Annotated in this window: 92 protein-coding genes, 2 tRNA genes, 1 other RNA gene and 1 pseudogene (2 of these 96 cut by a window edge); 29 read left to right on the top strand and 67 right to left on the bottom strand. The window is 61.0% G+C overall.

Features of this window, described 5'->3' with window-relative positions:
- Positions 1-212, top strand: the 3' portion of a protein-coding gene (locus J2Y41_RS13010) for a class I SAM-dependent methyltransferase (RefSeq protein ID WP_309929140.1). The gene continues 610 nt to the left of window position 1, outside the view; the window shows 212 of its 822 coding nt (coding positions 611-822); its start codon lies beyond the left edge, outside the window; its stop codon occupies positions 210-212.
- Positions 213-221: 9 nt separating this feature from the next.
- The gene (locus J2Y41_RS13005; protein WP_224088030.1) at positions 222-935 is read left to right on the top strand and encodes a metal-dependent transcriptional regulator; all 714 of its coding nucleotides are present in this window, start codon (positions 222-224) and stop codon (positions 933-935) included.
- 18 nt (positions 936-953) lie between these two features.
- Here J2Y41_RS13005 and J2Y41_RS13000 read toward each other — a convergent pair whose 3' ends face one another.
- Complete coding sequence (locus tag J2Y41_RS13000) at positions 954-2,408, bottom strand: MFS transporter (RefSeq protein ID WP_309928891.1); 1,455 nt, start codon at positions 2,406-2,408, stop codon at positions 954-956.
- A gap of 88 nt (positions 2,409-2,496) precedes the next feature.
- Between J2Y41_RS13000 and J2Y41_RS12995 the strand changes: the two genes are divergently transcribed.
- Positions 2,497-2,826, top strand: a complete 330-nt coding sequence (locus J2Y41_RS12995) for a hypothetical protein (protein ID WP_309929137.1) — start codon at positions 2,497-2,499, stop codon at positions 2,824-2,826.
- 24 nt (positions 2,827-2,850) lie between these two features.
- Here J2Y41_RS12995 and J2Y41_RS12990 read toward each other — a convergent pair whose 3' ends face one another.
- From J2Y41_RS12990 to J2Y41_RS12930, 13 genes are all read right to left on the bottom strand, one after another.
- Positions 2,851-3,864 carry a S1C family serine protease gene (locus J2Y41_RS12990; RefSeq protein WP_396133533.1) on the bottom strand — a complete coding sequence of 338 codons (1,014 nt, stop codon included), beginning with the start codon at positions 3,862-3,864 and terminating at the stop codon, positions 2,851-2,853.
- A gap of 162 nt (positions 3,865-4,026) precedes the next feature.
- Positions 4,027-4,395, bottom strand: a transfer-messenger RNA (tmRNA) gene (gene ssrA / locus J2Y41_RS12985).
- A 130-nt stretch (positions 4,396-4,525) separates the two neighbouring features.
- Positions 4,526-4,996 carry an SsrA-binding protein SmpB gene (gene smpB, locus J2Y41_RS12980; protein WP_026540087.1) on the bottom strand — a complete coding sequence of 157 codons (471 nt, stop codon included), beginning with the start codon at positions 4,994-4,996 and terminating at the stop codon, positions 4,526-4,528.
- 83 nt (positions 4,997-5,079) lie between these two features.
- The gene (locus J2Y41_RS12975) at positions 5,080-6,492 is read right to left on the bottom strand and encodes a peptidoglycan DD-metalloendopeptidase family protein (protein WP_309929134.1); all 1,413 of its coding nucleotides are present in this window, start codon (positions 6,490-6,492) and stop codon (positions 5,080-5,082) included.
- Between the two features lie 55 nt (positions 6,493-6,547).
- Entirely contained in the window at positions 6,548-7,462 is a 915-nt protein-coding gene (gene ftsX, locus J2Y41_RS12970; protein ID WP_224164730.1) for a permease-like cell division protein FtsX, read from the bottom strand.
- Positions 7,459-8,223, bottom strand: a complete 765-nt coding sequence (gene ftsE / locus J2Y41_RS12965) for a cell division ATP-binding protein FtsE (protein ID WP_216924001.1) — start codon at positions 8,221-8,223, stop codon at positions 7,459-7,461. The genes ftsX and ftsE overlap by 4 nt, the downstream gene beginning before the upstream one ends.
- A 179-nt stretch (positions 8,224-8,402) precedes the next feature.
- Entirely contained in the window at positions 8,403-9,518 is a 1,116-nt protein-coding gene (gene prfB, locus J2Y41_RS12960; protein WP_224088033.1) for a peptide chain release factor 2, read from the bottom strand.
- 78 nt (positions 9,519-9,596) lie between these two features.
- Positions 9,597-10,007, bottom strand: a complete 411-nt coding sequence (locus tag J2Y41_RS12955; RefSeq protein ID WP_224164732.1) for a pilus assembly protein TadG-related protein — start codon at positions 10,005-10,007, stop codon at positions 9,597-9,599.
- Between the two features lie 70 nt (positions 10,008-10,077).
- Positions 10,078-10,539, bottom strand: coding sequence for a hypothetical protein (locus J2Y41_RS12950; protein WP_309928885.1), 462 nt, complete (start codon positions 10,537-10,539; stop codon positions 10,078-10,080).
- A 73-nt stretch (positions 10,540-10,612) separates the two neighbouring features.
- Entirely contained in the window at positions 10,613-11,026 is a 414-nt protein-coding gene (locus tag J2Y41_RS12945) for a pilus assembly protein (protein ID WP_309928882.1), read from the bottom strand.
- A gap of 364 nt (positions 11,027-11,390) precedes the next feature.
- A complete protein-coding gene (locus J2Y41_RS12940; protein ID WP_309928877.1) occupies positions 11,391-12,332 on the bottom strand; it encodes a type II secretion system F family protein in 942 nt (313 codons plus the stop codon).
- Positions 12,329-13,186, bottom strand: a complete 858-nt coding sequence (locus tag J2Y41_RS12935) for a type II secretion system F family protein (protein WP_224088039.1) — start codon at positions 13,184-13,186, stop codon at positions 12,329-12,331. Before J2Y41_RS12935 ends, J2Y41_RS12940 begins: the two co-directional genes overlap by 4 nt.
- The gene (locus J2Y41_RS12930) at positions 13,186-14,409 is read right to left on the bottom strand and encodes an ATPase, T2SS/T4P/T4SS family (RefSeq protein ID WP_309928873.1); all 1,224 of its coding nucleotides are present in this window, start codon (positions 14,407-14,409) and stop codon (positions 13,186-13,188) included. Before J2Y41_RS12930 ends, J2Y41_RS12935 begins: the two co-directional genes overlap by 1 nt.
- A 285-nt stretch (positions 14,410-14,694) precedes the next feature.
- Between J2Y41_RS12930 and J2Y41_RS12925 the strand changes: the two genes are divergently transcribed.
- Positions 14,695-17,424, top strand: a complete 2,730-nt coding sequence (locus J2Y41_RS12925; RefSeq protein ID WP_309928870.1) for a GH25 family lysozyme — start codon at positions 14,695-14,697, stop codon at positions 17,422-17,424.
- 247 nt (positions 17,425-17,671) lie between these two features.
- Positions 17,672-19,018, top strand: a complete 1,347-nt coding sequence (locus J2Y41_RS12920; protein WP_224088044.1) for a hypothetical protein — start codon at positions 17,672-17,674, stop codon at positions 19,016-19,018.
- Between the two features lie 85 nt (positions 19,019-19,103).
- On the opposite strand, the gene J2Y41_RS12915 is transcribed toward J2Y41_RS12920, so the two are convergent.
- Positions 19,104-19,640, bottom strand: coding sequence for a hypothetical protein (locus J2Y41_RS12915; protein WP_309928867.1), 537 nt, complete (start codon positions 19,638-19,640; stop codon positions 19,104-19,106).
- 86 nt (positions 19,641-19,726) lie between these two features.
- Positions 19,727-20,533, bottom strand: a complete 807-nt coding sequence (locus J2Y41_RS12910; RefSeq protein ID WP_309928864.1) for a hypothetical protein — start codon at positions 20,531-20,533, stop codon at positions 19,727-19,729.
- A 373-nt stretch (positions 20,534-20,906) separates the two neighbouring features.
- Between J2Y41_RS12910 and J2Y41_RS12905 the strand changes: the two genes are divergently transcribed.
- The gene (locus J2Y41_RS12905; RefSeq protein WP_309928861.1) at positions 20,907-24,209 is read left to right on the top strand and encodes a chitobiase/beta-hexosaminidase C-terminal domain-containing protein; all 3,303 of its coding nucleotides are present in this window, start codon (positions 20,907-20,909) and stop codon (positions 24,207-24,209) included.
- Positions 24,210-24,296: 87 nt separating this feature from the next.
- On the opposite strand, the gene J2Y41_RS12900 is transcribed toward J2Y41_RS12905, so the two are convergent.
- The 10 genes from J2Y41_RS12900 to J2Y41_RS12855 all read right to left on the bottom strand — a co-directional run bounded on the left by J2Y41_RS12900 (position 24,297) and on the right by J2Y41_RS12855 (position 35,598).
- Positions 24,297-25,253, bottom strand: coding sequence for a glycosyltransferase family 2 protein (locus J2Y41_RS12900; RefSeq protein WP_216924011.1), 957 nt, complete (start codon positions 25,251-25,253; stop codon positions 24,297-24,299).
- Between the two features lie 3 nt (positions 25,254-25,256).
- A complete protein-coding gene (locus J2Y41_RS12895; RefSeq protein WP_224088056.1) occupies positions 25,257-25,742 on the bottom strand; it encodes a GtrA family protein in 486 nt (161 codons plus the stop codon).
- Between the two features lie 3 nt (positions 25,743-25,745).
- Positions 25,746-27,860, bottom strand: coding sequence for a DUF6541 family protein (locus J2Y41_RS12890; protein WP_224088058.1), 2,115 nt, complete (start codon positions 27,858-27,860; stop codon positions 25,746-25,748).
- A 74-nt stretch (positions 27,861-27,934) separates the two neighbouring features.
- Complete coding sequence (locus J2Y41_RS12885; RefSeq protein WP_224164744.1) at positions 27,935-28,666, bottom strand: ABC transporter ATP-binding protein; 732 nt, start codon at positions 28,664-28,666, stop codon at positions 27,935-27,937.
- Positions 28,667-29,524, bottom strand: a complete 858-nt coding sequence (locus J2Y41_RS12880; RefSeq protein WP_224088060.1) for an ABC transporter permease — start codon at positions 29,522-29,524, stop codon at positions 28,667-28,669.
- A 2-nt stretch (positions 29,525-29,526) separates the two neighbouring features.
- Positions 29,527-31,539, bottom strand: a complete 2,013-nt coding sequence (locus J2Y41_RS12875; protein WP_309928850.1) for a glycosyltransferase — start codon at positions 31,537-31,539, stop codon at positions 29,527-29,529.
- Positions 31,536-32,720, bottom strand: coding sequence for a UDP-galactopyranose mutase (gene glf, locus J2Y41_RS12870; protein WP_224088062.1), 1,185 nt, complete (start codon positions 32,718-32,720; stop codon positions 31,536-31,538). Before glf ends, J2Y41_RS12875 begins: the two co-directional genes overlap by 4 nt.
- A 186-nt stretch (positions 32,721-32,906) precedes the next feature.
- The gene (locus tag J2Y41_RS12865; RefSeq protein ID WP_224088064.1) at positions 32,907-33,893 is read right to left on the bottom strand and encodes a Gfo/Idh/MocA family protein; all 987 of its coding nucleotides are present in this window, start codon (positions 33,891-33,893) and stop codon (positions 32,907-32,909) included.
- Complete coding sequence (locus tag J2Y41_RS12860) at positions 33,893-34,984, bottom strand: DegT/DnrJ/EryC1/StrS aminotransferase family protein (protein ID WP_224088066.1); 1,092 nt, start codon at positions 34,982-34,984, stop codon at positions 33,893-33,895. The genes J2Y41_RS12865 and J2Y41_RS12860 overlap by 1 nt, the downstream gene beginning before the upstream one ends.
- Positions 34,981-35,598 carry an acyltransferase gene (locus tag J2Y41_RS12855; protein WP_224088068.1) on the bottom strand — a complete coding sequence of 206 codons (618 nt, stop codon included), beginning with the start codon at positions 35,596-35,598 and terminating at the stop codon, positions 34,981-34,983. Before J2Y41_RS12855 ends, J2Y41_RS12860 begins: the two co-directional genes overlap by 4 nt.
- A 174-nt stretch (positions 35,599-35,772) precedes the next feature.
- Between J2Y41_RS12855 and J2Y41_RS12850 the strand changes: the two genes are divergently transcribed.
- Entirely contained in the window at positions 35,773-39,960 is a 4,188-nt protein-coding gene (locus tag J2Y41_RS12850) for an FtsK/SpoIIIE domain-containing protein (protein ID WP_309928841.1), read from the top strand.
- Here the strand turns inward: J2Y41_RS12850 and J2Y41_RS12845 are convergent.
- Complete coding sequence (locus J2Y41_RS12845) at positions 39,957-40,394, bottom strand: hypothetical protein (RefSeq protein WP_309928838.1); 438 nt, start codon at positions 40,392-40,394, stop codon at positions 39,957-39,959. The two genes, J2Y41_RS12850 and J2Y41_RS12845, sit on opposite strands and share 4 nt — an antisense overlap.
- A gap of 311 nt (positions 40,395-40,705) precedes the next feature.
- On the opposite strand from J2Y41_RS12845, the gene J2Y41_RS12840 reads away from it, so the two are divergent.
- Positions 40,706-40,954, top strand: coding sequence for a WhiB family transcriptional regulator (locus J2Y41_RS12840; protein ID WP_003804966.1), 249 nt, complete (start codon positions 40,706-40,708; stop codon positions 40,952-40,954).
- Positions 40,955-41,071: 117 nt separating this feature from the next.
- On the opposite strand, the gene J2Y41_RS12835 is transcribed toward J2Y41_RS12840, so the two are convergent.
- From J2Y41_RS12835 to J2Y41_RS12820, 4 genes are read right to left on the bottom strand one after another with little or no spacing between them, the layout of a single operon-like run.
- On the bottom strand, positions 41,072-42,541 hold the full coding sequence (locus J2Y41_RS12835) for a sensor histidine kinase (RefSeq protein WP_224088072.1): 1,470 nt from the start codon (positions 42,539-42,541) through the stop codon (positions 41,072-41,074).
- 32 nt (positions 42,542-42,573) lie between these two features.
- Positions 42,574-47,430: an NAD-glutamate dehydrogenase gene (locus tag J2Y41_RS12830; protein ID WP_309928832.1), complete on the bottom strand. Its 4,857-nt coding sequence runs from the start codon at positions 47,428-47,430 to the stop codon at positions 42,574-42,576.
- Positions 47,431-47,487: 57 nt separating this feature from the next.
- On the bottom strand, positions 47,488-48,792 hold the full coding sequence (locus J2Y41_RS12825) for a P-loop NTPase (protein ID WP_309928829.1): 1,305 nt from the start codon (positions 48,790-48,792) through the stop codon (positions 47,488-47,490).
- Positions 48,789-49,433: an SAF domain-containing protein gene (locus tag J2Y41_RS12820; protein ID WP_309928826.1), complete on the bottom strand. Its 645-nt coding sequence runs from the start codon at positions 49,431-49,433 to the stop codon at positions 48,789-48,791. Before J2Y41_RS12820 ends, J2Y41_RS12825 begins: the two co-directional genes overlap by 4 nt.
- A 156-nt stretch (positions 49,434-49,589) precedes the next feature.
- Between J2Y41_RS12820 and J2Y41_RS12815 the strand changes: the two genes are divergently transcribed.
- Complete coding sequence (locus J2Y41_RS12815; protein ID WP_216924027.1) at positions 49,590-49,805, top strand: helix-turn-helix domain-containing protein; 216 nt, start codon at positions 49,590-49,592, stop codon at positions 49,803-49,805.
- A 30-nt stretch (positions 49,806-49,835) separates the two neighbouring features.
- On the opposite strand, the gene J2Y41_RS12810 is transcribed toward J2Y41_RS12815, so the two are convergent.
- Positions 49,836-50,405: a hypothetical protein gene (locus J2Y41_RS12810; RefSeq protein WP_309928822.1), complete on the bottom strand. Its 570-nt coding sequence runs from the start codon at positions 50,403-50,405 to the stop codon at positions 49,836-49,838.
- A gap of 145 nt (positions 50,406-50,550) precedes the next feature.
- Here J2Y41_RS12810 and J2Y41_RS12805 point away from each other — a divergent pair, with 145 nt between their 5' ends.
- Both J2Y41_RS12805 and J2Y41_RS12800 read left to right on the top strand, forming a co-directional pair.
- Positions 50,551-51,342, top strand: a complete 792-nt coding sequence (locus J2Y41_RS12805) for a LysM domain-containing protein (RefSeq protein WP_309928819.1) — start codon at positions 50,551-50,553, stop codon at positions 51,340-51,342.
- A gap of 161 nt (positions 51,343-51,503) precedes the next feature.
- A complete protein-coding gene (locus J2Y41_RS12800; RefSeq protein ID WP_224088081.1) occupies positions 51,504-51,926 on the top strand; it encodes an Rv3235 family protein in 423 nt (140 codons plus the stop codon).
- 180 nt (positions 51,927-52,106) lie between these two features.
- Here the strand turns inward: J2Y41_RS12800 and secA are convergent, their stop codons facing one another.
- The 7 genes from secA to mtrA all read right to left on the bottom strand — a co-directional run bounded on the left by secA (position 52,107) and on the right by mtrA (position 62,585).
- The gene (gene secA, locus J2Y41_RS12795) at positions 52,107-54,848 is read right to left on the bottom strand and encodes a preprotein translocase subunit SecA (RefSeq protein WP_224088083.1); all 2,742 of its coding nucleotides are present in this window, start codon (positions 54,846-54,848) and stop codon (positions 52,107-52,109) included.
- Positions 54,849-54,890: 42 nt separating this feature from the next.
- Positions 54,891-56,168, bottom strand: coding sequence for a winged helix-turn-helix domain-containing protein (locus J2Y41_RS12790; RefSeq protein WP_224164758.1), 1,278 nt, complete (start codon positions 56,166-56,168; stop codon positions 54,891-54,893).
- A 27-nt stretch (positions 56,169-56,195) separates the two neighbouring features.
- Positions 56,196-56,924 carry a ribosome hibernation-promoting factor, HPF/YfiA family gene (hpf, locus tag J2Y41_RS12785; RefSeq protein ID WP_224088085.1) on the bottom strand — a complete coding sequence of 243 codons (729 nt, stop codon included), beginning with the start codon at positions 56,922-56,924 and terminating at the stop codon, positions 56,196-56,198.
- Positions 56,925-57,067: 143 nt separating this feature from the next.
- A complete protein-coding gene (locus tag J2Y41_RS12780; protein WP_224164759.1) occupies positions 57,068-57,316 on the bottom strand; it encodes a phosphoribosyltransferase in 249 nt (82 codons plus the stop codon).
- 883 nt (positions 57,317-58,199) lie between these two features.
- Positions 58,200-59,918, bottom strand: coding sequence for an LpqB family beta-propeller domain-containing protein (locus tag J2Y41_RS12775; protein WP_224088087.1), 1,719 nt, complete (start codon positions 59,916-59,918; stop codon positions 58,200-58,202).
- Positions 59,915-61,693, bottom strand: coding sequence for an MtrAB system histidine kinase MtrB (gene mtrB / locus J2Y41_RS12770; protein ID WP_309929128.1), 1,779 nt, complete (start codon positions 61,691-61,693; stop codon positions 59,915-59,917). Before mtrB ends, J2Y41_RS12775 begins: the two co-directional genes overlap by 4 nt.
- 217 nt (positions 61,694-61,910) lie before the next feature.
- Complete coding sequence (gene mtrA, locus J2Y41_RS12765) at positions 61,911-62,585, bottom strand: MtrAB system response regulator MtrA (RefSeq protein WP_144649950.1); 675 nt, start codon at positions 62,583-62,585, stop codon at positions 61,911-61,913.
- Between the two features lie 445 nt (positions 62,586-63,030).
- Here mtrA and J2Y41_RS12760 point away from each other — a divergent pair, with 445 nt between their 5' ends.
- Genes J2Y41_RS12760 through J2Y41_RS12735 form a run of 6 tightly spaced genes read left to right on the top strand, consistent with a single transcriptional unit; the run spans position 63,031 to position 69,135 of the window.
- Positions 63,031-64,101, top strand: coding sequence for a hypothetical protein (locus tag J2Y41_RS12760; protein WP_309928807.1), 1,071 nt, complete (start codon positions 63,031-63,033; stop codon positions 64,099-64,101).
- Positions 64,098-64,790 carry a DUF4129 domain-containing protein gene (locus J2Y41_RS12755; protein ID WP_309928805.1) on the top strand — a complete coding sequence of 231 codons (693 nt, stop codon included), beginning with the start codon at positions 64,098-64,100 and terminating at the stop codon, positions 64,788-64,790. The genes J2Y41_RS12760 and J2Y41_RS12755 overlap by 4 nt, the downstream gene beginning before the upstream one ends.
- Positions 64,787-65,980: a DUF4350 domain-containing protein gene (locus J2Y41_RS12750; protein ID WP_309928802.1), complete on the top strand. Its 1,194-nt coding sequence runs from the start codon at positions 64,787-64,789 to the stop codon at positions 65,978-65,980. Before J2Y41_RS12755 ends, J2Y41_RS12750 begins: the two co-directional genes overlap by 4 nt.
- Positions 65,977-67,062, top strand: a complete 1,086-nt coding sequence (locus tag J2Y41_RS12745) for a MoxR family ATPase (RefSeq protein ID WP_309928799.1) — start codon at positions 65,977-65,979, stop codon at positions 67,060-67,062. Before J2Y41_RS12750 ends, J2Y41_RS12745 begins: the two co-directional genes overlap by 4 nt.
- Positions 67,063-67,105: 43 nt before the next feature.
- Positions 67,106-68,398, top strand: coding sequence for a DUF58 domain-containing protein (locus tag J2Y41_RS12740; RefSeq protein WP_224091099.1), 1,293 nt, complete (start codon positions 67,106-67,108; stop codon positions 68,396-68,398).
- A gap of 11 nt (positions 68,399-68,409) precedes the next feature.
- A complete protein-coding gene (locus J2Y41_RS12735; RefSeq protein WP_224088093.1) occupies positions 68,410-69,135 on the top strand; it encodes a DUF4166 domain-containing protein in 726 nt (241 codons plus the stop codon).
- A gap of 30 nt (positions 69,136-69,165) precedes the next feature.
- On the opposite strand, the gene J2Y41_RS12730 is transcribed toward J2Y41_RS12735, so the two are convergent.
- Positions 69,166-70,197 (bottom strand): hypothetical protein, encoded by a 1,032-nt coding sequence (locus J2Y41_RS12730; RefSeq protein ID WP_224088094.1) that lies wholly within the window; start codon positions 70,195-70,197, stop codon positions 69,166-69,168.
- A gap of 4 nt (positions 70,198-70,201) precedes the next feature.
- Positions 70,202-70,591 carry a chorismate mutase gene (locus J2Y41_RS12725; protein WP_224088095.1) on the bottom strand — a complete coding sequence of 130 codons (390 nt, stop codon included), beginning with the start codon at positions 70,589-70,591 and terminating at the stop codon, positions 70,202-70,204.
- Between the two features lie 128 nt (positions 70,592-70,719).
- On the opposite strand from J2Y41_RS12725, the gene J2Y41_RS12720 reads away from it, so the two are divergent.
- Positions 70,720-71,376, top strand: coding sequence for an NADPH-dependent F420 reductase (locus J2Y41_RS12720; RefSeq protein WP_224088096.1), 657 nt, complete (start codon positions 70,720-70,722; stop codon positions 71,374-71,376).
- 86 nt (positions 71,377-71,462) lie between these two features.
- Here J2Y41_RS12720 and J2Y41_RS12715 read toward each other — a convergent pair whose 3' ends face one another.
- From J2Y41_RS12715 to J2Y41_RS12700, 4 genes are all read right to left on the bottom strand, one after another.
- Positions 71,463-73,169, bottom strand: a complete 1,707-nt coding sequence (locus J2Y41_RS12715; protein ID WP_224088098.1) for an ABC transporter ATP-binding protein — start codon at positions 73,167-73,169, stop codon at positions 71,463-71,465.
- Positions 73,166-74,158, bottom strand: coding sequence for an ABC transporter permease (locus J2Y41_RS12710; protein WP_224088100.1), 993 nt, complete (start codon positions 74,156-74,158; stop codon positions 73,166-73,168). The genes J2Y41_RS12715 and J2Y41_RS12710 overlap by 4 nt, the downstream gene beginning before the upstream one ends.
- A 2-nt stretch (positions 74,159-74,160) precedes the next feature.
- On the bottom strand, positions 74,161-75,252 hold the full coding sequence (locus tag J2Y41_RS12705; RefSeq protein ID WP_224088102.1) for an ABC transporter permease: 1,092 nt from the start codon (positions 75,250-75,252) through the stop codon (positions 74,161-74,163).
- Positions 75,253-75,379: 127 nt separating this feature from the next.
- Positions 75,380-77,008, bottom strand: a complete 1,629-nt coding sequence (locus J2Y41_RS12700) for an ABC transporter substrate-binding protein (RefSeq protein ID WP_224088104.1) — start codon at positions 77,006-77,008, stop codon at positions 75,380-75,382.
- A gap of 319 nt (positions 77,009-77,327) precedes the next feature.
- Here J2Y41_RS12700 and J2Y41_RS12695 point away from each other — a divergent pair, with 319 nt between their 5' ends.
- Positions 77,328-78,155 (top strand): caspase family protein, encoded by an 828-nt coding sequence (locus tag J2Y41_RS12695; RefSeq protein ID WP_309928791.1) that lies wholly within the window; start codon positions 77,328-77,330, stop codon positions 78,153-78,155.
- Between the two features lie 29 nt (positions 78,156-78,184).
- Here J2Y41_RS12695 and J2Y41_RS12690 read toward each other — a convergent pair whose 3' ends face one another.
- Positions 78,185-79,810 (bottom strand): hypothetical protein, encoded by a 1,626-nt coding sequence (locus J2Y41_RS12690; protein ID WP_224088110.1) that lies wholly within the window; start codon positions 79,808-79,810, stop codon positions 78,185-78,187.
- Positions 79,811-79,913: 103 nt separating this feature from the next.
- Positions 79,914-81,035, bottom strand: coding sequence for a tRNA 2-thiouridine(34) synthase MnmA (gene mnmA, locus J2Y41_RS12685; RefSeq protein WP_263422309.1), 1,122 nt, complete (start codon positions 81,033-81,035; stop codon positions 79,914-79,916).
- Between the two features lie 195 nt (positions 81,036-81,230).
- Here mnmA and J2Y41_RS12680 point away from each other — a divergent pair, with 195 nt between their 5' ends.
- Complete coding sequence (locus tag J2Y41_RS12680) at positions 81,231-82,484, top strand: FAD-dependent oxidoreductase (RefSeq protein WP_309928787.1); 1,254 nt, start codon at positions 81,231-81,233, stop codon at positions 82,482-82,484.
- A gap of 40 nt (positions 82,485-82,524) precedes the next feature.
- Here the strand turns inward: J2Y41_RS12680 and J2Y41_RS12675 are convergent, their stop codons facing one another.
- Complete coding sequence (locus J2Y41_RS12675; RefSeq protein WP_309928786.1) at positions 82,525-83,754, bottom strand: cysteine desulfurase family protein; 1,230 nt, start codon at positions 83,752-83,754, stop codon at positions 82,525-82,527.
- Between the two features lie 57 nt (positions 83,755-83,811).
- Positions 83,812-84,495 carry a helix-turn-helix domain-containing protein gene (locus tag J2Y41_RS12670; RefSeq protein ID WP_309928785.1) on the bottom strand — a complete coding sequence of 228 codons (684 nt, stop codon included), beginning with the start codon at positions 84,493-84,495 and terminating at the stop codon, positions 83,812-83,814.
- 91 nt (positions 84,496-84,586) lie between these two features.
- On the opposite strand from J2Y41_RS12670, the gene J2Y41_RS12665 reads away from it, so the two are divergent.
- Positions 84,587-85,006, top strand: coding sequence for a hypothetical protein (locus J2Y41_RS12665; RefSeq protein ID WP_224088118.1), 420 nt, complete (start codon positions 84,587-84,589; stop codon positions 85,004-85,006).
- Between the two features lie 3 nt (positions 85,007-85,009).
- Here the strand turns inward: J2Y41_RS12665 and J2Y41_RS12660 are convergent, their stop codons facing one another.
- Positions 85,010-85,708 carry a hypothetical protein gene (locus J2Y41_RS12660; RefSeq protein ID WP_309928780.1) on the bottom strand — a complete coding sequence of 233 codons (699 nt, stop codon included), beginning with the start codon at positions 85,706-85,708 and terminating at the stop codon, positions 85,010-85,012.
- A 129-nt stretch (positions 85,709-85,837) separates the two neighbouring features.
- The gene (locus tag J2Y41_RS12655) at positions 85,838-86,764 is read right to left on the bottom strand and encodes a YegS/Rv2252/BmrU family lipid kinase (protein WP_309928777.1); all 927 of its coding nucleotides are present in this window, start codon (positions 86,762-86,764) and stop codon (positions 85,838-85,840) included.
- Positions 86,765-86,886: 122 nt separating this feature from the next.
- Between J2Y41_RS12655 and J2Y41_RS12650 the strand changes: the two genes are divergently transcribed.
- The 4 genes from J2Y41_RS12650 (at position 86,887) to J2Y41_RS12635 (ending at position 90,007) form a co-directional block, all read left to right on the top strand.
- Entirely contained in the window at positions 86,887-87,828 is a 942-nt protein-coding gene (locus tag J2Y41_RS12650; RefSeq protein WP_224088120.1) for a J domain-containing protein, read from the top strand.
- Between the two features lie 85 nt (positions 87,829-87,913).
- Positions 87,914-88,381 (top strand): tRNA (cytidine(34)-2'-O)-methyltransferase, encoded by a 468-nt coding sequence (locus tag J2Y41_RS12645; protein ID WP_224088121.1) that lies wholly within the window; start codon positions 87,914-87,916, stop codon positions 88,379-88,381.
- Between the two features lie 186 nt (positions 88,382-88,567).
- Complete coding sequence (gene sigK, locus J2Y41_RS12640; protein ID WP_396133541.1) at positions 88,568-89,173, top strand: ECF RNA polymerase sigma factor SigK; 606 nt, start codon at positions 88,568-88,570, stop codon at positions 89,171-89,173.
- The gene (locus tag J2Y41_RS12635) at positions 89,174-90,007 is read left to right on the top strand and encodes an anti-sigma factor (protein WP_224164784.1); all 834 of its coding nucleotides are present in this window, start codon (positions 89,174-89,176) and stop codon (positions 90,005-90,007) included.
- Between the two features lie 97 nt (positions 90,008-90,104).
- On the opposite strand, the gene J2Y41_RS12630 is transcribed toward J2Y41_RS12635, so the two are convergent.
- From J2Y41_RS12630 to J2Y41_RS12605, 6 genes are all read right to left on the bottom strand, one after another.
- Positions 90,105-91,508 (bottom strand): gluconate:H+ symporter, encoded by a 1,404-nt coding sequence (locus J2Y41_RS12630; RefSeq protein ID WP_309928771.1) that lies wholly within the window; start codon positions 91,506-91,508, stop codon positions 90,105-90,107.
- Entirely contained in the window at positions 91,505-92,050 is a 546-nt protein-coding gene (locus tag J2Y41_RS12625) for a gluconokinase (protein WP_309928769.1), read from the bottom strand. The genes J2Y41_RS12630 and J2Y41_RS12625 overlap by 4 nt, the downstream gene beginning before the upstream one ends.
- 74 nt (positions 92,051-92,124) lie before the next feature.
- Positions 92,125-92,904 (bottom strand): PIG-L deacetylase family protein, encoded by a 780-nt coding sequence (locus J2Y41_RS12620; protein WP_309928766.1) that lies wholly within the window; start codon positions 92,902-92,904, stop codon positions 92,125-92,127.
- A 5-nt stretch (positions 92,905-92,909) separates the two neighbouring features.
- Positions 92,910-93,863: an electron transfer flavoprotein subunit alpha/FixB family protein gene (locus J2Y41_RS12615; RefSeq protein ID WP_224088130.1), complete on the bottom strand. Its 954-nt coding sequence runs from the start codon at positions 93,861-93,863 to the stop codon at positions 92,910-92,912.
- 12 nt (positions 93,864-93,875) lie between these two features.
- Complete coding sequence (locus J2Y41_RS12610) at positions 93,876-94,679, bottom strand: electron transfer flavoprotein subunit beta/FixA family protein (RefSeq protein ID WP_216924063.1); 804 nt, start codon at positions 94,677-94,679, stop codon at positions 93,876-93,878.
- A 254-nt stretch (positions 94,680-94,933) separates the two neighbouring features.
- Positions 94,934-96,640, bottom strand: a complete 1,707-nt coding sequence (locus J2Y41_RS12605; protein WP_309928761.1) for a trypsin-like peptidase domain-containing protein — start codon at positions 96,638-96,640, stop codon at positions 94,934-94,936.
- 346 nt (positions 96,641-96,986) lie between these two features.
- On the opposite strand from J2Y41_RS12605, the gene J2Y41_RS12600 reads away from it, so the two are divergent.
- On the top strand, positions 96,987-99,035 hold the full coding sequence (locus tag J2Y41_RS12600; protein ID WP_309928757.1) for a TPM domain-containing protein: 2,049 nt from the start codon (positions 96,987-96,989) through the stop codon (positions 99,033-99,035).
- Between the two features lie 99 nt (positions 99,036-99,134).
- Complete coding sequence (locus tag J2Y41_RS12595) at positions 99,135-99,923, top strand: PspA/IM30 family protein (RefSeq protein ID WP_216924066.1); 789 nt, start codon at positions 99,135-99,137, stop codon at positions 99,921-99,923.
- Positions 99,924-100,024: 101 nt separating this feature from the next.
- Here the strand turns inward: J2Y41_RS12595 and J2Y41_RS12590 are convergent, their stop codons facing one another.
- The 5 genes from J2Y41_RS12590 to J2Y41_RS12570 form a co-directional block, all read right to left on the bottom strand.
- A complete protein-coding gene (locus J2Y41_RS12590) occupies positions 100,025-100,822 on the bottom strand; it encodes a GntR family transcriptional regulator (protein WP_309928752.1) in 798 nt (265 codons plus the stop codon).
- Between the two features lie 149 nt (positions 100,823-100,971).
- Positions 100,972-101,045 (bottom strand) — tRNA-Met (locus J2Y41_RS12585).
- A 432-nt stretch (positions 101,046-101,477) separates the two neighbouring features.
- A tRNA-Met gene (locus tag J2Y41_RS12580) sits at positions 101,478-101,551 on the bottom strand.
- Positions 101,552-101,754: 203 nt separating this feature from the next.
- The gene (locus J2Y41_RS12575) at positions 101,755-104,751 is read right to left on the bottom strand and encodes a UPF0182 family protein (RefSeq protein ID WP_309928750.1); all 2,997 of its coding nucleotides are present in this window, start codon (positions 104,749-104,751) and stop codon (positions 101,755-101,757) included.
- A gap of 130 nt (positions 104,752-104,881) precedes the next feature.
- Entirely contained in the window at positions 104,882-106,018 is a 1,137-nt protein-coding gene (locus tag J2Y41_RS12570) for a S16 family serine protease (RefSeq protein ID WP_309928747.1), read from the bottom strand.
- A gap of 211 nt (positions 106,019-106,229) precedes the next feature.
- Here J2Y41_RS12570 and J2Y41_RS12565 point away from each other — a divergent pair, with 211 nt between their 5' ends.
- Positions 106,230-107,666, top strand: coding sequence for a zinc-dependent metalloprotease (locus tag J2Y41_RS12565; protein ID WP_309928743.1), 1,437 nt, complete (start codon positions 106,230-106,232; stop codon positions 107,664-107,666).
- A gap of 45 nt (positions 107,667-107,711) precedes the next feature.
- Here J2Y41_RS12565 and J2Y41_RS12560 read toward each other — a convergent pair whose 3' ends face one another.
- From J2Y41_RS12560 to nudC, 3 genes are read right to left on the bottom strand one after another with little or no spacing between them, the layout of a single operon-like run.
- Positions 107,712-108,335, bottom strand: a complete 624-nt coding sequence (locus J2Y41_RS12560) for a M48 family metallopeptidase (RefSeq protein ID WP_224164805.1) — start codon at positions 108,333-108,335, stop codon at positions 107,712-107,714.
- A complete protein-coding gene (locus tag J2Y41_RS12555) occupies positions 108,335-110,467 on the bottom strand; it encodes an ATP-dependent DNA helicase UvrD2 (protein ID WP_309928740.1) in 2,133 nt (710 codons plus the stop codon). Before J2Y41_RS12555 ends, J2Y41_RS12560 begins: the two co-directional genes overlap by 1 nt.
- Positions 110,464-111,453, bottom strand: a complete 990-nt coding sequence (nudC, locus tag J2Y41_RS12550; RefSeq protein WP_309928737.1) for an NAD(+) diphosphatase — start codon at positions 111,451-111,453, stop codon at positions 110,464-110,466. The genes J2Y41_RS12555 and nudC overlap by 4 nt, the downstream gene beginning before the upstream one ends.
- A gap of 143 nt (positions 111,454-111,596) precedes the next feature.
- On the opposite strand from nudC, the pseudogene J2Y41_RS23125 reads away from it, so the two are divergent.
- Positions 111,597-112,331 (top strand): annotated as a pseudogene (locus J2Y41_RS23125) (macrolide 2'-phosphotransferase); the annotation flags it as partial.
- Between the two features lie 296 nt (positions 112,332-112,627).
- Here J2Y41_RS23125 and J2Y41_RS23120 read toward each other — a convergent pair.
- Both J2Y41_RS23120 and J2Y41_RS12540 read right to left on the bottom strand, forming a co-directional pair.
- The gene (locus tag J2Y41_RS23120; RefSeq protein ID WP_396133539.1) at positions 112,628-112,771 is read right to left on the bottom strand and encodes a hypothetical protein; all 144 of its coding nucleotides are present in this window, start codon (positions 112,769-112,771) and stop codon (positions 112,628-112,630) included.
- A 211-nt stretch (positions 112,772-112,982) separates the two neighbouring features.
- Positions 112,983-115,343, bottom strand: partial view of an ATP-dependent DNA helicase gene (locus J2Y41_RS12540; RefSeq protein ID WP_309928731.1) — the 3' portion only. It continues 1,170 nt past the right edge of the window; the window shows 2,361 of its 3,531 coding nt (coding positions 1,171-3,531); its start codon lies off the right edge, out of view — the gene reads right to left on this strand; its stop codon occupies positions 112,983-112,985.

Genomic DNA, 115,343 nt, shown 5'->3' with positions numbered 1-115,343 from the left:
AGGACGCCGTGTCTCCGGAGGACATCATGGAGCTCACGAAATCGCGCAGCTACTACCTCCGCGCCAATGAAGCCACCCGCGCAAAGGTCATGGGCAACCTGGCGTGGTACCTCTACGATCATCTCGGCCATGCCCCTGGCCAACGACTGGGATTGCCGTACGTGACGACTACCTGGCGGGCCCGCAAGATCCACGGCGCCCCGCCACGGTAGGCTTGGTGTGTGAAGACCAGTACGCCCTCCTCCTCTATCGAGGACTACGTCAAGGTCATCTACTCCTATACGGAGTGGCAGGACAAACCAATTACGTCCTCGCAGCTTGCCCTGCGGCTTGGCGTTGCCAATTCCTCGGTGTCTGAAATGGTCCGCAAGCTCAAGGACCAGGGCTTGGTGGACCACCAACCCTACAGCGCCATCAGGCTGACTCCGGAGGGCATGCGGCTGGCGCTGTCCATGGTCCGGCGCCACCGCCTCATTGAGACATACCTCGTGGACGAACTCGGTTACAGCTGGGATGAAGTCCACGATGAAGCTGAGATGTTGGAACACGCGGTGTCCGATACGTTCATCGAGCGCATGGCCGCCAAGCTTGGCCACCCCCTGCGGGATCCTCACGGTGACCCCATTCCCTCGGCTGACGGATCCGTGGAGCTCCCTCACGCGTACCGCATGATCGAGTTGGACGAAGGCCACTCAGGCCGCATCACTCGGATCAGCGACGAAAATCCTGATCTTCTTCGGTATCTCGCGTCGGAAGAGATCACCTTGGACGCTCCTGTGGAGGTGGTGGGACGCAAACCATTCGGCGGAGCCCTGGTGGTTCGGATCGGCAGCGGAGCCCAACGGCGCGAATTCGATCTCGCGGATGAAGTTACAGCGGCACTTTGGGTCCAAAGCGCCGAAGTCCACGAAGGCTGCGTGCTTCCCGCGCGCTGACCCGATGCGCTGCCCGGGCTAGCTACGCTGGCTGGCCGAGCCGCCGTCGTCGGACGCAGTATCCGTGGCGCTGTCAACGGTAGCTGCCGCTTCGGGCTGTGGGTTGCGGATCCCGACGGCGGACGCCACCGCCCCGATGACGAACAATGCCGCCGTGACAATCAAGGCATTGTACAAACCTTGCCGTGTGAACACCGGACCAACGATCAGGCCGGCAAAGGCAATGCAGATGAGGCCTGCAATACGGGCCACGGCGTTGTTGACGGCCGAACCAATCCCGGCCTCTTCCTGGGGCACCGCTCCCAGAATCGCTGCGGTGAGTGGCGCGACGAGAGTGGTGAGTCCCACGCCAAAGACGATCTGCCCCGGAAGCACCTGGGTCCAGTAGTTCAGTGGCTCCTGGACGGAGAGGGACATCAGAAAGCCCACAGCGCATAGCAGCGGCCCCACGGTCATGAACCATCGCGGACCATATTTTCCTGCCAGCCCACCGAAGTAGGACGCCGTCAGCATCAGGATGACGGTCGCCGGGAGCAAAGCAATTCCCGCGATGGTAGCCCCCATCCCTCCAACCTGCTGGAGATAGATACCCAGGACGAAGAATCCCAGCGATATCCCACCGTAAATCGCGAGCGTGGCAAGGTTGCCCCACCCAAAGTTCCTTATGGCAAAGAGCCTCAACGGCAACATGGGCTCCCTGGTCCTTGCCTCGTGGACCAGGAACAACACCATCGCCGCCACACCGGCCAGGAGCGGCAGCCACACCTGGACGCTCATCCATCCCATCCGGCCCTGTTCTATGAAGGCGTAGACGGGACCACCTAGTCCGATCATGGCCAGGACAGCGCCGAGGTAGTCGATTCCCTTGCTCTTGTCCCTGGCCGCGTCCGACGCCCGAAGCCCCGCGAGCAGAGGCCAAATCGCGACGGCGGGAATGACGTTGATGAAGAAGATCACACGCCACGACAACATGTCCACCGAGACGCCGCCAATCAGCGGACCGACGATTGCGGCAGCACTCGTCCAGCCCGACCATTGGCCAATCGCTTTGGACTGGGAAGGTCCTGAGAAGGACGTAATGATCATGGCCAATGAGCTGGGCACCAGGAGCGCGCCGGCAATCCCTTGAAGTGCGCGGGACACCACCAGGACTTCCCCGTTCCAGGCCAGGCCGCACATCACCGACGTCAGGGCAAAGCCCGCCAGCCCCCATTCGAGGATCCGTGCCCGGCCAAAGTGGTCCGATAGTGAACCAGCCACGAGGATGAGCGCCCCGAGGGTCAATAGATAGGCATCCACCACCCATTGCTGGATGACCAAGCCACCGCCAAGTTCACGTCCAATGGCCGGGAGGGCCAAGTTGACCACGAAACCATCCAGGATGGCGATAAAAGAAGCCACAATTGCCACAATGAGCACCCGTTTTTGAAGCGGCGTTCTCGGCAGCAAAGCCACAGCATCCGTCATGTGCACAGCCTACGCGGCATTCCTCCAGGACGAAGTCCCGTATCGTTAAACAGTGATTAGTAGACGTGACGCAGCATTGGCCCTAGATATCTCCATGGAAATGGCCCAGCGCCACGGCATCCCTTCACGGCTCTCAGAAGCGGAACTACGGAGTCTCCAGGACAATCCTCCGGCCTGGCTGATCCAGTCACGTGCCAACCGCACGGGCAAACGGCCTGTTTGGGTCCACCTGACCTGCGCAGTGTGTGGGTATTCAGAAGCGGTGCGGCCCAAGAAGTGGTGGCCCGATTTCTCGTTCGTCTTTTGCGGGCACCATAAGAACAGTGAACTGCCGGAACTGTTCCTGGGTGACGTGCGCAGCGAATATGAAGGCGTCGGCAGCCGCTTTGTTGGCGTGGTGGACGTCCGCGAGGACCAGGCCTAGCATCGCCTCATTGTTGCTGGCTCGTCATTGCTGGCTCATCTCCGAGGGAACGGCTATCAGTTGTACCGTTTTGCCGTCCCGCAGCACGGTTAAGGGGAACGGTTCGCCTATGGCCTCGGCAAACAGCAACTTCTGCAGACTTTCTGCACTGGAGACAGCCCTTCCTTGGGCCCGAAGCACCAGGTCCCCTGGCTGGAGCCCCGCTAACTCCGCAGGCGAGGCCGCGATGACCTCCACCACACGCAGGCCCTCCTTTTGGCCAGTCCGGACCACCGCACTGGCATCAAGCGGTATAGGCGTACTCACCAAACCCAGGTAGGCCCGGCGCACCCTCCCATCCTTGAGCAGGGAGGCGATAATCCGTTGGGTCGTCCTATTAATAGGTACGGCGAGTCCAAGGCCCAGTCCAGCAATGGCCGTGTTGATGCCCACGATGCGGCCCCGGGTGTCGGCCAGGGCGCCGCCCGAGTTGCCCGGGTTAAGGGCCGCGTCAGTCTGGATGACATCCTCGATCACCCGCCGGTGCTCACCTGCACGGACGGGAATGGATCGTCCCAGCCCGCTGACCACGCCGGCAGTCACTGATCCGGCAAGACCCAACGGATTGCCCACCGCGATCACCAGCTGGCCAACCCTCAACGAATCGGCGTTACCCAAAATGGCAGGTGGCGGAGTGGGTTTGAGACCACGTACTACCGCCAGGTCAGACAACGGATCCGCCCCCACGAGCTCCACATCGGTCTGCTTGCCATTCGCAAACACCGCTCTTCCGGACTGGATACCGGCCACGACATGGGCATTGGTGAGCATGTACCCGTCACCGGTAAAGACCACGGCCGATCCGCTGCCCACACGCAGCTGCCCGTTCCGGCGCGCACTCGTCATCTCGATAGCGGCGACATGCGGCGTGACAGACTCCGCAACCCGGATGACGATCTGCGAGTACGCGTCCAGGGCCGCGTCGTCATCCTGCTCCGTAGGCGCTTCTGAATCCCGGCCGTCATCCGGAATTTCAAACTCTGGCTCAGTACTCATCACATGCCTCCTGCTACCGCGGTGCCTACCCTGTACAACGGCCAGGACAGGCCGGCTAGTCCTCGTTCCCCTACGCCGTGGGTGAACGGCCAGGGCATCTTGTCCGGAGGGCATCTTGTCCGGACAGAGAAAAAGCCCCCGGATCACTAGGATCCGAGGGCTTTCCGGTGGAGATGGGGGGAATTGAACCCCCGTCCGATGTCGTTTTGTCAGGGCTTCTCCGGGCGCAGTTTGCGTCGGATTTTCTCGGCCCCAGCCATCCTGCAAACAGGTGGCTGATCCGGGCCCAGTCATCTAAAAGTCCCGTTTACCTCAATGACGAAGGCAAACAGCAGTGGCTATCTAAATGACGCCAGGAACCGGGGCGATAGCAACCCCGGGCTGACGGACTGTCTTACTGCTTAGGCAGCGAGAGCGAAGTCAGTGCGCTTAGATTCGGCACTTATTGGTTTGCAGACAGCGTTTACGAGATAATTCTGCATCCTCGGCCCGCTTCACCTGTCGCGACTAACATCGTCGAAACCGATCATCCCCGTATTTTGTTACCAAACCGGCAAGTCATTCATCAGGCGATCAAATCCCTACCGGACTATCCATCATAACGCATGCACGCGGAAGATCATTCCCGCGACTCCATCCCAGGGCGGGGCACCGGCATCCGGACCTAGCGGCGGTTGCGCTCCCGCAGTTCGCGCAACGATTCACGCTTATCCTGCTGCTCACGAAGCGTTTGGCGCTTGTCGTAGTCCTTTTTACCTCGGGCTATGGCTATTTCAACCTTTGCCCGGCCGTCCAGGAAGTAAAGCTGCAACGGCACCACGGTGAAGCCGGATTCGCGGATCTTCTGGGAGATCTTGTCCAGTTCTTCACGGTGAAGCAAAAGCTTACGACGGCGGCGCGCGGCGTGGTTGGTCCAACTCCCCTGGTGATACTCGGGGATGTGGATGCCCTCCATCCACAGTTCGTCATTGTAGAAGGTACAAAAGCCGTCCACCATGGAGGCGTGGCCTTCACGGAGGGATTTCACTTCGGTACCCATCAGCGCAATGCCGGCCTCATAGGTATCCAGGACATGGTAGTTATGCCGGGCCTTCCGATTGGTGGCCACTACCTTACGGCCACTTTCCTTGGGCACGGTAGAACTCCTTGTTAGATGCGGATTTCAACTAGTGTACGCCAGAGCCGGCAGGCCCTGGCTCCTGATGCAGGGACCGGCTGCTAGAGGAGGGTCATCGGATCCACTGCGGCGCCGTTCAACCAGGTTTCGAAGTGTGCGTGGCACCCCGTCGAGTTACCTGTGCTGCCCGAGTACGCAATGAGTTGTCCCTGCGATACTTGCTGCCCATTGGCCACCACAATACTGCTGTTGTGGTAGTAAATGGTCGTCAGGGAGTTGCCCTGCACCACACCATGGGACAGCTTCACGCGCCATCCACCGCCGTCCGCCGAGTTCCAACCAGAGTTGAAGACAGTACCGGCAGCTGCAGCATAAACAGGAGTACCGCAGGCTGCGCCGAAGTCGATGCCGGTGTGCATGTAACCACCCGTGCCGTAGAAATCGATGGTTCCGGGCGGAGTTGCCCGCCAGCCGAATCCTGAGGTGATGGGTACATAGCTGGCGAAGGGGTGCCGCAAACCAAAGGCGGAAGGCGAACCCACCGGCGGAACATACGGTTGCTCGGGGGGTGCCGGCCTTCCTTGCGCTGCTGCTGCGGCGGCCGCAGCAGCAGCAGCCTCCGCGGCAAGCCGACGCTGCTCGGCCTCCCACGCCTCCCGAAGCTTGCGGTCCCTCTCGACGATTTCGGCTGCAACAGAATCCTGTTCGGCCTTCACCCGGGCAAGATCGGCTTCAATGCCAGGCTTGGCGGCCTGTAGTTGCCCATTCAGGCGGGTGGTGTCCTCGATCAGCTTGTCGACTTCGGCTTTCTTGCTGGCAGCCTCGTCGCGCGCAGCCTTCTCCCGCTCAAGCGCGGCGTCGGCTTTGGCCTTCAGGTCCTGGATCTCAGCCTCGACGGCGGCCAGCCGGGCCTGGGAGTTTACGTTGGTGGCATTCTGTTGCGTCAGCTTGGTCATTGCTGCGTTCTGGCTGCGCATTGCCTGATCAGCGAGGTCCATGGAGTCTGTCAGGCTGCCGGACTCGTTCGATCCGAAGAGCAGGGCGATGTTGGTGGGCACGCCACCGGATTTATAAGCCTGCGAGGCGATTTGGCCGATCAGTTTCCTGGTATCGGTGATCTTCTGCTTGTCGCTCTCAAGCTGCTCAGTGATTTTGGCCTTGTTCTGCTGGGCGAGCTCCACCCGGGCCGCCAATGCCTCGACCTCCTTGACAGCACTGGCCACGCGGCCCTGCGCTTCGAGAAGTGCCTGCTGGGCGCCCGGGAGTCGACCTTGGTAGATGACCAGATCGCCCGCGGCCTTGGCGATCTTCGAGTCCACAAACTCCAAGGACGCCTGGACGCGCGCCGATTCGGCCTCGAGCGCAGCTTGCTGGTCGTCCAGGCTGTCCGCATGGGCCGTAGGTACACCGGACAGGAGGCTGACCGCGAGGCCCAGGGCGAGGACGCCACCAAGAATCCTGGCTTGGCCGGACGCAAGGCGCCGACGCAGCGAGTTCTGGTCCAACGTGGTCATCATGAGTCCTTTTCGCTTGTCAGCAGAGTTATTCGCAGCCGCCCGTCCTTCATCACTAAACCTTCAAGTAACGCCGGAGGGTCAACAAGGAGGATATCCCGGCCAGGCCGCCGCCGAGCGCAATCAGCACCGGTGCGATCACCAGGACCTGCGTCGATGAGATGAAGGGAGTGTTAAGGAATTGCCTGGACAGATCACCGTTGAGCCAGAAGTGTGCCATCAGCCACAGCGTCACGGAAGCCAGCAAGGCGCCCACAACAGCGGCGATCACACCCTCCAGGATGAACGGCAACTGGATGACTGTCTTCGAGGCGCCCACCAAGCGCATGATCCCCGTCTCCCTGCGCCGGCTGAACGCCGAAAGGCGGATCGTCGTGGTTATCAGAAGCACAGCGCAGAAGATCATCACTGCGGCCACACCCATGGCGGCCACAGAAGCGCCGTTCATCCAGGAGAAAATCCGTTCCAGTACCTGGCGCTGGTCACTGACCGTCTCAACGCCGGGTTGCGAGGAAAATGTTTCGCTGATGATCTGGTACTTCTCGGGGTTCTTCATGTTGATACGGAACGAGGCCGGCAACTGGTCCTCAGATACAGAATCAACGATGGGCGAATTGGAGAACTGCTCCTTGAAGTGTTTGTAGGCCTCGGCTTGGGATTCAAATTGGAAGTCGTTGATGTACTGCTTGACTGCCGGAGACTCCAACATTGCCTGCAGATTGTCCTGCTGTTCCTTGGTGGCAGGCCCAGAGGCGCAACCAACCGCCGTCGAGCCATCGTTGCAGAGGAAGACAGCAACCTGGACTTTGTCGTACCAGTAGCCCTTCATCTGGTTGATCTGCATCTGGAGCATTCCCGCTGCGCCAACAAATGTCAGGGAAACAAAGGTCACCAAGACGACCGAGATCACCATGGACAGGTTGCGGCGCAGGCCGCTGCCGATTTCCCCGAGGATGAAAAGGAGCCTCACAGCTGTGCCCCCTGCGCACGGTTTAGTTCCTCGCCACTGGCGTCCTTCAGCCGCCGCGATTCACCGACAACCGGAATCATGGACGTGTACAGTGCCTTCGCTTCGTCGCGGATGACCTTGCCATTCTTGAGTTCCACCACGCGGCGGCGCATTTCGTTAACGATGTCGTCGTCGTGGGTAGCCATGACCACAGTGGTGCCGTTCTGGTTGATTTTGTCCAGGACTCCCATGATTCCCATGGACGTAATGGGGTCAAGGTTTCCCGTGGGTTCGTCAGCAAGGAGAATGCCCGGGCGGTTGACGACGGCGCGGGCAATCGCAACGCGCTGCTGCTCGCCACCTGAAAGTTCGTGGGGCATCCGCTTTTCCTTGCCCTCAAGGCCAACGGTCTTCAATACCTCAGGAACCGTCTCCCGGATGATGGAGCGGCTCTTGCCGATGACCTGCATGGCAAACGCAACGTTCGCGAAGACATTCTTCTGCGGGAGAAGACGGAAATCCTGGAAGACCACACCGATGCCCCGGCGAAGCTTGGGCACCCGCCAGCTCGAAATATTGGCCACGTTCTGGCCGGCAACGTAAACCGAACCTGAGGATGCTTTGTCTTCCTTGAGGATCAATCTCAGGAAGGTGGATTTTCCTGACCCTGAGGCGCCCACCAGGAAGGTGAATTCACCACGGTTGATCTCAAGGCTGACAGAATCGAGCGCCGGTCGGGCATTCTGCTCGTAGACCTTGGTGACATTCTCAAATCTGATCATGGCCCTTTAGAACCCCGCCGGACATGACGTACTCGCCCAGTCCAACAGCCGGAGCGCGGGCTTTCGATGGGGGAAGTGAGAGCACCGGCCACTCGACTATACGCACGCAGCAGCCGGGATTCCGGGGGTTTCGGGGGCGTGTCGTGGAATCGGACGTCCCCGGTACGCGGACTGAGGCCCTAGCTGGCAGCGTTACGGTTGCCGGTGCGCCAACGGATACCGGCGTCGATGAAGTCGTCGATGTCGCCGTCCAGGACAGCCGAAGTGTTGCCTACTTCGTGTTCCGTGCGCAGATCCTTAACCATCTGGTACGGATTGAGAACATAGGAACGCATCTGGTCTCCCCAGGATGCCTTGACATCGCCGGCCAAGGCTTTCTTTTCGGCGTCCTGCTGTTCCTTCTTAACAAGCAGCAACCGCGACTGGAGCACACGCAAGGCAGCTGCCCGGTTTTGAAGCTGCGACTTCTCATTTTGCATTGACACCACGATGCCCGTGGGAATGTGTGTCAGGCGAACGGCGGAGTCGGTCGTATTGACGGACTGGCCTCCTGGTCCTGAAGACCGGAAGACGTCTACGCGGATCTCGTTGTCCGGAATCTCGATCGAGTCGGTCTGTTCAATCAACGGGATGACCTCGACTGCGGCGAACGAAGTCTGCCGGCGGCCCTGGTTGTCAAAGGGGCTGATACGGACCAGTCTGTGTGTGCCCGCCTCGACACTCAGGGTGCCGAATGCGTACGGCGCCTTGACTTCGAACGTGGCGGACTTCAGGCCTGCTTCTTCAGCATAGGAAGTGTCCATCACGGTAGTGGGGTAACCGTGACGCTCCGCCCACCGCAGGTACATACGCATCAGCATCTCGGCGAAATCGGCAGCGTCGACGCCACCTGCCCCTGCCCTGATGGTCACTACGGCTTCCCGTTCGTCGTACTCGCCGGACAACAGGGTGACGATTTCGAGCTCGGCGAGGGCTTTGCGAATCGAATCAAGCTCTTTGGCGGCCTCGGCCATTGAGGCTTCGTCGCCCTCGTCCTGGCCGAGCTCCACCAGTACTTCGAGGTCGTCTATCCGGGAGGCCAGTTTGGACAGGCGCTCCACTTCGGCTTGCCGGTGGGACAAGCGCGACGTCACAACCTGCGCCGATGCGGGGTCATCCCAAAGGTCCGGCGCGCCAGCCTGCTCACTCAATTCGGCGATTTCTGCCTTCAAGGCATCAACATCGGTGACGTTCTCGATGGAACTGTAAGTGGCGCGAAGCGCGCGGATTTCTGCGGGAAAATCAATCTCAGCCATGGTCTTTCCAGCGTACGCTATCAGCCGCACTCCCCCGACTGGGTCCCATCATTACGTCCCTATGATTGCGTCATGTCGCTATTGGGTGAGCCGGGATCTGGCACTTGATCTTGCTTCAACGGGGATTCCCTCAGGCAGCAGGAAGGTGACCAAGGGCGGATGGGCGATGGCTTTTAAGACCACCACCGCTGTACCACCGGGTGAACTGCCGGTTTCAGGAGAAACTTCCAAGTGATCGTGCATGGAGAAGGCTTCGCTGTCTCCCAGGTACTTACTAACCGCGCCCAGCACCCGCTCGTCCACGAGCGGGGCCGAGGGCGCGATGCTTCCTTCGATGTCACCCACCACGTAGGAGTCTGCAGCAGCAAGTGCTGCGCCATCAGCCAAGGACAGAAGTTTTTTGTGCTCCAGGTAAATCGCCGAAGTAGCCATCACCACAGCGGCCAACAGGAGTGCCAGAAGTACGAACCCCACGATCAGCACGGTCATCTGGCCCTCTTCCTCTTTGCACGATATCCGCCCCATCGCCATCTTTATGGCCGCTCTTCGCGTTGACGATTCACTTAAAGCGGCCCACGACTTGCGTGGCAGAGGCATTGAGCACGGCAGCGTCCAGATGGAGCGAGTCGCCAAACGGAACCATGGGCAAAGGGACAGTCAGTCGAACCCAAACTGTCACTGCCGCACCTGCCGAAAGGCAGTCTGCCTGGTCGCACGTGATCTCCATTTTGGCGGCTTGCGCCGGGTAGCCGTAGTCCTTCAACGCCACGAGGACGCTCTGTTCTGCGCTGGCCCTCGCGAGGGCGGGTTCAGTTTGGGAAACAAAGACCTTGGCCGCCTGATCCGCCGCACCCACCACTGCGAAGGATCCGCCTTGGATCTGGCCCACGGCTACCAGGAAATAGACAACCGGGACCATGAGCAGCAGTGCAAGGAACGTAAACTCCACGATGGCACTGCCACGTTGCCTTTCGACGTCGGTACCCGCTGTAGATATGGCTTGATATGGTCCGGACGCCAACTGCCAAGCCTTGTTCAGCCGGTGCCTGCAACGATTCCCTTGAGAAGCAGGAAACGGAACCGCAGCCGGGACATCAGTTTGAAAGGGCAGCATGTCCGGTCACCTCCATGACTCCACGCGGTCCGATAAGCCCCACTAGTGGCATAGGCGCCCTCACGGTCACTTCCAATGCCCGGATTCCATCCAGATTCCTTTCAACGGTGGTCACATCCGCCGCGAAATCTCCATTTAGCGCCGTCTCGATCAGTTCGGACGTCCTCGCCTGGGCGTCCGTTGCCGTTCGATCCGCAAGGGTTCCATATCGCGCTCCGGACGCGGCGGCATCAATAATCGTGTTTCGGACATGAAGGACGAGCGTGAGTTGAATGATCGACATGAACAGCAACGTCAACAGGGCAGCAATCATCACGAAATCGATAACTGCGGAACCTCGTTCCGCACTTTTAAGTGCACAGGCACGTCGTAATGTGCAGGGCAAGCAGAGCATGTGAAGGTGCCTGTGGGAACACGCCTGCCCCATCTCCTAGCTGCCCACCTTGGCCATGGCCTGCGTGAAGAGGTCCGCCAATGCTGGCGATGCAATCGCCAGGAGCCCCGCGACCAATATTGCGGACATTAATGTGATCATCACCCACCCGGGAACGTCCCCGCGCTCACGGTGTTCCAGCCCTGACGCCGCATTACGCGCCATCACAGCGACGGTCCACGAGAAAAAGGGCCAATTCGTCGTGTTACCGGCAGAAAACGATCGTCCATACTTCTTCATGATTTTTCCCCAATGTGTGTTGGTATTGCTGGCAATTAGCGATAAGTGGATGGAGCTAGTTGGTCAAGGCGCCCGCGTTGTCCCGTCAAAGGCTCAATTGCAAGGCGGCAAGTGCTGGAAACGCTGCGAAAATGACCGTTAGTGGAAGGACTCCGAATACCAGGGGCACCATCATGCCGATTTCTTTTCGACCGGCTGATTCCATCAATTCCCGCTTCGCAGCATCGCGGACATCGGCAGCTTGTGCCCGAAGTACATCGGCCAACGGAGTCCCCCGCTCCACGGCCACAACCAATCCGTCAACGAATCGGACGAGGGGCGGCAGTTCTGTTCGGGAAGAGAACGCCTGGAGTGCTTGTACCAGTGACTTTCCTGATCTCGTATCGGCCAGAACCGCACTGAATTCCTTGGCGAGCTCGCCAGTGGAGCTACGGGAGATCCTGTCCATCGCACCCACTGCGCTCTCTCCGGCGGCGACTGCCAGTGCCATGAGTTCGGCAAGGCTGGGAAATTCCGCGAGGATCACCGATTCGCGGCGCTTGATCTTTTGGCCGAGCACGAAATCGCGGAGAACGTATCCACAAAAGGCAGCCCCGATTACCGACACCAATGAGGGAAGCGGGCTGAATCGCCCGGAGGCAGCACCCAGCCCTACGCCGATCACGGCAAGCAGGAAGCCGCCTGAAGCCCACACCAGTTGCTCCGCCCGGAAATCCAACACGCTTTTCGCGGACCCGGCTCGAGCGAGTCTCTTTCGCAAAGCTGGGCCGCCACTGTTAAAGCGGGACAAGTAGCCAATTCCGTCCTGGATAACGGGGCGGAGAATGCGTTCCAATGGTCCAAAGGGTGTCAGATTATGCGTAGGCGCCCGAAGAAGGCGCGACTCCAGGTTCTGCGACTTAAGCTGCGGGTGGATGCGCTCTGCGAATGTCCGGCCACGCATGAATGGAAGCCGCACCAGGATCAACCATGTCCCGGCGCCCAGGAGTAATCCGAGGAGTGTGGCGGTGGCAGTGGAGGTGCTCATCGCAGGACCCGCTCATCTTCGGGTAATGCCCCAATGCGCAGCATGACTGTGTAACACAAAACCGAGACAAGAAGACCGCCGAGCAGCACAACAGCTCCGATTCCGGAGTTGTAGGCAAGCATGGCTTCAGGTCTCCCGGCCATGACCACCAAAACTATCCAGGGCGCTGCGACAGCAAGCCTGGCACCATTGACCGTCCACGATTGCCTGGCCTCGAGTTCGCTGCGCGTCCGGGCGCTTTCCCGAAGAAATCCGGCCAACGTACCCAACATGCGCCCGAGGTCGGAGCCGCCCACTTCCCGGGTCATGCGAAGTGCCTCGATGATCCGGTCAGCCACCGGATCCGCCAGGCGGTCCTTGAGTTTGTTTACCGCCGCATCGAACTGCCCGCCCGACCTATAGTCGGCACCAAAATCCAGGAACAGGCTCCGCAGTTCGTCCGGCCCGTTGTGTCCAAGCTGGATCAAGGCCTCCGGCAAAGCCAGTCCGGCGCGAATGGCGGATCTGAGGTGGTCAACAACATCGGGCCACAGTTGGCGCAGGGTGGCACGGCGTTTCCGCGCCCGCCGACGCACGAGTCCAAAAGGGATCCATGCGCCAAAGATTCCGAAACAAAGGCAGACGGGCAATGACGCCGTCACAACGAAGAACAGAAGCATCGCGATGACTCCGCATCCAGTGCAACTGAGAAGGAGGCCGGCACTAGTGACCTTTTCTATGCCTGCCGAGAGCAAGAGAAGTTCCAGCCGTCGTGGACGGGGTTCCCTGGCCCGGACCTCTGGCGGATGCTCCCAGGTGGACCACCAGATAAGTAAAGCTCCACCTCCGCAAAGGATCCCCAATAGCGGGGCCATCAGTTCAGCTCCAGCAGCGCGGCCACATCAAAACCAGCCACGGCAAACTTTTCGACCGCCGGCATGGAGTTGGCTTTGGGCTGTAACTGCCCTTCAAGCATGCGGAACACCACCGAGGATTCGATGACCCCGTTTTCCACACGGCGTCCCAACGACAGGATTTCGGTGACCTGCCTGCGCCCATTGGCCTGCCGGGCACAATGCACCACCAAGTCAATGCACGAGGCAACTGTGGGAAGGACGAACGCGCTGGAAATGTTCGCTCCTGCCAGTAGAGGCAGGGTGCAAATCTTGGTGACGGCGTCATGGGCCGAATTTGCATGGACCGTGCACATACCGGGAAGTCCGGAATTCAACGCGATCAGCATGTCCAGGCTTTCGGCTTCGCGGACTTCGCCAACCACCAGGCGGTCAGGCCTCATGCGAAGGGCTTCCTTAACGAGCCTTCGCAGTGGAATTTCTCCGTGACCTTCCAGGTTCGGTTGCCTGCATTGGAGACCCACGACGTCACGCAGAGGGAGCTGCAATTCAAAGATCTCTTCAACGGTTACAACGCGCTCACGTGAGCCAATGCTTGCTGAAAGGCAGTTCAACATGGTGGTCTTCCCTGCCTGGGTGGCACCGGAGACGAGGATGTTGAGTCCGCTTGCAACGGCTGCACCAAGGAACCTGGCAGATTGGGGTGTGAGGCTTCCCAGTTCGACGAGATGTTCAAGCCGGTTCGCCCTGGCGATGAACTTTCTGATGTTGACAGCCCAGTGCTTCCTGGTCACGTCAGGAATGGCGACATGCAACCGTGACCCGTCCGGCAGGGCCGCATCCACGAACGGCGACGACAGGTCCAGCCGCCGCCCCGAACTCTTGAGCATCCGTTCGACGAGGTCCCGGATTTGCTGCCCGGTCAGGGTGATTCCCGTCAGCTCGGACTCTCCATTACGCGCGACATAGATTTCGTGCGGCGCGTTGATCCAGATTTCCTCAATTCCAGGATCATCCAGGAAGGGCTGAAGCGGACCAAATCCCGCTACGGCGTCAAAGACGTGCCTGCGGGCGGTGTCCAGATGTCCCAATGGCGGAAGCGGTCCAAGGAGAGCCCTTTCGTCATAATCATTGACCGCGTCCTCAACCAGGCGTCGGACTTCCGCGGTTTGTTCGAAGGGGTCCAAGCCGCGGCGTCTGATGAGTTCGCGGACCTCACCCTCTACAATCCCAACGGCCTCCATATTTCCCCCAAAACCTTCGCGTCCGTATCCGAGAGGCGTATCTCGAATGACCTACGCTATGGGAGCCACTCCCACGGGCCAAGTCCCGTTTGGGCGGTTGTGGATAACTATTGGAACAAGAGTCCCTTCAGCATCGCCTGTACCACTAGTCACTCCAGTTTCGGAATGTTAGGGTAAAGCCCGTTAGGAGCTGGCCTTTGGTCCCATGCGCAGGCGCCCGCCCCGGAGCTTGTCAGCAAGCCACACCATGCGCCGCTGAGCCGCGGCACAGGGCCGGAATTGGATATGACAAGAACCCCCGTAGAGTCGGTCCGCCGCATGCCGTTTGCAAGGACTGGAATCGCCATTTGCCTGGTCCTCCTTGCGGGGACTTTTCCCGGCATTCCTGCATGGGCGGAGGACTCCGGCCCGCGCCCTGCTCCCGCGCCCATCGCTGCGCAGACGCCGCCCGCAGCGGACTCGCCCGTTCCATCCGGTTCCGGGGGCCCCTCGAACAGCGCCCCGTCGAACAGCGCCCCGACGGTGACCAACCAGCCGCAGACGCCCACCGCCGTCGAACCTTCACCTGCTGTTGCTCCACAGCCGGCCGTGGGCCCCGCTGTGGACGATCCAGCTGCGCTGCCAACCGCCAAAGCAATGCCTGGCAATGCTCCGGACGCCGAGACCATGAAGGCGGCAATGCGCGCCGCAATTCCGGCCGGCGGGGCAGAAATGGGGCAGCGCTCCCCCAGGGTCATGGCGGCAAAGCAAGGCAACGGAAATTCCGGGCCTGCCGGCGCACGCACAGTGGGACAGGTGGTGCCGATGGACGCCGATCCAGGTCACTGGAGGCCAACCATCGGTATCCAAGGACAGGACGTCAGCGCGCACCAGGGCAACGTCGACTGGCAGAGCCAATGGAACGAAGGATCCCGCTGGGCTTACGTAAAGGCCTCCGAGGGCAACTATTACCTGAACGAAAACTATGCACAGCAATACAACGGCTCCCGCAACGCCGGCATGGTTCGCGGCGCCTATCATTTCGCCATCCCCAACTGGTCTTCGGGTGCGGACCAAGCGAGATACTTCGTGGCAAATGGCGGCGGATGGACAGCGGACGGTTACACACTTCCTCCTGTCCTGGACATCGAATACAACCCCTACGCCGGACGGACCATCAATGGCTTCTACTTCGGCAACACGTGCTACAACATGTCCAAAGCACAGCTTGGCCAGTGGGCTGCCGATTTCGGCAATACAGTCAAAGCCCTCACGGGGCGCTTTCCCGTCATTTACAGCACGACTGACTGGTGGAATACGTGTGTAGGAAACTCTACGTTCGGGAGTTACCCGCTCTGGATCGCCTCGTACTGGAACAACCCCACGAACTCTCCTGGATCCTTGCCCGCCAGCTGGGGCAACTACACCATGTGGCAGTACAGCAGCACCGGGCCGTTCGAAGGTGATTCCAACATCTTCAACGGCAGCTACGATCAGCTGAGGACGTTTGCCCGAGGCGCCTCAGCACCCTCCAACCCATCCATCAAGTCCGGCGCCGATCTCCTGGCTACAAGCTCAACCGGCAGGCTCGATGTATTTCCGGCCGATGGAAGTGGCCGGATAACTGGTCCATTTGCCATCGGTTCGGGGTGGACCGGCGCAAAATCGCTGTACGTCGTCGACTGGAACCAGGACGGCGTCCAGGACATCCTTTCCCAGTGGTCCGACGGAACATTGAAGGTCTTCCGGGGTGCTCCCGGCGGCAGCTTCTATGCTCCCATCCAAGTCGGCTCCGGCTGGCAGGAGATGTCCCTGACAGTGGGCTGGTGGAACTCCAAAGATGCCTATCCGGGCGTAATTGGACAGGACTATCTGGGCAATCTGTACCGGTACCCCAACACAGGAGGTGGAGCGCTTGGGGGTGGCGCCTTAATTGGGACAGGCTTCAGCGGCCACCAGCTGAACCAGATCGACTTCGATGGCGACGGTAGTCAGGACGTCGTCACGCGCACCTCTGACGGCACCCTTCGCCTGTATCGTTCGAATGGCTTGGGCAGCTTCCTCAACCAGGCCGCCCAGGTGATCGGTTCCGGATGGAATGGCATGACGTCAGTCAGTTCAGCAATCGGCTTCAGCGGCGCCGGCTCCCAGGGACTGCATGCCCGCACCGCCAATGGTGACCTTTACTATTACCCGGCCGTCGCGGGTTCGTGGGGCGACCGGAGCCTCATCGGACTGGGCTGGGATGACGCGGTCCGGATCAGCGACGCTCCACTGGATGTTGAGACAACACTTGGCATCGACCAGGAGGACGTGGTCGCGGTCCGTACCGATGCCAACCTCTACCGCTATCCCGGCACTGGTACCACTGCGCTTCTGCCGGAGGACCTCATCGGAACAGGGTGGACCGGCCTGAAGGCCGGGTTCGTCACGGATTGGAACGGAGACGGCGCCCTGGACATCGTGGCGCAGTGGTCAGACGGCCGGCTAAACGTCTACCCGGGCAGGACAGGCAGCGGTTTTGGGGCTCCCATCGCCCTCGGCAGTAACTGGAAGGACTGGACGCTCAGCGTTGGGACATGGAAAAAGGCCGATGCACATCCCGGAATCGTAGGGTACGACTCCACGGGTCGCCTGTACTACTTCAGCAACCCCACCGGAAAGACGGTGTCCACCGGTATCGCCATCGGAGTCGGTTGGACTGGCTTGGACATAGTTCAAATGGACTTTGACAAAGACTCCAATGCCGACCTCCTGGCGAAAAACGCAGCTGGCGATCTGAAACTGTACCGTTCCAACGGCACCGGCAATTTCATGCAGGAAGCTGCAGCGGTGGTCGGAACAGGCTGGAACGTCATCACTGGTTTCGGTGCCATCCGCGGATTTGCCGGAGCCGGCTCCAGCGGTGTCATCGCCCGGACCACCATAGGCGAGCTGCGGTACTACCCTGTGGGTTCGAACAGTACGTGGGGAACACCAACACGGATCGGCACAGGCTGGAATTCCTTGACGATTCTGGCACCAGCGGCAAAATAGTACGCAGAAAGTCCACTTCCGGGGGCCCTTTCGTGGAAATCTTCCACGAACGGGCCCTCCGTTGTTCCCGGCGGACTGCGGGGGTTCCGACGGCGATAAATATCGCCTGGAAGCGGCCTAAATTGCTGGATCACATGGTCTAATGAAGGTGGTCTCACGTATTGGCTGTTCAGCGCTTTCGGGATATGGACTTTGTTTGGGGGCAGGCAAGGATCACCCATTGCGCACAATCAAGGAGTGATCTTTTATGGCGTTTCGAGTTGGAACTGCAAGCGCTGACATTACGCCTTCGCTGAGCACCAATCCGTATATGGCCGGATATGGCACCACCGATGGCGGACGCGAGGCCACCAGCAGTTCGCCGTTCGAGCCCCTCTATGCCCGGGCGATCCTCATCTGGGAAGACACGCATCCCCACATCATCATCTCGTTGGACGTTCTGGCGCTGCCTCGGGCCATGCATCAACGGATCCGCGACAGGATCATTCAACTCGCAGGTTGGTCCAGCAGCGACATCCTGATCCAAGCGACGCACACGCATAACGGTCCCGCCCTGATTGACACTTTGCATCCCTTCATGGCCTATGGACTGGCAGATTTGGGTTTGATCCGCTCATACAGTGACGACCTGGAAGACGTTGTCGTGAATCTTGCCCAGGAAGCCCTGGATGCCGATCAAATTGCGGTGACCTTCGACTACAAAGTCTCAACCCAGAATTTTTCCGGGAATAGAGTGGGGCTTCCCTATACAGAAACGGCCGTTCCCATTCTCGTGGCCAGGCGCGGCAACGGCACACCTGCAGCTGTGATTTTCAGCTACGGATGCCACCCCATCAGTGCAGGTTTGCGCACGCTGTTTGACGGAGATTTCGCAGCAGGTGCCTGCAATTACATCGAGAACCGTAACCCGAATTGTTTTGCCATGTTTGTGCAGGGACCCGCTGGGGACCAGGACCCGGGCGGAGTCCGCAGCTGGGAGCTCAGGGACCAGCATGGAGACGCCCTCGGCGCCACGGTCAATTCAAGCATGCAGTCGGCCGGCCGGGCACTCAGCGGCCCGATGGTGACGCGGTACCAGGAGGTGCAGCTTCCATTGGACATCACAGCGACGGCCAGCAACCTGGCCGCCGTGCGTGCCGCCTATGTGGCCCGTTTGGGGAACCCCGATGGCCAGCCGCAGTGGTACCAGCGTCACGCGCAGGTAATGATCGGACGCATCGACAGCAATAGCTACAAGACCGCGGTGCCCTCCCCGTTCCAAGTGTGGAAGTTCAACGGAAGCCCCCAGCTGAAGATCGCCATGATCGGCGGCGAGCTCGTCAGTGGATATGGGGCGTATTTCCGGAATCGCAACGGCGGAACCAATGGCATCATCGTCGGCGGATATGCCAATGAATCCTGCTGCTACATACCAAGCAATGAATTTTTTCCGCCCAACATGCCACTCGGCAGCTATGAGGGTGGCTGGGAGCCGGATTACCCGGGAATTGCTGGTGGTTCAATGACCGTCTATGGGCACCTTGCCCATTTCAAGGCGGGTACGAATGGCGTGGAAACCACCCTTATCAATGCGATGAATACTTTGCTTGCCTGAAGCGACTGACACAATAAAGGGCGCGGCCCCCAAGGGGTCCGCGCCTTTTACTTTCAAGTTGATTGCGCACCAGGCGACTATGCGGCTATCCGGGCACTTCTGACTTAAGCCACTTGGTGAGCACAGCCGCCTGCGGCGCCAGCGGCGCAAGCGTCAGGGCACCCTTCACAACAGGAACCCCATATGCGCCGAGCGAGGCTGCGAGTGTCCTGGGGTTGGTCCGGGTACAGGCTTTGATGATGCGCAGACAGAGAGCAGAGGCATCGCCGGGAGCGGCACCCGCTGCAAGGGCGGCATTGACTGCGGCTGTCTCCTCCGCAGTCAGGATATGTGGCCCTTTTCCGACATAGTCGACCTGGCAGTCAGTGACGTGCATATACCGGGTGGATGCCCAGACTTCGTCCAGGCTCGAGAACTTGCCTATGAGGCTGCCATCGGCCGCCGTACACGTGAACTGGTAGCGGGTCAGGGGTTCCGGACGTTCCCGGCGGATTTTGTCGTCGTTCGCGACCACAGGCGCCATATCAAGTGCGGCTGGTTGGGAAGTATCTACATTGGTTCCTGAGCAACCGGCCAAGGCAATAGCTGCCACGCCGAACTGAAGAACACTGCGCCTGCGCATGTCCACCGAGGGATCCCCACTTCATTCGGATGCTCCCCAGCTCCGCATGCATTGGTTATTCGCCCCAAGCCGTCTCCGGCTGCGTCTTAGTACATCTTCCCCCAAATTCCGCATTTGTCACTAGTAAAGTTTTGGCCGGCAGCAAGATCGACGCCTTCGCCCGCTGCTGGAGGTCCTCCCTCGGCGGCAATGGCACCGCGCGCGTCCGTTACGGACCACCTGCAATCTACTGCGGACGGGCCTTGCTTGACGACTTGATATTTGCCGGGTTGCACCGAATCTCCAACAGCGTGGCTGCCATCAGCCATCCGTGTGCCATCGGCCCACGCTGCGATGATTTTGCCCTGCGGCGCGTCCGGGCAGAGTGAGGCCGCTGCAAGCAACGTCCCGTGCCCGGCTTCCTCAAAACCGCCCGGCCCGCTTTCATCACTGACCCGCGTACAGAGGCGGAGGACGTCCAACATCACTGCAAGTCCGTCATCGTCGCCCGCTCCCTGGGGTGCCGCCGTCGAAATTGCTTCTGTCTCCCGGGGGGTTGGCTCGAACGGCTGCGGTCCTGTGTAAGTGACTTCGCAGGAGCCCATCCGCGTGTAGTTGGTGGCAGCCCAGACCTCGGCGAGACTCGACAACTGGACTTCCGGGGAGGCGTCAAGGCTCGTGCATCGATAGGCGTAGCGGCCAGGTTCATCACCGTCGCCCAAGGGCTCGCCGTCACCTGTGGTGCCACTACTGGGAACCGACGACGGCGACTGGCTGGGCTCCGCCGTCGCGCTGGTGGTTGCGGTGGCTGTTGTTGTCGACGACGTACCAGTTCCCGGGGGTGGTTGGGGCGATGGAGTACAGGCGACCAACAGCATCACCAGCGGCACCACCATCGGAAACAGTCTGCGCATTCTGACCTCCACCTCAATCGTGCGGGGCAGTGTATGTGCGGTCAAGGGATGTGCGGTCGAGACGTCGGGAAAGGCGACGGTGAAGAAAAAACGTCCCACATCAAAAAGTACCTAGTGACAAATGTGAAAATTGGGGGAAGATGTACGTAGACGCAGCCGGAAACGGCGTGGGGCGAATAACCAATGCATGCGGAGCTGGGGAGCATCCGAATGAAGTGGGGATCCCTCGGTGGACACGCGCAATCGCAGTGTTCTTCAGCTTGGTTTGGCGTGTCTTGCGTTCGCCGGTAGCTCCAGAACATCTCATGGAAACTCCCATCCCTCCGCGCTCAGCGGGATAGTTGGCCGATGGCATCGCCATAAACTCACCGCATTGATCGCTTCGGCTTGCCTGGCTTCGGCAGCGCTCACGGGTGTATTCACAGCAGGGCCCGCCAACGCGGACCAAGCCCGCCAAACCATCGCCGTGGGACTCACAAAGGCCGCTGGTTCGGTGGTGGACCCGGCCGGAAGGATCTGGGTCTCGGACGCGCGTGCCGGATTCTGCCGGGTGACCGAAGCTGCGGGCGCTACACCAGGCGGCCTCGAATCAGCTACCTGCCTCGGGGGCACCCTGACTGGCCATAAAAAGGGGCCCGCGTTGGCCGGAGCTCCTGCCATGATTGATCCGTCTCCCGCCAATCGCGGCTCGGGCGACGAAATCGCGTTCATTCCGGATGCCGCCGTCGGAAGTTCCGAGGTAGTCCGCGCGGTTTGGAAGCCCGGCACAGGCATCTTCGACTATGACAGCCAACTGACCATTTTCGACGGAGACCTCCGTCCGAATGCCGTCAGTGACGGCCCCGATGGCAACATCTATTTGTCGTTTGGCAATGCCCGCTCGATTGTGAAGATCGCGGACCCAACGGCCCTGCATCCGAGCATCGAATCCATCGCCTCGGTTGGCTCAAGCTCCTTGGGCCTTGCTGCCACGTACCGCAACAGCGCGGGCAGAGTCGTGGTTTACGTCGCTGAAACGTCAGGACTGACCATGTTCACGGCACCCGAGGACGCGGAGCTGACGAACTTCGTACCAGCGCCGGTCTACAACGTCGGCAAGCCGACGGCCATCTACTACGATCGGCAGGCACCAAAGGTCCTGTACACGGGAACGGGTATTGGAACCACTACTGCCGACGCCGGCAAGGACACAGTTTCGCGTATTGACCTGGCTACCAACGCCGTCGACAACCAATGGGCCCTCGGTTTCAGCAAAATTGGTGGTCTGTCAATGCGCAACGGCAAGCTCCTGCTCATGGAAGACCCGGGTCAGCTGGATCCTGCCAAGCCAACCCAGCAGGGACGATTGCTCACCCTGGGTGGCGTCGTACCTTCGATCGTGAGCGGCCCGACGGCGGCAGACGGAACCCAGGCAGCCAACCCGGCCTTCACCAACGACTCCACTCCTACTTTCACAGTGGCCTCAACGCCTCCGGGCGGCGCCCTTGAATGCAGTCTCCAATTGAGCACCGCAACACCGGTCTGGCAAGTGTGCACGGGTGGCACGTTTACGCCTGCCACCGCTCTGACCAACGGTGCCTACACATTCTCCGTTCGTGCGGCGCCGTCAGGGCTTCCCGTGTCCCGGGCATTCACGGTTGATCTGACCGCCCCCGCCGCTCCCGTGATCACCTCACCCGCGGCTGGAGCAACGGTCAATGGTGCGCCCGTCCTTGGCGTGACCTCGGAGACGGGCACTGTCCTGTCCTGCTCGGTCGATTCCACGACGAGTTTCACAGCCTGCAGTAACGGGTACGTCTTCAACCTCAGCACCGAGGGCCAGCACGTCCTTCGGGTTCGGGCGACGGACATGGCAGGCAATATCAGCACTGTGGCATCGGTGAGTGTCACCACGGATTTGACCGCACCACAGGTGTCCATCAGTTCTCCTGTAGAAGGCGCAACAGTCGGCACCTCGCCGTCGTTCGTCTTTGCCTCGACGTCCACGGATGTTGCCGGATTCAGGTGCAAGCTGGGCGCAAACGCCTTCACGGAGTGCACATCGCCAAAGTCGTACACCAACGTACCCGGTGGCACTTTCACATTCGTAGTGGAAGCGCGGGACAACGCAGGAAACACTTCCACAGCAACCAGGAATGTCACTGTCTTCGCTGCGGACACCACGCCACCTGTGGTCTCTGTCGATCCCGTCGGAGGAACGTACGGGGCAAACAAGACCATCAGCCTCACGGCGAACGAAGCAGCCACCATCTACGTGACCACCGACGGCACGACGCCTACAACGTCCAGTCCTGTCTACTCCGCACCGATACCGTTGACGTCCTCAATGACGTTGAAGTATTTCGCACGCGACACCGCGGGCAACTCATCAACGGTAGCGACGCAGACGTACGTCCTTGACAACACTGCCCCGGTTCTGACCGTTACGCCCGCCGCCGGAGCATACGCATCAGGGCAGCTTGTCACCATGACTTCCAGCGAACCTGGAAGCATCCTCTACACAACGGATGGCACGACGCCTGCTACCGCAGTCACGGGAAGCACGAAAGCATACTCGAGCCCATTCCCGCTCACGGCAAACACCACCGTAAAGGCCCTTGCCGTGGACGCATATGGAAATGCTTCTGCCGTCACTACCAACGCCTACACGGTCTTGGACACCACCCCACCGGTGGTCACTGCGACTCCGCCCGGGGGCAGTTACCCGGTGAACCAGCAGATCACGCTCACTGTGAATGAAGCGGGATCGAGCATCTACTTCACAACCAACGGCACCACTCCGACTGCCACAGATGCCAACAAGTACGCCACAGCCATCACGCTGACGGCTGCGATGACCCTGAAGTACTTCGCAGTGGATCCGTCCAACAACAGTTCGGCAATCATCAGCCAGGCCTACACCGTGACGGCGCCTCCGGCCAACACATGGAAGGACTACACCGGTGACGCAAAGAACGACGTCGTGGCACGGGACAGTGGCGGCACGCTATGGCTCTACCCGGGTAATGGCAGCGGTGGTTGGCTGACGCAACGTTCGATGGGAACTGGTTGGAACACGCTGAACGCGATCGTTCCCACCAAGGACTTCAACGGTGATGGACGAAGCGACGTCCTGGCACGCGATACCAATGGCGTCCTCTGGCTCTATCCCGGAAACGGGACCGGCGGGCTCCAGCCCAGGGTACAGGCCGGCACCGCTTGGGCGGGCATGACGCTCATCCTCGCGCCGGGGGACTTCAGTGGCGATGGCAAGGCCGATGTGTTGGCGCGGGATTCGGCTGGTGTCCTATGGCTCTACCGCGGAACCGGTACTGGTGGCTTTGCATCCAGCGCCCAGATTGGCACCGGCTGGAACTCCATGACGGCCATCCTGAGTACCGGCGATTTCAACGGCGACACCAGGACTGATGTCCTGGCCAGGGACACGTCGGGAATCCTATGGCTCTATCCAGGCAACGGTGCAGGCGGTTGGCTGAGCAGGGTCCAGGTGGGAAGCGGCTGGGGCGGGATGACTGCGATCCTGGGCCCCGGCGACTTCAACGGAGACGGCAAGAACGATGTGCTTGCACGCGACTCCGGTGGCAACCTCTTCCTGTACCCCGGCAACGGAACATCAGGATGGCTCTCCCGGAGCCAGGTCGGATGGGGCTGGGGAGGGTTCACGTCGCTCCCCTAGCAGCACAGACGTGACCCCGGCAGGAAAGAGAAGGGAGGGCCAGGACGCCAAGCGTCCTGACCCTCCCCCTTTTGTTGCAGGAATTCCCTACGTACGTTCCTTCATGGGATGCATCGTTGGTCTGTTTGGACTTGCCTGTATGTCCAGCTGGAGGGATACCAGCAGCATCTGAACTCCCAGAACAAAGGGCACCACAGCCAACATCACCGATCCTGCGGTAGGAGATCCTACGCTTGCGGCGAGAACCCATATCCCAGCCACGAGGCCCATGACGATAAGTGCGATGCCTGCGATCAACAGAAGAGCCACGGCTGAGAAGGACCAAACCATGTACTTCCACCAAACACGGCGCCAGAAGCCGCCAAAGAGCATGGCCAGCAGCTCGGGGATCACCTTCCGGAGCTTGATGCTGGAAACCTCATTGCCGTAAACAGCAGGAATCGGGACATCCACAATCGGTACATCGAGGATATTCAGGTGAATCAGGAGATCGTTTTCAAAGCTGTAGCGTGCGGCCACCTTATTCATTGGCAGGCGGCGAAGAACTTCCGTCCGGATCGCCGTGTAGCCATTCTGGGGGTCGAAGATGTGCCAGTAACCCGAGGCTAGTTTTGTCATGAACGACAAAACGATGTTGCCAAAGATGCGGTAGCCAGGCATACCGGCAAAAGACTCACCTGAAAAGAAGCGGTTGGCCTTGGCAAAGCCGTAACCATCCACCACGGGATCGAGCAGCTGGGGCAGGTACTCCGGATCCATCTGGGCATCGCCGGCCATCACGACGTTGATGTCGGAGCCCAGCTCCATTGCCGCTTTATGCGCCGTCAGGACGGCGCCACCCACACCTTGGTTGACCTCATGCCGAATCAAGGTGACCCTGCCGTCATCCGCCCGAAGGGCAGCCCCGGACGTGTCGTCCGGGCTGCAGTCATCAACAATGACAATGTCATCGACGAAATCAGGCATCGTTTCGATCACCTGTGCGATGTGGTTCTCTTCTTTATAGGCCGGTACTACCGCGGCAATTCGAACGCCTCGATACATCGATTATCCTTCGCTGCTGTTAGGTGTGAATTTCTGTGCTGGCGCGTCAGTGCCGGACGCGCCATCTGTCTGTCCGCTGGCGCTCTTCGGTTGCTTCTTTTGCGGGAAGATCCAGTGCTTGTAGATGAAGTAGTTCCATCCCATGGTCACAATCGTCGCAACCACTTTACCGGCAACATATCCGGCACCCAGGAACTGGAAGAGCTCCACGATTCCCATGACCGCCACGGTGTTGAAGGCCAGGAGCCCGGAGTACCGCAGCACTCCACCCAGAGCCGTTCCGCCTCCCCCGAAGGCAAAGTGGCGCTGCAGGAAGTAGTTGAAGAAGAAACTACCCCAGAATCCTGCGCCCGTGGCCAACCAAAGGGGCCAACCAAACACTTGGAAGCAGAGCGCCAGCAGACCAAGATCCACAATGAAGCTCAGACCGCCCACCACGAGGAATCTGAACAAACTGGACGAGAGGAACTTTTTGATGAATGCCTTCATTGGTTAGCAGATCCTTCCAAGCGGGGCGATGCCATCGGGTTTCCGGTTCTCGAGGATTCCCGGGACTCCGTCAAGCTGCACGCGGTCCTTGGAAGCGGCGTCGAAGGCTTGTTTGCCCCCCGGTAACTGGGACCAATCGATCTGGTACAGGGCTGCGTTTCCATCACGCACAACAAGCTTCAAGTAAGGGATGGAATCAGGATGGGTCAAACCCGCCTTGGGCTCATCCCAGGCCCGGATCCGGCCGTCGGCTATGTACACCCATTCGATGCCAAGCTCTGAGGCGGCTGCCCGTGCGTCGGGATCCGTCGCCAACTCAGGGAGCTTTTGAAGGACAAGCAGCTGGCGGTTCGTAGGAAGTATTTCGAAGTGCCGGATCATGGGCATTCGGTTCCCGAGTGCATACATCCATACGGAGCCATCGCAGGAGTCATTGAGCACTGTGGCGTCCTGGGGAACGTATTGGTCAATTTTGCTCAGCAGGTCCACTTCGGACGAACTGAGGGTGGGGCCATCAATCTTTGTATTGATGTTGATGCGTTGGGCATTTTGCTTGAAGTATGGGATCGCGCCAACCCCGCATACCAACAAAACGGCGACGGCTGCCGCGGCCGTGATGACGTGGTTCGGCCTGCGCCCGTCCTTGTTCCCGGATTCATGGGATCCTGCCCGTCGATTGCGGAACCGCCGAACAGCCCACTCGATTGCCTCGCCTGACTGGGCAACGCCCAAGCCCGCAAGCGGCACGAGCAGCATGACAAGGATGCCGAAAATGCGCCATTGATCGTCGTAGAAAGGTGCTGTCAGGTTCAGGAAACGGGGGCTCTCGCTGCCCATGGTGTATACCGACAGAAATGCAAAAGCCAGGACCGGACCGAAGTACCACCACATGCGGATCCTGAAGGCAACAGCAAGGCAGCCAAGGGCAACGAGCGTGGTCAGGATCGGCATTGCCATGGAGCCATGGTTCAGGAAAACAATGTTCTGAATGGCACCGTTGCGATCAGTATCCGGTGCCCACATCATCTTGGAAACGCGCTCGGATTCCTTGAGCATCTGGGCAATGATCGGCAGGCCGATGATCGCCGCCAGAACCCCTGACACCGCCAGATAGACAGTAATGCCCAGGATCCTGCCCCTGCGCCGTATCAGTGCGGAGAGCAGCCAGAAGAACAGGACCGGCAGTACTACGAATGCCAGGGAGGGGTGCACGGCAATAAGGCCCACTGCGCCGAAGGCAATGCCCAGGACCCAGAACTTTTGCCGCTCCAAGGCACCTTTGACTGCCAGGAAGACGAAGGGACCCACCAACAGCATGCCGGCGAAAAATGGAATCAACGGGCCACGCCACAGTAAGTCGTACGGGTAGACCGTGAACCATCCCGAGACTGCAGCCGCGGCGGCGACGGCAACCGGCCGGCGTGTGAGGATCATGGTTAACGCCATGGCGCTCAGGGGCAACTGAACAGCCATCATCACCAGGACGAAAACATTCAGGAACACCGGGATGCTGACAGCACTCATTGGCCAGAACAGCGCGAGCACGGCGTGGAACGCAATCGGGTAGCTCCTGATGGGGGCATCAGAAATAGTGGTGTCGTAGTAGGCGAAGTTGCCCGCTATGGCGGGATCCCATTCATGATTGACCGATATAAGCCGGATCATGTTTGCGTGCCACGGAATGTCCCAGTCCTGGTTTATGCCCAGGAGGCCCTCAGTACCGACAAACCATGACACGGCGGCGACCGCTCCGCCCGCAAGAAGGCCTACGAGCAGGATCCACCAGGAGCCGGCAAATCGGTGCTTACCGAAAATACTTGGCTGTGTTCGGAGACGGGCCTGGAACTTGTCAGGGAATCTGCGCCTCAACAGAAGGCGCAAACCCAACAGGACAGCTGCCAACACCAACAGAACGGCGGATACAGGAAGCAGCTGCCAGCTCAACCCCAGGGAATTCCCCATCACACCGATGACCGTCAGGGCACCCATGCCCAACAACGGTGCCACGACGGGCAGGAGGGTTCGGCGCACTCCCAGCGCTTCTCCGAGAAGCCAGCCTGGACCCCACCACAACACAACGATGAGGAGTACACACAACAGCAGCGGGCCGATACCCATTCCTACGATCGCCTTTCTTAGATGCTTCCACTAGCCATCCCTTGACAGACGACTCTTGCTATTGGATGCCGGACTTAGTTGCGTTCCCGCAGCCAGGCGACAGCCTGGTCAGCCGGACCTTCGAATTGGACAGTTCCGGAGGATAAGACGACTCCCCTGTCGCAGATCCGCGAAATCATATCCAGGTCATGGCTGACAACCACCAGGGTCCTGCCTTCGTCGGACAGCTGCTTGATTTTGGCCAGGCACTTCCGCTGGAAAGGTTCATCGCCAACAGCAAGGATCTCGTCCACAAGGAAGATGTCCGGCTGCGTGTGGACTGCCACTGCAAAAGCAAGGCGCAGGAACATTCCGGAAGAATAGAACTTCACTTCCGTGTCGATGAACTGCTCGATTTCCGAGAAAGCGACGATCTCGTCGAATTTCTCGTTGATCTCCTGCTCCGTCATTCCAAGGATCGCGGCGTTAAGGAAGACGTTCTCACGGCCGGACAAATCCGGGTGAAACCCGGCCCCAACCTCAATCAGGCCCGCGACCCGGCCTTTGGTCCGCACCGTGCCCTTATCCGGAAGGATGACCCCTGAAATCAACTTAAGCAACGTGGACTTGCCGGAGCCATTGAACCCCAGAAGGGCCACTGTCTCCCCGTCCTGTATCTCGAAGCTGACATCGTGCAGGGCATCGAACTTCTTGGTGAGGTCACCCTTGCGTCCCTTGACGAGCCACACAAGCGTCTCTTTAAGGGAGTGCGAGTGACGCAGATTAAAGGTCTTTTTCAAACCCTTGACTATGACGGCGGCGCCCACTCAGACCTCCTGCGCAAAATGGCCTTCGAGCCGGCGGAACACCAGCTGGCCGATGATAAGGAAAACTGCGGCCATGCCCAGTCCAGCCAACCCCGTCAACATCAGATGAGGCGGCAGCTCTACGGGCTTGGTGACCGTCGGGTACCAGAACGCCCAGTGGAACAATTCCACCGCCACGGTCACCGGGTTGAGCTGGTAGATCGTCAGGACCCAGTCCGGGGCAAGACGACGGATCATGGTCCAGTCATAGAGCACGGGTGAAGTCCAGGTGACGATCATCATCAACATGTCCACGATGTTCTCTGCATCGCGGAAAAACACGTTGATGGCACCTGCCAGGAGGCCCAGGCCAGTGGCTGTTACGGCCACAATGACGAAGCCCAGCGCTGCACCCACCAGCTGCATCACATCTGGTCGCCACCCGTTGAAAAGGGCAGCAGCCAGCAAGACCACCAGCTGGGGAAGGAAATGCACGGCAGCGACCCAGACCGACGCCACGGGAAAAAGTTCGCGAGGCAGGTAGATCTTTTTCACCAACGCGGCATTCCATACGATGGAGCGCGTAGCGTTCGAAAACGCTTCCGTGAAGAAATTGACCACGATGACGCCGGAGAACATGTACAGGGCGTAGTTGGGAATCTGGTCCCCCACGCGAAGCACGATGCCCAAGGCAAAGAACAGAACCAAGTACTGGACCAACGGCTTCACGTATGACCAGGCCAGACCCAGCACGGAGCCCCGGTAGCGGACCCTGAGTTCCTTGCGAACGATCAGTTTCAGGAGGTACCGGCGCCGGAAGACATCCAGCAGACCGGCACCTACCCCTGGAACAGCATAAATATCAGTGGAGTTGGCCATCGCTACTTTTTGGGCTCCGAGGCATCGAACGTCTCTCGCCAGGAATCCATCGATGTGATCTGGGGCAGCGCCGCACGGTATTGGGCGCGGAGCGTCTCCCAATTCGAGAAAAGCTGCGCGTGCAGCTGCGCTGTCTCAACCAAGAGCCGGCGTGCCAGCTTGGGGTCACGCTGGTACCACGACGCTCCTGTGCCATCTGCATTGGAGACCACTGCGCTGTCAAGATGCGCCAAACTCCACCATTTGCCGTCCTGATGCGCTACATGGGCTTCAGGGTTGGTCCTGGCAGAATCGCGGACCGGAGCAAGGGTCTGCTTAAGGACGGTCTTGACCGCCCAGGGCAGCAGGCCAAGTGCACCCGGCTGCTTGTAAGTCTGCGGCTTCTTCGGCGGACGCTTACGGAAGGACTCAGGGAATGCGCCGGGGTCGGTCTTGACCTGGGAGTCAACAAAGTCCTCGCGCATTGCACGGAGCTTGGGCATAGTGGTGGGCAGTTGCTCGTGAAGCTTGCCTGGCCCCTCCAGGACGTCCCGGAGAGCCATGACACGGGCTTGCTCGGGGTAGTACTGCATCGATACCAAATGCTTAATGTCCGTGTTCAGGCTTTCCCGGAAAATCCGGCCACCCTTGGGGAACGGCGAATGCAGAAGAGTCGCGATGAGCCTGTTGCGTTCGTGGTAGTAAGCCTGCCAGTCGACAGAGTCATCTTTATCAGCCCATGAGACATGCCACACCGCTGCGCCCGGTAGCGTAACGGTCGGGAAACCTGCCGCGCGGGCACGCAAGGAGTACTCGGCGTCGTCCCATTTGATGAACACGGGAAGGGACAGTCCGATGTTTTCGACGACGGTCTTGGGGATGAGGCACATCCACCAACCGTTGTAGTCAGCATCCCATCGGCGGTGCAGCAGTGGCGTTGAGCGAAGGCCTTCTGCGGAGAAGTCGTGATTTCCCAGGCCCTCCACGGGTCCCCAAAGGAAACGGTAAAAATTCACTACTTCGGCGTAGGCGTGCAAAACGGACTTGTTATACATGTCGAACATGTGTCCGCCGACGATGGTGGGCTTGCGGCATAGGTCGGCAAATGCGACCGCCCTGAGCACACCTTCGGTTTCAAGCTCAATGTCGTCGTCGAGAAGCATGACGTAGTCGCTCTTATCAGAGACGAGCATCTCGTACATGTTCCGGGCGAACCCACCCGAACCACCAAGGTTGCCCTGGTTGATGATGCGCAACTGCTCGCCCATGGAGGCAGCGACGGCGTCAAACCCGTCTTCGTCGGCCACCTTCTTGTTGCCTTGGTCCACGATGATCAGTTCCGCGAGGATTTCACGGAGACCGGAGTCGGCGTCGATCGACTTGATGGTTTCCAGGCAGTAGTCGGCACGGTTGAACGTTGTAACACCCAGCGTGACTTTCCCCTGGGGCCTGCCTTCATCAGGAACAGCCCAGTGGGCGCTCTTAAGTGTCATTCCATCGCCGCCGGCGATGAGGTCGAACCAGTACCAACCGCCATCGCCAAAGGGAGCGAGCGTAAGTTCGAAGTCGTTCGACGCAGTTCCCTCAACGAGGATCGAGTCGACGCGCTGCGACGCGCCGCGCGCGTTCGACCGGTAAACGATGACCGTTCCTTCGCCCTCGGTCTCGATGTGCAGAATCGTCTTTGTGGCGATGGTCCATTTGCGCCAGTAGCTCGCTGGGAAGGCGTTGAAGTAGGAACCAAAGGAAAGACGCTCACCCCGGCGCACCTGCACCGACCCGCGGTCCAGGATGTCCTCCGGGTGGAGTTTGCGGGCCATGCCCACTGCCTGAACAACTGCTGTGCCGTTGTCGTCCTGCTTGCGGATCTTATTGGTGTCCGGATCGACATACAGCGGCAGGGTATCGAGGTCGCGGTTGGCCGGGAAAACCACACGCTGGACTACTCGAAGGTTCTGCTCAGTCGACGTCGGGCTGTCTGCGGCTGTTGTGGCCGTCATGGCAGTCTCCTGGCTTTCATTTGTTGTGGCGGTCATGCGTCCACTCCACCACTTTCCAGCTTGGCGCCGCCCGTAAAGTGCGGCTTGATCTTGTTGTCGAACATCGACAGGGCCGAACCGATGGCCATGTGCATGTCCAAGTACTTGTACGTTCCAAGACGCCCGCCAAACAGTACAGACTTCTCGCCACGTGCAAGATCACGATAAGCAAGCAGCTTGCTGCGGTCTTCTGTTGTGTTGACAGGGTAGTAAGGCTCGTCGCCCTTCTCCGCGAAACGCGAGAATTCACGCATGATGACCGTCGCGTCCTTCGTGTAGTCGCGCTCAGGGTGGAAGTGGCGGAATTCGTGGATGCGGGTGAAAGCAGTCTCAGGGTCCGGGTAGTTCATCACCGGGCATCCCTGGAAATCCTCGATCGGCAGCACTTCTTCTTCGAGGTCGATCGTGCGCCAGGAGAGATCACCCTCGGCGTAGTCGAAGTAGCGGTCCACGGGGCCGGTGTAGATGACAGGAACCTGCCCAAGGACGGAAGAGCGGCCGAATTCGCCATCGTCAAAGAAATCCGTGTTCAGGACAACTTCGATGTTGGGGTTGTCCGCCATGCGCTCGATCCAGGCCGTATAGCCGTCAACCGGGAGCCCTTCATGGGTGTCATTGAAGTAACGGTTGTCATAGTTGTAGCGCACCGGGAGCCTGGAGATGATCTCCGCGGGAAGGTCCTTCGGGTCCGTCTGCCACTGCTTGCCGGTGTAGTGCTTGATGAATGCCTCGTACAGGGGCCGCCCGATCAGCTGGATACCCTTGTCATTGAGGTTCTGCGGATCAGTGCCGGCAAGCTCGCCCGCTTGCTCCGCAATGAGCTGACGCGCTTCGCTGGGGCTCATTGCTGCACGGAAGAACTGGTTGATGGTACCGAGGTTGATCGGCATGGGGTACACCTCGCCTTTGTGGCTGGTGTAAACCTTGTGCTGATAGCTCGTGAACTTGGTGAACCTGTTCACGTACTCCCAGACACGTTCATTGGACGTATGGAAGAGATGCGCGCCGTAGCGGTGCACCTCGATTCCCGTCTTCTCTTCATTCTCGCTGTAGGCGTTTCCTCCAATATGGTGGCGGCGATCAAGAACCGCGACCTTTAGCCCCAACTCGGTAGCGGCGCGTTCTGCAATGGTCAGGCCAAAGAAACCCGAGCCGACGACGACGAGATCAGCGTTCACAAACTCTCCTGTGTATTGGCGTGCGGGCACAGAAGTGCCCACGTCTACTGGTCAAGGCTACCCGACTTGGCCTGCGTTCCCCGTATCCGGGCCCATGGCCAAGCATGGGCGGCCGGGGTCCACAAACACCGAAGGGAGGCTGGCACATGGCCAGCCTCCCCCAAAGGCGATGCTTGATTTGGCGTATCAGAGGCAGATGACAGAGCCCGACTTCGCCGAGTCCAACACGGCCTCAGCAACCCGCAGGGTCTCCAGGCCTTCCGCCATCGTGACGATATTCATGGACTTTCCGAGGATTGCGTCACGGAACGCCTCGTGTTCCATTTTCAGCGGCTCCCGCTTGGCAAGGGCGAACCGCGTAGAGGATCCCTCGGAGACTCCCCGGAAGGCAGCGACGGAATCCCAGTCCGTCTGGAACGTTCCGTTCTCCACGAAGGTCAGGTCTGCGGAAATGGTGTCGGCGATGAAAGCTCCACGTTCACCCAGAACCACCGTTGTACGTTCCTTCATGGGCGACAACCAATTGACGATGTGATTGGTTACGACACCGCTCTTGAGGTGGCCAATGGCTGTGACCATGTCTTCATGTTCGCGGCCACTACGGGAGGTTGTGTGCGCTACGACGTTCACGAAGTTGCTCTGTGCGAGCCAGGCGGTGAGGTCGATATCGTGCGTGGCAAGGTCCTTGACCACCCCGACGTCGGCGATGCGTGACGGGAAGGGCCCCTGGCGCCGCGTGCTGATCTGGTAGACCTCACCGAGGTCACCGTTCCCGAGCCGCTCGCGAAGGCTTTGCAGCGAAGGGTTAAAGCGCTCGATGTGGCCGACGGCGCCGATGAGGCCTTTGGCTTCGAAGGCCTGGGCAATGCGTCCACCCGACTCGGAATCGTTGGCAATAGGTTTCTCAACGAGGCAGTGGATACCGGCTTCAGCAAGCCGCAACGCCACTTCCTCATGCAGGATGGTCGGTACGGCAGCCACTGCCATATCGATTCCCTGCTCAATCAGTTCCTCGACTGTGTTGTAGACAGTCAGGCCATCAGCAACATTGTGCGGATCGCCAAACGAATCCGCGACAGCAACCAGGTCAACGCCATCAAGCTCGCGGATAACGCGGGCGTGGTGGCGGCCCATCATACCCAGTCCGATGAGGCCTGCGCGGAGGTTTGCCACTAGCTTCCTGCCTTTGCGATGGCGTTGACAGCCGTCACGATGCGGTCCAGATCATCCTGGCTCAAAGACGGGTGCACCGGGAGGGACAGCACGCTGGCTGCGGATTCTTCAGTTACAGGCAGCTCATCCGATGTCTGGAAGGGCGCAAGTCGGTGGTTCGGGATGGGATAGTACACGCCACAGCCGACGTTGTATTCCTCTCGCAATGCCTTGGCGAAACCATCACGGTCCTCGGTAATGCGGATGGTGTACTGATGGTAGACGTGCTCATAGCCCTCGGCTACCTTCGGGGTGATGACGCCTTCGATGTTTGCGTCAAAGAATGCTGCGTTTTCCTGCCGCGTCTTCGTCCAGCCTTCAACCTTTGTCAGCTGGACGCGCCCGATGGCTGCATGAATGTTGGTCATGCGGGCGTTAAAGCCAACCAACTCGTTCTCGTACTGGCGCTCCATGCCCTGGTTGCGCAAGAGGCGGAGGCGACGTTCGACGTCGGCCAGGCCCGTGCTGACCATTCCGCCCTCGCCGGAGGTCATGTTCTTCGTGGGGTAAAGGCTGAACATGGCGAAGTCGCCGAAGGTCCCGACCTTCCGGCCGTTGACAGCGGCACCATGAGCCTGGGCTGCATCCTCGAACACTTTAACCCCGTGCTTGGCAGCCAGCGCGCCAATGGCATCAACATTGAAGGGGTGCCCATAGAGGTGGACAGGCATGATCGCTGCCGTGCGGTCGGTAATCTTCGACTCAACGGACGCAGGATCCAGCGTGTAGTAATCAGGGTCAACATCGGCAAAGACGGGCGTGGCTCCGGTCAGCGCCACCGAGTTGGCCGTGGCTGCGAACGTGAAGGAAGGAACAATGACTTCGTCGCCGGCGCCTATGCCGGCGGCCAGAAGGCCAAGGTGCAGTCCTGAGGTGCCGGAGTTGACGGCGACAGCTGCGCGGCCGTCAAGAAGTACTTGGGAAAATTCCTGCTCGAATGACGCAACCTCCGAGCCTTGGGCAAGCTGGCCGGAGGCCAGAACTGCCTCTACGGCCTTGCGCTCGTCGTCGCCAATGATGGGTTTGGCGGGGGGAATGAATTCGGGGCTCATGCCTCTACCTCTCGAAGTGTCTCGTTCTGTTCAACATATGTGGCGCCGGTTTCCGGGCATACCCAGTTCCCGCCAACGTTCTGCAGCGGGAAGCCCGCCTTACCGACCCAGCCCCGCCGCTTGGCCGGAACCCCGACCATCAGCGCGAAATCAGGGACATCTTTGGCGACAACCGCTCCGGCGGCTACGGTGGCCCAGCGTCCGATGGTCACGGGAGCGACGCATACGGCGCGGGCACCGATGGACGCACCTTCACGAATAGTGACGCCCACTGGCTCCCAGTCGTGTGCACTCTTCAGGCTTCCGTCCGGACCTACAGCACGAGGATAGGTATCATTCGTCAGCACGACTGCCGGACCGATAAATACGCCGGCCTCGAGTTCTGCGGGCTCGTAGACAAGTGCATAGTTCTGGACTTTGCAGTTGTCCCCCATCTTGACGCCGGTGCCGATGTAGGCACCGCGTCCGACGATGCAATTGACACCCAATTCGGCTTTCTCGCGGACTTGGGCAAGATGCCAGATCTTGGATCCATCACCAATTACCGCCTCGTCTGAAACATCGGCGCTCTCTGCAACCACTATCACCGGTGAAGGTCCCTTCTGATTGAGCACACGCGACAACGAGTTTCATCTTAGCCGAGACGCCATGTCCTCGCGTCAAGCCAGCGCCTTGAGCTGGTATCGCCAACAGTTATCCACATAGCCCAGGAAGGGGGCAGCAGGCTGCCCGGGAATTCCATAGCCTCAGTTCTGGAGGGCTGCGGGAATCCAGGAAGGAATGGGCAAATGATCTTTGAGTGCACACTGGTTCGTGGCCCGAATGCCGCATCACCGCAACCACCGGAAGAACTGACAATCATCGCTTTCGGTGGAATGCCGGGCTTGGAACTCCAGCGGCAATTGCAGGAGGCGCGGGGGGTCGGTCCGCTCTCAGTGGCAGGGGAAGACCTGTCCGCCCTGACTGTCGGACACCCGCCACTCGTGGCCGGGGCCGTACTGGTGGACGGACACTGTCCCATTGAAAAGTCAGACTCCCCGGCAACGCCGCTCCTGCTCCTGTCCCATACCGGGCCGGGGGCGGGCTCAGTCTTTGCACTCCAGCGCGGTCACCACCACATTGGCCGCGGCGATGTCGACATTCGCATCCCTGATCCAGGCATGTCCCGCGAGCACGCCGTGCTGGAGGTGTCCAGCACCGCATTGAGCGTCACGGACACGGGCAGCCGGAACTCGGTACTTGTTGATGGGGAGCGTGTCCGTGAAAAGACGGTGACGTCGTCTTCGGAAATTCGCTGCGGCAATACAACCTTCACTATCGTTACGCCAAACAGCTCCACTCCCGGGATTCACGCCGACGCCGGCCGTTCCGTTGAATTGCCCCTTGAAGTCCAGCGTCAGACGGGCTCCTTGAACCGATGGCCGGTTGCCGTTGCGGCGGGGCTCCCGTTGGTAGCAGGCGTTGGTCTTGCACTTGCAACGGGAATGTGGATGTTCCTTGGCTTTACGGCCGTTTCCGCGCTGGGCCTCCTTGTTCCGATAATCACCGGGAGGAAGGGACGCCGGGAGTTCAGGCTTGCCGTCGCAACGGCGGCCCTGCAGGACGCCCAACGCCGCCGCCGATGTTCGCCGTCTGCTGCAGAGATCATCGTTGCCACCATGGCCCCGGCGGCAGGCTTGGTCCTGAACCCTCCGGCACCGCCAACATTGCCCGGTCCTGTGGCGGGATCGCCCGATGCGTCATCACCACGTACGGCCACCGGCTCGGGAACGTGCGTCCGGCTAGGTACGGCGCCCACCCTGGCCAATGTGCGGCTCGTCCCCGCAGATCCCCATTTCTGTCCACCGGCAATCGGCGCCATGCCAGTAACGCTGGGCGTGCACCCCGCGACTGTTGCGTTGCACGGCCAGGCCGAGCACGTCGATGCTCTGATCCGCTTCGTCATCATGCAACTGTCAAGTTTCCCAGGATCGTCGGCCACACCGATTATTCTTTTGGGACCGATAGGGCGCCTGCCTCTCAGCGCCCGGTTCCTCCCGCACCTGACTCTTGCCACAAATGATGCGGCCGCGACGGCAGCTCTACGAAGGTCGAAGGGAAACAACAATGGCAGGCTCATAGTTCTCAATGACTCGCCGGGCGGAGATGAGTGCAATACCAAACTCCTGGATGCCGCCTTGGAGGCTTCATGGCAGGTGTTGCGGCATTCCGGCCACTACCCCGGACCCAACGGTGTGGCTATTGAGATAGGACAGTCTGGCACATCCGCCAATCTAAAGGTCCCCGGTGGCCTGCAGGAGTTCATCCCGGACTTGGTTCCACTGAAGGCCTTCGAACAGTTCTGCCGCACAATGGCGTCCATCCCGCACCGGGAAGGCCCTGCCGAGGACGCCATTCCAGAATCATGCTCTTTGAACGACCTGCTTCCAGGCGGACCTCGAGGCATTCTCCGGCGATGGGTTGGCGGGAACGGGCCAAACGAGCTCCAGGCAATTCTGGGGCAGGGCCAAGACGGCCCCTTGACGTTTAACTTCCATATTGATGGACCCCATCTCCTGGTTGCCGGAACCACCGGCTCCGGGAAATCGGAACTCCTGCGGACGATAGTGGCATCCATGGCCCTGAATCACTCGCCAGACCAGGTGACATTCCTGTTTGTCGATTTCAAGGGCGGCTCCGGACTACGCCCTTTACGTGGGCTTCCGCACTGCGTGGGCCTTCTTACTGACCTTGGAAGTCATCATCTTGACCGCGTGCTTACTTCCCTGCGGGGCGAGATCCGCCGTCGCGAGGAGTTGTTCGCGGACGCTGGGACTTCAGACTTGGCTGCATACCAACGTTCAGCTGCAGCTACAGGAGCGGCGATCCCCCACCTGGTCCTTGTCGTGGATGAGTTCCGAATGTTGGTCGACGAAGCCCCCGGAGCCCTTCGTGAGCTGATGCGCGTTGCCGCCATTGGACGGTCCCTCGGCATTCACCTGGTCATGGCCACACAAAGGCCACAAGGTGCGCTGACCGCCGACATCCGCGCCAACGTCACTTCAAGCATCGCACTGCGTGTTCAGTCGGATGCAGAATCAATGGACATCATCAATTCCAAAGCCGCTGCATCCATCGGCGTCGGCGTTCCCGGGCGGGCGTATCTTGTAAGGGCCACCGGCAATCCAGAGGAATTCCAGACGGCGTCCCTTGCTGTGCCAGCCACCGTCAGCCGGGCCCCGGAGGCAGCAATCGTTCAGTCGGCCGTTGGGGCCTTGCACTCTCCGCAGGACAAACAGCCAATGATCGGGAAGTCCACGGCACAGTCGGAAACAAGGGCCGAAGCGGTGGTCTCGGCAACCCGAACCGCCTGGCGCTCCCTGGAGCGGGCTGACCCCAGGCAACCTGTAGCCCCACCTTTGCCGGTGTCCATTGGGTGGAATGAAGATCTGTCCGCTTTCGGTATGGCGGGCAAGGACGTTGAAGACGCACCGGACGGGTCCATGACCCCCGTAGGTCCATTGGGGATCGTGGACAGACCGGAACAGCAGTCAGTGGAGGCCCTGCAATGGTCGCCTTCCGACCATGGTCATTTCGCCATGATCGGCAGCAGTTCCAGTGGAATGCACGAATGCTTCAAGGCTGCATCGGCGATGCTGGCAGCACATGGAATCCCACCTCATCTGTACATCCTGGATTCAGTTGGAATGCTGGGAAAGCTCCGTCCAGACGGCAGCTATGGCGCCACACTGGGCCTGCATCAGCTGGCATTGGCGGTACGGGTCCTTGAGCGGCTCGCTGAAGAAATGGCACGTCGACGCGGGGCGGGCGAGGATGTGTCCACACGGCCCCGCTTGGTCCTGGTGGTTACGGGCTTTTGCTCATGGGCCGCAGCGCTCCGATCAGGGCGTTTCGCGTGGGCCGAGGATCTCTTGAGGGACATCGTCCGGGACGGGACACCCCTTGGCATCACAGTCCTGATCTCCGGCGAACGCGAACTCGTCAGCTCACGATTTTTCGCCGCAATCCCAAACCGGGCATTTTTCCCAACGGGCGCCACGGAAGAATCGCGCTATCACTGGCCACGCCTTCCCGAAGTCGAGTCTGTCCCAGGGCGCGCTGTTGCCATGGGTGGATTTGTTCAGGGCGCAACCACGGTGGTTCATTTCCGCACTGCACCCATCCGCACTGAACCAAGCAGGAATGACTGGCCGTTCGTTGATCTTCAACCTTCATCGGAACCACCCTTCCGGGTCCGGCCCCTCCCCGAATACCTCAGCACGTCTGCTTTCGTTGCCGCGATGGCAGCTGTCCCAGGACCATCGGGGCGATCCCCGGGATCGGCGCAGTCTGGCAGCAACCGCATTGCACGTGAAGACGAGGACTGCGCGACATCGCCGGACTCCATTCCCTTGTGGATCGGCCTTGGGGGCGACGAATCGGTTCCCGTGTCATTTCCCCTTGGGCGGCGTGGTGTCAGCATCATTATTGGAGGTCATGGCTCCGGCAAGACTTCGGTGCTGACATCCCTGATGGCCCTTAATTCCCAGGTTCCGTGGATCTTCCCGGCAGCTGGAACTACCACGGGTGCTTTCTGGGCAAGCGTGGCCCGTTCTGCCACCACTGGGTCGCTGGATCCTGCGAGCATCCTCTGTGTCGATGACGCCGATCTCCTGGATCCGGAGGGGCGCGCAGCTCTCGCCGCTCTGGCTGGCCGGACACGAGGAATGATCATGACTGCCACGACAGGTCCAGCATTGCTTCAGCGCTTGCCACTAGCTGCAGAGGTCCAAGCCAATGGCAAGGGCCTGATTCTGGCTCCGAGGACTCCCCTGGACGGCGACATCCTCGGCGTGAGGCTGGAAATAGAAAACCCGCCGCGTGCCGGTCGGGGCGTGATCGTCCGGGGAAACCGCGCGGTCCAAGTGCAGGTGGCGTTCATCACCGACTCCATGACGCACATCAGGAGCATCGAAAATCAGGGCGGCATTCGCTAGAGCGCGCCCTGCGTCCCTCCCGCTCGCGACGCATATGCGATGACACGCTTTTGGAAGAGAAACACGATCGCCGCCAGCGCAGGCAAAATCATGGCCAATCCCGGCAGAATCAAGCCGCCGGTCATGGTTGGGAAACCGATGGTAAGGACGAACAACTGAGCCACCAAGGCGGCCGCTCGGGTCCATCGGTAACCGCGGAACAGGAAATGGCCCACTGCGAACAGCCAGGCCGAGAAGGCCAATAGGAGGCCCAGCGTAAAGACCGCTCCCCAAAACGTCAGGACAGGGGCTCCGGTCAACAGCTCGAAGGCGTACCAAGCCGCAGCACCAAGGAGGGCCAGTGCTTCGAACACGACAACGATGGAAATAACCAGGATTCCAGGAGGTTTCTTGCCTCCGGATTCCAGTCCCTGAGTTATGGGTCCCTCAGGCACAGGTCTAACTGGACCGTTGTTTCCATCTGATCCAGAGTTTGGTTGGGCCGGGTTAACAGGAGGTCTTGACACACTGGCACCCTACCGGACATAGTCATCTAGCAGTGAGGGCACTGGCGGCTGATGTGATGCATCGCTCACGGATTCAGGGCATTTCAACGACTAATACCCCTTGTTTACAAGGCGTTAACATGAAACGCTTGACTCAGACGACCAAGGGGGCCCATGCGGGCCCCTTTCCTTTGGAGCCTCTCGTGAATGTTTTCACAAAAGGCTCAAACTAGTTCTCACGAATGGAGTGACTGATCAGCATGGATTGGCGTAATCGCGCAGCCTGCCTCGACAAGGACCCGGAGCTCTTTTTCCCAGTCGGCAACACGGGACCAGCACTTCTGCAGATTGAGGAAGCAAAAAGCGTTTGCCGCCGGTGCCCGGTCGTGGACACTTGCCTTCAATGGGCTCTGGAGTCCGGCCAGGATGCAGGCGTCTGGGGTGGCATGAGCGAGGACGAACGCCGTGCACTCAAGCGTCGCGCAGCACGGGCCCGGCGCGCTTCTTAGCAGCTCGCTTCCCAGCAGGCAGTACAAGCACCAACGCGGAAGGCCGCGGACCACCTGGTCCGCGGCCTTCCGCGTTTAAGACAGCTGCCTGCTAAACCCCTCCACCTCCGGAAGGCGCTAAGCGCGCGCGAGGTTCAGGACAATTTCGACGGCGGTCCCGCCGCCCTCCCTGGGGCTCCAATGAATGGATCCGCCAAGCTCACTTGTGACCAGAGTACGCACGATCTGCAGACCCAGGCCTTCCGTGTATTGCCCGTCCGGCAACCCAACACCATCATCGGCAATAGTTACTGTCAGGAACTCGTCATTTCCGTCTCCCGCTGCACGGTCAGCGAGCAACCAAACGGTTCCCGTGCGCCCCTCCAAACCGTGCTCAACAGCATTCGTGACCAGTTCGTTGATGACGAGGGCCAGGGGCGTTGCGAAATCGCTGGGGAGTTCACCGAACATCCCGGATCTTTCGGTGCGTACTTGCTGGGAAGGTGAAGCGACTTCGGCAGAAAGCCTAAACTGGCGGCCAATGAGTTCATCGAAGTCGACGCTTTGAGTCAGGCCCTGGGACAGGGTCTCGTGAACAAGCGCGATGGTGGCCACGCGACGCATGGCCTGTTCCAGTCCCTGTTTTGCTTCGTCGCTGACCATCCGTCGGGACTGCATACGCAGCAGGGCGGCAACGGTCTGGAGGTTGTTCTTGACTCGGTGGTGGATCTCGCGGATCGTCGCGTCCTTGGTGACCAGCTCCATTTCGCGGCGCCTCAACTCGGACACGTCGCGGCACAAAACGAGGGCGCCAAAGCGATGTTGCTCGTCGCGCAAAGGAATGGCACGCAGGGACAGGCTAACCCCCCTGGACTCAATCTCGCTGCGCCATGGCATTCGGCCAGTGACAACCAACGGCAGCGTCTCGTCCACCATGCGCCGATCCTTCAGCAATCCCGCCGTCACTTCAGCGAGGGAACGTCCTTCCAGGGACTCAACCTCGCCCAGCCGCCGGAAAGCAGATACGCCGTTGGGACTTGCATACTGCACAATGCCTTCAGCGTCGAGCCGGATGAGTCCGTCCCCCACACGCGGGGCACCTCTGCGTGATCCGGTTGGCGATGCGAAATCCGGCCACAACCCCAGAGTTCCCATGCGAAGGAGGTCGTAGGCGCATTGCCGGTACGTGAGTTCCAGCCTGGACGGCATACGGGAACTGGAAAGATCCATATGGGATGTGACAACAGCGAGAGTCCTGCCGTTGCGCACCATCGGCACGGCTTCGACACGCAGCGCCATTTCGCTGCTCCAGCTCGTCTCACTGGAGCGCTCAATGGAGCGGCTGTTCCAGGCCTTTTCCACGAGTGGACGAAGATCCGAGCGGATGCCCTCACCCACGAAGTCCGCGTGAAACACCGTATGCGATGTTGACGGACGTACGTGGGCGAGGGCGATGTACCCAAACTCCGGATGTGGAAACCACAAGGCGAGGTCTGCAAACGCCAGGTCGGCGACCATTTGCCAATCGCCTACCAGGAGGTGCAGCCATTCAGCATCTCCAGGCCCGAAATCAGCGTGTTCCCTGATGGGGTCTGTAAAGATTGCCACTGCACCTCCATTTGCGACGCGGGGACCAGCCCCTAGCGTCGAACGATTGACCTCAAGAGCCTTAATGCTACCGATAGTGAAGCCATGTCATCGGCTTCGAGGGAATTGACCTCATCAAACATGGTCTTCGCCCGTCCAAGTTGTTCGGCATTCAGGCCTTCCCACGTCCTCAGGCGATCTTCGGCCGGGGTGCCGGGCGTGCTCGACTCAAGAACCGACGTCGTCATATCTGCGACGGTTGAGTAGAGATCGTCCCGGAGCGCGGCACGGGCAAGTGCCTGCCAGCGGTCGTCGCGGGGCAGGGCGCTGATCCGTTCCAGCAGCGAGTCCACGTGGAAGCGGTTGAACACCGTGTAGTAGACGTGCGCCACTTCCTCGACGCTGTTGGTCCCGGTCTGGGCAATCCTTGCGATGTCCAGCAAGGCATAGCTCTCGAACAGCTCCGCCCACCTGTGGGCCAGGTGATCCGGCAACTCCCAGCCACGGGCCTTCTCCAGCCAGCCGCTGATTCGAACTTTGTCATCGCCACGCAGGTAGTCCAGCAATTTGGCCCGAAGCGGCACCATCATCGGCTTGAACGACTTCACGACGTCGGCAATCGGCCGGGACGCCATGCCCTGCCCGAGCACCCATCGGACGGCACGGTCCAGGAGCCGGCGGACATCCAGATGGATTTCGCTCCAATGCTCGGTGGGGAACGACGCCGGAAGGGCATTCAATTCCTCAACCATCGGATCGAGATCGTAGATTTCACGCAGTGCCACGAATGCTTTGGCTACCGCTACCTCGTTGGCAGAGGTTTCTTCGATCGCCCGGAAGGCGAAGGTGATGCCACCGAGGTTGATGATGTCGTTGGCCACCACCGTAGCGATGATTTCGCGCCGCAGCGGGTGGGTGTCCAGTTCGGCGTCGAACCTCTCCCGCAACTGCTTCGGGAAGTAGGCGCGGATCGTGTCCTTGAACCAAGGGTCGTCGGCCAGGTTGCTGTCCCGGAGGGCAGCCGCCAACTCGATCTTCGCGTAGGCGGCCAGGACGGACAGCTCCGGAGACGTTAGTCCCTGTCCCTGTTCCAGGCGCTGACGCAGTGTCTCGGTGCTGGGCAGTGCCTCCAGGTCACGCTTGAGGTCGGCTGATTTTTCCAGCCAGTCCATCAGACGCTCGTAGCTGGGGCTCCAGTCCGCAACGCGGGTCCTGTCGTTAAGGAGCAGGATGTTTTGGTCGATGTTGTCCTGCAGGACCAGGCGGCCGACTTCCTCGGTCATGTCAGCCAGGAACGCTGCGCGTTCTGTGGACTCAAGCTTCCCGGCCGCCACCATGCGGTCAACGAAGATCTTAATATTGACCTCGTGGTCGGAGCAGTCAACGCCCGCCGAGTTATCAATCGCGTCCGTATTAAGGATGACACCCTGCAATGCGGCTTCAATACGTCCACGTTGCGTCAACCCGAGGTTGCCGCCTTCGCCGACCACCTTGACGCGCAGGTCCTTACCGTCCACACGGATGGCGTCATTGGCTTTGTCACCTACAGCAGCATGTGTCTCAGTGCTGGCCTTGACGTAAGTGCCGATGCCACCGTTGTACAGAAGGTCCGCCGGGGCAAGCAGGATTGCCCGAAGCAATTCGGGAGGGCTCAGCTGGGTGGTCCCATCCGGCAACCCCAGGGACTTTCGTACTTGGTCTGACACAGGGATCGTCTTGGCTTGGCGCGGGTAGACGCCGCCCCCTTCGCTGATGAGGGTCCGGTCATAGTCATCCCACGAAGACCGCGGGAGCTCAAAAAGCCTCTGCCTCTCCGCGTACGATGCGGCCGTGTCCGGGTTGGGGTCCAGGAAGATGTGACGGTGGTCAAATGCCGCCACAAGCCGGATATGACGCGAAAGCAACATGCCGTTGCCGAAAACGTCACCTGACATGTCGCCCACGCCGACGACGCTGAACTCTTCGGTCTGGGTATCGAGGTCGAGTTCGCTAAAGTGCCTCTTCACGGACTCCCAAGCGCCGCGGGCGGTGATACCCATGGCCTTGTGGTCATAGCCCACGGATCCGCCTGACGCGAAGGCATCGCCAAGCCAGAATCCATATTCGGCAGCCAATCCGTTGGCTGTGTCTGAGAACGTTGCGGTTCCCTTATCGGCTGCAACCACCAGATAGGAATCGTCGCCGTCGTGGCGGACAACGTCCGACGGCGGGACAAGCCGTTCGCCCTCGACTGTAGTTACGAGGTTGTCAGTGATGTCCAACAAGCCGCGGATGAAGGTCTTATAGCTTTCCACCCCTTCGGCCATCCAGGCGGCGCGGTCAACTGCGGGATTGGGCAGCTGCTTCGCGAAGAAGCCGCCCTTGGCGCCGGTCGGTACGATGACCGCGTTCTTCACGGTCTGCGCCTTCACCAGGCCCAGGATTTCAGTACGGAAATCCTCCCTGCGGTCGGACCAGCGAAGACCACCACGGGCCACCTTGCCAAAGCGGAGGTGGACGCCCTCCACCCGCGGAGAGTAAACCCAGATTTCGAACATGGGGCGCGGGAACGGCAGGCCATCGATGGTGGTGGGATCCAGCTTGAAGCTCAGGTAGCCCTTGTTTTGGAAGAAGTTGGTGCGCAACGTCGACTCAATGAGGTTGACGAAGGTACGAAGCACGCGGTCCGCGTCCAAGGTAGCGACTTGCTCGATAGCTTCTGCCAGGGCAGCTCTTGCGGCACCTTGCTGCTGGGGACGCTTGCTTTCCTCGACGCTGGGATCAAAGCGGGCGGCAAACAAGACCGTCAGACCCCGCGCAACGTCCGGATTGGCCAAGAGCGTATCGGCGATGAACCCAAAGGAGTTGGTATTGCCCATCTGGCGCATGTACTTGGCGTAGGCCCGGAGGACCACTACCTGGCGCCAGTGCATGCCTTCACGAAGCACCAGGCGGTCAAAGTTGTCAGACTCGACTGCCCCTGTGACCGCAGCACCAAACGAGTCAGCCAGGAGATCTCCGGTGGCGAGCGGGTCTATGCCAGCCGGATACTTCAGCCCAAGGTCATACAGGAAAAAGTCGCGGTGATCCGCGGTTTCGATTTCGAAGGGCCGTTCGTCCAGGACTTCGAGGCCAAGGTTGTGGAAGTAAGGAAGGATCTGGCTCAGGCTCTTGGGCTCCATCAAGTAGAGCTTGACCCGTGCATCCTCCTCCAATGCATCACCGGCGCCTTCAGGAAGGTACACGTGGACGCCGGGGCGCAGTTCCTTGCTCGCTTCCCCTGCCCGTTCGGCCTGGGCTCCATACTTTTCAAAGCGTTCGATGTCCTCCAGCGCATCTTCAACCTCGTAGTCCACGCGGTAACCGGGAGGGAATGCCTCAGCCCACAGGGCGGACAGTACTTCAGCGCTCTCTGCGGGACGGTTCTCACGAAGTACCTCGGCGATGCCTTCGCTCCAGGACCTTGAGGCACGCATCAGCCGGTGTTCGAGTTCTTCCACGTTGACATCGGCAAGTTCCGCGGTGCGTGGCAGCCTGATCCTGAAGAAGACGCGCGCAAGGGCCGACTCCGTGATCCTCGCTTCGTAGTCAATGCTCTCAGCTTGGAAGGTCTCGCGTAGTTCCTGCTCAATACGGAGCCTGACGCTCGTGGTGTACCGGTCACGCGGCAGGTAGACCACCGCGGACATGAAACGTCCGTAAATGTCGGGGCGCAGGAAAAGCTTGGTCCGGCGCCGTTCCTGGAGTCGCTGGATGCCAGTGGCCGTGGCCGCAAGGTCCGGGATTTCGATCTGGAACAGTTCGTCGCGGGGGTATGTTTCCAGGATGCCCAGGAGGTCCTTGCCCGAGTGTGAATCCATTGGGAAGCCTGCGTTGCGCAACACTGCATCGACTTTGTCCCGGACAATGGGAATGTTGCGGACCGATCCGGTGTAGGCACTTGTGGCGAAAAGCCCGATAAAGCGCCGCTCACCATTGACGTTTCCGGCAGCGTCGAAGCTCTTGACTCCGATGTAGTCCAGGTACGCAGGACGGTGGACGGTTGAGCGGGAGTTGGCCTTTGTGATCACCAGTGCCCGCTTTTCACGGGCACGCTTGCGGCCGGCGTCGGTGAGGTGCTGGATCTGTCGGGTGTTGTCGCCAGCACGGAGCAAGCCAAGTCCGCTGTCCTCACGAAGTTCCAGGACGTCCTCGCCGTCTTCGTTCACGAGGTCGTATTCGCGGTATCCGAGGAAGGTGAAGTTGCCGTCATCCAGCCAGCGCAAAAGGTCCTGCGCCTGCCTGAGTTCGGCAATTTGCTCGGGGTGGGAGACGCTTCCCAGCGCTTCTGCCAGTTCGAGTGCCTTGCTACGCATTTTCGGCCAGTCTTCAACGGCGGCGCGGACATCCCCGAGGACGCGTTGGAGGCCGGCAACCAATTCTGCGCGGGCTTCCTCGCTTACGCGGTCAATTTCGACGGCGATCCAAGACTCCATGTGCGACGAGTTGTCGTTGTCGCCGAGCAGGTGGGCGACGCTGGGCAGTGCCGCAGTGTCGCCACTGGAAATGCCGATATTTGACGGGACCCTGGAAACGCTGCTGAGTTCGCCCGTGACCCTGTCGCGGGTAACCACGAAAAGCGGGTGCATAACCAGCCGGATGGCGCAGTTTTGGCGAACGAGTTCGGCGTTGACGGAATCAACCAGGAACGGCATGTCGTCAGTAGCGATGTAGACAACGTTTCGGTCAGCCTCGACGCCGATTTCCACAATGGCATTTCCAGGTCGCCGGGACTGCGCAACTTTCCTGTGAGTGCTTGCCCGTGCAATCAGCAGCTCGGGCGCATACGCCCGTGAATCCTCCTCTGCGAGGTGCTCATAGTAGTCACCGAAGAAACCCTCACGGACAACTGCTGCATCGGACCGATCCTCCACGCTGGATCCTGACGACATCTACAAACGCCTCCATCACATGTTGATTGCTGCGACTCTGCAGCCCACATGGCGAGCCTAGCGCTTAAGCAGGCCGAAGGCTCTGGTAGATCGGCCAAGGGATTTGCGATTTTGCTGGATAGGTGCACAGACCAGCCCCGCAATGGCTTTTCGCAAGGGAGAGTCGGGCGATGATTCCAACAGGACAGACCCCGACAATAGGGCAGCATCGCACGCTTCCGCGTCTGCAGGTAAGTAGGCATCAATGCCATGCCCAGGGCCGAAGCGCTCCCATGCCTCGGATAATTGCTGCCTGGGCGAACGGCCCGCCGACGCCCGCTTAACTTTGTTGAGGAGCACGCGTGGTGTTGCGTGCGGAACCGCAGCTTCGAGCTCGGCCAGGCCACGGACCAACCGCGGAACGCCGATCGCGTCGGCAGCCCCCACGGCAAAAACCTCGTCCGCCAGCTCCAAACTGCGTAAGGTAGCGCCATTGCGGCGTGGCGCCATCGTGTCAAAGCTCAATTCCTCATCTGCCTCCAGGCAGAAGCCGGTGTCCACGACAACTACCTCGGCAACCTGCTTGGCCCTTTCAAGGACAAGCGAAAGTGCAGAGGCCCTCAGTTCAGTCCAGCGGTCCGCCCTTGTGGTTCCAGTGAGTACTCGAAATCCACCGCTCTTGGTGAAGACAGGCGTAGCAGCCCGGTCCAGTGCATCCGAATCCAGTAATCCTTGGTCAGCGAGCCTGCAGGCCTGGGCGAGTCCGGCCGACTCCTCCAACAGCCCCAGCATGGCCGACACGCTCGCACCGTAGCTGTCAGCATCCACAAGAATCACGGACTTGCCTTCGGCCGCCAACTCGGCAGCCATGTTTACTGCAACCAGGGTTCTTCCCGGGGCGCCAGTTGGGCCCCACACTGCTATTACCCTCCCCGATCCGGCCGCTTCGGTTTCGCGCGGTTCCGGCGCCAACTGGAATCCCGCAGATGAGTCTGCGAAGCCGGCGTCGGGAAATTTGCGGGCGCGGAGCGGCCCACCGTGGCGACCCACTGCATCGGAAATCCTCACGGCAAGGGCAGCGGGCTCAATATCGGTGGACGCAGTTACTACACCAATGGCAGTGAGCCTCGAGATCTCCACCGGGTCCACAGTCAAGGCGAGAATGGACACACCCACGGCAGCCAGCCGATCCACCAATGTAGCGGTTAGTTCTTCGCAGCCTTCCGCGACGACTGCCGCCAGGGCAAGGCCGCTTTGGCAGGCAGCCATCAACTCCGCAAGCTCTGAACACCGGCGGACCACCGTCACGGGGCCATGCAATCGCTCCAGCCCGCCAACCACCGCTTCCTGTGCCTGGCCAACAGTTATGACAGGGATGCTCATTGACTGACGCCCGCGGGGTTCCAAACTACAGATACCTTGGCGGCGTTTGCCTTTGCACCCAGCAGCTTCGGCATCTGTTTGTCCGTAACCAGCACGAGCACGACCGTTGTTTTTGAGGCTCCTAGGGCACCGGAACCCGCTGTTACCTCTGCGATTTCGGCACCAGGCAGCAATAGCTGTGGTTCTTCAAGAGCGTTTTGCGAGCCAGGCATGGCCACCCAGACGTCCACCTTCGCCCCGGGAACTGCCTGCGCTGGAAGTGACTCATCCATTGATATGGCAACAGGCTTGCGGTTCAGGCCGTCAGCCTGCCCGAGGCTCTTCTGTGGAACGAGTTGGCCCTTCTCAATTCTCTGCAGCGCCACCTTGCCCTGGGCAATTCCGCCCTCCACGGTAACGTAGGCGGACTCGACGTCGTCCAAGCGAACCTGGACGATGGTTAGATCCCCCGGCCCCACGGTTTGGCCAACGGCAATGCCCTCCCGTGCGGCATAAACCTGCGTGGTCCGATCAGCGGTGCTAACAACAGAGATGACTCCGGCGACGGATACAAGCATGAGCAGCACTCCCACCAGTAGCCGTGGATCCTTCCAGGATGGCTTCTTCAACCTGTTGCCGGCCCCGCCTGTACTCGGATCCATTCTTCCTGCTCCCCCATTGAAGTTTCATGGCATGGTTGTCCGCGCCGCCTCTTCATTGTTGCCGTGACGCGTCGGAAGCCAAAGTCAAGAACGCCAAATCATGGGAAATTGTGGATAACTGTGCCAAACGGTGCCAACAGATGCCAAAATAGTCGCATGCCCCGATTCCTGACTCTGGCGGACGTCGCCGAACAACTCCAGATAAATTCGCCGCAGGCCTACGCCCTGGTACGCAGCGGTGAGCTGAAAGCCATACAGGTCGGAGGGCGCGGACAATGGCGCATCGAGGAAAAGATGTTGGAGCAATACATCGAGGAGCGGTATGCCGAGGCCAGCCGCATGATTGAAGAGGCCAAGTCCAAGTCGAGCTAGCGTGGAGGCGCCAAACACGCCTATGAACGGCTAGAGTCCTTGGTTCCCGCTTGAGCACAGGGCCGCAAGTGATGTGAAGGGAATAGTCCTCACGGCAGCCACAGCACCGCCCCGCCGTACCTCGCCCCGTGTATCGGCAAAATCGAAATGGTCCCGTCCGACCCTGTCGATGACACCATGGAGCCTGTGGTCTCCCGCCGGACCGGCGGCCAGCACCACTGTCACCGGCGCCCTGTCTCGGGAGAGCCCCCGGAGGGCGCTGGCAAGACTAATCGAACTTTGGACCTGGGAGACGGGTTTTCTAGCCAATCTTCCGAGTCCGTCGTAATGACTTACCGATGCGCATGGAATGAGCCATTGCCGTCCGTTGTCGTTCAATACGAACCAGTCCCCACCGATGTGGCCCAGGGTTCCCCGGAGGGAAATGCCGCTGCCCAGTACCAATGCGAGCTCAGCTCCGGCGACTCCCCGAAGCCTGTCCGCAAGGTCCAAACCGGCGAGCTCGACCCGCACGCGCTCGGATATTTCCGATTCACGGGCCAAGGTGCGCTCAGCAGAAAACTGCGCTTCCAGATCTTCAAAGAGAGAGTCCCATCTCATATGGTCACAATAGGACCCGTAGCGCGTGGCTCCAACCGCAATCGGATTTTCCCGTCATGATTGGACAAAGTCCTTCGACTGTGCTGAGAATTGGCAAACAGCACCAAATGACATCAAACTGCACTAAAGAGCCGAAAGGGTAAGAATGAGCAGCGATCCACCAAGGATCCGCCACGACGCCGCCTTGGCTAGCGTGCTCCTCGCGCTGGGACTTTTGCTGGTAATCGTTGGGCAAACCCTCTTGGGGCAGTGGCAGATGGATGTGGCCCACGGACAGAGAAGTACGTTCGAGCACCTCCTCGCCCTTGCATCCAGCGCCGCGGGAATTGCCATTGTGTCCTGGTGGATCCTCTCACTTGGGCTCGCAGCTTGGGCCGCAGTTCTGCATGGCACGGGAAGGAGCGGCAGCGCCAACGCCATCGCCAAGTTCAGTCCTGCCTTCATGCTGAGGCTGGCATGTGCCCTTCTAAGCCTGAATTTCCTCGGAGTTCAGGCGGCACAGGCAGCCGCAGTGCCGGAACCTCAATGGCAAGCCACCTCCAGTGGCGGCACATCCATGGCAGCGTGGCATCCATCAGCTGGCACACAACGACCCGTGCCCGCTGTGGAAATGGTTCCAGCGCGAACCACCGAAGAAAGCCATGAGGCAAGGCCAGGGCCCGCCTGGCAGCCACGTCCTCCAATAGTTGAACCCGGCATCCTGTCGCGTCCGGGCTCTCGGGGGATGACGTTTGAACACCCCGCTGAGGCCGGCATTGTCGTCAAACCGGGTGACACGTTGTGGTCCATTGCCGCAGCCAGCCTTGGACCCTTGGCGACAGACGTTGACATCGCCCTGCATTGGCCCAGTTGGTATTCAGCCAACCGAAGGATCATTGGCGACGACCCTTCGACCCTGCGCCCAGGGCAAGTGCTGCAGCCCCCAACGCCAAGCTAAGGGTCTTCGCAGCCCGTAAAGAATCCGACTGAACTGAACGGCACCCACTCAGGGGCATTCGTTCAAAAGGTAAGACCAGTCACATTGTCATCCCAGACGTAGCAACCTGAGCCAAGCGATGCCCGCGCACGGCTCACAGAGTGAACTCATGAGGATTGACCATGACTGCTGTAACTGCACGCCGCCACGCAGACCGCCAAAGAACCAAACGTTCCGCAACGAATGCAGGAGCCGACGCTTCTACCCTTGACGTAAGGCTGGTGGCACGAAGTATCGCCCAGGCTGCAGTAGAGGTACTTGCCGGGACAAGGTCGGCCCTCCAGCTGTCCAGATCCCTCGATGCGCCATGCTTCCTTTCGCTCCAGCATCGGGCCGCACTGACACGTCAACACGCTGCACGTACCCGCGGCTCGCTTCAAATTCACAGAAGCCCAATGGTCCGCTCCGTCCGTGCTTGCGCCATTTCAGACTCCATCTACGAGGTCAGCATCGTTGTCTCTGAGGAGCAGCGCTCCCGCGCTATTGCCATGAGGTTGGAACAGTCCGAGGGGACATGGCAGGTCACCGCCCTGGAGATTGGCTAAGCACCTGATTGGCTAGGCACCCGATTGGCTGGGCACCCGCTTGGCTGGGCACCCGCTTGGCTCAGCGCACGTGACCAGGCACCCCTAAGCCAAGCTGGTTGCCTTAACCTGGAGGCAGCGGATCTACGAAAAAAGACCCCGGATTTGTGTCCGGGGTCCGTTCTCATAAGGGAGGCTGGATCAGCGCCGCTTCTTCTTGGCGGTCTTGCGCTGCTCCTGGGTGGCTGCCTTGGCAGGATTACCGGACCGGCCCGAGGAGCGACCCTCGATTCGGGTCTGGCTTGCCCCGTCCTCGCCTGGAGCTGTGTACTGCAATTGCGCCGGCTTTTCGGGTGTCTCCAGACCGGCAGCGCGGATCTGGGGATCGTGGTGCTCGGTGTGTGCACCTGCCGCAGTATCGTCGGCAACAACGACATCTTCGGCGGGGGTCACTTCAACTTCAAGGTTGTAGAGGAAACCAATGCTTTCCTCGCGGATAGCTTCCATCATGCTTTGGAACATCACGAAGCCTTCGCGCTGGTACTCCACCAGCGGATCGCGTTGAGCCATGGCCCGCAGCCCGATGCCCTCTTTGAGGTAGTCCATCTCGTACAGGTGTTCTTGCCATTTACGCCCAAGCACCGAGAGAACGACGCGGCGTTCCAGCTCCCGCATGCTTTCGGAGCCAATGGCTTCTTCACGGGCCTGGTACACAAGCCGCGCGTCAGAGAGGATCTCTTCCTTGAGGAATTCGGCAGTGACCCTGGACTTGCCGCCGGCTTCATCAATGATTTCCTGGGCAGTTACGGTGGCTGGGTACAACGTCTTCAGGTTGGACCACAACTGGTTGAAGTCCCAGTCATCGCCGTTGCCTTCCGCTGTGGCGGAGTCGATAAGCGCGCTGATGGTGTCTTCCAGGAAGAACTGCACTTTTTCGTGGAGATCATCGCCTTCGAGGATCCGACGACGGTCCCCGTAGATCGCTTCACGCTGGCGGTTCAAGACGTCGTCGTACTTGAGGACGTTCTTGCGCTGCTCCGCATTACGTGCTTCCACCTGTCCCTGGGCCGAGGCAATGGCGCGGGAAACAAGCTTTGATTCCAGCGCGACGTCGTCGGGCACCGAACTGTTCATGAGCCGCTCGGCAGCACCGGAATTAAACAGCCTCATGAGGTCGTCGGTCAGTGAAAGGTAGAAACGTGATTCCCCGGGGTCGCCCTGGCGTCCGGAGCGGCCCCGCAGCTGATTATCAATCCGGCGGGACTCGTGGCGCTCGGTGCCCAGCACGTAGAGGCCGCCAAGGTCCAGTACTTCCTCGTGCTCGTCCTTGACCGCCTGCTTGGCCGCTGCAAGTGCCTCCGGCCATGCTGCCTCGTACTCTTCCGAGTTCTCCTCCGGGTCCAGGCCCCTCTTGGCGAGGTCTGCGATCGCAGTGAATTCGGCGTTGCCACCAAGCATGATGTCGGTACCGCGGCCTGCCATATTGGTTGCTACCGTGACGGCACCCTTACGTCCGGCCTGGGCAACGATGGAGGCTTCCCGTGCGTGGTTCTTTGCGTTGAGGACCTCGTGGCGGATACCTTCCTTTGCCAGCAGCTTGGAGAGATATTCGCTCTTCTCAACGCTGGTGGTGCCAACGAGTACGGGCTGGCCCTTTTCGTGGCGTTCCGCGATGTCCTTGACGACGGCGTCGAACTTGACGATCTCGTTCTTATAGACGAGGTCCGACTGGTCAATGCGCTGCATGTCCCGGTTGGTGGGAATGGGCACAACTCCGAGTTTGTACGTGCTCATGAACTCGGCTGCCTCGGTCTCGGCCGTACCCGTCATACCTGACAGCTTCGAATACATGCGGAAGTAGTTCTGCAGCGTTACCGTTGCCAGGGTCTGGTTTTCGGCCTTGATCTCGACGTTTTCCTTGGCCTCGATGGCCTGGTGCATGCCTTCGTTGTATCGTCGCCCGGCGAGGATACGGCCCGTGTGCTCGTCAACAATCAGGACCTCGCCGTCGAGGATGACGTAATCCTTGTCGCGTTTGAAGAGTTCCTTCGCCTTGATGGCGTTGTTCAGGAAACCAATGAGCGGGGTGTTGGCCGATTCGTACAGGTTCTGGATACCGAGGTAGTCCTCCACCTTTTCAATTCCGGCTTCCAGGACTCCAACAGTCCGCTTCTTCTCGTCGACTTCGTAGTCAACTTCCGGCTGTAGCCGGAGTACGACCTTTGCGAATTCGCTGTACCAGCGGTTCGTATCGCCTTGGGCCGGACCCGAAATGATGAGCGGGGTACGCGCTTCATCGATCAGAATCGAGTCAACTTCATCCACAATGGCGAAGTTGTGCCCCCGCTGAACGAGTTCACTGGCGTCCCAGGCCATGTTGTCGCGCAAATAGTCGAAGCCAAATTCGTTGTTTGTCCCGTAGGTGATGTCCGCGGCGTACTGCTGCCGACGCACTGACGGATCCTGGTTGGAGAGGATGCATCCGCTTGTCAGGCCAAGGAAGCGGTAGACGCGTCCCATGAGCTCGGACTGGTATTCGGCAAGGTAATCATTCACCGTGACGACGTGGACGCCCTTGCCGGTGAGGGCATTGAGGTATGCCGGCGCAGTTGCCACGAGGGTCTTGCCTTCACCGGTTTTCATTTCGGCGATGTTGCCCAGATGGAGGGCGGCGCCACCCATCAGCTGGACGTCAAAATGCCGCATGCCCAACGTTCGGGATGAGGCCTCACGGACCGCAGCAAAGGCCTCAGGCAGGAGCGCGTCCAGTGTCTCGCCGTCCTGGTGCCGGGAGCGCAAACGGTCTGTTTCCTCCCGGAGTTCAGCATCAGAGAACGTCTTGAAAGAGTCTTCCAGGGCATTGATGGAATCGGCATAGTTCCGCAGTTGCCTGAGTGTTTTCTTGTCACCCGTGCGGAGAAGTTTTTCGATTAGTGATGCCACGTGAAATTGCTCCCAGTCTCATGCTGCCGAATTCTGGCTGTTTCAGTCTACGGGAGAGAGTATCGCCACGTTATCCGGTTCCCCTGTGAGCGGACTGCCTGGCCCGTCTGGTTCAGGGCCCCCGTTCACTGCCTCGGAGAGTGGAACCGCGAGATCCCCTACCGGCCACACGACAACTTCCTGAAGGCCGAGCCATTGGGCCATGAGCCACAATTCGGCGGAAAGCTCGACGGCGGTATCGGGCGGCGCTCCTGGCTCACCAAATGCGGACCGAACCAAGAGTTGGCCTGCGGCCCTGTCAGCCTTCAAATCGACACGGGCCACGATGCCTTCCCGAAGCAGGAAGGGCAGAACATAGTAGCCGAAACGGCGCTTGGCAGCGGGCGTGTAGATCTCAATCCGATAGTGGAACCCGAACAATTCTTCCAGGCGCCGCCGTTCGAAGACCAGCGAGTCAAAAGGGCTCAGGAGCGCCCGGCCTTCGGCCCTCCGTGGCAATCCGGCCTCGACGTGGCGGTAGGTTTCCCGTTCCCAGCCGCGAACCGAAACGCGCTCCAGCCGGCCTGCCTGGAGAAGGCGCTGCACCGACGCCTCCCCGGCCTTTAGCGGGGTCCGAAAATAATCGGCAAAACACCGGACCGTTCCAATGCCGTGTGCCATGGCGGCTGCATCCATGAGCCGGTCAAGGGCGGCATCCGCATCCATCCCGCTGTGTACCGAACCCGGCAGGACCCTGGAAGTAATGGTGTAGAGACGTTCGAATTGGGGTGTCCGCGACGCCGCCGAAACGCGGCCTTCTTCGAACAGATGCTCCAGAACGCGCTTCACGGCGTTCCAGTTCCAACCCCAATTTCCGCTTTCGGCGTCCTGGGTGTGCCCAAGTTGTGCAGTCAAGGCAGATGCGGTCATCGGCGGTCCGGCCTCCAGGGCCGCGAGGATTCGTTCCTCCATGGCGATCCGCACCGCGGGCTCCATATGATGGGCACCAACCCAAGCCCGCTTCTGCCAAAGAAGAAGGTCGGGAAAATGCTCCGGACGGATATAGCTGGCCTCGTGAGCCCAGTACTCCATCATTCTGCGGGGTTTTCGGCCTGCCATGGAGTGAAGGATTGCCGGATCATAGTTTCCCAGGCGGGAAAAGAATGGCAGATAGTGGCTCCGCGCCAGCACATTCACGGAGTCGATCTGGACAAGCTGGATCCGTGCAAAGGTCCGGCCCACCGCCCGTGGGGTCACGGGGCCGGCGGGCCGGACTTTCGCCAATCCTTGGGCTGCCAATGCGATCCGCCGTGCCTGTGACAGGCTCAGCGAAGCGGTCATTGAAGTCCTTTCACGTGCGATAAAGCCTTACTTGGCGGTGGCCGCCTGGTCATCCGAGCGGTACGCGTGGATCTTCTCCTCCACGGCTTCCTCGCCGGGCTCGCAGGTGGAGTCGAGGGTTATGACACCATAAGTCCAGCCACTGCGCCGGTACACAACCGAGGGTGCATTGGTTTCCTTATCCAGGAACAGGTAGAAGTTGTGCCCCACCAGTTCCATGTTGTCCACTGCATCATCGAGAGTGAGGGATGCGGCGGGGAACACCTTCCGACGGATCAAAACGGGTGAATCACCTGCTGGAATATCGTTCTCGATGTCGTAGGGCGACCGCTCCTCGGCCTGCGGTTCAGGTTCCTGCTGGTTGCTGGCGCCTACGTAGATCGGCTCACTGGCACTAGCGGGCTCGAGGGACGCCGTTGCCTCCCGAACGGCCTTGGGCGTGTGACGCCCATGGTGCACCTTCTTCCTGTCCTTCGCGCGGCGCAACCGCTCAAGCAGCTTGTTGTACGCAAGATCGAAGGCAGCAAATTTGTCAGCGGCTGTGGCCTCGGCACGGATAACAGGGCCTCGGCCCAGGACTGTCACTTCAACGGTGAGCTGTCCCGGCGTTTGCCGGGGGTTGGTCTCCTTGGAAACCTTGGCGTCGACTCGCTGGACTTTGTCCCCCAACGATTCAATCTTTGAGATCTTCTCGCCGGCATATTCGCGAAAGCGGTCAGAAACTGTCAGATTTCGTCCGCTGATCATGAACTCCATGGTGCCCTCCAAATAACTCAGGTGACACGACAACGACGCTGTAGGGGGCTGGTCTGACGGACAGTCGAGCCCCTTTCCGAGCCGCTATCGACAGGTACATCTGTTCTTGGTACCCACAACCGACGTTAGTTCATCGGCACGAGTTATTCACCCTTTGGCCACTTATTTTTTGTTTGCGTCTTAACCCCATCCGAGGGCTCGTCTCCGGCGGTATTGGAGGCGTAGGCTGGTGGCCTCGTGGCCGCGAGAACAACGGCGCCGCAGACTATCCCTCCCGCCGCGGACACTGCCCGGGCAGCCTCCGCCAGGGTGGCTCCCGTGGTGAGAACATCGTCCACAATCAGGCATCTTTGCCCACGGATCTTTTCCCCGTAGCGGGGTCGTACCCTCATGGAACCCCGGACACGCCTGGCACGCTCACCCCTGCCGAGTCCTTTTTGGCCCGTGGAACCATCTTTCCCCTCCGTGCCAAGGAGGGTCCTGACGCCAACTCCGACCAAGTCTTTGCAAGTTGCGGCCAGCCGCTGGTTTTCCAGGAGATTCCCGGTCTTCTCAAGCGCATCAAGAGCCGGGCACCTGGACAACATCCCCCGTCTCTTCATGCAGCGGAGCAGAACGTGGACGGGGCTGAAACCCCGGCTTCGGAAGGCCCTGCCGCTGCTGGGAACGGGAACAACGCAAAACCCCGGCTGGTCACCAATGGCCAGCCGAACTGCGTTTCCGAGGCAAGGCGCCAACACCTCGGCCAGCCGCCACTGGCCTAACCGCTTGAACGACAACAGGGACTGCGAAAGTTCATCCCGATAGGGCCCTGCCGCCACCACGCCCAGCTTTACAGTGCCATCAACATCGACGAGCGCAGGCGACTCCTGTTCGGCCCTGAAGGGTTTCCTGCAAAGCTGACGCACCCGCTTGGCACAATGCCTGCACAGGACGGTGTCTTCCACACCGCAGCAGACGCAATCAACGGGAACCAGGAGTGCAACCAACTCCATCAATGCCGCTTGCAGGTTGGCAAACACGCGCCCAAGCAGGCGCCTGTCCTTTCCGCGTCGCCGGGGTCCTGACGTGTCAGGAGCACCAACATCCGGGTCAAGCCGGCGCTGGATCCGTTGGGCGGTTCGAGGACCATTGACGGCATACGGGAGGTCGTTCAGGGAAACAATCATGCTGGTAGCCTTGGGCACTTTTTGTTCCGGTAACAGTCCCACAGCCCGCTATGTGAACAACCACCGTCGTGTTGGGGCGGCGCCTCCGGGGTGGCCGGCTCCCGGATCAGCCCGGGAAGGCCGGCTCCGTTGGGCCCTTGAGCTGAAGTTCCCAACCATTTCCGACACGTTGAAAAATTCCCGCTGTGGACTGCCCGTAGATCTGTTCCGACCCGTTACCTGCGCTCAGGCTCATGAGGCCGTCCCACGGTGCCAGTTGCTGCGGCTCCCCCGAGGTAAGCGAGAGCAACTCCGGAACCACGGTAGCCGTAGCCGAACTGGACATGACGGCAACGGTGGATCCGTTGACCCACACTCCCTGGTCAGGGGAGGTGGAGGTGAAAAGTGTGATTGGAGTCGTAAGATCCTTGGGCGCGCCGTCTGCATTCCGGACGATGCCCGTCACTTGAACCACTGATTTACCGTTCGCCTCGGATATCACCAGCGCCCGGGTACCTTCGCGTGAGATCCGGAAATCCTTGACGGTCCGTCCGGACAGCCACGTGGGCGTTATGGTCGCCGTGGGCACAGCCATGCCAGGGGCAACGCCAGTGGGCTTGAATGCCACAACCTCCGTGTTCCCGCTGGCGCCTGGTCCCGCCGTCCAAACCCAATCATGAGGACTGAACGAAGGCCCGCTCAACGTGCTTCGGGTGGTCAGTTGGCGGGCCGGTTGACCCGGCTCGATGGAGTACAACGTGGTTTTGTCGCCGTTGAGGAAGGCAACGGTTTGGGATACGGGCGACTCGGCGGGTGAATGGGGGCCGAGACCTGCAACCGACTGAATATCAGGCAATGGCGAAACCCGGTTGTTCTCATAGCGGACCAAGTCGCCGTTACTGACGGCAACCTGGCGGGCAGGCACATTCTTGTCCACAACCGGTGGCAGAACTGTCCCGTTGTCCTCGACGCGGACCAGGTCCTGGTCGGCGCGAAGCTGGACGTTAATGACGTCCGGTTGCCCCCTGAAGGTTAAGGCCAGCTGGTTCTGCATGCGTTGGCGGTCTTCTGCCGATGCGTCGAACAGTTCCTTGGCCGACAAATCCACCTGGGCTGCTCCTGAAACGACAGGGACAGATTCCCTGGCCAACTTCATCCCGGAGGGAAAAGCGCTCACCACTGCCCCACGCAAATAAGGCGCAGGCCCGGCAAGCAGGGCACTGGTCATGGACTTAACAGTCTTCTTCTTGATGAACCATCGGTAGTCCGGCACCGCATACGTGAACGTCGGGTCGTAGAAGTAGATGGGGAAGGCGCCGTAGATAACTTTGAAGGTCTCTTCCGGAATCGCAGTACCATCCGGAACCTTGGAGATCCGCCACTCCCCCTCCACTTTCTCCAGCGAGACGGGGATGGTCTCCTTGGTTCCCGGTGGGAACTGCGTGGCTATTCCATCCGCATCCACCGTGTAGGCAAGGTCGACCTCGTAGACGTATTCATTCTCCACAGCCGTCTTGACCACGCGGGCTCCGCGGAAAACGATGGCCCGCTTATCCGGCTTCCACGTTACGGCCTGGGCTTGGGTCAAATATTGCCGCGCTACGGGATAGTCGTCCTCATAGCCGCTGCCGGCCATATAGAAATCCTCAATGACGGCTTCAGGTGTGGAGCCTGCACGCGGTGCTGCGGGGAAGAAAACAGGGGCATTGGGGTTTCCCGCTCCCTCATCCTGGCTTTTTCCCACTGGACCGGACCGGGGAATCTGGGCGCACGAAGCCAGCAAGACCATGAGCGCCGCCAGCACAGCAACGAAAACCCGCCTGCGTGCGGTGCCAAGGACCCTCATGATCCATCGCCCTTTCCCTCGTCACCCGAAGGAGGCGTTCCGACGTCGGATTTGCCGGCTGTACTGCCAAAACCTGTACCCAGGACAAGCATCTGGCGTTCGCTTCCGGCTCCGGGCAAGTCGATGTCGGCAGGTTCCAACTGAAGGGGCGACTTGAGGATGGTTCCGCCCTGCTTCAGCGGCAAGGTCAACCTGAAGTTTGAGCCCGCCCCTTTGCGGCCCCACGCCTGAAGCCAGCCGTTGTGGAGCTTGGTGTCTTCGGCTGCGATGGACAATCCCAGGCCGCTGCCACCAGTAGTTCGGGCGCGTGCCGGGTCAGCCCGCCAGAAACGGTCGAAAACCCTGGCAGCTTCCGCTGGGCTCATTCCAATACCGTGGTCCCGCACGGCCACGGCCACGGCGTCATGGTTTGCTGCCACAGAAATGTGGATCGGTTTTCCTTCGCCATGCTCAAGGGCGTTGAGCAGCAGGTTCCTCAGGATCCGGTCGATCCTGCGCGAGTCCATTTCGACAATGATGCTCTTCTGACGGGCGTTGAGGCGAACCTCGGACCCGTACTCGGAGGCTACGGGTGCTGCGCCCTCCATGACGTGCGAGATCACTTGGAAGATGTCCTGGGGTTCGGCGTCCAGGACGGCTGCACCGGCATCGAAGCGCGAAATCTCCAGCAGGTCCGACAACAAGGACTGGAAGCGCTCCACTTGGTGATAGAGGAGCTCGGCCGAGCGTTTGTTCATAGGGTCGAAGTCTTCACGGGCGTCGTAAAGGACCTCCGCGGCCATGCGAACGGTGGTCAAGGGCGTGCGAAGTTCGTGCGAGACATCCGAGACGAATCTTTGCTGCATTTGTGACAACGTGGCGAGCTGGGTGATCTGCTCCTGCAGGCTGGCCGCCATATGGTTGAACGAAGCACCAAGCCTGGCGACCTCATCCTCACCCTTGACCACCATGCGCTCTTGGAGTTGGCCCGCCGCCAGCTTTTCCGACACCACGGCAGCATGGCTCACAGGGCTGACGACATTGCGTGTGACGTACCACGCGATGGCACCAATCATCAGCACGAGCGCCGCACCACCGGCCCACAGCACATTCTGGATTTCGTCCAGGGTCTTCTGGGCGGTGTTCAGGTCATAGATCAAATACAACTCATAGGCAGTGCCGTTAAAGGTCACTTTGTTTCCGACAGCAATACCGGGGCGGTCCTCGTTTCCCACCGGGAACTGCATGGAGGCCCAGAACTGTTGCTTCCCGCCTTCCTGGACAGCCTTCCGCAATTCCGGCGGGATGACACGGACGGTGAGTTGGTCAGAGGCGCGCGACTCTACCCAGCGGTTACGGGGTTTGGTCTGTTCCGGCACAGCTTCAAAGACGTAGCGCCGCTGGATCACCGAGCCCCGGCCCTCTACGGCGGTTAGCGTGTCATAGACCAGCGTGATGACGCTTGATTGATCAGTAACCTGTGCGCCGTCAAAGGTGTCCTGAACCTGTTTTACGTTGTACCGGGACTCCGACTCCGCCTGGGCGAGCCTTTCCTGGAACAGGTTATTGGCTATCTGGTTGGAAAGGTACGCTCCGACGATCGCAAAAGACGTTACGGCAAGCAGCAGCGTCGTCAGCACGGTCCTGAACTCCAGTGACCGCCGCCACCGCCTCAGCAAAGAACGCCAGAGGAAGCGAAGACCCGGCCGTATCTGCCGGACACCGATCGAGACGAGGCGGGAAACCCTGAGAACCAGAATCAGGCCACGCCGTGTCCATATCCGGGCGCGCCACATCAGCCAGGGAAGGTTCCTTCTTACTGGATCACTGGAAGCGGAGGCTGAATCCCCGGACGCCGAAGTTTGCGGGGTCTGTTCCTGGCCTGGGGTCTGCTCCAGGCCTGGGGCCTGCTCCTGGGCGGTCTGGTCCCGGGCGGTCTGTTCCCGGGCGGGCTGCTCCGGAGCGTTCGGGCTCTGGTCCTTGTCCGTGCTGCCGGTCTTGCCGGCGGGAGACTCAGGAACCTGCTTTATACCCGACACCACGCACCGTCAATACAACTTCGGGCGCTTCCGGATCCCGTTCAATCTTGGAGCGCAAACGCTGAACATGGACATTGACCAACCGGGTGTCCGCGGCATGGCGGTATCCCCATACCTGTTCAAGCAAAAGTTCGCGCGTAAAGACCTGCCACGGCTTCCGGGCCAATGCCACCAGGAGGTCGAACTCCAAGGGGGTAAGCGAGATGCGCTCTCCACCGCGGGTCACGAGGTGCCCGGCGACGTCGATGGTTACATCAGCAATCCGCAGCGTTTCCGGAGCCTTTTGTTCGCCCGGCCGAAGGCGCGCACGCACACGAGCCACGAGTTCAGCGGGTTTGAAAGGCTTGGGCACGTAGTCGTCAGCGCCGGATTCAAGACCTCGAACAACATCCGAAGTGTCCGATTTCGCCGTGAGCATGACAATGGGGACGTCCGATTCTCCACGAATCTGCCGGCAAACTTCGATGCCATCCGAACCCGGCAGCATGAGGTCCAGGAGCACCAAATCGGGTTTGGAGGAACGGAACACCTCAAGGGCCTGGCCGCCGTCTGCGCAGAATACGGGCTCGAAGCCATCATTGCGCAGGACAATACCAATCATCTCTGCGAGCGCTTCGTCGTCGTCAACTACCAGAATGCGTGCCTTCATAGTTATATATTCCCTTATCGCCAAGCCTTTGTCCTGTTGGGCGGGCGCACGGCATGGCGTCCCCCAAGGCACTTCCACCGTACTGCACGGCCGCGCCTGGCTCGATGTAGATCCGGTGTCCGGGCAGTATGGGCTCAGGCTATGAGGGAGGACACCGGGACTATAGGCTTGGGGCCAGGTCCATGTGGGGGACGTCGGATGTCGGCGGGCCGGATCTCTTGGGGAGGAAATCGTGTCACAGCCAGAGCACGGCCAGCAGCCATATCCGGGCGGTCAGCCTGCGTGGGGCGGTCAGCCTACGTGGGGCAACCAGCCCCAGTGGGGAGGTCCGCCCGCGTGGTCAGCCCCACAGGGCGGTAGCAACAACTGGCCGGGCTACCCTCCGGGAGGCCCGGCGGGTGGATGGCCTGCGGCTGCGCCCGGCGGTCCACCCTATGGCCAACCAATGTACGTTGCCCCACCCAAGCCAGGTGTCATTCCCTTGAGGCCCCTGCAGTTCGGCGAGATACTCGATGGCTCCTTCCAGACCATACGCCGGAATGCAGCCTCGATGTTCGGTTCAGCCCTGATCGTCCAGGCCACGGCCGCTGCCCTCCTGGGTGTTGTCACCGTGGCCATGTACGAGCTTATGGATTCCTTGGAAACAACGGATTTCAGCGGGGATGCGGCGGGATTCTTTGGCCCGTTCCTAGCCGTCATGGCGGGTTCCGTGGGAGTCTCTGTGTTGATCGGCTTTCTGGGCGCCGTCCTCCAGGGCGTCATGGTCATTCCGGTTTCCCGTTCTGTCCTCAACCGACGGACAGGCTTCGGGCAGATGTGGAAGCTGGCTGTCGGTCGGATCCTTCCTCTGCTGGGGGTAGCAGCCGTGCTCACTTTCGGTGGACTGCTGGCCGCAGCAGCCGTCGTCGGGATTGCCGTGCTGTTGTTCACGGCCTTGGGTCCGGCAGCCTTGTTGATTGTCATCCCCTTGGGCTTCGGGGGAATCATCGTCTTTGTCTGGATTGGGCTGAAGCTCATGTTCGCTCCGGCCGCCATCGTCGTGGAGCGGATCGGCGTCTATGACGGACTCCTGCGATCCTGGCAGTTAACCAAGAGCAATTGGTGGCGCATCTTCGGCATAACGCTGCTGGTGAGCGTGATGGTGGGAATCATCGCCCAGATAGTGCAGATTCCAGCTTCGCTCGCCGCCACCGCGATTGGATCGGTCATCGCTCCCCATCCGGACGCCGGGACGGTGGCCTCCACCCTGATCCTGACGACCGTGATCTCGATGGTCATTGGGGCTTTGGTGGGGTCTGTGACATTCGCTTTTCAAACATCCGTGTCCGCGCTCATCTACATGGATCTTCGAATGCGTCGGGATGGGCTGGACGTGGAGTTGATGCGGCTGATGGAAGGCGGTTCGGATCCGGAGGGAATCCCGGGTGGTCCTCCCCTGCAGGTCCACGGCAACACATGGCCTCCTGGCGGCGGACAATGGCCAGGCTCTCCTCCCGGGCACCGGCCGCAGGCATGAGGGAGACGCTAATCCATGTGATTCCCGCCTTGGCCGGCACTGAACCGCCGGTGACCCCGGACCGTGACGAAGCACGCCGTTGGGCCGAGGAGGAACTATCCAAGGCGACGTACGCCCAGGCCCGGCCCAGTTGGCTGGACCAGCTTTGGCGCGATTTCCTGGACTGGCTCAGCTCCCTGGAAGGGGACGGAACTTCGCCGGAAAGCAACCTGGCTGTCCCCCTCATCATCGCCTTGGCTGTCGGGCTCACCGTGGTGGCTGTCTTCGTTGTCCGTCCGAGGCTGAACGCCACGCGAAAAGCCTCCGTTACGGGCATTTACGGCAAGGACACGCCTGTGGATGCTGCGACATACCGGAGGCGTGCCCTTGCCGCGGCCGACGACGGCGACTGGCCTTCCGCCGTCGTCGATCAGTTCCGGGCGTTGGTGCGTTCCGCGGAGGAGCGGGATGTCATTGAAGCGCGGGCTGGTCGGACGGCCGATGAGGCTGTAGGCCACTTGGGCCAGGCCTTCACCCCTGCTCAACTCCGGCTGGTCGATGCCGCCCGCCTGTTTGATGCGGTCCGCTATGGGGAACAGGCCGCAACACGTCCGGACTACGACGAATTGCGCAAGCTGGATACGGACCTCCTCGCGCTAACCCCTGACTTCATTGGCCAAGGCCAGCAGGGATTCGCGGTGCCGCGATGACCCTCCAGGAACAGGTGCCGGAAGCTTTGCAGGGAGGAACTCTGCCTCGACGGCGGACCAGCGCATTGTGGAGTTGGTTCCGAAAGCACCTGGTGTGGATTGCGCTGGGCGCAGTGTTTGCCGCATTCGTGACGTTCCTGGTGGTGGAGCGGTTCTCGGCACCCAAAGACTCCGGGTCGCTATCTACCCGCAATCCCGCTCCCGACGGGGCCATGGCCTTGGCCGAAATACTGGGGCGCCACGGTGTGGGCATAACTCCAACCGATAACCTCGAAGACACCCTGGCAGCTCTTTCCGACGGCGACGCCACCTTGCTGCTGTATGACCCCCGCGGTTTCCTGGATAGATCCCAGTTGCAGGATGTGAGTGCTGTCGCCGGGCGGGTAGTGGTGGTCGCACCGCGCCTGCGCACGTTGAACGGCCTCGATCCGGAGTTCCGCCCCGGCGGTGTGGTCCCCGAAGCGACAAAAATCCTTGAACCGGGCTGCAGCCAGGAAGATGCAGAGCAGGCAGGACCCGTTGCCGCCCAAGGACCGGTGTACCTGGGGCCAGTTGTTTGCTACGCCACCCGCAGCGATGGACCTGGACTTTATGTGGCCTCGGCCGATGGGCACATCATTGTGCTGGGGAGCACCCAGTTGCTGGAAAACCAACACCTCGCGGCCGTTGGCAACGCCGCATTGGCGATGCGGACCCTGGGAAGCGGCCCCGACTTGGTCTGGTACACACCAGGCATCGCCGATGTAGCGTCCGATAGATCCACCCCGACGCTCAACGAGCTCGCACCGCCTTGGCTGGCGTTTGCGGGCCCATGGCTGGCTGTCATAGCTATCCTTGCCATCCTCTGGCGCGGACGACGCTTGGGACCGTTGGTCTTTGAACCACTTCCCGTGGTGGTTAAGGCCGCAGAAACGGCCGAAGGACGTGCACGTCTATATCAGGATTCACGTGCCGTGGAACGCGCCGCCGACAATCTCCGGGCAGGAACCCTCGCCCGGTTGGCCAGGCATTTCAACCTGGGGACGGACGCCACCGGGGAGGCCATTATCGACGCCGTGGCCCGGCGCCTTGGACGGCAGGCACCGGCAATCCGGTGGGCATTAATTGATTCCAGACCCCAGACAGAAGGACAACTGGTGCAGTGGGCACAACAGATCGAACGAATCGAGCAGGAGGCAACGGCCCGATGAGCAACCAGCCGAACAACTATACGGACAGCAACAACCAATACTCCGGTGGCACGGCCCACCAGGTAAACCATGCACACGCGGGCGAACCCCAGGTGAATGGACCACAGCAGGGCGTACACAGCAGCGGCATGGAGGATCCTGCCCGACAATCCCTGCTGAACGTCCGGAATGAAGTTGGGAAGGCTGTGGTCGGCCAGGATCCCACAGTGACAGGCATGCTCATCGCCCTTCTCTGCGGCGGCCATGTCCTGCTGGAAGGTGTGCCCGGCGTCGCCAAGACGCTGTTGGTCCGGGCGTTGTCCACTGCCCTGAGCCTGGAAACCAAACGCGTACAGTTCACCCCGGACCTCATGCCCGGTGACGTCACGGGCTCCTTGGTGTACGACTCGCATTCATCGGAATTCACGTTCCGGGAAGGGCCCGTTTTCACCAACATCCTGCTGGCCGATGAAATAAACCGAACGCCACCCAAAACGCAGGCCTCGCTCCTGGAAGCCATGGAGGAACGCCAGGTTTCCGTGGATGGCGTATCGCGCCCACTGCCTGCGCCCTTCATCGTGGCTGCCACCCAGAATCCCGTGGAATACGAAGGAACCTACCCACTACCCGAGGCCCAGCTGGACAGGTTCCTCCTCAAGTTGACCATGCCGTTGCCCGGCAGAGCCGAGGAAATCGAAGTAATCCGCCGGCACGCCGGTGGCTTCGACCCCCGGAACCTCGCCGCGGCCGGCGTGCGGGCGGTGGCTGGCGCCGTCGAGCTTTCCAACGCCCGTGCGGCTGTGGCGCAAGTGACCGTCGCACCGGAAATCCTGGCCTACATTGTGGATGTGGTCCGGGCAACCAGGTCAGCGCCGTCCTTCCAGCTGGGCGTCTCTCCTCGAGGCGCTACTGCCCTCCTGAACACTTCGAAGGCATGGGCCTGGTTGTCCGGGCGGCCCTTCGTGACGCCTGACGACGTCAAAGCGCTATCGTTGCCTTGCCTCAGGCACCGGGTAGGCCTGCGTCCTGAGGCCCAGATGGATGGCATCCACGTTGACGACGTCCTTGGCAGCATCCTGGCGTCCGTTCCGGTGCCTCGTTGATTCTGCCGGTGATGCAGATGACAGCAATGGCACGGGTACCCTGATGGCCATCACGGGTCGTTTCGTGTTGCTGGCAGTTGCCGGGCTGGTTCCGTTGCTGCTGTTTCCGGCGTGGATCACCGTGCTGTTCATCGCTATCGGACTGCTGCTGCTCCTTGCCCTTGACCTTATCCTGGCGGCTTCCCCGGCCAAGCTGGGCTTGGTGCGTCAGCAACCGGGCAACGTCACCTTGGAGAGTCAGGTTGATTCCGTCCTCACGGTGACCAACCTGGGCCGCCGGAAGTTACGGGCGATGGTCCGGGACGGTTGGCAACCTTCCGCTGGAGCCCTGAACCCAGCCCAGCCGCTCGACGTTCCACCCGGCGAACGTCGCCGCCTGACGGTGTCCCTGCTCCCACGGCGCCGGGGCGATCTTGAAAGCCCGCACGTGACGGTCCGTTCGTACGGGCCCTTGCGGCTGGCCGCACGGCAGCGAACCAGGGCACTTCCCGGCCGGCTTCGAGTGCTGCCACCCTTCCATTCCAAACGGCATCTGCCATCGAAACTACGCAAGCTGCGCGAGCTTGATGGCAGGGCGGCCGTGCAGATCCGGGGCGCGGGAACGGAGTTCGATTCTCTGCGGGACTACGTTCGTGGGGATGACGTCCGGTCCATCGACTGGCGTGCAACTGCCCGTCGCACATCTGTGGTGGTGCGTACCTGGCGTCCGGAACGGGACAGGCGTGTCGTGATCGTTCTGGACACATCGCGGACCGCGGCGGCCAGGATTGACGACGAGCCGAGGCTGGACACTTGGATTGAGGCGGCGCTGCTGCTCGCGGTTCTGGCGGAACGGGGCGGGGACCGGGTTGACTTCCTCGCCTACGACCGGATGCTCCGCGCGAGGGTCGAGTCTGCTTCGAAAGGCAATCTCCTGGCGCAACTCGTTCAGGCCATGGCGACCTTGGAGGCCGAGCTCATCGAACTGGACTGGCAGCAGATCCCAGGCCAGGTGCGGGCCGTATCGGCACACCGCTCGCTTGTGGTGCTTTTAACAGCCCTCGACGGCGGCGCCCCCGAGGAAGGGCTTCTCCCCATGGTGGCCCAGCTGGTCCGCCAGCACGTGGTGGTGGTCGCGTCTGTCCGGGACCCCTTGCTGGCAGCCATGAAAGCCGGGCGTTCCACCGCCGGCCAGGTTTTCCGTGCCGCCGCCGCCGAACGCGCCCTGCTGGAACGGGCCGCCGTCACAGAACAATTGCGGCAACTCGGAGCTGAAGTGGTGGACGCCGAACCCTCCGAGGTCCCTCCCCTGCTTGCTGACACCTACATCCGGCTTAAAGCGGCCGGACGGCTCTAGGAAGGACTCCAATGAACGAAGCCATCTACCGGCTCGCCCTGGGCAATGATTTCAACAAGCTGGCCCCCGAACTACAGGAGTACTTCTCCCTGGCGGCAGGCTCCGGATCGTATGGAATTGGCGAGGGGGTCTTTGACGTCGTAGGGTGCCCGCAAAAATGGTTGCGTCCTTTGCTGGCCCTGACGGGAAGCGAAGAGGCCTTCTTCCCTGAATACGGCGAAGGCATTCCGTTCCGCATTGAGAACCATGCCCACGTGGATCCTTTCGGCCGGCAAGCCCTCACGGCACGGCGTGAAATCTACTTCCCATCCGGGACGCGGTTGTTCCACGACACCACGAGCGCTATCACCGCGCCGCAGGCCAGCTCCGTCACCCCCGCACCGGCCCGGTTGGTGGACCATGTCGGCCGCTACCGCCGCCTCGTCACGGACCTGGATGTAAGTGTCACGCCTAACGGCCGGCTGCGGGGCGTGTCGAAAGCCAGCCGGCTCTTCCTGGGTCCATTGCGCATTCCGTTGCCGGCAGCCCTGGACGCAAAGGCCTTTGCGGAGCAGTGGTGGGACGGGGACGAGGGCAAGCACCGCATCCAGGTCAAGGTCATCCAACCCCAGATCGGCGTCGTGCTTGTCTATGCCGGCCGCTTCGATTACCGGTTGGCGCCCTACCTGCCCGGGGCAGCCCAAGGCACCTCACTCCCCCGCTATGCGGAACCGGATCGCTGGGAAAAGAGGATCTAGCCCCTGCCAATCAACCCTGGGACAGGCCGGTCAACCCTGTGACAGCTGGTCCAGGCCGTCAGCCACCTGTGTGAGTCGGGCAAGCACTTCCTTGGCTGTGGCGGGCTTCACGTGGGCGAGTCCCGTAGCCGGCGTCAGTCGCAGTGCCGGCAAGGCCGACGCCGGGAGACCCAGTTGGCTCCAAGGCCGCCAAATGCTTTCCACGATCTCGGCCGTCCGCGGAAGCCTGGCATCAGTGTCTGATGTGGGCATCGCACCGGCCCACACACGCTTGCCGGCTTCCACTGCTGCGGCAAGGTGCTCCCATTGGCGGGTTGTCAATGCCTTCAGCGGCACAGCAACGCCATCGGCGCCCGCATCAAGTATGCGATCAATCGGCGCCTCTATCTCCGGTACGGCTACCACAATTTCGACGGCGCCCGCTGCCCTGAGCCCATCGATCACCAACCGCCACGCTCCCGCAACCTCCTCGCCCGGGATGGACCGCAGGGTGCGGTAACCACTCGCCGTCGGGATCGTGCCGCCCATCACTGCGGCAATGTCCGGCTCGTCCAGCTGGACCACAATACCCGCTCCAGGGACCGCTTCCGAGATCCGCTGGAGGTGTTCTGCGACTCCGGCTGCCAGTGACTCTGCAATGTCGCGGCGCGCTCCAAAATCGAGGAGGGCCCGCTCTCCGTTGTGCAGGTACAAACCGGCTGCGAGGCTCAGGGGACCCATCAACTGGACCTTGATCCCCCTGGCTGAAACCTCTTCTGTTCCAGCGACGTCAGCCAGGATGTTGATGTCAGTGGCAAGCGCGGACCGTCCCCGCTGCGCGTCTTTTCCCGGCCGGTCCACCAGTCTCCAACCATGTGGTTGAACATCCACGGCCAAGTCCACCAGCAACGATGCTGTCCTGCCTACGGCATCGGATCCGACACCACGGTCCGGCAGTTCAGGCAGGAACGGAAGGTGGGGGTCCCCCAATTCGCCCCGGATGATCCGCAGGGATTCCGCAGGGTCGATCCCTGGCCATGGGCCAAGAGCCGTCGCGCTGACCCGTTGTACTTCTCCTGACATATGTTCAGGCCTGCTGGCTGGAGATCTGGTGATCCTCTGCGATGGCCTCATGATGGCGGATCACTTCACTGATGATGAAATTCAGGAACTTCTCGGCAAATGCGGGGTCAAGATGTGCGTCCTCGGCCAGGCGGCGAAGCCGGGCGATCTGGGCTGCTTCGCGTCCGGGGTCGCCCGCGGGAAGCTTGTGGGTGGCCTTGAGAATCCCTACTTTCTGCGTGGCCTTGAAGCGTTCCGCGAGCAGGAAAACGAGTGTGGCATCAATGTTGTCAATGCTGGACCGGATGGAGAGCAGCTCATCCATGACGCCGCGATCCACCTGGCCCGCGAGGGAACTCGCTGACGGGTTGAAGGAATCGTGGTCTTCGGGGAGGGCACTGTTCTGCTCGGTCATGGTCCCCAGTCTATGGGGTGCGGCGGTAGCGTTGCCGGTGTTACCTGACTGCGTCCCGCCAGCGGTGTTCCCATCGCGGGAATCGGTGCAGAATGGCAGCATCACTGCACTCGACCAAGGGAGATTCCATGAAAATCGCTGTCCTGGGAACTGGAATGGTGGGGCACGCCCTCGCTGGCAAGCTGGTGTCCTTGGGCCACGAGGTCATCATGGGTTCCCGTGAATCCGGAAATCCCAAGGGCGAGGAGTGGGCCCGGCAAGCTGGTCCGCGCGCCCGTGCGGGCTCTTTCGCGGAAGCGTGCGCAGAGTCCGAGCTGATCGTGAATGCAACACCCGGTACTGTGAGCCTGGCCGTCCTCGCTGAAGCCGGCGACACCACCCTGAACGGCAAAATCCTCTTGGATGTGGCAAACGCCCTGGATGGATCAGGCGGTTTCCCTCCTTCGCTCACCGTCTGCAACACCGACAGCATCGCCGAGACCATTCAACGGACCTACCCCGGGGTGCGGGTAGTGAAATCGCTGAACACGGTCAGCGCCCCCGTGATGGTGGATCCAGGGCGGCTTCCGGGCCCACATGACATGTTCATGGCGGGAAACGACGCGGATGCCAAGTCCACAGTGTCAGGCCTGCTGCAGGAGTTTGGTTGGGCGCCCGAGCACATCAGGGACCTCGGTGGACTCGACGCCGCCCGCGGAATGGAGATGTGGCTGCCTTTGTGGCTAAGGATCTTCATGCAGCAGCCGAAGGGAAAGATGTTCAACATCGCCATCGTGTCCGAGTAGCGCACCAAGGCCCAGAACGAATGAAGGCCCGCCACAGTGAACTGCTCACAGTGGCGGGCCTTCGTTGCGTTCAGCCTGCGTGCGGGTTAGCCGCCCAACAGCGCGCGGTGCGCTTCCCGGCGTCGTGCTTGTTCATCAGGGTCCGGAACCGGCAAGGAGGCGATCAGCCGCTTGGTGTAGTCGTGCTGGGGCGAGCCCATCACATGGTTGCCGATGCCCTGCTCCACCAACTGTCCCTTGTACAGCACGCCAACCCAGTGCGACAACATGTCCACGACTGCGAGGTCATGGCTGATGAACAGGGCCGCGAAGCCGAACTGCTCCTGGATGTCCTTGAACAGGTCCAGAACCTTGGCCTGCACTGAGACGTCCAGCGCCGAGGTTGGTTCGTCGGCAATCAACAGGCGTGGGTTGAGCGCCAACGACCTCGCCAGAGAGGCGCGCTGCCGCTGTCCACCGGACAGCTCGTGCGGGTAGCGTTGCGCGTACGACGCCGGCAACTGGACTGACTCGAGCAGCTCACCTACCTTTTTCCGCGCCTCAGCCGCGCTCGGCTTGGTGTGGATAATCAACGGCTCAGCGACGCACTCACCGATGGTGAGGTGGGGGTTGAACGAGGCCGCCGGGTCCTGGAAAACGAAGCCGATCTCCTTCCGCAGCGGACGGAAGGTCCGCTCCTTGAAGTCCAGCATTTCGTAGCCGAGGACCTTCAGGCTGCCGCCGGTTGTCCTTGTCAGCCCTGCGATCGCCCGCCCGATGGTGGATTTGCCTGAGCCGGACTCCCCCACCAAACCGAAGACCTCATTCTCGGAGACAGTGAAGCTGACGTTGTCCACAGCTTTGAAGCCATGGCGCCCAAAGCGCCCTGGGTACTCGATGGTGAGGTTCTTCGCCTCAACGAGGACCTTGCCATCCTGATGCAACCGGCCACGGGCACCTTCCGAGGCTGAGTTGCGGCCAAGGTGCGGGACCGCCGCGAGGAGCTTTTTCGTGTAGTCCTGCTTTGGTTCCGCGAACAACACCCTTGAGGGCGCTTCTTCCACCACATCGCCCTGGTACATGACCACCACGCGGTCAGCGAGGTCGGCCACTACCCCCATGTTGTGGGTAATCAACACGATTGATGTGCCGTAGTTGTCCCGCAAGTCACGGAGCAGTTGCAGGATTTCCGCCTGTACTGTCACGTCAAGGGCTGTCGTTGGTTCATCGGCCACAATCAGACCAGGGTTCAGTGCCAATGCGGCGGCAATCACCACGCGCTGCTTTTGCCCACCCGAAAACTGGTGTGGGTAGTAGTTGACCCGGGTTTCAGGGTCCGGAATACCCACCTTGCGCAAGGCTTCCGTGGCCCGTTCCTTCGCTTCCCTGGAAGATACGCGATGGCCATCCTTGGCGTGGGCGCGGATCCCCTCGGCAATCTGCCATCCAACAGTGAACACGGGATTCAATGCTGTGGAGGGCTCCTGGAAAACCATGGCGACGTCGCGTCCACGGATCTTTCGAAGCGCGGATTTGCTGACACTGATCACGTTGTTGCCATTGATCACCACGGCACCGGAGCTGATGGCTGTTTCAGGCAGCAAGCCCAGAATGGTCTTGGCCGTCACGGTCTTGCCGGAACCGGACTCCCCCACGATCGCCACGACTTCACCAGGCTTAACGTCCAGGCTGACGTCCTTCACCGCATGGACGTCTCCGCTATCGGTGGCAAAAGTTACCTTGAGCCGGTCAATGGTGAGGACGGGTTCACTGGCGGCCCCGGCGTCGGAAATGTTTCCGAGGTTGGTGGTCATGGCTTACCTGCCTCTGTAGCTGTCGGGGTTGCTGGGGTTTTCGTGGTGCCTGCGCGCTTTCGGCCACGGATCCGGGGATCGTTGAGGTCGTTGATGCTTTCGCCAACCAGCGTCAGGCCCAGGACGGTCAGCACGATGGCGATGCCAGGGAAAACACCGGTCCACCAGATACCGGAGGAGGTATCGGCCAGTGCCTTGTTCAGGTCAAAGCCCCACTCTGCAGCCGATGTTGGCTCGATGCCGAAGCCCAGGAAGCCAAGGCCTGCAAGCGTAAGGATCGCTTCGGAGGCATTGAGCGTAAACATCAGGGGCAGGGTGCGCGTTGCGTTCTTGAAGATGTGCCGTCCGATGATACGCAGGCTGGATGCACCCAGTACCTTGGCCGACTCGACGAAAGGCTCGGCCTTGAGCCGGATGGTTTCGGCGCGGATGACCCGGAAATACTGGGGCACGAACACCACGGTGATGGAGAACGCACAGGAGAAAATACCGCCCCAGAAACTGGACTGGCCACGGCTGATGACGATCGAGATGACGATTGCCAAAAGCAGGGTGGGGAAGGCATAGATGGCGTCCGCCACTACTACAAGGATCCGGTCCAACCAGCCGCCGAAGTAGCCGCTGAGCAGGCCCAGGGCGACGCCAAGGAAAAGTGACATTGCCACGGACACGACGATGACGGTCACGGCCGTCTGGGATCCCCATAGGACACGGGACAGGACGTCATAGCCGCCCACAGTGGTGCCAAGCAGGTGTTTGGCACCCGGTGCCTGTTGGGTGGGGAAGGAACCGGACGCATCGCTGAGTTGGGAGTAGCCGTAAGGGGCCAGAAGCGGTGCGAGAATGCTTGTCAGCAGGAACAGCCCGCTGAGGACAACGCCCACTATCAGCATGCCCCGTTGGAGGCCAACGCTTTTCCTGAGGTGGGAAACCACTGGAAGCCGGGAGAAGAGGGGCTGCTTGGGAGCAGTCAGTGAAGGAGTGCTCATGGTCAGTACCTCACTCGGGGATCGATGAGCGCGGCAATGATGTCCACGATGAAGTTGGTCACGGCGACGATGATGGCCAACAGCACCACAATGCCTTGGACAGCCACAAAGTCACGGGCATTCAGGTATTGCACCAGTTGGTACCCCAGGCCCTTCCATTCGAAGGTTGTCTCGGTCAGGATGGCGCCGCCGAGCATGAGCGCAATTTGCAGGCCCATGACAGTGATGATGGGGATCAGTGCAGGCTTGTAAGCGTGTTTGGTAACCAGCCGGAACTCGCTAACGCCACGGGACCGGCCAGCCTCAATGTAGTCCTTTCCCAGCGTGCCAATGACGTTTGTCCGCACCAGCCGCAGGAAGACCCCTGCCGTCAGCAAACCCAGGGCCACGGCCGGCAGGACAGCGTGGGATGCAACGTCTCCAAGAGCGGCAAAGTTGCCGCTGCGGAGCGCGTCCAGCCAGTAGATGCCTGATGGAGCTCCGAGGCTGCTCATGGTCAGTTCCGTACGGGTGGAGGCGCGTCCTGCTACGGGGAACCATCCGAGCCACACCGAAAAGGTCAGTTTGAGAAGCAGGCCCGAAAAAAACACCGGAGTGGCATAGCAGAGAATCGCGAAGAACCGCAGGACTGCGTCGGAGGTCTTGTCGCGGTGTTGGGCTGCGATGAGTCCGAACGGGATACCAACTGCGAGCGCCACGATCAATGCGTTGATCGACAGCTCAAGTGTTGCGGCACCGAAGGTGGTGAGTACCTCCACGACGGGACGACGATCAGTGATCGTTGTGCCAAAGTTTCCTGTGATGAGTTGGCCGAGGTATTCGAAGTACTGGATCAGAACCGGGCGGTCATAGCCGGCATCATGGATTCGCTGTGCCAGTACATCCGGCGGGAGGCGTCCGCCCTGGGCAGCCGTGATGGGATCTCCAATGACCCGCATCAGGAAGAAGACCAGCGTCACCAGAATGAAGACGGTGGGGATGATCAGGAAGAACCGGATCACGATGTATTTTCCGAGGCCTCCCCCGGCCTTGGACTTGCTTTTTGGAGCTACTATTCCGGGCTCGGCCTCGGGTACCTCTATAAGTGTTGTCATTGTTACCTGTATTTCCTGCCCGCGGATTGCGCGGGATTGGCTCGTGCATGCCGGCCACGAAAGTGGTCAGCAAAGGAGGCGGGACACCGGATCAGCGTCCCGCCTCCTTCCCACCACAGAGGCGTGGTTACTTGGAAATCGTTCCGAGGCGGAACTTGAAGGATGCGTCCAGCGTCTTCTCGACGCCGTTCACGCCGCTTCCGGCCACCGCAACCTGGGCGCCCTGCAGCAGGGGAAGGGTTGAGATGTCCTTGGCGAGCGCGTTCTGGACATCTTTGATGTCCGCCTCACGCTTGGTCTTGTCAGCCTCGGTCAGCTGCTTGGCGATCAAGTCGTTCACAGTGGGGTTGTTGTAGTGGTTCTTCAGGAAGCCGCCGTCCGGGAAGAACGGGGTCAGGTAGTTATCGGCGTCGCTGAAGTCGGGGAACCAGCCAAACTGGAACACAGGGTACTCGTCAGCGCGGCTCGCCTTGCTGTAGGTAACCCATTCAGTGGACTGCAGGTTGACCTTGAAGAGTCCGGACTTCTCCAGTTGTTCCTTGATCATGGCGTACTCGTCACCGGAGGAGCCGCCGTAGTGGTCCGGGTTGTACTGCAGGTTCAACGCAACGGGCTCCGTGATTCCGGCGTCTGCCAAGACCTTCTTTGCCTTGTCCAGGCTCGGCTTTCCGTTGTCTCCATAGGCGTCCTTGAATGACTCGTTGGCGCCAAGGAATCCGCTGGGAACGTTGGAGTACAGCGGGAGGTAGGTGCCCTTGTAGACCTGGTCCGCGATGGCCTGCCGGTCCACGAGATTGGCTACGGCTTGCCGGACGGCGAGCGCCTTGGCGGGATCAGCGCCGGCTGCCTTGGTGCCGAACGGCATGGTGTCGAAGTTGAAGGTGATGTAGCGGATCTCGCCGCCCGGTCCCGTCAACACCTTGACCTTGGAGTCTTTCCGAAGGTCATCAACATCCGTGGCACTGAGGCTGCGGAAGGCGACGTCGATGTTGCCCTGCTGGATGTCCAGCTTGAGGTTGGTGGGGCTGGCGTAGTACTTGATGGTGGCTTCGTCGTTTGCCGGCTTGCCAAGGACACCTTTGTAGTCGCCGAAGGCCTTGAAGCTGACAAGTTCGTTCTTCTTGTAGCTATCGATCGTGTATTGGCCGTAGAAGGCCTTGGCCTTGATGATCTCGTCGTCAGGAAGGATCTTGTCCGCGGGGAAAACTTCGTCGTCGACAATGGGCGCCGCAGGACTGCTAAGGATCTGGCTGAATGTCTGGTCGTTTGCCTTCTTCAGCTTGAAAACCACCGTGGTGGCGTCAGGAGTGCCCACACTCTCGATGTTGGTCAGCAGGGATGCCGGGCCGGCGGGGTCGTTGATGGCGACCTGCCGGTCAAAGGAGAACTTGACGTCTTTGGAATCCAACGTGTGTCCATTGGCCCACTTCAGACCGGACTTGAGCTTGACGGTGTATTCGGTCGGTGCCGTGAATGAGGACGACTCCGCAAGGTCCGGGACCGGTTCTGCACCCCCAGGCTTGGAGTTCAACAGGAACGAGTAAATCTGGTTCATCACCATGAACGAACCATTGTCATAGGATCCTGCCGGGTCCAATGCGGTGACTTTGTCTGTGGTGCCGTAGGCGATCGGGCCGGCGGCAGCCGGGGCGGACGAGGAACCGCCGCCGGAGGGGCCCGTGCATGCAGTCAAAGCGAGGGCGGAAACGCCCGCCAGCGCGATAACGCCATGCAGGGCCTTCTTCTTCAGTGCCATCTGTGAACCTTCTGTTCGATGGATTAGGCGCACCGCCGTGGGATATTTGTGACGGAGCGCACTCTTGATTCCACGATTCAATCAGACTTCGGCGCCCCGGGGACCTTGATTTGGTGATTCGAGACACAATATTTACCTACGAGTAGGTTTGCCCGGGGACGCCAAAGCATTGCCCCCGGAGGGTCGCAGGAATATCTTTATTCCGAGTTGACAAGCGCTGATCACGGGCAGGCGGAACGCGGCCGTGGACAGCATCCAGGCGGCGGTTCAGGGGGCCGCCGAGGTAATGGGTGCAAGGACCAGTCCTAAGGACAGCAACATGAGCAAGGCAGCCCTCTGCGTGGGGATCAACAAGTTCAAGTATTTACCCGAATCGAGCTGGCTTCACGGTTGCGTTAATGACGCTGAAGACCTGGCCGCCCTCCTTGAGGCGCAGTATGGATTCGCATCCTCCAGCATCAAGGTCTTGAGGGATGCCAAGGCCAACAAAAAGTCCGTAATGGCCGAACTCAACAAGCTGGTCGATAGCGCGGTGGACGGAAAATCCAACCACATCGTCTTCACCTTCTCCAGCCATGGCACGCAGATACCCGATGTCAGCGGCGATGAAGCCGACCGGCTGGACGAGGCCTTCGCCTGCTATGACATCAACAACTCCGGCGACTCATGGGACCCGGACACAGTGATCACGGACGATGAGCTGGCGACGCTCTTCGCGCGGCTGCCGGACGGTGTCCTCATGGATGTTGTGCTGGACACCTGCCACAGCGGTACTGGACTGAAGTCCCTGGACCTGTTGCCAGGCCGGCGTCCCCGCTTCCTGCCCGCTCCGACGCCCCGGGCCGTGATCGCGAACGAGTTCAGCGACACACGCACCCTGCGCGACCTGGTGAAATCTGCAAAAGGGGCCAAGCCCGTGCTGATGGCAGCCTGCCGATCGGACCAGACGGCTGCGGACGCCCTCATTGACGGACGCTACAACGGCGCCTTCACCTATCACTTCGTGAAGTCCCTTCAGGGCAATGGCACTGTAGTCCGCGCGGAAGTCCTGAAACTGGTGAGCAAGGGTCTCAAAGGCGGCGGTTTTGATCAAATCGCCCAATTGGAAGGCACGACGGCGGCACGCAAGGCTGCGTGGGGCAGCTAACCCTTGGCTGGCGCCCAAGGGGGCATCAGCTATTCCCCCGTGCCGTGGAACTTGTTCCTGACGCCGGAAGATGCGGCTTCCTCGGCGTCGTGCTGTTGATCTGAACCAAACAGCATGCCCTGCCGCTCCCTGTCCATTACCGGTTTGAGCGCGGCGTATACCAGGCGGCCACCGGCGTCGAACCTGAGGACTCCTCCACCGCGGATATCTACGAATTCCCGCCGTGTCTTCAGGCCAAGGCGGACATAGGCCTCCTTACGGCTCATCCGCACTGTTTGAATGAATGATGCCCCGATTTCGGAGATGACGAAGCCGTCCGGTGACACGCGTTCGGACGTACGCACCCGCGTGGAGCTCAGTGGTGTGCGCCGCTCGAGGCGGGCCGCGTCCAGGAGCCTCGGGTTTTCCCACACGAAGCGTTGCACTTCCTGGGGGTCTGACCCCAGGGCCGAGAGCCGGATGGGATAGCGAAGCCCCTGGTAGTTATCCACCCCGCTGATGTTGTTCAGCGACACCCGGCGGATCCCGATGGCCGAGAATTCCGCTTGGAGGGCATCGCGGTAGCTGTAGGTGTCTTCCGGGACCATGTCCAGGTCCGCGGCAATGATGCCACGTAAGAGGTCGCGCCAAGTGACGTCCACAGGTGGCATGTAGGAAAGGCCCCTGATCACCATTCGCAGAACCCTCATGGCCACAATGGAACCGGATTCGGCTTTCTGCTGCAGGCTTTGGTTGTCCCCAAAACGGGCATTTCTTTCCGACCACAACCGCTGGACGGCCCGGAGTACTGCCCCGACCACCACCGCCCCGCGGGCGTGCGGATCCAGCATGGTTTGCCACCCGTCAGGAACGGCGCCAACAAATGGTTCCCTCAGGGGACCACGGGCGAAAAGGTCCCTTGCAAAGTCAAAGAGGGACCTTATCAGGATCGCGTCGTCCACGACCTGGCCTGCTTCGAAGCCTTCCCCGGCAGCTTCAAGTTCCCGGAAGACCACCTCACGCGATGAAAACACCGACAGTATGGCCACCAGGTCTGCCAGTGCCTCATGCATGGCAAGTTGCTCCATGGTGGCCAGCTGGTCCGCCCATGCCGGCCGGAAGCCGTCAAGGATCGCATGGGTGACTTCGTGGGCAACGATGTCCCTGTAGAGGGCGGTGGGTACTTTGTAGCCCATGCGGTCCACCGAGCCGAAGCGGATGGTGTTGGTACCGCGCTCATATCCGGTATCGACAGCTGTGACACGATCCCTTGCCTTCAGGACCACCCGCCCCTCCGGATTCCAGGGCATCCGCCGGCCGAGGGTGGATTCGAAGATATCCAGGGTGCTCATGGCCACGCCGTAGACGTGCTGGGCGAGGAAGCGGGTATCGTCCAGGAGTTCGCGAAGGTCCGTGGGTGGAGGTTCTGAAACGAGTTGCCAGGGGTCGCCTTGGCTGGTCAGGGTAACGGGCGACACATTGGTTCCGCGCCACTTGCGGATGTGGATCGCGTAGCGGTGTCCAGTGGGGCCACGCCGGAGCCGCTCGACGGGTATCCGGACTTGGGCTGTCAGCGGTGGCGCCCCGCCAAAACCTATCGGCCCCTCTGCAAGGACCGTTACGGAGACCATCTGCCCGGCTTTGATGTCTCCCGGGCTCTTCTTTGGAAATGCCACAGCCATCGCCATCTTCGAATGCGGACCCCAACACACCGCAGCGGTTGTGCTGCTTAGGCCAGTATGGGGGCCCTCAAACCCGGAGGCAATAATCCGGTAACGGCTAGAGCACTGCCCTCTGCAAGGAACGCGCGGCGTCGATGGTTGCCTGTCCCAGTACCCGGGTGCCCTGATAGAGAACAATGGTCTGGCCAGGCGCCACTCCCCGCAGCGGCTCGGTCAGGGTGACCACGAGTTCCGCCCGCTCGACACCCTCTTCATCGGCAACCGGCTCAACGTGTGCACGGGCCGGAACGGGGTCGCCATGCGCCCGCACCTGGGCGTGGCATTCGAATTCCGCACCGGTCTCAACCTCGGAGATGGGCAAACCGGCCCAGGACACCTTGATTCCGCGGATTTCATCGATGGCAAGGAGCGCTTCCGGCCCCACGACAACCTTGTTTTCCTTTGGCCGGATTTCCAGGACGAACCGGGGCTTGCCATCGGAGGCCGGCGTGCCCAGCTTCAGTCCCCGGCGCTGGCCGACGGTGAAGGCGTTGGCACCGGGGTGCTCCCCTACCTTCGTGCCGGTTTCGTCCACGATGTCGCCGGTTGTCATTTCGATTTTCTCGGCCAGCCAGCCACGCGTATCTCCATCGGAGATGAAGCAGATATCGTGGCTATCGGGCTTGTTTGCCACCGACAAACCCCGCCTTTCGGCCTCGGCCCTTACCTCGGCCTTGGAGGGAGTGTCCGCAAGCGGGAACATGGAGTGCTTAAGCTGCTCGTGCGTCAGGACGCCCAGGACATAGCTTTGGTCCTTGGCCCAGTCCGCCGCACGATGCAGTTCGCGGTTGCCGTCGGCGTCTTCGATTACTTTGGCGTAGTGCCCGGTGCACACAGCGTCAAAGCCCAGGGCAATGGCCTTCTCCAGCAAGGCAGCAAACTTGATGCGCTCGTTGCAACGCATGCACGGATTCGGGGTGCGTCCGGCAGCATATTCGTCGATGAAGTCCTGGACGACATCTTCCTTGAAGCGTTCGGAGAAGTCCCACACGTAGTAGGGAATCCCCAGGACATCACAGGCGCGCCACGCATCGCGGGAGTCTTCAATGGTGCAGCATCCCCGGCTTCCGGTGCGAAGGGTGCCGGGCATGCGAGACAACGCAAGGTGGACTCCGACGACGTCGTGTCCGGCCTCGACGGCGCGGGCGGCGGCCACGGCGGAGTCGACTCCGCCGCTCATTGCTGCAAGTACTCGCATGCTGGCTTTCCGTGATTCAGGGGGTTTTGAATGGTGATTCCGGCTGAGGCGAGCCGGCACGCCCAACTATTCTAGCGCCCGCACCAATGTGCGCGCTAAATCCCTTGACTGGGCATAGGACGAAATCTAAAGTCAAAGTAAGTTGTTTTAGAAGAGCCAAGACAAAGGTGGGCTGAAATGACGCATGAACGAATGGTCATCGCCGGCGGCGGCCTGGCTGGTGCAACCGCAGCAAAAACCCTTCGCTCAGAAGGCTTTGCCGGACCAGTGACCCTCCTGACATCCGAGGAGCGGATCCCTTACCTTCGGCCGCCCCTTTCCAAGGAGTTCCTTCTGGGCAAGGACGACGAGGATAGCGTCCCGGTGGTGCCGGCTGGCTGGTACGAAGAAAACGACGTCGAACTGCTGTTGGGCAATCCCGCATCGGGCATCGACGCGGGAAGCCGCACCGTCACGCTAAAGGACGGCCGAAGCCTGGACTACGCCAAGTTGCTGATAGCCACCGGGGCGCAACCCCGGCAGATTCCGCTGCCTGGCACGGACCTGGAGGGAGTCATGACATTCAGGACGTTCGGGGACAGCCTGCGCCTGCAGTCCCTGCTCCGGGACGGCGGCAGGCGTGTGGTCATGGTCGGTTCCGGATGGATCGGCATGGAATTGGCCGCAGCTGCCCGCACTTACGGCAATGATGTGGTCTTGCTTGGCTTGGAGGAAATCCCCCTCAGCGCCGCCATCGGCCCTGAGCTGGGCAACTACTTCCGGGCACTCCATGAACAGAACGGTGTCAGCTTCAGGCTGCCCGCCAGCGCTGCCGGCATCGAAGGGAAGGATGGCCGCGCAACCGCAGTGCGGACCGACACCGGCGAGGTCCTGCCCGCAGATATCGTCATCATTGCCGTGGGGGTTGTGCCCGACACATCGTTGGCGGAAACAGCGGGGCTGACCCTGGACAACGGAGTCCTGGTGGATTCCGCGCTTCGCACCAGCGCCCCGGACATCCTGGCAGCAGGTGACGTTGCCAACGCCCTGCATCCCTTCACGGGCGAACACCACCGCAGCGAGCATTGGGCGAACGCACTTAATGGCGGCAAGGTGGCTGCCAAGACGATGCTGGACCAAAATGCCGCCTTGGATGTTGTCCCGTATTTCTATACGGATCAGTTCACCCTCAGCATGGAGTACTCGGGTTTCCCCTCGCTGGCCACCGGCGTAGAGCCTGTGATTCGCGGCTCGCTCGATGACGGCAGTTTCATCGCGTTCTGGATGCGCGATGGCCGGAAGGAGCAGGGCGAAGTGGTGGCCGGCATGAACGTGAACATGCGGCGCGTACAGAAGCCGATCAAGGCACTGATTTCAGGCCGGGTGCAGGTGAACATTGCACATCTCACGAGTCCCGACGTTCCCCTTGAGGACCTTTTGCCCGGCGACTGACTTTCGCGACCCGGCTTTTGCCGGGGGCCTCATTGCCGGGCTAAGACGCCGGGGCTCCCCGCCGCGCTACGGTTGCCGCTGTCTGGATGTTTGATTCATGACCGGCCATGCCTGCTTGACGGGCCCGGGCGCAAGCCTCGGGAAGCGCCTTGAGCAGGGCATCGAGGTCGGCGTCCGTAGAGCTGTGCCCCAGCGTAAAGCGCTGGGCGCCACGGGCAGTGTCTTCGTCCAGGCCCATGGCCAGGAGGACGTGCGAAGGGCGGGGCACCCCGGCGGTGCAGGCCGAACCGGTAGATGATTCAACGCCGGCGAGGTCCAAAAGGAACAGGAGCGAATCTCCCTCGCAACCGGGAAAAGTAAAGTGGGCGTTGCCGGGCAGTCGGTCTTCCCCTGGCGCCCCACGGAGCACAGCGTCCGGAACGGCCTGCCGAACCCCGGCAATGAGACGGTCGCGCAGCTTGCTGATGCGCTGACCCTCGGCGGCAAGGTTACCGGTTACGGCCTCCGCAGCCGCCGCGAAGGCAGCAATGGCGGGCGTGTCCAGAGTCCCCGAGCGCACATCGCGCTCCTGCCCACCTCCGTGTTGAACCGGAGTCAACTTGATGGACCGTCCGAGGAACAACGCGCCCACGCCAACGGGCCCGCCGAGCTTATGCCCCGAGACGGACATTGCAGCGAGCCCGGAAGCCCGGAAATCGACCGGAATGGAGCCGAAGGCCTGGACCGCATCCGAGTGCACCGGAATCCCGTATCGGTTGGCCAGCTCCACTATTTCTGCGACGGGCTGAATGGTGCCCACTTCGTTATTGGCCCACATCACCGTGACAAGCGCGACAGAGTCGGGGTCGCGCTGGAGTTCACGCTGCACGGCATCAAGCTGCACCGCACCCTCTGCATCCACCGGCAACCACACGGCCTCGGCTCCCTCATGACGCTCAAGCCACTCCACAGTGTCCATGACCGCATGATGTTCGACGGCGGAACACAGGATGCGGGTCCGGCGGGGGTTTTCGTCATGTCGGGCCCAGAAAAGGCCCTTGACGGCCAGGTTGTCAGCCTCAGTCCCACCCGACGTGAAAATTACCTCGGACGGGTGGGCTCCAGCGGCCGCCGCCAACGATTCGCGCGCATCTTCCACCGCGCGCCTTGCCCGCCGCCCGGCTCCATGGAGGGAGGACGGGTTGCCGGTTCGCGCCAGCTCGCGCGTCATAACGGCAAGGGCTTGGGCCGACATGGGAGTGGTGGCGGCGTGGTCGAGGTATACAGGCACGTTGCAATTCTACCGGCGGCGTCATTTCATAGACCGCGAAAGCGTCAGGTCCTGGGGTCAGGTTTGGGGGTCCGGTTCCAGGCTGCCAATCCGCGCACAGCAATGACCAGGGCCGGAATCCGGAAGGACGCTCTCACCACTGAGGCCGGATGCGGTGGCGGCGCCCTTAAGGAACGCGCCATTCATGGCGCAGACCACCTGCTCATGGTCCTGCGAAAGCCGATGGAACGGACAGTTAAGCAGTCGGTACCCTCCCGCTTCATCAGCCACTGGTTCGTAGCCGAGGTCCGCCAAAGCACCCAGGAAATCGCCGGGCCTGCCCGCCTCCTGGCCCTTGCGGTCCGCAACATCCATCAACGCTTCCCGCACGGGCAGGTCCCCTTTCAGGGAACGCGTGATAGCTGTGGCCATCAAATCCCCGGCGAGATCGTACTGGCGCTCAGGGACGGAGGCAACAACCTCATCCACGGCTGGGCGGTAGAGCTTGGCAGGCCGGCCGGAACCGGGTCCGGCTTTGTCAGAGGACTTCCTGAACTCCACTTGCAGGACTCCATCCTTCACCAATCGATCCAAATGGAAGGAGGCCGTGCTTCGGGGAATACCGAGAACACGGGCCGCTTCGTCCCGTCCAACGGCGTCTGCAGCCCCGCGCACGTAGGCGAACAACACCCGGCGGTTGTCGTCGTCCAAGGAGGCGATCGCCGAAATCCTTTGGAGCCAAGAGTGGCGTGCAGTGGTCATACAGTCAGAATATCTCTAAAAACAAGATTCGTTGCTTAACCTTGGGATGAGATCTAAAATCAAGATACCTATTTTTAGAAAGGAATGCGTCATGGAAGCCGCAACGACCCATATGAGCAGGAAGTCCAGCCACGGCGAACTCAGGGACCCTTCCCGGCAGGCCTTTATCCTCCTGAGGACGGTCTTCACGATTGCCCCGATCATTTTCGGGCTCGATAAATTCAGCAATCTCCTGACGGACTGGACTGTCTACCTGGCGCCCGCAGCCACCGCCGTCGTACCTGTTTCAGCGCAGACCTTCATGTATGGCGTGGGAGTCATCGAAATTATCGCCGGCATCGTCGTCGCCCTGCGGCCGCGCTGGGGATCCCTCGTTGTCGCCGCCTGGCTGCTCGGCATCATCGTCAACCTGCTGGTGCTTGGCTCGTTCTTCGACGTCGCGCTGAGGGACTTCGGCCTGCTGGTCGGAGCACTCGCGCTGAACCGCCTGGCCACCGCCCTCAAGAAATAACACTCAGGCTGGTGGGACCACGGCCAACCCGGACTGGACCTCAGCCCTGGCCTTGGCCAGGGTCCCGCTATCCGGACAAGCAATCGATATGTAGATAGAGGAAGCCGGGCTGCTGAAAAGCCTGGCGAGAACCAAAGCCGCGGTGGCACCGGAAGACGGAGCTGATTCCAAGGCCAAAAATTCCACTCTATGTTCCGGCTTGCCGGAATCCTGGCCCCACCGCAATGAGGCCGGCGTTAGCTTGTCCACATCGGCCCCGGGATCCAGGTAGCGGAACAGTTCCTTCGTGGACGCGGCGTCATCCCCGGGAACCACCAATGGGCCCTGGTTAACGCTGACCCTGACCACCACCACGCACCCATCAGTCTTCGCGAACCGGGTTTCACCTTGCAGGCCGGAGTGCACAACGGACCACCCCGGCGCTTCTTCCAGTTGGCTGGATACCAATACCGGATCTCCGGGCGCCAAGGTTTCTCCCGCGGCCAAGGGCAGGTCCTTCGCGGCGAGAGCCTCAGCATCGTGTCCGGGCGTAATGGTTGGAGTGGACAGCGTCGAGGCCGAAGGTGAAGGCTTTGGCGCTGCGGGATCAGGCACGTTCACACTGCATCCCGCAAGCAGCACAGCCGAAGCAGCCACGGCAGCCAACCCAGGCATGGGGGCCACCATGCCCGGGACCTGTCGTCGTCCAACACCCCGTGCCATAGGCGGTCCTCTCTTTTGCCGACGAGCCACTTCTGCCGCCACCGAGTCTAACCTCCCGCCACAGCGGACCGTGGCCAGCGGGCCAGCGCGAAATGCCTCGCCCCTCCCAAAACCAAACTGCTCAAGCGACTAGGCAAGGACCCGCAGACCCCCGGGCACAACCTCGACCTCCACAGGCAATCTGCCCACGCGCTCGCCGTCGGCGTAGGCCACGACACCTTCTGCCTCCAGCCGCACTTTCCGTACCCGCCGGATCTCCACGGCCGGATGACCAAGGTGTTTGCCGGCGAACACCTTGGGAAACACCGCCAGGAAATTCAGCCGCGACAACGGCTTGACGATAAACAGATCCAGCCGCCCGTCGTCGGGCAACGCATTGGGCGTAATTCTCATGCCGCCGCCGATCGATTGGCCGTTCGCCACCGAAATCAGCAATGCCGGCTGCCGCCAGTGCTCGCCGTCGGCCGTCACCGTGTATTCGATACGCCGGAAGGAACCGAGTTCCCGGAGCATCGCCAGGTTGTATCGGCTCTTTCCCTTGGGCCACCGCCACGAGTTCGCCCTCTCGTTAACGGCAGCGTCAAATCCGGCAGACAGGACCCCCGCAAAATAGCTGCTTCGCCCGGCGGCGGTGACGCGTCCGGCGTCGATCTTCCGCCCGCCCGATGCCATTGATGCCAGCAGGCGGTCGCATGCCGCCTTTGTGTCCCCGAGTGGCAAGCCCAGCAGCCTGGCAACATCGTTGCCAGTGCCGGCGGGAACAATTCCCAGCGGAAGATCCTTTCCGGCGAGCGCATTGACACCCAAATGGACCATGCCGTCCCCGCCCACCACAACCAGCGCACTGATGCCTGAAATTATGGCCTCATCAACCAGGGTCCGGAGGTCGTCGTAGCTTCCGGCTTCCAGCACGACGACGTCACAACCGGCGGCTCGAATGCAGGCTGCGGCCTCGTCCCCGGCGAGGCCGTGGCGTCCGAACGATGCTGTTGGATTGATGGCAAGGGCGATCTTCTCCGCCGAGTGCTTGGGATTCTTGGGCGCCGGAGGATTCACCTGGTGAATTATGCCAGCCGGGAACCACCGCGCCCGCTGCCGACGTTCTCATAGTGGCTGGATAAACTGGCCGTACCGCCCCGACAGTGGAGCGGCCCACCATCCTAGAGAAGGGCCTGTGCTTGGCCGAGGGCAGCAGTTCCCACTATCAGGTTCTTCGCGTGTCCGTCACTGCGACGGACAAGGAGATCAAGGTGGCATACCGGAAGGCCGCCCGGAAGGCCCACCCCGATCACGGCGGCGAAGCCGAAATGTTCCGCCGTGTAACGCTCGCGTATGAAACCCTGATCGATCCGAAGCGTCGGGCCGAGTATGACCGGAGGTATGCCAGCGGCACCACCGGCCGCTCCCAACCGCGTCCGGGCGACTACACAGGCGCGCCTGCGCCGGGTCCGGCGACCAGCACGGGAGTCAGGCGTCCGCAGGCCCCGCGCAACACGGCAGGCGATCCGCCCGTCTACGTTCCCGCCTTTGATGACCCTCTTGAGGTTCCCCTCATTTCGATGGCAGAAGCTGCCCAGCAGGTCCACGGCTTGCCGCGAAAGCGCGGCATTTTTGGAGCCGAAGCCCGCATCCAACGCGAGATGCGGACGGTACAGCTCATCAGCAGGCAGGTCCTGCCTGCCATCCCGGCCGCAAGGCTCATCAACGGGCTCCGCTCCCCCTCTGACAACAACCACATCGACCACGCGGTACTGTCGGGTTACCGGCTGGCATTGGTTGGTTCCATGCTGTTGCCCAAGGGCGCCTACGCGTGGGACGGCAATTCGTTGCGCCACGGCGGCCGGTCGGTGGCTCCGCCGCAGCTGGCCCACATCGTCCGCCATATGCAGGACATCTTCCCCGAGTTGAACGTCACCGGCTGGGTGGTCCTGCACAGTCCTGACGGCAACCTGCACGAACCAGTCATTGACCAGTACGGAAAAGGGCAAAGCCATAACGCGGTTGAGGTAGTCAACGGCGCAGGATTGGCCCGCGGCTTGAAGCAGTTCCTTGGTTCAGGACCAGCACCGAACACCGTGGTGGTTCCCGTTCTTGCCCGCTTGCTCCGCGGCATGCACTGACATCCTGCTTTCGTGGACGCTGGCTGACTCATCATGAAGCCAGCTCGATGGAACCGGCTGGGTCCGGACTGGCTAGGATGGGACGGTGTTCCGCATCCTCTTCCACACTCCAGAAATCCCGGGCAATACGGGCAACGCCATTCGTTTGGCCGCCATCACCGGCGCCGAACTCCATCTGGTGGAGCCTCTGGGCTTTGACTTTTCCGACGCCAAGCTGCGACGGGCGGGCCTGGACTACCACGACCTCGCCGTCGTCACGGTCCATAAGGACATTAACGCAGCCTGGGCTGCCCTGCAGCCTGAGCGTGTGTTTGCTTTTACGTCCGACGGCGAAACGTCCTACACGGATATCAACTACCGCGAGGGCGACGTACTGATGTTCGGCCCTGAATCTGTCGGCCTCCCGGATTGGCTGAAGAAGGATCCGCACGTCACGGCCCGGGTGCGGCTCCCGATGCGGCCTTCCCTGCGTTCATTGAACCTGGCAAACGCCGCGTCCATCGCCGTTTTCGAGGCGTGGCGCCAGAACGGATTTGCCGGCGCCAAGGTATAGCCCATCCGCAGCGCCCGCAGCTGCGAATAACCTATGCAGGATCAATTCCTGCCTTGGACATTCGATGAGGGAGCCGATGTGAGCGCGCTGGAGGCCCTGGTGGTGGCAAACCGCTGCACGGCTGTGCGCACAACGACGCGCCCTCGTGCTGCGGGTTTCAAACCACACGACTTATGCTGGACAGTGATGGACATCCCCAACAATCCCGGTCCCCCGGTCGTCGAGACTTCGGGCACGGCGACAGACTTGAACTCGCAGCTCACAGGCCTGCTTGAATTGATTGCTGCAGGCGATCAGGTGGCCTTCGCCGAGTTTTACCGGCTGACCTCCAAACGCGTCTTTGGCATGGCCAGGCGCATCCTGATCGACTCCGAGCTGAGCGAAGACGCCACCCAGGAAGTTTTCATCCAGGTCTGGCAGGGCGCCGCCCGGTTCGATCGCGCGTCCGGCAGCCCCATGGCCTGGCTCATGACCATCGCTCATCGCCGTGCCATCGACCGCGTCCGTGCCGTGCAGGCAGCAACGGACCGCGAAGCCCGGTACGGCGCAGCGAGCCAGGACCTTGATCGCGACGTCGTATCCGAGGAAGCCGACACGAACTTTGAGGCCGAGGCCGTCAGCAGGTGCCTTGGCACATTGACGGATACCCAGCGCGAATCGGTCCGCCTCGCCTATTACGGTGGGCTCACTTACAGGGAGGTTGCGGAGCACCTTGGTGCCGCGGTCCCTACCATCAAGTCCCGCATCCGCGATGGACTCCTGCGCTTGAAGACCTGCTTGGGGGTGGGCTGAATGAGCGAAAACAATGGTGGAGGATTTGTCCGCAGAATGTTCGCCAATGACATCGCAACCGACCTGGCCGAGGGCCGCGTCCTCGAACTCGCGGAAATCTATGCCTTGGATGCTGTCACCGAATCGGAACGGGCCCTGATTGACGATTACGTCAAGGACGCTCCGGAAGGTCCAGCGTTCCAGGAGCGGGTCCGGCAGGCCCGCGAGACCCTGGTGGCAGGTTTCGCTCCCGAGGAAGAGCCGCCCGCCGCCCTCTTCGGCAACATCATGGACCGGATCGCTCAAGACGCTGCTGCACAGCCGGCTGCAGACGCGGCCCCTCCGGCGGCACCTGGGACCGTCGTCGATGAACTCGCCGCCGCCCGGACCAAGCGCGCGGAACGCCGAAGCTTCAGTGGCGGGCGCGCATGGCTGGTGGGTGCCGCGGCTGCTGCTGCCATAGCGTTGGGCGGCGTGGGTGTCGGTGCATACGTTGCCGCCCAGAACGACCCCGTGAACCAGGTCCTCCAGGCCCAAGATGTCCAAAAGAAAACTGCAGAGGTTCCTGGAGGTGGCACGGCAACGATCTCCGCTTCCTCCGCCAAGGACTCCTTTGTGGTATTGATGGACGGCGTCGCCCCGGCCCCCGAGGGCAAGGTCTACCAGTTGTGGACGTTGCCGAAGGATGGGTCAGCCCCTGTGCCGCAGGGCACTATGGACGCCCAGACATTGTCCAAGCCGGCAGTGGTGAAGGGGTTGTCTTCAGCTTCCTCAGTAGCCATTACGGTGGAGCCTGCTGGCGGGTCAAGCTCACCCACGCAGCCGCCTGTGCTGGTGGTTCCGCTGAGCGCCTGATCCCAGCCGGGAATGACGTCAACGCTTAAGGCCCGACGGCGGCCGTCCCACCAAGGTGGGCCGGCCGCCGTCGTTCTTGCCTTCAGGTGAATCGCAGCTACAAAACCAGCGACAAGAGCATCACGAACCCGAAGCCAACCACGGAGATCAGCGTCTCCATGACGGACCACGTCTTGAACGTCTGGCCGACCGTCAGCCCGAAGAGCTCCTTGACCAGCCAGAATCCGGCATCATTCACGTGCGAGAGGAACAATGAGCCTGCTCCGATAGCCAAGGCGAGCAGAGCCGCATGGGTGGGGGTCAAACTGCTGGCCAGCGGCGCGACTATGCCCGCAGCAGTCACGGTTGCAACGGTCGCCGAACCCGTGGCGAGGCGGAGCGCTACCGCCACGATGAAGCCCAGCACGAGGACGGACATGTTGGCGCCTTCTGCCCACTTCTTGACGGCGTCACCCACGCCGGCACCAATCAGTGTCTGCTTGAAGCCACCGCCAGCTCCGACGATCAAAAGGATTGCGGCGATGGGGCCCAGGCTGTCGCCCAGCTTGGCGGTGATCTTGCTGCCCGTGAATCCCACCGCGTATCCAAACGTCACAATGGCGGCCAGTACCGCCAACGTCATGGCGACCAGGGGCTGGCCCACGAAATCGAAGAAGATCCTGATCATCGGAGCGGTCGCTGCGTCCGGCCAGATGATGTCGCCCAACGCCTTGAGCAGCATGAGGACCACAGGGAAGATGATGGTCAGCAGCGTCACCAGGAACGAGGGCTGGCGCTTGACGTCACTAAGGTCTGCGCCGTGCTTGGTGTCGATGCCACCAGCCACGGCGGGAGCGTCCACCGGAACCCAACGTGCGGCCAGCCGCGAGAAGAGCGGGCCACAAATAATGACCGTGGGAATGGCGACAAGGATACCCAGGCCCAGTGTTGTGCCCAATTCAGCCTTTACGGCGCTGATGGCGATCAGGGGTCCGGGGTGCGGGGGCACCAAGCCGTGAAGAACGGAAAGCCCCGCCAAAGCCGGTATGGCTATCCGCATGAGCTTCATCCCGGATCTCTGCGTCACAAGGACAATCACGGGCAGCAGGAGCACCAACCCGATTTCGAAGAACATCGGCAGCCCAATGATCACAGCCACAAGCGTGATCATCCAGACGATCTTGTTGCCGGTGGCCTTCGCCAACAAGGTGTCCACTACCCGGTTGGCCCCGCCCGAGTCGGCAAGCAATTTGCCAAGCATGGCGCCCAAGGCAATGAGGAGGCCGACTTCCTTGAGGACTCCCCCAACTCCGTCTTCGAAGTTGGTAATGACTTTGCCCAGCTCCACACCCGAGGCAAGCCCAACAAACGCCGAGCCCAGCACCAGGGCCAGGAATGGGTGGAGTTTCAGCTTTGCGATCAGAACCACGATCAGCGCAATACCCAACGCCGCCACCACAAGAAGCTGGGTGTCGTGCCCGGACCATTCCTGCACCTGTGTGGCCGTTTCCAGCGCGATCATGAGGCTGCCGTTTCGGAACCCGCGCCCAGGGGACGCAAGCCGAGCCGTTCGATGACCTCGTCCGCCTCCTCAGCGGGCGAGGCCGAAACACACAGCGAGATGTAGTTCTCGTCTTCCGTGGGTTCCTCAAGTGCTTCGAACTGGGACTCCAGGAGCGAGGGCGGCATGAAGTGGCCGTGCCGCGACGCGAGCCGGTCCGAGATCTTGTCTTTGCTCCCTTGCAGGAAAACGAAGACAACCCCTTCGCCCCGGAGCACGTCGCGGTACTTCTTCTTCAATGCCGAGCACGTGATGATGGCCGGCGTACCGGCATCTGTGTGTTCCCGGATCCACTGGGCAATAATGCCAAGCCAAGGCCACCGGTCCTCATCGCTGAGGGCCTGGCCCGAGTGCATCTTGGCCACATTCGCTTCCGGATGGAGATCGTCGCCTTCGGCGAGATCCCATCCAAGCTTGCCGGCCAGTACGCCGGCTACAGTCGACTTGCCCGAACCGGAGACTCCCATAATCACCAGCACGGGTTGCTGTGCAGTCTTCGCCATCAAAGTCTGCCTTCCTCGAATAAATATGATTTAACCGAGGTCCAGCATATGACACGGGTTACATATCGGCAATGTCAAAAGCCGGCGATAGTACTGGATCCGTTGACGGACACTACGTGGAAACTCTCGGCGCTTGCCCCGGCAGGAAGCCCTGCACGGGCACCGTTGGCCATCAACATGCCACGGACCACGCGCTCCATCCCCTCGATGTCCGGGTGCTGGCTCGCGTGGATGCGGATGGCATCGAGCTTGGCATCAACATGCTTGGTGACGTCCACGAAATGGTTCTCACGGCCCTCTGGACTGGAGATAAACCAGAGCCAGGGAAGCTTGTAGGCCATAAGTCCGGCCTCAGCCAACTCAGGGTAGGCAAAGGGATTCTCCACGGCGGGATAAACCGCCCTGGTTACGGCCTCCCCGGCTGCGAGGTGATCCGGGTGGCTCTTCTGAAGGCGGTCCCAGTTCCGTTCCGGGTGCATGGTCAACACGATGTCCGGGCGGATTTCCCGGATGAGCTTCACAACCTGCTTGATGACGTTGTGTGTCGGCTCAAGGTAGCCATCGTGTTCGTGCAGGTACCGGATGTCTTTGACTCCCACCAACTCTGCCGCACGTTGCTGTTCCGTGGCACGGAGTTCGATAATGCGTTCCCGGTCAACGGGATCAAACCCGCCGGCGTCGCCATCAGTCATGATGCAGTAGGTGACCTGTACGCCGGCAGCAGTCCAGGCAGCTATGGTTCCTGCGGCTCCGAAGTCGATGTCGTCAGGATGGGCAGTAAAACAAAGCACCCGCTCAACACGCTCCGTGGAGGTGTTGAACGGGCTCTTTGCTGACGAAACGCCAGAAGTCAAAGGGATCAGCCTTTCCGCTTTTTGATCTCAGCTGTTGCCTGCGGCACAACTTTGAACAGATCGCCGATGATGCCGAAGTCCGCGATCTCAAAGACAGGAGACTCTGCATCCTTGTTGATCGCCACAATGACCTTGGATGTCTGCATTCCAGCCTTTTGCTGGATTGCTCCTGAGATACCTGCCGAAATATACAGCTGCGGAGACACAGTCACACCGGTTTGGCCCACTTGGGCGTCGTGGCCAATCCACCCAGCATCGGTTGCTGCCCGCGAAGCGCCAACGGCAGCACCAAGGGCATCGGCGAGTTCTTCCAACGGGCCAAAGTCGCCATCGACGCCCCGCCCGCCGGCCACAACGATCCTGGCCTCGCTGAGGTCGGGCCGGCCACTGGCGGGCTTCACCGTGCGCGAGGAGATCCGGGCCGCATTCGCTGCAGCATCTGCAGGAACCTCAACCTTGGCTGTCGCGGGAGCTGCGGCTGCGCCTGCCGGCTCTGGTTCCACGATGTTCGCTTTTACGGAAAAGACCGACACCGGAGTAGTGGCCTTCGCCGTGGTGTTGTAGGAACCCGCGAGAACCGACTTGTGGGCGGTGCCATCCGCATCCACACCAACGACGTCGGTGATGACTCCGGCGTTCAGCTTAATGCCGAGTCGTCCCGCGATCTCTTTGCCCTCCGGCGAGTTTTCGACCAGGACAGCTGTTGCGCCTGAAGCCGCCACTGCCGCCGCGAGGTACCCGGCCTTAGCCGCAACCAGGTAGTCGTCCAGGTCATCCGCAGAGGGCTGGAAGATCGTCGCCACGCCATAGGCACCCAAGGTAGCTGCGACGTCGTCGGTCAATTCACCGTTGATCGCGACGGCGGTCTCCCCCAGCTTCCGCGCAAGGGTCAGGAGCTCCAAACTGCTCTTCTTGAGCGCAGCCCCGGGGTTGTCAATGAAAACAAGTGCATTTGCCATGGTTGGAGTCCTTTAGAGCAGCTTCTGTGCGGCCAGGAAGTCGACGAGCTTAATGCCGGCGTCGCCCTCGTCCGTGATGATCGTACCTGCGGTCCTGGGCGGGCGGGCAGCTGCAGACTCCACAACCGTCCACGAGCCTGCCTGGCCTACCTCGGAAGGATCGACACCGATATCGGCAAGCGACAACGAGGCAATCTTCTTCTTCTTCGCTGCCAGGATTCCCTTGAAATTGGGGTATCTCGGTTCATTGATCTGATCTGTGACCGAGACCAGCGCCGGGAGCTGCGCTTCCACGGTTTCCGAGTGGGAGCCGGCATCCCGACGCGCCACCACGGTTCCGCCGTTAACCTCAAGGCTTGAGGCAAACGTAAGCTGCGGGAGCGACAACCGCTCGGCCAGCTGAGCCGGGATGAGAGAGGTCTCGCCGTCCGTGGAAGCCATGCCGGTCAGGACCAGGTCCACCGGGCGTCCATCTGCCGAGAGATGGCGGATGGTGGCTGCAAGCGCCAACGACGTAGCCGCGGCGTCCGAACCAGCCAGCGCGTCATCGCTGAGGTGGACCCCGGAATAGGCGCCAATCTGCAACGACTTCTTGACTGCGTTTACCGCACCGGAGGGCCCCATGCTGAGGGCAATGACCTCGTTGCCGGCTTTGGCCCCGCCACGCTCTTCAGCCAGCTGCAGTGCTGCCTCAAGTGCGTACTCGTCAAGTTCGGACAAGATGCTCTCATCACGGTCAGTCGTGTTGCCGGGTCCGGTGATGTGCCGGTCGAACTGCGCGTCCGGGACGTGCTTGACCAGAACGACAATCTTCAATGTCTCTTCCACTGTCTTCGAAGCAGCCTTCCATGCTTGTGGACGGCCAACCGCAGGAGCGTGGCCGTGAATTGCCCAGCGTGTGGGCTTCCCCTAGCTAAGCATATTGCCCGCAGAAACCCGCAGAAAAACGATTGTGCGTTAACGCCTGTTTCATCCGCTACGGCAAGTGCGGGCACAGACCGACGGCGGGCCACACCGCTGAGGTGCCGCCCGCCGTCGTCTCCTTTGTGCAGGTTACTGCCGTTGGGTTGTTACTGCTGTGCAGCGTCCAAAGTGACTTCCACTTCCTGGGACTGGCCGTTGCGCTGGATAGTTACCTTGACCTTGGCGCCAGCGGGCTGTTCGCGGACCGCCGCGGTCAACTGGTTGGGGTCAGTCACCTGGTAGTCACCAAACTTGGTGACGACGTCGCCAACCTTGATGCCGGCCTTCGCCGCGGCCGAACCCGAGGTCACTGAAGCCACCTCCGCGCCAACCGAGAACCCTGAATCGCTACCCGTGGACGACTTCGACCGCACAGAGACACCAAACTGGCCATGGCTTGCCTTGCCGGTATCGATGATTTCCTGTGCAACGCGCTTGGCATGGTTGATCGGGATACTGAAGCCCACACCGATGTTGCCGGTGGAGGAATCCGATGTGCCACTGCCTGCAGACGCGATGGCGACATTGACGCCGATGATCTCGCCCTTGCTGTTCACAAGCGCACCACCGGAGTTGCCCGGGTTGATCGCGGCGTCAGTCTGGATCACGTTGATCGAGATCGAGCCCTCGTTCGCAGTCGGCTGGCCCTGGCCACCGCCCGGAGGGGCGAACTGGAAGCCCTGGTCACCACCCTGCGAATCGTCAGTGCCTTCCTTCGGCGCAGCAGAGGAGGCGACGCTGATAGTGCGGTTGAGCGTGGAGACAATACCGTCCGTCACAGTGCCAGTCAGGCCAAGCGGCGAACCGATCGCGACGGCGGTGTCCCCCACATTGATCTTCGAAGAGTCACCGAGCGTGGCAGGTACCAAGCCGGACGTGTCGTCGACTTTGATGACCGCAAGGTCCGATAGCGGATCGGTTCCAACGACCTTGGCTTTCAGGACTTTCCCATCACTGGTGCGGACCTCGATGGCGGCATTAGACGTTGCACCATCCAGGGTCACCACGTGCGTATTGGTCAGGATGTGGCCCTGGTCATCGATAATGATGCCGGAGCCCGTTCCGCCTTCGTTACCGGCCGTCGCTTTGATGGTGACAACGCTCGGCGACGCCTTGGCTGCCGCTGCTGTGATGACGTTGACGTCATCCTTGTTGTTGACTATCACGGTGCTCGACTGCCCGCCCGTTGAAGCCGCCGGTGCCGGGTTGTCCAAAAGCATGTTGCTGCCCGCCACCACGCCGCCACCCACCAGGCCCGCGGCGAGGATGCTGGCAAGCAGCGTCCCAATACCGAAAGCCGGCTTGCGCTTGGTGCCTACCGGGGACTGCTGGCCAGGTGCGCTGTGGAAGCCCTGCCCGGGAGTGGGGTTTCCGGGCGCGTGGTTTCCGGGGTTGGTCCCCCCGCCGTAAAAAGGCTGGTGCTGCGGGTAGTTGGGGCGGTGCCCGGGTTCGTGGGGCTGTGGGCCGCCGTAGTACTGTGGCTGGCCTGTGTTTGGCTGGCCTGTGTGTGGCTGGCCTGCGTTGGTCTGTGCCCCTGTGTTTGGCTGGCCTGTGTTGGCGTGTGCCCCTGGGTTGGCATTGGCTGGACTGCCATTGGTGTGAGGCGCCGATTGGGCAGGAGGCTGGAAGGCCGGCAGCGGAGTTGTTGCATGCGTACCGGTTTCCTGCCCGGAATTCCAGGCAGAGTGCTGGGTTGGCTGCTGCTGGGTTGGCTGCTGCCGGGTTGGGGCGGCGTCAGAGCTTTCAGCGGGATCCCGGGGCTCGGACGGATCACGGTTCTCTGGTGCGGTGCCCTGCGCTGGGTTCTCCGTCATGGGACTTCCTTTCATCCTTGTCTCCCATAACTATGGCCCTTATTACTGGAACAAAATCGGACGTTCGCTGGGAGCTTCCTGAAAGCCCGTTTCAGTGCTGCACAGGACCCCGGGTAAAGGAAAGCGAGGGCTGATACACAGAGCCTCAACGCGCAGGTATTGCGGGTTTCTCCTATGTTTCGCTGGTGGCATATTCAACGCTGTGGACGGGGTATGGGGTGCACCATAGAATCAAGTGGAATTGCCACAGCGACCTGCGGCTTTACAAACCATGCGTGGGGGCGCTGAGCATTCTGTGACGATTGGTTCGCCTTGTTCCAGTCGCAGACGTGCTGAAGGGTTGCACATGCGGTCAATAGTGAAACGTGTACTCGCCGTGGTTGGCGTGGCTGGAATGTTGGCCCTCCCGGCCGGCGCCGCCTGGGCTGCAGATCCGGTGACCATACCGTCCGGCCAAAACATCGTGGATGATGCCAATGTCCTGGGCAGCCGCAAGGGCGAAGTTCAGGAAGCCATCCAGAAAACACTCAAGGACCACAAATACAACCTGTACGTGGTTACGGTGAACTCCTTCGAGAATCCGTCAGATCCCAAGGCGTGGACCGCAGCGGTGGCCAAAGCCAAGGGCATGGGCAAGCCTGATGCGATCCTTGCGATTTCCACGGCTGGCCAGTACAACTTCGCCTTGAACTCCGGAAGTTCCATTTACTCCAAGCAGTCCAACATCGCGCAGAACGCCGTTGCTGCCAACCTGGGCGGCGGCAAGAAGGACTACGCCCAGGCAGCAATTGACACAGCCGCAGCAATTGGCGACGCCGCCGGTGGCGGCAGCGGTACCGTGCCGAGCGGTAATGGCAGTGTCGGAGTCCTCGTCGGTGTGGGCGTAGTGGCAGCAGGCGGCGCAGCCACCTACCTCTACCTGCGAAATCGCCGCAAGAAGGTCGGCCAGGCATCCAGCGCCAGCTACGGCCCCCAAGGAGAAGAGCTTGACCCACTGGCCGGGCTGAGCATTCCGGAGCTGCGCCAGAAGAGCGGCTCGTTGCTTATCGAGGCCGATGACGCCATTAAGTCCAGCGAACAGGAACTCGGATTCGCCCAGGCCCAGTACGGTGATTCGGCGATCGGCAACTTCACCAAGGCTCTTCAGGAAGCCAAAGCCCACATGACCGAATCGTTCAAGCTGCAACAGCAACTGGACGACCATATTCCGGACACCGAGGAACAACAGCGGACATGGCTCGGAGAGATTATCCGCCGTTCCGAGGCGGCCCTCGCATCACTGCGTGACCAGAAGGCGGACTTCGACTCCCTTCGCGAGCTCGAGAAGAAGGCCCCGCAGGCCCTGGCCACCGTCACGGCAGGTGCCCGGGAGGCCGACTCCAGGATCGCCACTGCAGAGCAATCCCTTGAAAGCCTTCGCAGCAAGTACGCCGAGTCTGCGTTGACGCAGGTCTCCGACAACATCCTGCAGGCGAAGGAACGCCTGGCGTTCGTTCAGAATGCAGCCAGTACCGCCCAGGAAAAACTGGCTGCGGGAGAAAACAGCCTGGCCGCCGTAGCGGTTCGCGCTGCCGAAGAGAGCCTGCACCAGACGAACGTCCTGATCGACGCGATCTCCAAGACGGCGGGCAGCCTTGACGAGGCCCGCGCCTCCCTGGAAAGCGCTGTCGCCGAGACCAGCCAGGACCTCGCGCAGGCCAGGGCCATGATCCAGTCAGGTGAACATCCTGAACTCGCAGGACCGGTAGCTGGCGTGGAAGCGGCGCTTGCCCAGGTCAAGACAGAGATCCAAGGTGGAAAGATCGACCCCATTGCCACCCTGACGCGCGTTGAAACAGCGCACCAGGCGCTGGATCAGTCCCTGTCCGGCATCCGGGACCAGCAGGAGCAGGCCCGCCGCGCTCAAGCGTCCTTGCAGCAGACCATCATGGCGGCGCAGGCCCAGATCAGCGCAACCTCGGACTACATCACGGCACGTCGTGGCGGCGTTGGAACTGAGGCCCGCACCAGGCTCGCCGAAGCCCAGCGCAATCTCGACTACGCTTTGTCGATCTCGAGCAATGACCCGGTGACGGCACTGACCTACGCCCAGCAGGCCCACTCACTCGCTGCACAGGCAGCCCAGCTGGCGCAGGCCGACGTCGACCACTTCGGCTATGCCGATCAAGGCTACGGCCGCGGTGGCATGTTCGGCGGTGGCGGCGGAGGTGGCGGCCTTGGAGGCGCAATCCTCGGCGGTATCCTGATCAACTCCATCTTCAACAGCGGAGGCGGCGGTTGGGGCGGCGGCCACAGCGACGGCGGTGGCGGCGGATTCTTCGGTGGCGACTCCGGCGGCGGCGACTGGGGTGGCGGCGGAGGTGATTTCGGCGGCGGCGACTCCGGCAGTTTCTAGCCCCACACTTTAGCTGGGGTCCATGCCCCATCTAGGAGCGGTACAACAACTGATCACTGATTTCAGTGGGTTCCACTGAGCAGGACGAAAGGCAACACCATGGTTAAGCAGTCCATTTTCGGCCGGATCTCGCAGCTCGCCAAAGCAAACATCAACGCTTTGCTGGACCAGGCTGAAGACCCGCAGAAGATGCTGGACCAGATGGTCCGCGACTACACGAACAACATTGCTGAGGCCGAGTCGGCAGTGGCTCAGACCATCGGAAACCTCCGCATGCTGCAGGCCGACTACAACGAAGACGTCAAGAACGCCCAGGACTGGGGCAACAAAGCCCTTGCCGCGTCGCGCAAGGCCGACGAGTACCGGGCTGCCGGTGATACCGAGGATGCCACGAAGTTCGACAACCTGGCCAAGGTTGCCATCCAGCGCCAGATGACGGCAGAGTCGGAAGCCAGGGCCGCGGAGCCCAGCATTGCGTCCCAGACCGAGGTTGTAGACAAGCTCAAGAGTGGGCTTGACCAGATGAAGAACAAGCTCAACCAGCTCACGGCGAAGCGCAACGAACTCGTAGCCCGTTCCAAGACCGCAGCTGCGCAGTCGCAGGTACACGATGCTTTGAAGAGCATTGACATCATGGACCCAACCAGTGAAGTTGGCCGTTTCGAAGAGAAGATTCGCCGGGAGGAAGCCAAGGTCCTGGGCCAACAGGAACTTGCCGCATCCAGCTTGGATGCCCAGTTCAATCAGCTGGAAGACCTCGGGGAGCAGACCGAAATTGAGGCCCGCCTGGCGGCCTTGAAGTCCGGAGGCAGCAAGCCTGCCATCGGGGCCGGGGCCCCGGCCTCCAGCGGTGCAACGATCGACGAAACCGACTTCGACAAGCTCTAGCTATGTAGGGCATTACGGCTCTCTGATGTGCACCTGAACCATGCAAATGGCCGGATCCCTCTTCCAGGGTCCGGCCATTCTGCTTCTGTCGCGAACCATGCCTAGAGCAGGGACGACTCCAAAGGGTCCTGGCCAGGACCAACGTCCGTGGCCACTTCAGCACGGATTTCGAAACCCTTCGGGTGGAAATATGTCACAGTGCATTCAAGGACTTCACCGTGTGCTCCCAGTGTGGTCCTTTCCAAACGCGGAACCATGGGAAATTCACGGACATTCAAGGCATCGGCGAGATGCTCCGGCGGGGCGTGCATCGTGACGTTGATTTCAGCACGCTGGAGGGGCTTGGACGTCCTGTCCTGGATCACCTGGTAAATGGAATTGCGCTCAGCATCCGCGAGGCTGATGTGACGGCCGATGTGGGAAGGGATAAAGATTTCCGCAATGGCATAGGGCCATCCCCCGCTTGAATAGGAGCGACGGATCACCAGGACGAGATTGTCATCAGACACCAGCTTGGCTGGCACGGACCTGTCCTTCTCCATCCATTTGTACTCAATCAGGCCTTTGACAGTCTTCATTCCTGCTGCTGTGAACGTCTCCATGAAGGGCGCCAAGCGGTTCAGCATCCGGACCGGACGCTGCGCCATGACGAAAGTACCCTTGCCCTGCCGGCGAACAAGCAACCCCTTCACAACAAGGGTTTCTATTGCTTTGCGGACCGTAGTACGACTGATCCCGTACTCGTCCATCAACGATTCCTCGGTCGGGATCCGTGCGCCCGGTTCCAACCGGCTGACTTGATCAGTCAGGACGTCTGCAACCTGCTGGTACACCGCTACGGGGCTGTTCCTTTGCAGGGCCTGTCGATCCAGGTCCTGGTTGAAGTCTTCCCTGACCATCCGGCCTTCCCATTAATTCCCCGCACGCAGCCATTCCGGATTTGATGCTAGCACCGGCACTGGACCCTAGCACCGGCACCGCGGGCGCCTGGCGCAGCATGCAAACAAAAGGTCCGGATCAGTGAAAACTGATCCGGACCTTTCTCCAGTTGCGGGGACAGGATTTGAACCTGTGACCTCTGGGTTATGAGCCCAGCGAGCTACCGAACTGCTCCACCCCGCGTCGCAAGAACAACTCTACCGCACCAGGCAGGGTGCTTATGACCATCATGTGGTGAAGGTGGTGCAGATCACGGGCCGGAGGGTTGGTCACCTAAGATCCGGGGTCATAGGACAAAACGTGTGTATGGGGAACACTATTCACCTACCTGGGCGCCGAGTTCGCCGGCCTCCAGATCGCCTCGACCACCAACCGCTTGGAAGGCGGCACCGACGCCCAACTCCGGTTAGACGCCCAACTCCTGTTACTGGTGCGGGCCCACCGGGGCAAAAGCGAAGAGCACCGCAAATGCTGGGCCGGACGCACATAACACACCCGGGATTTACACACGCTTTGCCCATAACCCGGGTTTACACACGTTTTGTCCCATAACCCTAAGATCCGGGAAAACAAAAGATCCGGACCAGTGAATACTGATCCGGATCTTTTCTCCAGTTGCGGGGACAGGATTTGAACCTGTGACCTCTGGGTTATGAGCCCAGCGAGCTACCGAACTGCTCCACCCCGCGTCGCAAGAACAACATTACCGTCCGGTGAATGGCAGACCAAATCCTGACGACGTGATGTGCATCTCCCCCGGTCAATATCGCTCAATCGAATTCCCGGAAGAGCGCTTCCCCAACCATCTTGTGAACCAAAAGGGCCGTTGCCCGCTCCAGGAGGAGAGGACAACGGCCCTTCTAGTCACGCGGTGTCAACCTTTCGCCGGCTACTAGCTGCTCGGCGACGGCGACGGCGTGGCGCTTGGTGTAGCACTCGGCGTCGCTGTCGGTTCCGGCGTTATGCCCAGGCGGGTCTCGGCGTCGATGGCCCTCTTGAGTGCCTCGGAAAGCCTGGTCTGCTGCTGGCCATAACCGGCAAAGTCTCCCTTTGCCAGAGCTGCCTGGCCATCCTGGATTGCCTTGTTGGCCTCGTCCAGAGCCGCCTTGAGATCAGCCTTGGCGTCCGTCGGGCCCGCAGGAGGCGCTGTGGTACCGGGCGGCGTTGCGGGCGTCTGGCCATTGTTCTGGAAGTCACCAGCCTTGGCACCGGAGTTACCGCCGAACAACTGGTCCAGAGCCTCATCCAAGGTAGCTGCAAAGCCGATCTTGTCGCCGAAGGCCACGAGGACCCGCTGCAAGGTGGGATACGAGGTCTCGCCTGTTGACTTCAGGTAGACGGGCTGGACGTAAAGTAGGCCGCCACCCACGGGCAGGGTCAGCAGGTTTCCGTTCAAGACGTCTGATGCGCCCTGACGCAGCAAGTTAAGCGCCTGGGACACTGTGGGATCCGAGTTGAACTTGTTCTGCGCCTGGCCTGGGCCGGGAACCTGGGTATCCGTAGGAAGTTGCAACAGTCTTAGCTTGCCGTAACTGTCAGCCTTAACTCCCTTGACGTTCCCGGCATCCGAATCGGCGGCCAGGAATCCGTACAGGATATTCCTTGCGTTGCCGTTGACTGTTTGCGGAATGAAGGATGACGTCAATTGGAAAGCAGGCTTGTCCTGGTCAGGCATCTGCAGGGACATGTAAAACGGCGGCTGCTTGACGGCTTCCGAGACTGTGGGGTCATTCGGAACACTCCACGCATCATTGTTTTGGTAGAAACTGTCAGGGTTGGTGACGTGGTAGCGGCCAAGGAGTTCGCGCTGGACCTTGAAAAGGTCCTCGGGGTAGCGGACGTGGCTCATGAGGTCGCCGGACATCTCCGTGTAGGACTTGATCGTGGTGGGGAACACCTTCTGCCAAGCCTTCAGGAGAGGATCATGGTCGTCCCAGGCATAGAGCGTGACCGAGCCGTCGTATGCGTCGACAGTGGCCTTGACCGAGTTGCGGATGTAGTTCACAGAGCTGTTGGGCAGTGTCACCGTCCGGCCCGCACTGGTCTGCGAATCAACGGTCGCGTTCTGCAACTGCTGGGGCTGGGAGTACGGGAAGTATTGGCTAGTGGTGTAACCGTCAACGATCCACTTCACGCGACCATCGACGACGGCCGGATACGCGTTGCCATCCACGGTCAGGTAGGGAGCGAGCTTCTCAACCCGTTCGCGGGGATTGCGGTCGTAGAGAATCTGGGATTTCTCGTTCACGCCGTCCGAAAGCAACAAGTCCGAGGACTGGAACTTGATGGAGTACAGAATGCGGTTGAGCCAGTTGCCTACGATGGGTCCGCCGTTGCCGGTGAAGGTGTATTGGGTTTCTCCCCCGCCTTCGCGACCAGCCGGGCGGTCCTGCTCGCGGTGCTGGGCACCCTCGGGAGCGCCAACGATCGAATATTCAGGAGAGTTCTCGCCGAAGTAGATGCGAGGTTCGTACGTGGTGTCATTGCCGAGAACGCCGTTGGATGGAATGCCTGATTGCAGGAAATCCGGCTTGCCATCAACCGTGAACTTGTTGCCCTTCGCTGCGACAACACCGTAACCGTGGGTATAAACGATGTGTCGGTTGACCCATGTCTGCTGGTTTGCGCTCAGGCCGTCCGGGTTCAGTTCGCGAACAGCGATGACGGTGTCCTGCACTTTGCCATCCACTGTGTAGCGGTCCACATTCAGTGTCTGGGGGAACTGGTAGTACGGACGGTACTGCTCAAGCTGGGCGAACGCCGAGGAGATGAGGTTCGGATCCAGCAGGCGGATGTTGGCCGCAGTCTGGGCGTCCTTTGCCAAAGCTCCGCTCGTAGCCGTTGTTGTGGCGTTATAGGCGGACACATCAATCTTGTCCAGGCCGTAGGCTGCCCGGGTCATCTTGATATTGCGGTCAATAAACTCCCTTTCCAGGGTGTTTTCCGAGGGACGCACCTGGAATTGCTGAATAACCCATGGGTAGACGCCACCCGCCAGGATGGCCGTGATGATCAACATCGCGGTACCGATTACCGGCAGGCGCCAGCGGCCAATAACCGCAGCGATGATAAAGAGAATCGCAACCAAGCCCGCGGCAACCGCCAGGATGGCCTTGGTGGGCACAACGGCATTGACGTCTGTATACAGTGCACCTGCCCACCGTCCTGATGAGCTCTGCACAGTGGAGTACCTGTCCAGCCAGAAATTCACGCCAAGCAGCAGCAGGAAGAATGCACCTGTTACGGCAATGTGGATCTGGGCGGCACGGCTGGTGAAAACACCACGCTCCATGAGCCGGATGCTTCCGTACAAGTAATGCGTGAGGATGCCGGCAATGCCAGCCACTACCGCAATGCTTATGAGGAATCCGGTAACAAAGCCAAGGAACGGGAGCGACATCAAGTAGAAGCTGATGTCGAGATTGAACAACGGATCCGCTTGGCCGAAGGGCTCCTGGTTGAAGAAGAGGAGAACCTTCTGCCACTGGCTTGCCGCTGCGCTGCCGGCAAAGAGCCCGAACAGGATCGGCAGGCCGACCATGACGACGCGGCGGACAGGCTCAAGCTGGGCCTGGTAGCGGTTGAGGTTGTCACGAGACTCAGCATCCGGAGCGTAGACCGGCCTGGCGTGGTACGCGATCCTGATGGCGAAGTAGACGGCAGCGAACATCATGGCGAAACCGACCAGGAACGTGACGATCCGGGCGAGGTTCTCGCGGACATAAACTTCGAAGAAGCCGAGCTGCTGGTACCAGAGGACGTCTGTCCACACATTGGCGAAGAAAATGAATCCAACGACGGCCACTGCCACGACGATGAGCGTCGGAGTCAGGGCACCTCGTCTCAGCGGCGATCTTCCGGGCGGGTTGGAGCTGGCGGGACGGGACAAACTCTGTACCTCATTGGTGGTCGTCAGTTAAAAGTCGGTGTGCGTGTGTTCAACGATCTCTGCCCCTGGGCGATGGCGGAGTCCGTCATATATGCCACGAGTGGCGGTGGAGCTAAGTTCCACCGCCAGTCTAGTTGTTGGTGCAGGTGGGAAGGCCCGCCGTGTCCTGTCCTGAACCGAGTCGTTCCACTGCTGCGGTGGCATCGGCCAAGGTTTCCACCTTCACCACCTGCAGGCCATCAGGAATGTGCCCTACGACGTCGGCGCAATTCGCGGCCGGCGCAAGGAACATGGTGGCTCCATGCTGCCGCGCTCCAATCATCTTCTGCGCAATGCCGCCGATGGCTCCCACTGCTCCATCAGCGGTGATGGTTCCGGTCCCTGCCACGTGCTTTCCTCCAGTGAGGTCCCCTGGCGTGAGATTGTCCACGATGCCCAGGGCAAACATCATTCCGGCGCTTGGACCCCCCACGTTGTCCAAGGAAATTTTCACTTCAAACGGGAACGTGAAGTCGCTACCCAGGAGGATGCCCAGGACGTAGCGGCCAGCGGGATTCCTGGTTGGCGTTATCGTTTCCGTGACTGCAGAACCGTTCCTGTCCACGACGAGGACCGCCGGGGCGCCGTTTCCGGCTGCCAGTTCAGCCTGGACCATGCTGAGGGAGGAGATCGGCTTTCCGTTAATGGAGGTCAGCCGGTCTCCTTCCTGAAGTTTCCCCACGGAAGGAGACGGATCCGAGAGGCCGGCCACCTTGAGCCTCTGTTCAAAGGGGATATCCAATTGCCGCAGTGCTGCGGCAACAGCGTTTTCCTGTGAAGTCTCCATGGCAATTTCGCCTTGCTGGACCGTCTCTTCAGCCGTGGTGCCTTTGGGGTAGATCAGTTCCTCGGGATAAACGGCTTTGGATTTGTCCAACCAGGCCCGAAAGACTTCGAAAATTGTTGCAGGAGTCTTCGGCCCGCCCGCCATCACCACCGTGGTCAGGTCCAGGTTTCCCTTGGCTGGGAAGGACTCATGTCCCGAAATGCTGATGACCGGTTTGTCCCCATCCTGCCCCAACGTGTTAAAAGTCGGTCCGGCAGACTCAACTACGTAGGGAACCGGCAAAGCAGCCGCCCCGATCCCAAGTCCCAGTGCCAGCAGGCCCGAAACCACCATGATCATGTACCGGCCGCTGCCGGCAGGTTCCGGAGATTCAGGGGAGGAATCGGCGTCGGGCGTTTGACGCGGATCGAGCGAGCCCTCGGGGCTGGGCGAAGTAAGCATTGAGGCCTCTCTTTACCGGTACTGCGCGACCGGCATTTTGGCTCCTGCCGCTGGCCGCGGCGACGGGCACATACCAAACATCCACATTACGCGGTCGGACGTTGTGGGGATGCTTTGCCTACAGCGAACGGCGCCGCACACAGGCAGACAGCCTTCCCACCGCGCGGTACGGTGAAAGTGATCACCAGCCAGTTCGACGATCGGCGGCACCATGACTTCCAATCCCAACAACCCGTCAGATGACGATGAGACGCCCAAGGACCCGCTGGCGGAAATGCTGCAGAACCTGATGGGCGGCCAGGGCATGGGCAACATCGATCCCGCCGAACTGGCCAAGGCTGCAGGGCTGCCCAACGATCCCCAGCTCCTGCAGCAAATGTTCGCACAAGTCCAGGCCATGATGAGCTCAACGTCCGAGGGTCCGGTGAACTGGCAACTGGCCCATGAGAACGCACGGCGCGTTGCGGCGTCCGGGAGCGATCCATCGGTGAACGCCCAGCAGGCCCGGGACATCGATGAAGCACTCCGGCTCGCGGAACTATGGCTGGATCCTGTGACGGACCTTTCCGCCACCGGACTTATCGGCCGTGCGTGGTCCCGTGCGGAATGGGTTGAAGCAACTCTTGGAACCTGGAAGCGGCTGACTGAGCCAGTTGCCAACAGCATCGCCAATGCATTGTCCAACGCCTTGACCCAGCAGATGCCCGAGGAAATGAAGTCCATGATGGGTGGTGCTTCGTCAATGCTCCAGAACATGGGCGGCGCCATTTTCGGGATGCAATTGGGCCAGGCGATTGGCGCGCTCTCGGCGGAGGTAGTGAGCTCTACGGACATCGGTGTTCCCCTGGCTGACCTGGAGATGGCCCTGCTCCCGGCCAACGTCGCCAAGTTCGGCGAAGGTCTCAGCCTCCCCGAAAACGATGTCCGGCTCTTCCTCGCCGTCCGCGAGGCAGCCCACGCCCGGTTGTTCGTGCAGGTTCCGTGGCTGCGCGGCCACTTGCTCGGCGCCATTGAAGCCTATGCACGAGGCATCCACATTGACATGTCCCGAATCGAGGATCTCGCACGGGAGCTGGACCCCGGCAACCCTGAAGGAATCCAGGAAGCCTTGTCCCAGGGCGTCTTCACTCCGGAGCGGACGCCCGTGCAGACTGCCGCTCTTGAAAAGCTCGAAACGGCGCTTGCCCTCGTGGAGGGATGGGTGGATGAACTCACTGCTGAAGCCACGGACAAGGTACTCCCCTCGGCTACCGCCCTTCGCGAAACTGTCCGTCGTCGGCGTGCCACCGGCGGCCCCGCCGAACATGCCTTCTCATCGCTTGTGGGGCTGGAACTGCGCCCACGCAGGCTTCGGGAGGCCGCTACCCTGTGGGCAACACTGAAAGCAGAACGCGGTATTGCCGGCAGGGATGCCATCTGGCACCACCCTGACCTGCTGCCCACCGGGGAAGACCTGGACGATCCCAAGGGCTTCTCCGAACGCCGCAGGCTTGCCGAGGCCAGCGACACCGAGGTTGACGATGCTCTGCAGAAGCTCTTGAGCGGCGGCTACGACAAGCCCGGGGACGCCGAATCGGAAGGTGACGACTCCCAGGACGACAGCGGGCCCGACCCGGGCAGCGCAGATCCGAAGTCACCGTCCACCTAATGTCAGCAATGGTCGCCATGAGTTTCATGGCGACCATTCTCGTCCCTACTCCGTTTCGTCCGCGCCCGTTCCAGCCGATTCATTGGCGTCACCGCTAATCCCACGGGAGGTCGCGAACGCGACCCCCTCCAGGAATGCTTTGGCGCGCTGTGTCTCCGGGTAGGCCGTCAGCAAGTGCCAAAACTGCGCATTGTGCCCCGCTACCAACAAATGCGCCAATTCGTGCAGGAGCACGTAGTCGATCACCCACTGTGGCATCGCCTGAAGCTTGTTCGAAAGCCGGATGGTTCCATCCGCTGGAGTAGCCGAGCCCCACCGTGAGTTCTGGTTCGTCACCCAGCGGACCGACGTCGGAACCGCCCGTCCTCCGAGGTAGGTCCGCGAAAGGTGCGCTGCATGCTGGGCAAGTGCCTCGTCCGTAGCAGGTCTGCGCCGATCTGGTTTACCCGCCCTGCGTTCACCTTGCCTCTGGAGCTTCGCAAGCATGCGCCGCACCCACTCGCGCTCCTGCGATTTGGTAAAGCTGGCGGGAATCGCGACAACGGCATTACCGTCTTCCCAAAACGCAGCTACCGTCCGTCGGCGCCGGGCTGAGCGCCTGACAACTACTGGAGCACCGTCGTCGGTGAGCATGGGAACGTCGGCCTGGCCGGCTGTTGGGCGCGGCATCAGAGGTTGGTGCTCTCTGCGAGGACGGCGAGGACGGCTTCTCCGTAGCGCTCCAGTTTGGAGGGCCCTACCCCCGCCAGTCCGGCCAATTCCTCCAGCGACGCTGGCCGGGCTTCGGCTATTGCGGTTAATGTGGCATCAGTGAAGACAACGTAGGCGGGAACATCGGCAGATTGCGCTTCATCGCGCCGCCACTGCCTCAGTGCGTCAAAGGTCTGTTCCTCATATGTCGGCGGGCATTGGTTGCACCGACCCACCTTCCTCTCGGCTCCGGAGGCAAGCATGCTTCCACACACCCTGCACGACGCCGGCGCGGCAGCTTTGCGGCGGGTGGAACCTGCCCGGCTCCTGGCGTTCGCGGACGCCACCGAATCCGGCCGGAGTCCATCGAGAAAGCGCGAGGGCTTGCGGTTGGCGCGGCCACCCGGAGTACGCGCGGAGGACCATGACAGGTTCAGATGCTCACGCGCACGGGTGATCCCGACGTAGAGCAGCCGGCGTTCTTCGTCCACGTCCTCCGGTGTGTCCGCGAAGGAGATAGGCATGAGTCCTTCGCTGAGGCCCACCAGGAAAACGGCATCCCATTCGAGGCCCTTCGCCGCGTGAAGAGAGGCAAGAGTCACACCCTGAACTGTGGGAGCATGCTGGGCCACCGACCGTTCCTGCAGCTCGTTGACGAACTCAGCCAAGGTGAAAGACTCTCCACGGCTGACTGACAACTCATCAGCCAAGGCCACCAACGCGGCCAGGGATTCCCAACGCTCGCGAAGTGCTCCACCACTGTGTGGCGCGGCTTCGCTGTAGCCAAGCGAGGCAACAATGTCACGGACAATCTGGCCCAGGGGCTCCGGGGCGCCTTCTGCCACAGCCCTGGTCGCCGCACGCAGCTGCAGGATGGCATCCCGGACCTCCTTGCGGGCGAAGAACCTCTCTCCGCCGCGAAGCTGGTAACCGATCCCCGCTGACGCCAACGCTTGCTCGTAAGCTTCCGATTGCCCGTTGGTGCGGAACAGTATGGCGATCTCGCTGGCTTTTACACCCGTGTTGAGTAGCTCCTGGATTCTGCCGGCAACGACCGCCGCCTCCGCTTCGTCGTCCGGACATTCCATGAACCGCGGTTCCGGGCCTGCTGGCCTTTGGGCGACAAGCTTGAGCGGAGGCGCCCACGCCGCATCGGCAACCGGTCCACCACTTCGCCGGGACCCGAGAAGCTCATTGGCCAACTTGACCACCTGCGGGGTGGACCTGTAATCACGGATGAGCTTGACGACGGTGGCGCCTGGGTAGTGTGCCTTGAAATTCAAGAGATGTTTGGGTGAGGCCCCCGTAAAGGAGTAGATGGTCTGGCTCGCATCACCCACCACGCACAATTCGTCACGACCACCCAACCAGAGATCCAGGAGCCGCTGCTGAAGCGGGGAAACATCCTGGTACTCGTCGACGACGAAGTGGCGGTATTGCTCCCTGACCGTCGCTGCAACCTTGGGATCCTCCTGGAGGATCCCAACCGTAATAAGCAGGACGTCTTCGAAGTCAATGACGTTGCGGTCAGTCTTAATATCCTCGTACGCCTGGAACACCCTGGACACAGCCGTGAGGTCGAAGCCTCCCGGAGTCCCGCGTCCTTGTGCATTCTCCAGGTAGTTGGCAGGTGTGAGCATAGAGACTTTTGCCCACTCAATTTCTGCAGCCAAGTCCCTGATGGAAGCGCGATCAGTGCTGAGGCGAAGCCTGCGTGAGGCCTCAGCAATCATGTTCGCCTTGTGGTCCAGCAGGCTGGGCAGGGTACCGCCGATCGCCTGCGGCCAGAAGAACTGCAATTGCCTCAGGGCCGCAGCATGGAAAGTCCGTGCCTGGACATTGGCCACGCCAAGATCCCGAAGCCTGCTCCGCATTTCGGCCGCAGCCCTGGCTGTGAAGGTCACGGCCAGCAGCCTCTGTGGTGAATACACCCCCGAATGCACTCCATAAGCGATGCGGTGCGTGATGGCGCGGGTTTTGCCTGTGCCTGCACCTGCGAGTACGCAAAGAGGGCCAGTGAGAGTGCTGGCTACTTCACGTTGCTCATCATCCAAGCCGCCGAGGATCCGCTCCTCCAGTGAGCCTCCGACGTCGAAAATTCCTCCTGTCACGGCTGGAGGTCTTCGATGACGCCGCCGTACCAATGCTCAATCAAGGAGCGCGCAATGGACAGGCGCGTGGAGATGGTGATCTCGCCACTCAACACAGCCTCCTGCAACTCTTCACGGCTGAACCACCGCGCGCGGGTGACCTCTACGCCGTCGGGGCGGGCAACGGCGTCGTTCGTTATTGCCGTAAAGCCCAACATGAGCGAGGCAGGGAAGGGCCACGACTGCGAACCGAGATACTGGCAGGCAGTAACCCGTACGCCTACTTCCTCGCCGATTTCGCGGACAACAGCCTGCTCAAGCGATTCCCCGGGTTCAACAAATCCAGCAAGGGTGGAGTAGTTCCTGGCGTCCGCAGGCCCGCCGCCACCCAGCAGGAGCCGGCCGTCAGGGCCAACGACAGTAACGATGATCGCCGGGTCTGTGCGCGGATAGTGCTCAGAGTTGTCCTTGGGACACCGCCGCACCCAGCCCCCGGTTTCAATATCAGTTGGCGTGCCGCACTGCGGGCAATGGGTATGGGTCGCGTGCCAGTTGGAGATGGCGCTGGCTTCGATGAACAAGGCAGTGTCAGTAGCATCGAGGCGTCCTGCAACTTCCCGGAACCCGGCCCACTGCGCAACGGAGGGGATCAGGGCTGTCCCGGGCACGGGCGGCTCTGCAACAGTAATCAGCAAAACGGGAGTACCCTCGGCCACGGACGAAGGCCTCAAGGTGGTACCCAGGTAGATAGCAGTCAGGGCGCCGGCTTTTGCTTCGCCGAGGGCAGCCCACAGTGGACCAGCATCCCCGAACCAAAGGCCATCCCTGCTCACCAGCGCCTTGCGTTGGGAAATGACCATGGCCTTGGCCCTGCCGGAGGCGATGAGGTCCTCAACCATGCCAGGCTTTATGCGCTCACTGGAGCCTCGGTCCACCAACGCCGGGCGCACTGGAAGAACAGTTTCCATCAAGTGGTTGGCCAGCGCCGGAGACTCCGCATAACTCATGTATCTACCGTACTGATTCGCACCGACAAAGAACATTTGGATCGGCCGCTTGTGCATATCGTGCCAATGCCGGCGGCTGAGGGGACCAATGATCCACTTTTGCCTTGTTTTCGTGCGGATCTGAAGACTCGCCGCACTGCATCATGGCCATAGGCGCCACTCAATCTACCGTGGAAGACGTGAGAAGAACACCGCTCGAACTGGCCGCTGTAGCAACCGCGGCGGTGCCCGGACTGGCACCGACGGCTACAGCCTATTCCCCCGATGACGACGCCGACTTCGATTCGGCGTTGTTGCTCGATGCGGAAGGCAAGCGTTGGCGCGTCCGTTCGCCACGTCATCCCGAGGCCAGTACCCGCCTCGAAACGGAATTCATGGTCCTTCGGGCCTTCGCGCCCGCCATCCGTGCCGAGCTTCCTTTCCATGTGCCAACCATCGCCGGCACAGTCCGGCAGGGCGCCCTCACAACATTCGTGTATGCCCATCTGCAGGGTTCCACGCTGTCCATTGACGAGCTATCCGCCGGAAGTCCGGCTTTGGCCCGTGATATTGGCAACGCCCTTGCCGCCATCCACGACCTCCCCCTGGCACTGGTCAACAATGCAGATCTGCCCAGTTACTCGGCCAACGAGTTTCGGCAGCGCAAGCTCAACGAATTGGACCAGGCGGCCACTACCGGCAAGATCCCCGCCACGTTGCTGCGCCGCTGGGAACATGCCCTTGAGGACGTCGCGCTGTGGCGGTTCAACCCCTCGGTGGTTCATGGCGACCTCCACGAAGACAACCTGATGGTCCAGGACGATACCGTGACGGCCTTGACGGGGTGGACCGACCTCCGCATTGGTGATCCCGCAGATGATTTCGCGTGGCTGGTGGCGTCCAACGAAGCCTCGTTCGTTGAAGCGGTGCTCGGCCGGTATACCGAGGCGCGCCGGGACACACCCGACGCCCATCTGCTTCGACGCGCCGCTTTGCTGGCTGAATTCGCGTTGGCCCAGTATTTGGTGAAGGCAATGGCCGTTGGGCACGACGACATGACGTCAGAGGCAGTATCAATGCTGCAGTCCCTTGCGGATGACATAGAAGAACAAGCCCGGCATGACGAGGCCGTTCTGGCCGCCGAGCAGGCGGCTGCAGCTGAGGCTGAAGGCGCGGCACTGCAGGAAGCCGCGAATCACTCGAATAAAGTCCGGCAGCCTGCCGTTACTGTCGTGGCGATTCCCGACGCCGGGACTTCAGTCCCGGCGCCTTCCCTACCTCCCACATCGTCGAAGGAAGCCCCCCGCGCCGGACTGCCTGACGCCGAAGCACCTGACAACGAGGAGCCTGGCAAGGAAGCACCTGACAACGAGACACCTGACAAGGGAGCAGCATCCGATGCGGATGCTGAAACGGTGTCGAACAAGGTGGCGGATGAATCCTCCCCTCGGTCTCAGGATGACGCGTCGACTGCAGCTTTGAATGTTGTCAATGTGACACCGCTGCATGCCGGCGAGCGTTCCTAGACCAGCGCTTCTCCCGGATTCCTTCTACCCGGAAACCCCACGCGCGGGATCGTTCATGAGGGCCTCGTCGATGATCTGCTCGAGTTCCTCGGCATTGCCCAAGTCATGCGGACGCACGACAGCATCCTCCGCCACGTAATAGAACGCCGCGCTGACTTCCTCCAGGGGAACGCCCTTCAACCGCGCCCATGCAAGACGGTACACAGCCAACTGCACGGCTTTCGCTGCGAGTTGTTTGCCTGCAGGCCGGCGTCCTGTTTTCCAGTCGATGAGTTGCCATCGCCCGTCCGCGTCGCGGAAAACGGCGTCGATACGTCCGCGGACCACCACGTCACCGATCCTCGTTTCCACAGGCACTTCCACAAAGGCCGGGGCCCGATGCGCCCACTCGGACTGCTTGAACGCTTCAACCATTTGATCCAGGCCGTACGCTTCGTCGATATGGGCATCCGAGCCGGGTGCTTCGTCGATGTCCAACATGCCGGTTGTTCCGAAGTACTCCTCCACCCAGGCATGGAAAGCTGTGCCCTTTCGGGCCGAAATGCCCGGTTCCCGGGGCACGGGTCGGCGCAGTTGGGCCAGCACCGCTGCGGGATCTGCGCCAAGGTCAACGAACAGGGAGGCCGAGATGTGGCTGGGCAAGTGCACATCCTGTCGAAGCTTTCCCTGGAGCCGGCGATCCAGTAGCAGCTGGGCTTCGTGTGACCACCGCCCCGGGTTGCCTGTCAAAGCTTCCGGTGGTCCTTGAGAAGCGGACTCCTCCATGAATTCACGTACCCGGGCCGCAGCCCGGTCCATGGCGGCACGACGCCCGGGAACGAGCCTGATGCGGGCTCCCGTACGGGGATCGGACGGGCCTTCGAGTGGATCATACGGAAATTGAGCCACTTCCAACGTGGCGGTGAGCGGGCTGCTATCGGGCAGGGATTCTTCGGCTACCGACTCGGGGTGGACCACAACGCCCTGGACATTCGCGACAGCCAGGGCGTCCCCGGACGAGGAGGACACTCCCGCGAGCGGCGCCAGCTCGGAGAGGAACGACGACATCCCTGCCATACCGGATCTGGACCCATTCCATGCGGAGCTGGACACCATCAAAACAAACTTGGCCCGCGTGTAGGCGACGTACGCAAGCCGGCGTTCTTCGGCTTCGCCATGATGTTGAACTTCCGATTTGAAGTCCTTCTCAGCGTCCAGCCACCCCTTTTGGTCGTTGTGGTCAAGATCCCACTGCGGCAGATCAGCCCGGTCACCGCGCAACGGCCATGGCAGGGCAGCTGCGCCGCTGCTCCATCGTGAGTCCCTGTTGCTGGGGAAGGAACCTGCGTTGAGCCCGGGGACAAAGACGACGTCCCATTCCAGCCCTTTGGAGGCGTGGACTGTTAAGAGTTGGACTGCTTCCCGATTGGTTTCAAGAGGAGCAATGTCCAGGCCACCTTCCTCCGAGGCTGCGGCTTCCAGCCAGGAGAGGAAAGCCAGGAGATCGATCCGCTGGGAGGTTTGCAGGAATCCGGCGGCCGCGTCCTGGAAGGCATCCAGGTTCCGGCGTGCTTGGTGGATGCTGACGCCAGGCTTTGCGGCCACCTCGATATCCAGCAACATGGCACGTTCAACCTCGCCGAGCAAGGTTGTCAGGTCATCCCCAATGTAGGTGCGAAGGGTGCGCAGCTCCTCCGACAACCTCGTCAATCGTTCCAGGGCTGGAAGGCTCAGCGACCTCCCATGTCCGGATGTCCAGCCCGGCCGCGGCAGGAAGTCCAAGGCTTCCACAAGGCTCGCGGCGTCAGTGATGTCGCTTTCCATCACGACAGCAGCCGGGTCTTCGTCCGCCACCTCAGGGGTGTTGCCGGGTCCTGACCTCCGCTTGGCCAGGAAACGGGACCAATCATTAAAGGCCATGAGGTCCGCTGGCCCAATGCGCCATCGTGCTCCGGCTAGAAGCCGCATCAAAGCATCGGAACGGCCAGGATCAGCCAGAACCCGCAGCGTTGCCACCAGGTCCACTATCTCAGGCGTGTCCAACAGACCCCCGAGGCCAACGATCTCATAGGGAATTCCTTGAAGTTCGAATTCCCTCCGAAGGCATTCCATCTGCGCGCGTCGCCGGCACAGAACCGAAATTGTTGGCTTGACCGGAGTACCGTCTTTCTCTTCCTCGAAGACGGTCCTCTGGTACCGCCGGACGTCGCGGGCAATAGCGCCAGCCTCATCTTCGTCTGTGCTGAAGCGACCGATAACAACGCTGCCTTCGGCCGCGGCCGGACTCGGCACCAGGGGTGGAACCGCCACGCCACTTGCAGTGTCCCTCTCCCCCGCGGGGCTGTCGGCTGCTGCGGCTTTGTTCAAGGGCGCGGCAATAGTGTTGGCTGCCTGGAGGATGTTCCT

Source organism: Arthrobacter sp. 1088 (assembly GCF_031455315.1).
Classification (GTDB): Bacteria; Actinomycetota; Actinomycetes; order Actinomycetales; family Micrococcaceae; genus Arthrobacter.
Note: the sequence above shows the minus strand (reverse complement) of the source record. Positions and strands in the feature narration are given on the sequence as shown.

Coding starts and splice junctions, on each gene's coding strand:
- J2Y41_RS12995 (WP_309929137.1), top strand. CDS start 2,497: ATGGAAATGGCCCAGCGCCACGGCATCCCTTCACGGCTCTCAGAAGCG.
- J2Y41_RS12975 (WP_309929134.1), bottom strand. CDS start 6,492: ATGACCACGTTGGACCAGAACTCGCTGCGTCGGCGCCTTGCGTCCGGC.
- ftsE (WP_216924001.1), bottom strand. CDS start 8,223: ATGATCAGATTTGAGAATGTCACCAAGGTCTACGAGCAGAATGCCCGA.
- prfB (WP_224088033.1), bottom strand. CDS start 9,518: ATGGCTGAGATTGATTTTCCCGCAGAAATCCGCGCGCTTCGCGCCACT.
- J2Y41_RS12955 (WP_224164732.1), bottom strand. CDS start 10,007: ATGACCGTGCTGATCGTGGGGTTCGTACTTCTGGCACTCCTGTTGGCC.
- J2Y41_RS12945 (WP_309928882.1), bottom strand. CDS start 11,026: ATGCTCTGCTTGCCCTGCACATTACGACGTGCCTGTGCACTTAAAAGT.
- J2Y41_RS12940 (WP_309928877.1), bottom strand. CDS start 12,332: ATGAGCACCTCCACTGCCACCGCCACACTCCTCGGATTACTCCTGGGC.
- J2Y41_RS12935 (WP_224088039.1), bottom strand. CDS start 13,186: ATGGCCCCGCTATTGGGGATCCTTTGCGGAGGTGGAGCTTTACTTATC.
- J2Y41_RS12930 (WP_309928873.1), bottom strand. CDS start 14,409: ATGGAGGCCGTTGGGATTGTAGAGGGTGAGGTCCGCGAACTCATCAGA.
- J2Y41_RS12925 (WP_309928870.1), top strand. CDS start 14,695: ATGACAAGAACCCCCGTAGAGTCGGTCCGCCGCATGCCGTTTGCAAGG.
- J2Y41_RS12920 (WP_224088044.1), top strand. CDS start 17,672: ATGGCGTTTCGAGTTGGAACTGCAAGCGCTGACATTACGCCTTCGCTG.
- J2Y41_RS12915 (WP_309928867.1), bottom strand. CDS start 19,640: ATGCGCAGGCGCAGTGTTCTTCAGTTCGGCGTGGCAGCTATTGCCTTG.
- J2Y41_RS12910 (WP_309928864.1), bottom strand. CDS start 20,533: ATGCGCAGACTGTTTCCGATGGTGGTGCCGCTGGTGATGCTGTTGGTC.
- J2Y41_RS12900 (WP_216924011.1), bottom strand. CDS start 25,253: ATGTATCGAGGCGTTCGAATTGCCGCGGTAGTACCGGCCTATAAAGAA.
- J2Y41_RS12895 (WP_224088056.1), bottom strand. CDS start 25,742: ATGAAGGCATTCATCAAAAAGTTCCTCTCGTCCAGTTTGTTCAGATTC.
- J2Y41_RS12890 (WP_224088058.1), bottom strand. CDS start 27,860: ATGGGTATCGGCCCGCTGCTGTTGTGTGTACTCCTCATCGTTGTGTTG.
- J2Y41_RS12880 (WP_224088060.1), bottom strand. CDS start 29,524: ATGGCCAACTCCACTGATATTTATGCTGTTCCAGGGGTAGGTGCCGGT.
- J2Y41_RS12875 (WP_309928850.1), bottom strand. CDS start 31,539: ATGACCGCCACAACAAATGAAAGCCAGGAGACTGCCATGACGGCCACA.
- J2Y41_RS12860 (WP_224088066.1), bottom strand. CDS start 34,984: ATGAGCCCCGAATTCATTCCCCCCGCCAAACCCATCATTGGCGACGAC.
- J2Y41_RS12850 (WP_309928841.1), top strand. CDS start 35,773: ATGATCTTTGAGTGCACACTGGTTCGTGGCCCGAATGCCGCATCACCG.
- J2Y41_RS12840 (WP_003804966.1), top strand. CDS start 40,706: ATGGATTGGCGTAATCGCGCAGCCTGCCTCGACAAGGACCCGGAGCTC.
- J2Y41_RS12830 (WP_309928832.1), bottom strand. CDS start 47,430: ATGTCGTCAGGATCCAGCGTGGAGGATCGGTCCGATGCAGCAGTTGTC.
- J2Y41_RS12825 (WP_309928829.1), bottom strand. CDS start 48,792: ATGAGCATCCCTGTCATAACTGTTGGCCAGGCACAGGAAGCGGTGGTT.
- J2Y41_RS12820 (WP_309928826.1), bottom strand. CDS start 49,433: ATGGATCCGAGTACAGGCGGGGCCGGCAACAGGTTGAAGAAGCCATCC.
- J2Y41_RS12815 (WP_216924027.1), top strand. CDS start 49,590: ATGCCCCGATTCCTGACTCTGGCGGACGTCGCCGAACAACTCCAGATA.
- J2Y41_RS12810 (WP_309928822.1), bottom strand. CDS start 50,405: ATGAGATGGGACTCTCTCTTTGAAGATCTGGAAGCGCAGTTTTCTGCT.
- J2Y41_RS12805 (WP_309928819.1), top strand. CDS start 50,551: ATGAGCAGCGATCCACCAAGGATCCGCCACGACGCCGCCTTGGCTAGC.
- J2Y41_RS12800 (WP_224088081.1), top strand. CDS start 51,504: ATGACTGCTGTAACTGCACGCCGCCACGCAGACCGCCAAAGAACCAAA.
- J2Y41_RS12790 (WP_224164758.1), bottom strand. CDS start 56,168: ATGACCGCTTCGCTGAGCCTGTCACAGGCACGGCGGATCGCATTGGCA.
- hpf (WP_224088085.1), bottom strand. CDS start 56,924: ATGGAGTTCATGATCAGCGGACGAAATCTGACAGTTTCTGACCGCTTT.
- J2Y41_RS12780 (WP_224164759.1), bottom strand. CDS start 57,316: ATGAGGGTACGACCCCGCTACGGGGAAAAGATCCGTGGGCAAAGATGC.
- J2Y41_RS12775 (WP_224088087.1), bottom strand. CDS start 59,918: ATGAGGGTCCTTGGCACCGCACGCAGGCGGGTTTTCGTTGCTGTGCTG.
- mtrB (WP_309929128.1), bottom strand. CDS start 61,693: ATGTGGCGCGCCCGGATATGGACACGGCGTGGCCTGATTCTGGTTCTC.
- mtrA (WP_144649950.1), bottom strand. CDS start 62,585: ATGAAGGCACGCATTCTGGTAGTTGACGACGACGAAGCGCTCGCAGAG.
- J2Y41_RS12760 (WP_309928807.1), top strand. CDS start 63,031: ATGTACGTTGCCCCACCCAAGCCAGGTGTCATTCCCTTGAGGCCCCTG.
- J2Y41_RS12755 (WP_309928805.1), top strand. CDS start 64,098: ATGAGGGAGACGCTAATCCATGTGATTCCCGCCTTGGCCGGCACTGAA.
- J2Y41_RS12750 (WP_309928802.1), top strand. CDS start 64,787: ATGACCCTCCAGGAACAGGTGCCGGAAGCTTTGCAGGGAGGAACTCTG.
- J2Y41_RS12745 (WP_309928799.1), top strand. CDS start 65,977: ATGAGCAACCAGCCGAACAACTATACGGACAGCAACAACCAATACTCC.
- J2Y41_RS12740 (WP_224091099.1), top strand. CDS start 67,106: ATGGCCATCACGGGTCGTTTCGTGTTGCTGGCAGTTGCCGGGCTGGTT.
- J2Y41_RS12735 (WP_224088093.1), top strand. CDS start 68,410: ATGAACGAAGCCATCTACCGGCTCGCCCTGGGCAATGATTTCAACAAG.
- J2Y41_RS12730 (WP_224088094.1), bottom strand. CDS start 70,197: ATGTCAGGAGAAGTACAACGGGTCAGCGCGACGGCTCTTGGCCCATGG.
- J2Y41_RS12725 (WP_224088095.1), bottom strand. CDS start 70,591: ATGACCGAGCAGAACAGTGCCCTCCCCGAAGACCACGATTCCTTCAAC.
- J2Y41_RS12720 (WP_224088096.1), top strand. CDS start 70,720: ATGAAAATCGCTGTCCTGGGAACTGGAATGGTGGGGCACGCCCTCGCT.
- J2Y41_RS12715 (WP_224088098.1), bottom strand. CDS start 73,169: ATGACCACCAACCTCGGAAACATTTCCGACGCCGGGGCCGCCAGTGAA.
- J2Y41_RS12710 (WP_224088100.1), bottom strand. CDS start 74,158: ATGAGCACTCCTTCACTGACTGCTCCCAAGCAGCCCCTCTTCTCCCGG.
- J2Y41_RS12705 (WP_224088102.1), bottom strand. CDS start 75,252: ATGACAACACTTATAGAGGTACCCGAGGCCGAGCCCGGAATAGTAGCT.
- J2Y41_RS12700 (WP_224088104.1), bottom strand. CDS start 77,008: ATGGCACTGAAGAAGAAGGCCCTGCATGGCGTTATCGCGCTGGCGGGC.
- J2Y41_RS12695 (WP_309928791.1), top strand. CDS start 77,328: ATGAGCAAGGCAGCCCTCTGCGTGGGGATCAACAAGTTCAAGTATTTA.
- mnmA (WP_263422309.1), bottom strand. CDS start 81,035: ATGAGCGGCGGAGTCGACTCCGCCGTGGCCGCCGCCCGCGCCGTCGAG.
- J2Y41_RS12680 (WP_309928787.1), top strand. CDS start 81,231: ATGACGCATGAACGAATGGTCATCGCCGGCGGCGGCCTGGCTGGTGCA.
- J2Y41_RS12670 (WP_309928785.1), bottom strand. CDS start 84,495: ATGACCACTGCACGCCACTCTTGGCTCCAAAGGATTTCGGCGATCGCC.
- J2Y41_RS12665 (WP_224088118.1), top strand. CDS start 84,587: ATGGAAGCCGCAACGACCCATATGAGCAGGAAGTCCAGCCACGGCGAA.
- J2Y41_RS12660 (WP_309928780.1), bottom strand. CDS start 85,708: ATGGCACGGGGTGTTGGACGACGACAGGTCCCGGGCATGGTGGCCCCC.
- sigK (WP_396133541.1), top strand. CDS start 88,568: ATGGACATCCCCAACAATCCCGGTCCCCCGGTCGTCGAGACTTCGGGC.
- J2Y41_RS12635 (WP_224164784.1), top strand. CDS start 89,174: ATGAGCGAAAACAATGGTGGAGGATTTGTCCGCAGAATGTTCGCCAAT.
- J2Y41_RS12630 (WP_309928771.1), bottom strand. CDS start 91,508: ATGATCGCGCTGGAAACGGCCACACAGGTGCAGGAATGGTCCGGGCAC.
- J2Y41_RS12625 (WP_309928769.1), bottom strand. CDS start 92,050: ATGGCGAAGACTGCACAGCAACCCGTGCTGGTGATTATGGGAGTCTCC.
- J2Y41_RS12615 (WP_224088130.1), bottom strand. CDS start 93,863: ATGGCAAATGCACTTGTTTTCATTGACAACCCCGGGGCTGCGCTCAAG.
- J2Y41_RS12605 (WP_309928761.1), bottom strand. CDS start 96,640: ATGACGGAGAACCCAGCGCAGGGCACCGCACCAGAGAACCGTGATCCG.
- J2Y41_RS12600 (WP_309928757.1), top strand. CDS start 96,987: ATGCGGTCAATAGTGAAACGTGTACTCGCCGTGGTTGGCGTGGCTGGA.
- J2Y41_RS12595 (WP_216924066.1), top strand. CDS start 99,135: ATGGTTAAGCAGTCCATTTTCGGCCGGATCTCGCAGCTCGCCAAAGCA.
- J2Y41_RS12590 (WP_309928752.1), bottom strand. CDS start 100,822: ATGGTCAGGGAAGACTTCAACCAGGACCTGGATCGACAGGCCCTGCAA.
- J2Y41_RS12570 (WP_309928747.1), bottom strand. CDS start 106,018: ATGCTTACTTCGCCCAGCCCCGAGGGCTCGCTCGATCCGCGTCAAACG.
- J2Y41_RS12565 (WP_309928743.1), top strand. CDS start 106,230: ATGACTTCCAATCCCAACAACCCGTCAGATGACGATGAGACGCCCAAG.
- J2Y41_RS12560 (WP_224164805.1), bottom strand. CDS start 108,335: ATGCCGCGCCCAACAGCCGGCCAGGCCGACGTTCCCATGCTCACCGAC.
- nudC (WP_309928737.1), bottom strand. CDS start 111,453: ATGAGTTATGCGGAGTCTCCGGCGCTGGCCAACCACTTGATGGAAACT.